At 63.3% G+C, this 112,936-nt stretch carries 103 protein-coding genes (1 of these 103 cut by a window edge); 49 read left to right on the forward strand and 54 right to left on the reverse strand.

What is annotated here, in order from left to right; all coding sequences use genetic code 11:
* Positions 1-217: 217 nt before the first annotated feature.
* Positions 218-883, forward strand: a complete 666-nt coding sequence (locus ACJRW5_RS21010; RefSeq protein ID WP_484572431.1) for a DUF502 domain-containing protein — start codon at positions 218-220, stop codon at positions 881-883.
* On the opposite strand, the gene ACJRW5_RS21015 is transcribed toward ACJRW5_RS21010, so the two are convergent.
* Positions 880-1,347 carry an Lrp/AsnC family transcriptional regulator gene (locus ACJRW5_RS21015; RefSeq protein ID WP_484572432.1) on the reverse strand — a complete coding sequence of 156 codons (468 nt, stop codon included), beginning with the start codon at positions 1,345-1,347 and terminating at the stop codon, positions 880-882. The two genes, ACJRW5_RS21010 and ACJRW5_RS21015, sit on opposite strands and share 4 nt — an antisense overlap.
* 128 nt (positions 1,348-1,475) lie before the next feature.
* On the opposite strand from ACJRW5_RS21015, the gene ACJRW5_RS21020 reads away from it, so the two are divergent.
* The 5 genes from ACJRW5_RS21020 to ACJRW5_RS21040 all read left to right on the forward strand — a co-directional run bounded on the left by ACJRW5_RS21020 (position 1,476) and on the right by ACJRW5_RS21040 (position 5,711).
* Positions 1,476-1,802, forward strand: a complete 327-nt coding sequence (locus ACJRW5_RS21020; protein ID WP_484572433.1) for a hypothetical protein — start codon at positions 1,476-1,478, stop codon at positions 1,800-1,802.
* Positions 1,803-1,898: 96 nt separating this feature from the next.
* A complete protein-coding gene (gene tfpB, locus ACJRW5_RS21025) occupies positions 1,899-3,683 on the forward strand; it encodes a type IV pilus assembly ATPase TfpB (protein ID WP_484572434.1) in 1,785 nt (594 codons plus the stop codon).
* 205 nt (positions 3,684-3,888) lie between these two features.
* Positions 3,889-4,824, forward strand: coding sequence for an SPFH domain-containing protein (locus ACJRW5_RS21030; RefSeq protein ID WP_484572435.1), 936 nt, complete (start codon positions 3,889-3,891; stop codon positions 4,822-4,824).
* 3 nt (positions 4,825-4,827) lie between these two features.
* Positions 4,828-5,295: an NfeD family protein gene (locus ACJRW5_RS21035; protein WP_484572436.1), complete on the forward strand. Its 468-nt coding sequence runs from the start codon at positions 4,828-4,830 to the stop codon at positions 5,293-5,295.
* A 98-nt stretch (positions 5,296-5,393) separates the two neighbouring features.
* Positions 5,394-5,711, forward strand: a complete 318-nt coding sequence (locus ACJRW5_RS21040; RefSeq protein WP_484572437.1) for a DUF2388 domain-containing protein — start codon at positions 5,394-5,396, stop codon at positions 5,709-5,711.
* An 85-nt stretch (positions 5,712-5,796) separates the two neighbouring features.
* Here the strand turns inward: ACJRW5_RS21040 and ACJRW5_RS21045 are convergent, their stop codons facing one another.
* From ACJRW5_RS21045 to desA, 3 genes are all read right to left on the reverse strand, one after another.
* Positions 5,797-7,122, reverse strand: coding sequence for an OprD family porin (locus tag ACJRW5_RS21045; RefSeq protein ID WP_484572438.1), 1,326 nt, complete (start codon positions 7,120-7,122; stop codon positions 5,797-5,799).
* A gap of 427 nt (positions 7,123-7,549) precedes the next feature.
* Positions 7,550-8,518: a GGDEF domain-containing protein gene (locus ACJRW5_RS21050; RefSeq protein WP_484572439.1), complete on the reverse strand. Its 969-nt coding sequence runs from the start codon at positions 8,516-8,518 to the stop codon at positions 7,550-7,552.
* Positions 8,519-8,628: 110 nt separating this feature from the next.
* The gene (gene desA / locus ACJRW5_RS21055; protein WP_484572440.1) at positions 8,629-9,819 is read right to left on the reverse strand and encodes a delta-9 fatty acid desaturase DesA; all 1,191 of its coding nucleotides are present in this window, start codon (positions 9,817-9,819) and stop codon (positions 8,629-8,631) included.
* A 168-nt stretch (positions 9,820-9,987) separates the two neighbouring features.
* Here desA and ACJRW5_RS21060 point away from each other — a divergent pair, with 168 nt between their 5' ends.
* The 5 genes from ACJRW5_RS21060 to ACJRW5_RS21080 all read left to right on the forward strand — a co-directional run bounded on the left by ACJRW5_RS21060 (position 9,988) and on the right by ACJRW5_RS21080 (position 19,752).
* The gene (locus ACJRW5_RS21060; RefSeq protein ID WP_484572441.1) at positions 9,988-12,288 is read left to right on the forward strand and encodes a putative bifunctional diguanylate cyclase/phosphodiesterase; all 2,301 of its coding nucleotides are present in this window, start codon (positions 9,988-9,990) and stop codon (positions 12,286-12,288) included.
* Between the two features lie 2 nt (positions 12,289-12,290).
* On the forward strand, positions 12,291-13,433 hold the full coding sequence (locus ACJRW5_RS21065; RefSeq protein ID WP_484572442.1) for a response regulator: 1,143 nt from the start codon (positions 12,291-12,293) through the stop codon (positions 13,431-13,433).
* A 2-nt stretch (positions 13,434-13,435) separates the two neighbouring features.
* Positions 13,436-17,614: a PAS domain S-box protein gene (locus ACJRW5_RS21070; RefSeq protein WP_484572557.1), complete on the forward strand. Its 4,179-nt coding sequence runs from the start codon at positions 13,436-13,438 to the stop codon at positions 17,612-17,614.
* Between the two features lie 76 nt (positions 17,615-17,690).
* Positions 17,691-18,077: a response regulator gene (locus ACJRW5_RS21075; protein WP_484572443.1), complete on the forward strand. Its 387-nt coding sequence runs from the start codon at positions 17,691-17,693 to the stop codon at positions 18,075-18,077.
* Positions 18,070-19,752 carry a diguanylate cyclase domain-containing protein gene (locus ACJRW5_RS21080; RefSeq protein WP_484572444.1) on the forward strand — a complete coding sequence of 561 codons (1,683 nt, stop codon included), beginning with the start codon at positions 18,070-18,072 and terminating at the stop codon, positions 19,750-19,752. Before ACJRW5_RS21075 ends, ACJRW5_RS21080 begins: the two co-directional genes overlap by 8 nt.
* 95 nt (positions 19,753-19,847) lie before the next feature.
* Here the strand turns inward: ACJRW5_RS21080 and cysW (ACJRW5_RS21085) are convergent, their stop codons facing one another.
* The 11 genes from cysW (ACJRW5_RS21085) to chrA all read right to left on the reverse strand — a co-directional run bounded on the left by cysW (ACJRW5_RS21085) (position 19,848) and on the right by chrA (position 29,918).
* On the reverse strand, positions 19,848-20,675 hold the full coding sequence (gene cysW, locus ACJRW5_RS21085; RefSeq protein ID WP_484572445.1) for a sulfate ABC transporter permease subunit CysW: 828 nt from the start codon (positions 20,673-20,675) through the stop codon (positions 19,848-19,850).
* On the reverse strand, positions 20,672-21,511 hold the full coding sequence (gene cysT, locus ACJRW5_RS21090; protein ID WP_484572446.1) for a sulfate ABC transporter permease subunit CysT: 840 nt from the start codon (positions 21,509-21,511) through the stop codon (positions 20,672-20,674). The genes cysW (ACJRW5_RS21085) and cysT (ACJRW5_RS21090) overlap by 4 nt, the downstream gene beginning before the upstream one ends.
* 81 nt (positions 21,512-21,592) lie before the next feature.
* Positions 21,593-22,609, reverse strand: coding sequence for a thiosulfate ABC transporter substrate-binding protein CysP (gene cysP, locus ACJRW5_RS21095; protein WP_484572447.1), 1,017 nt, complete (start codon positions 22,607-22,609; stop codon positions 21,593-21,595).
* 228 nt (positions 22,610-22,837) lie between these two features.
* Positions 22,838-23,053: a TOBE domain-containing protein gene (locus tag ACJRW5_RS21100; RefSeq protein WP_484572448.1), complete on the reverse strand. Its 216-nt coding sequence runs from the start codon at positions 23,051-23,053 to the stop codon at positions 22,838-22,840.
* Between the two features lie 74 nt (positions 23,054-23,127).
* Positions 23,128-23,928: an aliphatic sulfonates ABC transporter ATP-binding protein gene (gene ssuB / locus ACJRW5_RS21105; protein ID WP_484572449.1), complete on the reverse strand. Its 801-nt coding sequence runs from the start codon at positions 23,926-23,928 to the stop codon at positions 23,128-23,130.
* Positions 23,925-24,719: an aliphatic sulfonate ABC transporter permease SsuC gene (gene ssuC / locus ACJRW5_RS21110; protein ID WP_484572450.1), complete on the reverse strand. Its 795-nt coding sequence runs from the start codon at positions 24,717-24,719 to the stop codon at positions 23,925-23,927. Before ssuC ends, ssuB begins: the two co-directional genes overlap by 4 nt.
* Positions 24,720-24,907: 188 nt before the next feature.
* Positions 24,908-26,056, reverse strand: coding sequence for an FMNH2-dependent alkanesulfonate monooxygenase (gene ssuD, locus ACJRW5_RS21115; RefSeq protein WP_484572451.1), 1,149 nt, complete (start codon positions 26,054-26,056; stop codon positions 24,908-24,910).
* A 58-nt stretch (positions 26,057-26,114) separates the two neighbouring features.
* A complete protein-coding gene (locus ACJRW5_RS21120; protein WP_484572452.1) occupies positions 26,115-27,080 on the reverse strand; it encodes a sulfonate ABC transporter substrate-binding protein in 966 nt (321 codons plus the stop codon).
* A gap of 66 nt (positions 27,081-27,146) precedes the next feature.
* Positions 27,147-27,740 (reverse strand): NADPH-dependent FMN reductase, encoded by a 594-nt coding sequence (gene ssuE, locus ACJRW5_RS21125; protein WP_484572453.1) that lies wholly within the window; start codon positions 27,738-27,740, stop codon positions 27,147-27,149.
* Positions 27,741-27,749: 9 nt separating this feature from the next.
* A complete protein-coding gene (locus tag ACJRW5_RS21130; protein WP_484572454.1) occupies positions 27,750-28,388 on the reverse strand; it encodes a peroxiredoxin in 639 nt (212 codons plus the stop codon).
* Between the two features lie 195 nt (positions 28,389-28,583).
* Complete coding sequence (gene chrA / locus ACJRW5_RS21135; RefSeq protein ID WP_484572455.1) at positions 28,584-29,918, reverse strand: chromate efflux transporter; 1,335 nt, start codon at positions 29,916-29,918, stop codon at positions 28,584-28,586.
* A gap of 622 nt (positions 29,919-30,540) precedes the next feature.
* On the opposite strand from chrA, the gene ACJRW5_RS21140 reads away from it, so the two are divergent.
* The gene (locus ACJRW5_RS21140; protein ID WP_484572456.1) at positions 30,541-31,053 is read left to right on the forward strand and encodes a hypothetical protein; all 513 of its coding nucleotides are present in this window, start codon (positions 30,541-30,543) and stop codon (positions 31,051-31,053) included.
* Positions 31,054-31,843: 790 nt separating this feature from the next.
* Here the strand turns inward: ACJRW5_RS21140 and ACJRW5_RS21145 are convergent.
* The 5 genes from ACJRW5_RS21145 to ACJRW5_RS21165 form a co-directional block, all read right to left on the reverse strand.
* Positions 31,844-32,911 carry a 2,3-butanediol dehydrogenase gene (locus tag ACJRW5_RS21145; RefSeq protein ID WP_484572457.1) on the reverse strand — a complete coding sequence of 356 codons (1,068 nt, stop codon included), beginning with the start codon at positions 32,909-32,911 and terminating at the stop codon, positions 31,844-31,846.
* 247 nt (positions 32,912-33,158) lie between these two features.
* Positions 33,159-33,890, reverse strand: coding sequence for an ABC transporter ATP-binding protein (locus tag ACJRW5_RS21150; protein ID WP_484572458.1), 732 nt, complete (start codon positions 33,888-33,890; stop codon positions 33,159-33,161).
* Complete coding sequence (locus tag ACJRW5_RS21155) at positions 33,887-34,717, reverse strand: ABC transporter permease (protein WP_484572459.1); 831 nt, start codon at positions 34,715-34,717, stop codon at positions 33,887-33,889. The genes ACJRW5_RS21150 and ACJRW5_RS21155 overlap by 4 nt, the downstream gene beginning before the upstream one ends.
* A gap of 3 nt (positions 34,718-34,720) precedes the next feature.
* Positions 34,721-35,716, reverse strand: coding sequence for an aliphatic sulfonate ABC transporter substrate-binding protein (locus tag ACJRW5_RS21160; protein ID WP_484572460.1), 996 nt, complete (start codon positions 35,714-35,716; stop codon positions 34,721-34,723).
* A gap of 72 nt (positions 35,717-35,788) precedes the next feature.
* Positions 35,789-37,120, reverse strand: coding sequence for an OprD family porin (locus ACJRW5_RS21165; RefSeq protein ID WP_484572461.1), 1,332 nt, complete (start codon positions 37,118-37,120; stop codon positions 35,789-35,791).
* A gap of 376 nt (positions 37,121-37,496) precedes the next feature.
* Between ACJRW5_RS21165 and ACJRW5_RS21170 the strand changes: the two genes are divergently transcribed.
* On the forward strand, positions 37,497-38,459 hold the full coding sequence (locus ACJRW5_RS21170) for an aliphatic sulfonate ABC transporter substrate-binding protein (RefSeq protein WP_484572462.1): 963 nt from the start codon (positions 37,497-37,499) through the stop codon (positions 38,457-38,459).
* The gene (locus tag ACJRW5_RS21175) at positions 38,456-39,685 is read left to right on the forward strand and encodes an acyl-CoA dehydrogenase family protein (protein ID WP_484572463.1); all 1,230 of its coding nucleotides are present in this window, start codon (positions 38,456-38,458) and stop codon (positions 39,683-39,685) included. The genes ACJRW5_RS21170 and ACJRW5_RS21175 overlap by 4 nt, the downstream gene beginning before the upstream one ends.
* Positions 39,686-40,141: 456 nt before the next feature.
* Here ACJRW5_RS21175 and ACJRW5_RS21180 read toward each other — a convergent pair whose 3' ends face one another.
* The 4 genes from ACJRW5_RS21180 to ACJRW5_RS21195 form a co-directional block, all read right to left on the reverse strand.
* Positions 40,142-40,450, reverse strand: a complete 309-nt coding sequence (locus tag ACJRW5_RS21180; RefSeq protein WP_484572464.1) for a hypothetical protein — start codon at positions 40,448-40,450, stop codon at positions 40,142-40,144.
* A gap of 80 nt (positions 40,451-40,530) precedes the next feature.
* Positions 40,531-40,905, reverse strand: coding sequence for a hypothetical protein (locus tag ACJRW5_RS21185; RefSeq protein WP_484572465.1), 375 nt, complete (start codon positions 40,903-40,905; stop codon positions 40,531-40,533).
* 195 nt (positions 40,906-41,100) lie between these two features.
* A complete protein-coding gene (locus tag ACJRW5_RS21190; protein WP_484572466.1) occupies positions 41,101-42,345 on the reverse strand; it encodes an MFS transporter in 1,245 nt (414 codons plus the stop codon).
* Positions 42,346-42,664: 319 nt separating this feature from the next.
* Positions 42,665-42,949 (reverse strand): hypothetical protein, encoded by a 285-nt coding sequence (locus tag ACJRW5_RS21195; protein ID WP_484572467.1) that lies wholly within the window; start codon positions 42,947-42,949, stop codon positions 42,665-42,667.
* Between the two features lie 174 nt (positions 42,950-43,123).
* Here ACJRW5_RS21195 and ACJRW5_RS21200 point away from each other — a divergent pair, with 174 nt between their 5' ends.
* The 6 genes from ACJRW5_RS21200 (at position 43,124) to ACJRW5_RS21225 (ending at position 52,401) form a co-directional block, all read left to right on the forward strand.
* On the forward strand, positions 43,124-43,762 hold the full coding sequence (locus tag ACJRW5_RS21200) for a class I SAM-dependent DNA methyltransferase (protein ID WP_484572468.1): 639 nt from the start codon (positions 43,124-43,126) through the stop codon (positions 43,760-43,762).
* Between the two features lie 335 nt (positions 43,763-44,097).
* The gene (gene nirB / locus ACJRW5_RS21205) at positions 44,098-46,656 is read left to right on the forward strand and encodes a nitrite reductase large subunit NirB (RefSeq protein WP_484572469.1); all 2,559 of its coding nucleotides are present in this window, start codon (positions 44,098-44,100) and stop codon (positions 46,654-46,656) included.
* Entirely contained in the window at positions 46,656-47,018 is a 363-nt protein-coding gene (gene nirD, locus ACJRW5_RS21210) for a nitrite reductase small subunit NirD (protein ID WP_484572470.1), read from the forward strand. Before nirB ends, nirD begins: the two co-directional genes overlap by 1 nt.
* A gap of 42 nt (positions 47,019-47,060) precedes the next feature.
* Complete coding sequence (locus ACJRW5_RS21215; protein ID WP_484572471.1) at positions 47,061-47,876, forward strand: formate/nitrite transporter family protein; 816 nt, start codon at positions 47,061-47,063, stop codon at positions 47,874-47,876.
* A gap of 9 nt (positions 47,877-47,885) precedes the next feature.
* Entirely contained in the window at positions 47,886-49,625 is a 1,740-nt protein-coding gene (locus ACJRW5_RS21220) for a bifunctional protein-serine/threonine kinase/phosphatase (RefSeq protein ID WP_484572472.1), read from the forward strand.
* Between the two features lie 304 nt (positions 49,626-49,929).
* On the forward strand, positions 49,930-52,401 hold the full coding sequence (locus ACJRW5_RS21225) for a sensor domain-containing protein (RefSeq protein ID WP_484572473.1): 2,472 nt from the start codon (positions 49,930-49,932) through the stop codon (positions 52,399-52,401).
* A gap of 64 nt (positions 52,402-52,465) precedes the next feature.
* Here the strand turns inward: ACJRW5_RS21225 and ACJRW5_RS21230 are convergent, their stop codons facing one another.
* From ACJRW5_RS21230 to ACJRW5_RS21255, 6 genes are all read right to left on the reverse strand, one after another.
* On the reverse strand, positions 52,466-54,049 hold the full coding sequence (locus ACJRW5_RS21230; RefSeq protein ID WP_484572474.1) for a GMC family oxidoreductase: 1,584 nt from the start codon (positions 54,047-54,049) through the stop codon (positions 52,466-52,468).
* A gap of 1 nt (position 54,050) precedes the next feature.
* Positions 54,051-54,854 carry an ABC transporter ATP-binding protein gene (locus ACJRW5_RS21235; protein WP_484572558.1) on the reverse strand — a complete coding sequence of 268 codons (804 nt, stop codon included), beginning with the start codon at positions 54,852-54,854 and terminating at the stop codon, positions 54,051-54,053.
* A gap of 17 nt (positions 54,855-54,871) precedes the next feature.
* Positions 54,872-55,675, reverse strand: a complete 804-nt coding sequence (locus ACJRW5_RS21240) for an ABC transporter permease (protein WP_484572475.1) — start codon at positions 55,673-55,675, stop codon at positions 54,872-54,874.
* Positions 55,676-55,801: 126 nt separating this feature from the next.
* Entirely contained in the window at positions 55,802-56,788 is a 987-nt protein-coding gene (locus tag ACJRW5_RS21245; protein ID WP_484572476.1) for an ABC transporter substrate-binding protein, read from the reverse strand.
* Between the two features lie 173 nt (positions 56,789-56,961).
* On the reverse strand, positions 56,962-58,332 hold the full coding sequence (locus tag ACJRW5_RS21250; protein WP_484572477.1) for an aspartate aminotransferase family protein: 1,371 nt from the start codon (positions 58,330-58,332) through the stop codon (positions 56,962-56,964).
* Between the two features lie 89 nt (positions 58,333-58,421).
* Positions 58,422-59,915, reverse strand: coding sequence for an aldehyde dehydrogenase (locus ACJRW5_RS21255; protein ID WP_484572478.1), 1,494 nt, complete (start codon positions 59,913-59,915; stop codon positions 58,422-58,424).
* Positions 59,916-60,555: 640 nt separating this feature from the next.
* On the opposite strand from ACJRW5_RS21255, the gene ACJRW5_RS21260 reads away from it, so the two are divergent.
* Positions 60,556-61,473: a LysR family transcriptional regulator gene (locus tag ACJRW5_RS21260; RefSeq protein ID WP_484572479.1), complete on the forward strand. Its 918-nt coding sequence runs from the start codon at positions 60,556-60,558 to the stop codon at positions 61,471-61,473.
* Between the two features lie 73 nt (positions 61,474-61,546).
* On the opposite strand, the gene ACJRW5_RS21265 is transcribed toward ACJRW5_RS21260, so the two are convergent.
* The 5 genes from ACJRW5_RS21265 to ACJRW5_RS21285 form a co-directional block, all read right to left on the reverse strand.
* Positions 61,547-61,852, reverse strand: coding sequence for an NIPSNAP family protein (locus ACJRW5_RS21265; protein WP_484572480.1), 306 nt, complete (start codon positions 61,850-61,852; stop codon positions 61,547-61,549).
* Positions 61,853-62,060: 208 nt separating this feature from the next.
* The gene (gene argE / locus ACJRW5_RS21270; RefSeq protein ID WP_484572481.1) at positions 62,061-63,218 is read right to left on the reverse strand and encodes an acetylornithine deacetylase; all 1,158 of its coding nucleotides are present in this window, start codon (positions 63,216-63,218) and stop codon (positions 62,061-62,063) included.
* A gap of 73 nt (positions 63,219-63,291) precedes the next feature.
* Positions 63,292-63,966 carry a DUF1028 domain-containing protein gene (locus tag ACJRW5_RS21275; RefSeq protein ID WP_484572482.1) on the reverse strand — a complete coding sequence of 225 codons (675 nt, stop codon included), beginning with the start codon at positions 63,964-63,966 and terminating at the stop codon, positions 63,292-63,294.
* A gap of 9 nt (positions 63,967-63,975) precedes the next feature.
* Positions 63,976-64,398 (reverse strand): RidA family protein, encoded by a 423-nt coding sequence (locus ACJRW5_RS21280; RefSeq protein ID WP_484572483.1) that lies wholly within the window; start codon positions 64,396-64,398, stop codon positions 63,976-63,978.
* The gene (locus tag ACJRW5_RS21285; protein WP_484572484.1) at positions 64,398-65,747 is read right to left on the reverse strand and encodes a flavin-containing monooxygenase; all 1,350 of its coding nucleotides are present in this window, start codon (positions 65,745-65,747) and stop codon (positions 64,398-64,400) included. The genes ACJRW5_RS21280 and ACJRW5_RS21285 overlap by 1 nt, the downstream gene beginning before the upstream one ends.
* Before the next feature lie 271 nt (positions 65,748-66,018).
* Here ACJRW5_RS21285 and modA point away from each other — a divergent pair, with 271 nt between their 5' ends.
* From modA to modC, 3 genes are read left to right on the forward strand one after another with little or no spacing between them, the layout of a single operon-like run.
* Complete coding sequence (gene modA / locus ACJRW5_RS21290; RefSeq protein WP_484572485.1) at positions 66,019-66,771, forward strand: molybdate ABC transporter substrate-binding protein; 753 nt, start codon at positions 66,019-66,021, stop codon at positions 66,769-66,771.
* A gap of 56 nt (positions 66,772-66,827) precedes the next feature.
* Positions 66,828-67,508 carry a molybdate ABC transporter permease subunit gene (modB, locus tag ACJRW5_RS21295; protein WP_484572486.1) on the forward strand — a complete coding sequence of 227 codons (681 nt, stop codon included), beginning with the start codon at positions 66,828-66,830 and terminating at the stop codon, positions 67,506-67,508.
* Complete coding sequence (modC, locus tag ACJRW5_RS21300) at positions 67,508-68,641, forward strand: molybdenum ABC transporter ATP-binding protein (protein WP_484572487.1); 1,134 nt, start codon at positions 67,508-67,510, stop codon at positions 68,639-68,641. The genes modB and modC overlap by 1 nt, the downstream gene beginning before the upstream one ends.
* A 28-nt stretch (positions 68,642-68,669) precedes the next feature.
* Here modC and ACJRW5_RS21305 read toward each other — a convergent pair whose 3' ends face one another.
* Together ACJRW5_RS21305 and ACJRW5_RS21310 are read right to left on the reverse strand one after the other, a co-directional pair.
* Positions 68,670-69,494, reverse strand: coding sequence for a sigma 54-interacting transcriptional regulator (locus tag ACJRW5_RS21305; protein ID WP_484572488.1), 825 nt, complete (start codon positions 69,492-69,494; stop codon positions 68,670-68,672).
* A gap of 92 nt (positions 69,495-69,586) precedes the next feature.
* A complete protein-coding gene (locus tag ACJRW5_RS21310; RefSeq protein WP_484572489.1) occupies positions 69,587-70,168 on the reverse strand; it encodes an RBBP9/YdeN family alpha/beta hydrolase in 582 nt (193 codons plus the stop codon).
* A 242-nt stretch (positions 70,169-70,410) separates the two neighbouring features.
* On the opposite strand from ACJRW5_RS21310, the gene oscA reads away from it, so the two are divergent.
* The 5 genes from oscA to ACJRW5_RS21335 all read left to right on the forward strand — a co-directional run bounded on the left by oscA (position 70,411) and on the right by ACJRW5_RS21335 (position 74,507).
* Positions 70,411-70,593 (forward strand): sulfur starvation response protein OscA, encoded by a 183-nt coding sequence (gene oscA, locus ACJRW5_RS21315; protein ID WP_484572490.1) that lies wholly within the window; start codon positions 70,411-70,413, stop codon positions 70,591-70,593.
* 100 nt (positions 70,594-70,693) lie between these two features.
* Positions 70,694-71,695, forward strand: a complete 1,002-nt coding sequence (locus ACJRW5_RS21320) for a sulfate ABC transporter substrate-binding protein (protein ID WP_484572491.1) — start codon at positions 70,694-70,696, stop codon at positions 71,693-71,695.
* A gap of 72 nt (positions 71,696-71,767) precedes the next feature.
* Complete coding sequence (gene cysT / locus ACJRW5_RS21325) at positions 71,768-72,580, forward strand: sulfate ABC transporter permease subunit CysT (RefSeq protein WP_484572492.1); 813 nt, start codon at positions 71,768-71,770, stop codon at positions 72,578-72,580.
* Positions 72,581-72,590: 10 nt separating this feature from the next.
* The gene (gene cysW / locus ACJRW5_RS21330; RefSeq protein ID WP_484572493.1) at positions 72,591-73,457 is read left to right on the forward strand and encodes a sulfate ABC transporter permease subunit CysW; all 867 of its coding nucleotides are present in this window, start codon (positions 72,591-72,593) and stop codon (positions 73,455-73,457) included.
* A 57-nt stretch (positions 73,458-73,514) separates the two neighbouring features.
* Positions 73,515-74,507 (forward strand): sulfate/molybdate ABC transporter ATP-binding protein, encoded by a 993-nt coding sequence (locus ACJRW5_RS21335; RefSeq protein WP_484572494.1) that lies wholly within the window; start codon positions 73,515-73,517, stop codon positions 74,505-74,507.
* A gap of 22 nt (positions 74,508-74,529) precedes the next feature.
* Here the strand turns inward: ACJRW5_RS21335 and ACJRW5_RS21340 are convergent, their stop codons facing one another.
* Positions 74,530-75,222 carry an ArsR/SmtB family transcription factor gene (locus ACJRW5_RS21340; RefSeq protein ID WP_484572495.1) on the reverse strand — a complete coding sequence of 231 codons (693 nt, stop codon included), beginning with the start codon at positions 75,220-75,222 and terminating at the stop codon, positions 74,530-74,532.
* Positions 75,223-75,305: 83 nt separating this feature from the next.
* On the opposite strand from ACJRW5_RS21340, the gene ACJRW5_RS21345 reads away from it, so the two are divergent.
* From ACJRW5_RS21345 to ACJRW5_RS21355, 3 genes are all read left to right on the forward strand, one after another.
* A complete protein-coding gene (locus tag ACJRW5_RS21345; protein ID WP_484572496.1) occupies positions 75,306-75,683 on the forward strand; it encodes an antibiotic biosynthesis monooxygenase family protein in 378 nt (125 codons plus the stop codon).
* Positions 75,662-76,399 carry a sulfite exporter TauE/SafE family protein gene (locus ACJRW5_RS21350; RefSeq protein WP_484572497.1) on the forward strand — a complete coding sequence of 246 codons (738 nt, stop codon included), beginning with the start codon at positions 75,662-75,664 and terminating at the stop codon, positions 76,397-76,399. Before ACJRW5_RS21345 ends, ACJRW5_RS21350 begins: the two co-directional genes overlap by 22 nt.
* Positions 76,400-76,583: 184 nt before the next feature.
* Complete coding sequence (locus tag ACJRW5_RS21355; RefSeq protein ID WP_484572498.1) at positions 76,584-77,330, forward strand: hypothetical protein; 747 nt, start codon at positions 76,584-76,586, stop codon at positions 77,328-77,330.
* 197 nt (positions 77,331-77,527) lie between these two features.
* On the opposite strand, the gene ACJRW5_RS21360 is transcribed toward ACJRW5_RS21355, so the two are convergent.
* Entirely contained in the window at positions 77,528-78,052 is a 525-nt protein-coding gene (locus tag ACJRW5_RS21360; RefSeq protein WP_484572499.1) for an Mpo1 family 2-hydroxy fatty acid dioxygenase, read from the reverse strand.
* Positions 78,053-78,168: 116 nt separating this feature from the next.
* Between ACJRW5_RS21360 and ACJRW5_RS21365 the strand changes: the two genes are divergently transcribed.
* The 3 genes from ACJRW5_RS21365 (at position 78,169) to ACJRW5_RS21375 (ending at position 81,367) form a co-directional block, all read left to right on the forward strand.
* Positions 78,169-78,855, forward strand: a complete 687-nt coding sequence (locus tag ACJRW5_RS21365; RefSeq protein WP_484572500.1) for a Crp/Fnr family transcriptional regulator — start codon at positions 78,169-78,171, stop codon at positions 78,853-78,855.
* Between the two features lie 69 nt (positions 78,856-78,924).
* Positions 78,925-79,266, forward strand: a complete 342-nt coding sequence (locus tag ACJRW5_RS21370; protein WP_484572501.1) for a VOC family protein — start codon at positions 78,925-78,927, stop codon at positions 79,264-79,266.
* A gap of 109 nt (positions 79,267-79,375) precedes the next feature.
* Entirely contained in the window at positions 79,376-81,367 is a 1,992-nt protein-coding gene (locus ACJRW5_RS21375) for a metallophosphoesterase family protein (protein ID WP_484572502.1), read from the forward strand.
* A gap of 52 nt (positions 81,368-81,419) precedes the next feature.
* Here ACJRW5_RS21375 and ACJRW5_RS21380 read toward each other — a convergent pair whose 3' ends face one another.
* The 5 genes from ACJRW5_RS21380 to ACJRW5_RS21400 all read right to left on the reverse strand — a co-directional run bounded on the left by ACJRW5_RS21380 (position 81,420) and on the right by ACJRW5_RS21400 (position 88,661).
* Positions 81,420-82,733: an NAD(P)/FAD-dependent oxidoreductase gene (locus tag ACJRW5_RS21380; protein ID WP_484572503.1), complete on the reverse strand. Its 1,314-nt coding sequence runs from the start codon at positions 82,731-82,733 to the stop codon at positions 81,420-81,422.
* 135 nt (positions 82,734-82,868) lie between these two features.
* A complete protein-coding gene (locus tag ACJRW5_RS21385) occupies positions 82,869-84,236 on the reverse strand; it encodes a glutamine synthetase family protein (protein ID WP_484572504.1) in 1,368 nt (455 codons plus the stop codon).
* 402 nt (positions 84,237-84,638) lie between these two features.
* Positions 84,639-86,210, reverse strand: coding sequence for a methyl-accepting chemotaxis protein (locus tag ACJRW5_RS21390; protein ID WP_484572505.1), 1,572 nt, complete (start codon positions 86,208-86,210; stop codon positions 84,639-84,641).
* Positions 86,211-86,574: 364 nt separating this feature from the next.
* On the reverse strand, positions 86,575-87,651 hold the full coding sequence (locus tag ACJRW5_RS21395; protein ID WP_484572506.1) for an FAD-dependent oxidoreductase: 1,077 nt from the start codon (positions 87,649-87,651) through the stop codon (positions 86,575-86,577).
* Positions 87,648-88,661 (reverse strand): AraC family transcriptional regulator, encoded by a 1,014-nt coding sequence (locus ACJRW5_RS21400; RefSeq protein WP_484572559.1) that lies wholly within the window; start codon positions 88,659-88,661, stop codon positions 87,648-87,650. Before ACJRW5_RS21400 ends, ACJRW5_RS21395 begins: the two co-directional genes overlap by 4 nt.
* Positions 88,662-88,764: 103 nt before the next feature.
* Between ACJRW5_RS21400 and ACJRW5_RS21405 the strand changes: the two genes are divergently transcribed.
* Positions 88,765-89,823 (forward strand): fatty acid desaturase, encoded by a 1,059-nt coding sequence (locus ACJRW5_RS21405; protein WP_484572507.1) that lies wholly within the window; start codon positions 88,765-88,767, stop codon positions 89,821-89,823.
* Between the two features lie 196 nt (positions 89,824-90,019).
* On the forward strand, positions 90,020-92,899 hold the full coding sequence (locus ACJRW5_RS21410) for an EAL domain-containing protein (protein ID WP_484572508.1): 2,880 nt from the start codon (positions 90,020-90,022) through the stop codon (positions 92,897-92,899).
* Here the strand turns inward: ACJRW5_RS21410 and ACJRW5_RS21415 are convergent.
* The 3 genes from ACJRW5_RS21415 to rpmB all read right to left on the reverse strand — a co-directional run bounded on the left by ACJRW5_RS21415 (position 92,887) and on the right by rpmB (position 94,795).
* Complete coding sequence (locus ACJRW5_RS21415; protein ID WP_484572509.1) at positions 92,887-94,101, reverse strand: HDOD domain-containing protein; 1,215 nt, start codon at positions 94,099-94,101, stop codon at positions 92,887-92,889. The two genes, ACJRW5_RS21410 and ACJRW5_RS21415, sit on opposite strands and share 13 nt — an antisense overlap.
* A gap of 291 nt (positions 94,102-94,392) precedes the next feature.
* The gene (rpmG, locus tag ACJRW5_RS21420) at positions 94,393-94,548 is read right to left on the reverse strand and encodes a 50S ribosomal protein L33 (protein WP_003457707.1); all 156 of its coding nucleotides are present in this window, start codon (positions 94,546-94,548) and stop codon (positions 94,393-94,395) included.
* 10 nt (positions 94,549-94,558) lie between these two features.
* Positions 94,559-94,795, reverse strand: a complete 237-nt coding sequence (rpmB, locus tag ACJRW5_RS21425) for a 50S ribosomal protein L28 (RefSeq protein WP_003242523.1) — start codon at positions 94,793-94,795, stop codon at positions 94,559-94,561.
* A gap of 345 nt (positions 94,796-95,140) precedes the next feature.
* On the opposite strand from rpmB, the gene ACJRW5_RS21430 reads away from it, so the two are divergent.
* Positions 95,141-96,718, forward strand: coding sequence for an ABC transporter substrate-binding protein (locus ACJRW5_RS21430; protein ID WP_484572510.1), 1,578 nt, complete (start codon positions 95,141-95,143; stop codon positions 96,716-96,718).
* A 123-nt stretch (positions 96,719-96,841) separates the two neighbouring features.
* Here the strand turns inward: ACJRW5_RS21430 and radC are convergent, their stop codons facing one another.
* A complete protein-coding gene (gene radC / locus ACJRW5_RS21435; RefSeq protein WP_484572511.1) occupies positions 96,842-97,516 on the reverse strand; it encodes a RadC family protein in 675 nt (224 codons plus the stop codon).
* A gap of 356 nt (positions 97,517-97,872) precedes the next feature.
* Here radC and coaBC point away from each other — a divergent pair, with 356 nt between their 5' ends.
* From coaBC to argB, 4 genes are read left to right on the forward strand one after another with little or no spacing between them, the layout of a single operon-like run.
* A complete protein-coding gene (coaBC, locus tag ACJRW5_RS21440; RefSeq protein ID WP_484572512.1) occupies positions 97,873-99,081 on the forward strand; it encodes a bifunctional phosphopantothenoylcysteine decarboxylase/phosphopantothenate--cysteine ligase CoaBC in 1,209 nt (402 codons plus the stop codon).
* A gap of 2 nt (positions 99,082-99,083) precedes the next feature.
* A complete protein-coding gene (gene dut, locus ACJRW5_RS21445) occupies positions 99,084-99,539 on the forward strand; it encodes a dUTP diphosphatase (RefSeq protein WP_484572513.1) in 456 nt (151 codons plus the stop codon).
* Between the two features lie 37 nt (positions 99,540-99,576).
* Positions 99,577-102,165 (forward strand): phosphomannomutase/phosphoglucomutase, encoded by a 2,589-nt coding sequence (locus tag ACJRW5_RS21450; protein ID WP_484572514.1) that lies wholly within the window; start codon positions 99,577-99,579, stop codon positions 102,163-102,165.
* Positions 102,166-102,188: 23 nt separating this feature from the next.
* Complete coding sequence (gene argB, locus ACJRW5_RS21455; RefSeq protein ID WP_484572515.1) at positions 102,189-103,094, forward strand: acetylglutamate kinase; 906 nt, start codon at positions 102,189-102,191, stop codon at positions 103,092-103,094.
* 137 nt (positions 103,095-103,231) lie between these two features.
* On the opposite strand, the gene ACJRW5_RS21460 is transcribed toward argB, so the two are convergent.
* Positions 103,232-103,834, reverse strand: coding sequence for a DUF4124 domain-containing protein (locus ACJRW5_RS21460; protein ID WP_484572516.1), 603 nt, complete (start codon positions 103,832-103,834; stop codon positions 103,232-103,234).
* A gap of 20 nt (positions 103,835-103,854) precedes the next feature.
* Positions 103,855-104,496: an orotate phosphoribosyltransferase gene (gene pyrE / locus ACJRW5_RS21465; RefSeq protein ID WP_484572517.1), complete on the reverse strand. Its 642-nt coding sequence runs from the start codon at positions 104,494-104,496 to the stop codon at positions 103,855-103,857.
* An 81-nt stretch (positions 104,497-104,577) separates the two neighbouring features.
* Here pyrE and ACJRW5_RS21470 point away from each other — a divergent pair, with 81 nt between their 5' ends.
* Entirely contained in the window at positions 104,578-105,357 is a 780-nt protein-coding gene (locus tag ACJRW5_RS21470; RefSeq protein WP_484572518.1) for an exodeoxyribonuclease III, read from the forward strand.
* Between the two features lie 43 nt (positions 105,358-105,400).
* On the opposite strand, the gene ACJRW5_RS21475 is transcribed toward ACJRW5_RS21470, so the two are convergent.
* From ACJRW5_RS21475 to rph, 3 genes are read right to left on the reverse strand one after another with little or no spacing between them, the layout of a single operon-like run.
* Positions 105,401-106,087, reverse strand: coding sequence for a tetratricopeptide repeat protein (locus ACJRW5_RS21475; RefSeq protein WP_484572519.1), 687 nt, complete (start codon positions 106,085-106,087; stop codon positions 105,401-105,403).
* A 49-nt stretch (positions 106,088-106,136) separates the two neighbouring features.
* On the reverse strand, positions 106,137-106,508 hold the full coding sequence (locus tag ACJRW5_RS21480) for a DUF4870 domain-containing protein (RefSeq protein WP_484572520.1): 372 nt from the start codon (positions 106,506-106,508) through the stop codon (positions 106,137-106,139).
* A 26-nt stretch (positions 106,509-106,534) separates the two neighbouring features.
* Positions 106,535-107,254: a ribonuclease PH gene (rph, locus tag ACJRW5_RS21485; RefSeq protein ID WP_484572521.1), complete on the reverse strand. Its 720-nt coding sequence runs from the start codon at positions 107,252-107,254 to the stop codon at positions 106,535-106,537.
* Positions 107,255-107,439: 185 nt separating this feature from the next.
* Between rph and ACJRW5_RS21490 the strand changes: the two genes are divergently transcribed.
* The 6 genes from ACJRW5_RS21490 to ACJRW5_RS21515 all read left to right on the forward strand — a co-directional run bounded on the left by ACJRW5_RS21490 (position 107,440) and on the right by ACJRW5_RS21515 (position 112,759).
* A complete protein-coding gene (locus tag ACJRW5_RS21490) occupies positions 107,440-108,303 on the forward strand; it encodes a YicC/YloC family endoribonuclease (RefSeq protein ID WP_484572522.1) in 864 nt (287 codons plus the stop codon).
* 59 nt (positions 108,304-108,362) lie between these two features.
* A complete protein-coding gene (gene gmk / locus ACJRW5_RS21495; RefSeq protein WP_484572523.1) occupies positions 108,363-108,983 on the forward strand; it encodes a guanylate kinase in 621 nt (206 codons plus the stop codon).
* A 94-nt stretch (positions 108,984-109,077) separates the two neighbouring features.
* Positions 109,078-109,341 carry a DNA-directed RNA polymerase subunit omega gene (gene rpoZ / locus ACJRW5_RS21500; protein WP_037051139.1) on the forward strand — a complete coding sequence of 88 codons (264 nt, stop codon included), beginning with the start codon at positions 109,078-109,080 and terminating at the stop codon, positions 109,339-109,341.
* Between the two features lie 60 nt (positions 109,342-109,401).
* A complete protein-coding gene (gene spoT / locus ACJRW5_RS21505; protein WP_484572524.1) occupies positions 109,402-111,513 on the forward strand; it encodes a bifunctional GTP diphosphokinase/guanosine-3',5'-bis pyrophosphate 3'-pyrophosphohydrolase in 2,112 nt (703 codons plus the stop codon).
* Between the two features lie 69 nt (positions 111,514-111,582).
* The gene (locus ACJRW5_RS21510; RefSeq protein WP_484572525.1) at positions 111,583-111,963 is read left to right on the forward strand and encodes a RidA family protein; all 381 of its coding nucleotides are present in this window, start codon (positions 111,583-111,585) and stop codon (positions 111,961-111,963) included.
* Positions 111,964-112,018: 55 nt separating this feature from the next.
* Positions 112,019-112,759, forward strand: a complete 741-nt coding sequence (locus ACJRW5_RS21515) for a hypothetical protein (protein WP_484572526.1) — start codon at positions 112,019-112,021, stop codon at positions 112,757-112,759.
* A gap of 12 nt (positions 112,760-112,771) precedes the next feature.
* Here the strand turns inward: ACJRW5_RS21515 and ACJRW5_RS21520 are convergent, their stop codons facing one another.
* On the reverse strand, positions 112,772-112,936 hold the final stretch of the coding sequence (locus tag ACJRW5_RS21520) for a LysE family translocator (protein ID WP_484572527.1). Its footprint extends 459 nt past the window's final position; 165 of the gene's 624 nt are visible here — the last part of the coding sequence; its start codon lies off the right edge, out of view; its stop codon occupies positions 112,772-112,774.

A 112,936-nucleotide genomic window follows, 5' to 3' on the forward strand; every position in this document is an offset into this window, starting at 1 on the left:
CTACATCCCGGCCGTGTCCATGGCCCTGCCGAATTGGCTGGGCATGAGCTGAGCCCGATAGAACGCTGCTACTTCGGTACCTCGTGTACCCACTCCGCCCGGCCTTAGTGCCGGGCTTTTTTTGGCCTGCCATCGCCCGACACAGTCGCCGCGATTGCCACACGGCCTGCCTCCATCTCGCGTAAAGTCGCGACACCACAACCAAGGAATCCCGAGCATGATCCGACGCAGCCTGAAATCCGTGGTGACCACCTGGCTCACCGGTCTGCTGGCGCTGCTGCCACTGGTCCTGACCATGGCTCTGCTGGCCTGGATCTTCAGCCTGCTCAACCGCCTGGTCGGCCCGTCGACCATGATCGGCCAGCTGTTCGCCGCCCTCGGCCAGCCCTTCTCCAGCAATGGCTACATGGCCTGGCTGCTTGGCAGCCTGGTCCTGCTGGCCAGCCTCTATCCCCTGGGGTTGGCCGTGCAATTGGGCCTACGTCGTCCCCTGGCGTGGCTGTTCGACCACACGCTGCGCCGCACCCCGCTGATCGGTAACTTCTACAACCTGGCCGACCGCTTCGTCGGCCTGCTGGACAAGAGCAAGAACCCGGACATCACCACCATGGCGCCGGTCTGGTGCTTTTTCGGTGGTGACGGCGCGGCGGTGCTCGCCTTGCGCCCCAGCTCGGAAACGGTGGAGCTGGAAGGACGCGCCTACTGCGCGATCCTCGTGCCGACCGCACCAATTCCGGTGGGCGGCGGCTTGCTCTACGTGCCTCAGGACTGGGTTCGCCCGGCGGACATGGGCGTCGAGCAGTTGACCAGCATCTACGTGTCGATGGGCCTCACGCCGCCCGCCAAACGAACAACCGAGCCTGTAGCGCCGGCTCCCCACTAGACCAATGGCAGGCTGGTGGTGGACTTGATCTCCGACAGGGCGACGATGGAGTTCACCTCCTGAATGCCAGGCACCAGCGACAGCTTCTCGAAGAAGAAGCGCTCATAGGCCTCGATGTCGCGCGTGACGATACGCAGCATGAAGTCCACCGCCCCCATCAGCACGTGGCACTCCAGTACCTCGGGAAACTCGCGCATGGCCTCGGCAAACTCGGTGAGGTTGGAGCGGCCATGGGCGTTGAGTTTGATCTGGGCGAACACCTGGGTGTGCAGGCCAATCAGCTTGCGATCCAGCAGGGTCACCTGCTTGCGAATAACCCCCTCTTCCTTGAGCCGCTGAATACGCCGCCAGCACGGTGACTGCGACAGGCCGATACGCTCGGCGATCTCGGCCGTGGACAAGCCGGCATCCTCTTGCAGCAGCGCGAGAATGCGCTGGTCATAGGCATCCAGCTCGACGGACATAAAAATTCCTCAATAACTCAAAAACGAGAAAACTCTATCCACAAACCAAGCAAAATAACAGAAAACAAGGCAGAACTTTTGCCGCCGCAAGGCGGAAACTTAGGCAAAACCTGCCTCGAGTCGCCACCATGCCTGATACCACGCCGTTCCCCGCTGTCCACCATCGCCGCGATCCCTGGCAGGATCGCCCGGACGCCTGCGTCGAATACCAGCTGCGCACCGATGCTGAAACCGACGTGCTGTGCCGCCTGCTCGGTCTGTTCGCCCAGCTGCAGCTGCTGCCCGAGGCGCTGCAGGTCCAGCGCCAGCAGGACGATCTGCAGGTCAGCCTGCGCCTGCAAGGCCTCTCGGCGCATCGCGCGGGGGTACTGGCGCAGAAGCTGCGCGGCCTGGTCTGCGTCTGGCAGGTGACCTGGCAGCACTTGGATCACAACCCGGTGACGGAGGTCGCCTGAAGCGGGCACTCGATCACGCCAAGTGCTTCGCCCTTGTCCACCTTTTCGGGCATCCTAGTTCGGCTAACCTTGTTCAGGTCGACCCCAGGAGCCCACATGTCCGCCTTCACCGCCACCGCCTCTGATCGCGTACTGGACCTCGGCGACCTGCTGCGCGAGCTGGTCGCCCATGGCCGGGTCGATCAGGATGTGGCCGAGCAGTGCCTGGCGATCCGCCGCAGTTCCCTGAACAACAGTCAGCACCCCCTGGAGTTCCTTGCCGCCCAGCAGGTCGATGACCTGACACGGCCGGGCAAGAAGCTCGACCTGGAAACCCTGACGGTCTGGCTGGCCAACTTCGCCGGCCAGCCCTATCTGCGCATCGACCCGCTGAAGATCGACGTACCGGCCATCACCCCGCTGATGTCCTACGCCTTCGCCCAACGCCACAAGATCCTCGCCGTGGCAGTGGACAGCGAAAGCGTCACCATCGCCAGCAGCCAGCCGCTGGTGCACAGCTGGGAAGCCAACCTGGTGCACGTGCTCAAGCGCCCGATCAAACGCGTGGTGGCCAACCCCTCCGACATCCAGCGCTTCACCACCGAATTCTATCGCCTCGCCCGCTCGGTCAGTGGCGCCAATGCCACCGACCAGAAGGTCAGCGGCGTCGGCAACTTCGAACAGTTGCTCAGCCTCGGCGCCCAGGATCAGGAGCCGGACGCCAATGACGCGCACATCGTCAACATTGTCGACTGGTTGTTCCAGTACGCCTTCCAGCAGCGCGCCAGCGATATCCATATCGAGCCGCGCCGTGAACAGGGCACCGTGCGCTTTCGCATCGACGGCGTGCTGCACAACGTCTACCAGTTCCCCGCCCAGGTCACCATGGCGGTGGTCAGCCGCCTGAAGAACCTGGGGCGGATGAACATCGCCGAGAAGCGCAAGCCGCAGGACGGCCGGGTGAAGACCAAGACCCCGGACGGCAACGAGGTGGAACTGCGTCTGTCGACCCTGCCCACCGCCTTCGGCGAGAAGATGGTGATGCGTATCTTCGACCCCGACGTACTGCTAAAGAGCCCCGACCAGCTAGGTTTCTCGGCGGATGACCTGCGCCGCTGGGAGAGCATGACCAGCCAGCCCAACGGCATCATCCTGGTCACCGGCCCCACCGGTTCGGGCAAGACCACCACGCTGTACACCACGCTCAAGCAACTGGCCACCGAGGAAGTGAACGTCTGCACCATCGAGGACCCGATCGAGATGATCGAGGGCGCCTTCAACCAGATGCAGGTGCAGCACAACATCGACCTGACCTTCGCCAGCGGCGTGCGCGCCCTGATGCGTCAGGACCCGGACATCATCATGATCGGCGAGATCCGCGACCTGGAAACCGCTGAGATGGCGATCCAGGCGGCGCTCACCGGCCACCTGGTGCTCAGCACCCTGCACACCAACGATGCGCCAAGCGCCATCACCCGTCTGCTCGAGCTTGGCGTACCACATTACCTGCTCAAGGCCACCGTGCTTGGCGTCATGGCCCAGCGTCTGGTGCGCACCCTGTGCCCGCACTGCAAAGCGCCCGTGCAACTTGACGAAGACAGCTGGAACGGCCTGACCAAGCCCTGGAGCTCACCCGTGCCGAGCCAGGCGCAGCACGCCGTGGGCTGTCTGGAGTGCCGCGAGACCGGCTACCGCGGCCGTGCCGGCGTGTACGAGATCATGCTGATCAACGACGCCATTCGCCCCTTGATCAACGCCGACACCGACCTCACTGCCCTGCGCCGCGCCGCCTTCAAGGACGGCATGCGCAGCCTGCGTTTGTCCGGCGCACAAAAGGTCGCCGCCGGGCAGACCACGATCGAGGAAGTGCTGCGCGTAACCCCGCAGAGCGAGCAACGCTGAAGCCTCGGCAGAGCGCCTGCTGAACGCTCTCATCTCATCACTTGTACTGTGCGCCCGCTCACCCGTCAGCCCTTGCAAAGCAAGAGCTGACGGGCACTGAGAAGGGGTCGGCGGCAATCTCACAGAGGCTATGCTTAGATGCGGGAAAAGGCGCTGCACACCTTGCTTGCGCCCGCAAAAATGTACGCATGAGGGAGATCGCATCATGGAAATCGGTGGCGTCCTGCTGCTGTTCGTCGGCCTGGCTGTGGCCATCGTCTACATGGGCTTCAAGGTAGTGCCACAGGGCTCGGAGTGGACGGTGGAACGCTTCGGTCGCTACACCACGACGCTCAAGCCCGGCCTCAACATCATCGTGCCGGTGATGGACCGCGTCGGTCGCAAGCTGAACGTCATGGAGAGCGTGCTGGATATTCCGCCGCAGGAAGTGATCAGCTCCGACAACGCCATCGTGCAGATCGACGCCGTGTGCTTCTTCCAGGTGATCAACGCCGCCCAGGCGGCCTACGAGGTCAACAACCTGGAGCACGCCATTCGTAACTTGGTGATGACCAACATCCGTACCGTGCTGGGCTCGATGGAACTCGATGCCATGCTCAGCCAGCGTGACGCCATCAACGAGCGACTGCTCAAGACCGTGGACGAAGCCACCGCGCCCTGGGGCATCAAGATCACCCGTATCGAGATCAAGGACATCAGCCCTCCCGCCGACCTGGTGGAGGCCATGGCCAGCCAGATGAAGGCCGAGCGCCTCAAGCGCGCACAGATTCTCGAGGCCGAGGGCGCCCGTTCAGCCGCCATCCTCACGGCTGAAGGGCACAAGCAGGCGGAGATTCTTCGCGCCGAAGGCGAACGTCAGGCCGCGTTTCTCGAAGCAGAAGCCCGCGAGCGGGCCGCGCAGGCCGAAGCCGAGGCCACGCGCGTGGTATCCCAGGCCATCGCTGCCGGCAACGTGCAGGCGGTGAACTACTTCGTCGCCCAGAAGTACGTCGAGGCCCTGGGCCAGCTCGCCTCCGCCAACAACAGCAAGGTTGTATTGATGCCGCTGGAGGCCAGCCAGGTGATCGGCGCCGTTGGTGGCATCGGTGAAATCGTCAGGGCCACCTTCGCCGGCGACGGTTCTGCAGAGAAGCGGAGCTAAGGCATGATCCACTACCTGCAAAACCTGTCGTTCTGGGACTGGCTGGCCCTGGCCACTATCCTGCTGATTCTCGAGGTCTTCGGCGCCGGCGGCTACCTGCTGTGGATCGGCCTGGCCGCCGCCTGTGTCGGCGTGCTCACCTACCTGTTCCCGGAGTTGCCGTGGGTCTGGCAGTTCTTTCTGTTCGGCCTGCTGGCCATTCTCACCGCGGTGCTCTGGTGGCGCCGCCAACGCAGCCCACTGCCCCCCAGTGATCAACCCGGCCTGAACCGGCGCGGCAGCGAGCTGCTCGGAAGGCGCTTTGCCCTGCATGAAGCGATTGTCGAAGGCCGAGGCAAGATCAAGGCCGGTGACAGCCTGTGGCTGGTCAGCGGCCCTGATCTGCCTGCCGGTAGCTTGATCAAGGTCGTCGCTCAGGAGGGTGTGGTTCTGAAAGTGGAACAGGATGTCCTCGACGAGGCCATGCGATAACGAAAGACAGTCGTTCATGGCGACCGGCCATCGCCTCGAGGGAACCTGGCCGTCTGGCTCCACTCTCAATTGTGGAGTCAATTCACAGGAGTTTCACCATGCGAGCAATAAGCCGAGCCGCGATGGCATTGAGCGCCTTTCTGATTGCCCAGAGCGCAGCTGCTGACGGTCTGCTGCGCGACATTCTGTCCTCAGGCGCTACCACTGCGTCGACCTACCTGACGTTCAAGGACCGCAAGCTGGTCGCCGCTGCGGAGGAGGATGCCAGCAGCTTCGTCGCCAGCGATGGCGAGATTCGAGGCCCACACCTGGAGGCCGCGCTGCAGCAGCTGCGTGCGGGTAATCCGCAACTGCAGAAAGCCGATGATATGGCACTGGCCAGCGCTATTCTTGCATCCTCTGGAAGTCGCCAGTAGAGACGGAAAAATGAAAAAGCCCGCATCTGAGCAATGCGGGCTTTTAGTTGCTGCACTAGCAGAGGAATACCTCTGCCGATAAGACTTAGAGCAGCGGCAGGGTGTAGCTAACGATCAGACGGTTCTGGTCGGTGTCGGTTGCAGCGTCACCACGCAGCATGCCGTTACGCCAGGCCAGGCCCAGACCTTTCAGAGCACCTTCCTGGAACACGTAGTCCAGAGCGATATCACGCTCCCACTCTTTGTTCTGCTCGCCATTGGCGCGCTGAATGTTGGTGCCTTTCAGATAAGCAACCGAGGCCTTCAGACCCGGAACACCGAGGGTAGCGAAATCATAGGTGTACTGACCGAAAGTCGTACGCTCACCGGCACGGGTGAAGCTGTTGTTCAGACGGTCGGTCAGCAGGTAAACGCTCGTACCACTGGAACCTTCGATACCACCTTGGTTCAGTTGCACGAAGTTGCTGTCCGCAGATACACGCTGGTGGCCCAGCATCAGGGCGTGGCTACCCAGGCTATAAGTGAACGCTGCACTCCAGGTGTTGTTGTCGACTTCGCCGGAACCATCACCGAAAGTTGTGTTTGCACTGTAACCCGCGGCGCGGCCTGCAGCACTGCCATTCTTACCATCGGATGTGCTGCGGAAATAACGCAGATCGGTTTTCAGAGTACCTTCACCGAGGGCCAGCGAATGACCCAGACCAGCGAAGTGCTGCTTGTAATAGTCTTCGAGGTTCGCGTAGTAGTACTGCGCAGTCAGGTCCTTGGCAACCTTCCAATCACCGCCAGCGAAGTAGAACTTGTTGGAGGCCTGGCTACCGCCATCGACGGACAGTCCAGTGCTGTTGCTCGAGGCACGGCTGGTTGCGTGCTCGATCTGACCAGCAGTCAGAGTCAGGTTGTCGATTTCGTTGGAGGTGATCATGCCGCCTTCGAACATCTGCGGCAGCAGACGACCGTCGTTGGACTTCAGGATCGGCAGGTTCGGCATCAGAGTGCCGATACGCGCCTCGGTTTTCGAGAAACGAACCTTGCCGGTCAGACCGCCCTTGCTGAAGTCGTCCACGGCGCTGCCGTCACTTTCCAGCGGGAACAGCTGGCCCGGAGTACGATCACGACCGTCCTTGCCAGCACGACCACCGCCATCCAGACGCACACCCAGCATGCCAACGGCGTCAACACCGAAGCCAACGGTACCTTCAGTGAAACCCGAGCTGTAATTGAAGATGAAGCCCTGGCCCCACTCGCTCGCCTCACTATTGTTGTTAGTGGTGTTAACGGTGTTCTGGTCAAAGAAGTAGTTACGCAGAGTCAGGCTGGCCTTGCTGTCACCGATAAAATCGGCGAAGGCCGCTTGGCTCAGGCCCAGGGTGCTGGCGGCTACGGCCAGTGCCAGGGAGGTCTTTCTCATTATGTTTCTCTCCAGTGTGTTTTAAGTTGACGCATCGTCCAACGCAGACTTCGGCACGAAGAGGCAGGCCGGAACGAATAGGGCATACGCAACCGCGAACCAGGAAACGGCAATAGCCTGGCTCGAGCGGAGACGTGGAAAACTCAGGAAGAACAGAACAACGGCGAACGCACAGGGGCGGCCGAAATCAGGCGGGCAGAGTGGTGCATGGTGAGTGCTCTCTCGTCGTTGTTATTTTGCGCCGACATCCTAGCCGGCATCTGGCGGGTCCTACGCAGATAACGTGCCAGCTCCTCGCAGCACATCAGCAACCGCTCTAGAACGGCAGGTTACATTTTTTCTACAGGACGGTGACCATACAGTTTCAGCGAGAAACTGGCAATTTTCCGCCTACGAGAAAGCGCAACCAGGCGGAAAATCGCCACCCTCACCCAACCACGATTTGATTCTTGCCCTGACGCTTGGCCAGGTACATGGCAGCATCGGCACGCGCGTAGAGCGCGTCCAGGCTGACATCAGCCGCCATCAGGGTGGTTAGCCCCTGGCTGACCGTGATACGGAAGCTCGTTCCCTCGTGCTGGAAACTGAGCCGTTGTACTTCGCGCTGCAGGCGTTCGGCCACCTGCAAGGCCACATCCTGCTCGCAGCCGGGGAACAACGCGGCGAACTCCTCACCCCCGATACGTCCGAACAGATCACCGCGCCGCAAGGCATTGCTACCGCAATGGGCCAGACGCCGAAGGACTTCATCGCCCACCTGATGGCCGTAATGGTCGTTGATCTTCTTGAAATCATCGAGATCGAGCAGCAGGAAGGCCAGCGGGCTGCCGAACTTGCGCGCGTGCTCGAACTCGCGGCGAGCGCACTCGAAGAAATGCCGGCGATTGCTGCTCTGAGTCAGCACATCGGTAGTGGCCAGGCGATGCAGCTCGCCTTCCAGACGCTTCTTCTCGGTGATGTCTTCGGCGATGCCGACAATTATGTTGGGCCGCTCAGTACCTCTGGGGCTGACGAAACACTTGTCGCTGAGCCAGCGCAACTGCCCATCGGCGCGAATGATGCGGTACTCGCGAAACTCCACCGCTCCGGTTTCCAGAACCTTGGCCAGGCTCTCGGCTGCGTAGTCGATGTCGTCCGGGTAAATGCTGTTGCGCCACTCGCCATAGTCGGCCAGCAACAAAGCGGCGGAGCGACCGAAGATTCGCTCATAGGCAGGGCTGACGTAGATCATCCGCTGCTCGCTCCAGTCGAAGGCCCAGAGCACGGCGTTGACGCTTCCCAGCAGGCTACTGAACAGCTGCTCGCGCTCGCGCAGGCGCTCCACCTCGGCGCGGCTGTGCAGCAGGGCCAAGGTCAGTTCTTCCAACTCGGAAACAGCGTTGCCTTGATCATCCATTACAGCGGCCATCCTGTCCCTCGCATCGCATTGAAATGAGCATAGTGCGAGCTGTTGGACAAACACAAAGGCCCGCCGTTCGGCGGGCCTTCGTTTGTAACGAGCGGCGATCAGGCAATGCTGCCTGAGGGGCGTAGCGAGTAGGTCTTGAGCTGTTCGGCGAAGTCACGCAGCGACTGGATGCCACTGGCCTCGGCCTCGTGCACCCACTGCTTCATCGCCTCCAGCATGTCGTGGCCATTACTGCTGGTCTTGACCCAGATCTGCTGCAGAGCCAAACGCTTCTCGTAGATCACCTTGAGCGCCTGACTCTGCGCCAGCATGTCGGCGATGCGCGCATGGTGCTGCTCTTCCAGCAGGCTTGGCTCACGCGACAGCAGGCGTTTGGCGCGACGGAACAGGTGACGAACGGACTCGTCGGCTTTGGCCACTTCCTGCTTGACCAGCGGTGCGATGACCAACTTGCGATACTGCGCCATGATCTGGAAGCGGTTGTTGAGGATGGCCATGGCGGTATCCATGTCCAGATGCCCCTTGCCCTCGACCCGGTGAGCGATCGGCGCAACACGCTGCACCTTGGCCAGCCCCAAGGCGCTGAACAACTTGATCCAGGCCCAGCCCATATCGAACTCCCACTTCTTCACCGACAGCTTGGCGCTGTTCGGATACGTGTGGTGGTTGTTATGCAGCTCTTCACCGCCAATCAGGATGCCCCAGGGCAGCAAGTTGGTGGCCGCGTCGCGGCATTCGAAATTGCGGTAGCCCACGGCGTGGCCAAGCCCGTTGATCACACCTGCGGCCCACACCGGGATCCACATCATCTGGATCGCCCAGACAGTGATGCCGGCAGCGCCGAAAAGCGCCAGGTCGATGATCGCCATCAGCGTCACGCCACCAATCGGAAAGCGGCTGTAGAGGTTACGCTCGATCCAGTCGTCCGGGCAGTTCTTGCCGTAGATGCGCAGGGTCTCCTGGTTCTTCGCCTCTTCCTGATAAAGCTCGGCGCCCTTGCGCAGCACGGTGCCAAGGCCTTTGATGACCGGGCTATGCGGGTCATCGGCCGTCTCGCACTTGGCATGGTGCTTACGGTGAATCGCGGTCCACTCGCGGGTGTTCTGGCCAGTGGTCAACCACAGCCAGAAACGGAAGAAATGCTTGAGCGCCGGGTGCAGTTCCAGTGCACGATGCGCCGAATAGCGGTGCAGATAGACGGTGACGCTGACGATGGTCACGTGCGTCATCAGCAGGGTCACAGCCACCAACTGCCAGACCGAGAGGTCGAGTAAACCGTTGTACCACATGGATGCTGTTGCCTCTTGATAGGGGAACGCGGTTGTCCTACAAGAACGAACCTGATCGCATTATCCCTGACCCATGCCAGAAAACCAGTTGGTCTTTTAGATAAGAATGTTTCAGCCTCACCCCCATCTATACTGCCCAAAACTTACAGGGAGCCTAGTCAGCAACCCATGCGTATCGACATTGCCGCCTTGCGTCTGACCCTGGGCTATCTGCTGCTAGCTGGTCTATGGATACTTCTCAGCGACCAGCTACTGGCGGTGCTGGGCTTGTCTGTGGCGCAGCAGGAGCGTGTGCAGTCGCTCAAGGGCCTGTTCTTCGTATTGCTGACCGGTGCCCTGCTCTATCTGGTGCTGCACCGTCACGCCCAGCAGCACCGCCGCGCCCGCCTGCAGCTGGCCGGCAACGAAGAGCGCCTGCGCCTGGCCCTGAATGCAAGCCACGACGGCTTGTGGGACTGGGACGTGTCCAGGCGCCGCGTGTACTTCTCAGAAGGCTATGCCGCATTGCTCGGTCTGACGCCGCAGACCCTGGGTGATACCCGCGAGGATTGGGCAGAGCGCATCCACCCGGATGACCGGGAAAACGCCATACATGCGCTCAATGCCGAGCAGAGCGATCAGCAGTACGAGAACACCTATCGCCTGCGCCATGCCGATGGCAGCTATCGCTGGATTCACTCGCGCGGCCGTCTTTTGTGTGACGAGAACGGCCAGCCGCAGCGCTTCATCGGCATTGCCAGCGACATCACCCAACAACGCGCCAACGATGACAGCCTGCGCCAGGCAGCCGCTGTATTCGATGCCACCCAGGAGGGTGTGCTGGTCACCGACGCGGCGCAGCGCATCGTCCACGTCAATCCCGCGTTCAGCCGTATCACCGGTTACAGCAGCGAGGAAATCCTCGGCCAGCATCCCAACCTGCTCAAATCCGGGCGTCACGATAGCGCCTTCTATCAGAGCCTGTGGCATGCGCTGGAGAACCGTGGCGCCTGGAGCGGAGAAGTCTGGAATCGGCGCAAGAGCGGCGAAATCTATCCACAATGGCAGTGCATCCGCGTCATCCATGACGAACAGGGGCGCATCAGTCACTACGTGGCAGTGTTCTCCGACATCACCGCACTCAAGCGCTCGCAGCGTGAGCTGGACTATCTGGCGCACCATGATCCACTGAGCAACCTGCCCAACCGCCTGTTGTTCACCGAACGTGTCGCTTATGCACTGGAGCGCAGCAAAACAGAAGAGCTGCGCGGTGCGGTGCTGCTGATCGACCTGGATCACTTCAAGCACATCAACGAAAGCCTCGGGCACAACGTTGGCGATCTGCTGCTCAAGGGAGTCGGCGAACGTCTCCAGGAAAGCCTGCCTGGCGGTAACACGCTGGCTCGGCTGGGCGGCGACGAGTTCGGCCTGCTCTCCGAGAGCTGCCACGAAGCCACTCAGGCAGCCGAACTCGCACAACGCCTGCTGCGCTGTCTGGAGGCCCCCTTCCGTCTGGACGGCCATGAGCTGTATATCGGCGCCAGCATCGGTATCAGCCTGTTTCCAGAGGAAGCCGATAGTGTCGAGCAAATCCTGCGCAATGCGGACTCCGCGCTGTTCAAGGCCAAAAGCAGCGGCCGCGAGGGTTATGCTTTTTACGTGCAGGAGCTGACCGACTACGCCCGGCAGCGCGTCGAGCTGGCCAGCAGCCTGCGCCATGCGTTGGACAATGGAGAACTGCGCGTCTACTACCAACCACTGCACGACCTGCATGACGGCCGCCAGGTGGGCATGGAGGCGTTGGTACGCTGGCAACACCCGCAGCGTGGTCTCATTCCTCCGGCAGAATTCATTCCGATCGCCGAGGATAACGGCATGATCGGGGTCATCGATACCTGGGTACTGGAGCAGGCATGCCGCCAGATGGTCCGCTGGAATGCCGAGGGCAAATCGCTGAACTTCGTGGCGGTCAACGTCTCCAGCCGCCTGTTCAGTCGCGGCGAGCTCGACCAGAAGGTCACCGGGGTCCTGGCCGCAACCGGCCTGCCCTCCAGACAGCTGGAGCTGGAAGTGACCGAGAGCGCAATCATGGAAGATCCTGACGCTGCCCTGCGTTTGCTGACCAGCCTGCGCGCGCTGGGCGTCCGTCTGGCTATCGACGACTTCGGCACAGGCTACAGCTCGCTGGCTCGCCTCAAGCGTCTGCCCGTGGACAAACTGAAGATCGACCAGAGTTTTGTCTATGGCCTGCCCGAGGATTCGGAGGATGCAGCTATCGCTCGCGCCGTCATCGCGCTGGGCCACAGCCTCGGGCTAAAAGTGCTGGCCGAAGGTATCGAGGAGCCGTGTCAGGTCGACTTTCTTCGCAGCCTGGGCTGTGATTACGGCCAGGGCTATCACTTCGGCAAGCCACTGCCGGCAGAGGAGCCGGCGAACGGTCACGCTGAACCGATGATTCGACACGACAGCCCATCCAACCCGGGGGATTGAGCATGCGGGTGCTGTTATTGGAAGACGATCCATGGATCGCCGATCTGCTCAAACAGATCGTCCAAAGTCTTCACCCCGGCATTCAGATCGAAAGCGTCTCGCGGGTCGCCGACGCGCTCACTGCCTGGCAAAAACAGCCGGCGCAACTGGTCATCGCCGATTGGAACCTGCCCGATGGCAGCGGCACGCAGATACTCGAAACCGTACGCCGAAAGGACGCCAAGGTGCCGCTGGTGATGATCACCTCGCGCTCCGATCGCGACAGCGTGCTGCTGGCACGCCGGCTAGGCATAAGTGCATTCATCAGCAAGCCGTTCCAGGTTCCCAAGGTTCTGGAGACCTTGCGCCCACTGATCTCGGCGAGCCAGCCCGAAAAGGTAGAAGCCGAATCGCCCTCATCGGGCAGCTTTATCGAGTTTCTCCAATCGCGCCCCAACCATGCCCTGGATATGCCTCTGCATGAGGCCCTGTTTCTGCATCTGCAGAACCCGCAACAACCGCTGACCAATCTTCAGCAGCTGGATAACGATTGGCAGGATGACCCGGTCGTTCATGCGCGCCTGATCGCCGCAGCCAACAGCCCGACCTACAACAGCAGCGGACAACCCTGCCTCAACCTGATCGAAGCCGTACAGCGCCTTGGGCCAGGCACCTCGCTGAGTCTTGTCCAGGGACTCGCCCTGCGCCCGGTAGCGACATTGCAGGACGATGACCTCAAGCGCCTGGGCGGCGAGCAGTTCACTCAGGCACTGTATCTGCGCCAGCGTGTTGGCGAACTGGCCAAGGCAGGTCGTATCGACCCAGCAGCCATGAACAGCGCAGCATTGTTACAACGCATGGGCGAACTGGCAGTTTTGCACCAGGCACAGTGCTGGCGTAACAGCGGCCAGCCCCTGGATGAAGAGACACTGCGCCTCGCCCTGCAGCGTCAAAGCAGTGAGCTGGCCAACCGTCTCAAGGCCCATTGGCGGCTGCCTATTCCCTTGCGCGAGCTGATCGGCGCCTGTTACGCCCTGCCCTCAGGCAACACCAGGCGTGAGCCGGTGGTCATGCGCCTGGCCTGCGCAGAGCTGTACGGCGGCAGCGAGCAGGAGCTGGAACGCCTGTACCGCCTGGCCGGCCTCAACAAAGGCTCGATCCGGTGAAAATGGGCCCACGGCCAATCCGCCGGATTGTCGTGGGCGGCAGCCTGTGTCTGGCGCTGCTGTTCGCCCTGCTCGGGCGTCAGGCCCTGAATGAGCGTGAGGCGCTATGGCAGCTGCAGATGAACAAGCAGGCCGAAGCCCTGCATCTGGCCTTGCTCAGCACACAAAAAGGCTTGCACGAACGCGCACAACTGCTGGCCGAGGCCCTCGCCGCCGACGCCTGGGTAGTGGAACTGGTACGCCAGGCGTACAACACGACAGAGCTCGCCCCGCAGAGCCTGCAAGACATACGCAACCAGCTCTACACCCGCATCGCCCCTCGCTGGCGCAACCTGCAACGTCAGCACGATTTCCGGTTGTTCGTGCACCTGGCGGGCACTGGCCAGGTGCTGCTGCGCGTGCATGAGCCGCAGCGCTATGGCGACACTCGCCGGCTCACTCGACCGCTAGCGGAGGAAAGCCTACGCAAAGGTGTCAGCATGACCGGCGTCAGCTCGACCAGCCAGGGTAATGTCAGCGTGCACGCCATGGCGCCGCTGCAGGTGGAGACGCACGCCGGCTACGAACAGGTGGGCGTTATCGAAGTGGCCATGAGCGTACTCGCCGCGCCCATGGAGCTGGACGAAGAACTGGGTGCCGGCGTCGCCCTGCTATTGCGCTCGAACCAGCTGACCCATGACAGCGAAGAGGCGCTGCGTGGACTGAACAGCGATCCGCAACGCTGGCAGATCGTCAGTTCATCCCGCCCACAGGCCATTCACTGGCAACAGCGTGACGAGCTGCCGGCCCCGGATCAGGCTGACAGCCATAGCCTTCGGGAGGATCAGGGACGCTACTACCTGCTCAGCGCCTACCCTCTGACCGGGCTCACCGACCGACCCGAAGCGCCTGCCAACGCAGCGCTGCTGGCCTGGCGAGACATCACCTCACTTCAGGACGTACATATCAGTGACAAGCGCTGGCTGGTCGGCAAGTGGCTGCTGGCCTGGCTGAGCGCCGAAATCCTGCTGCTGGTTCTGCTACGCGCGACGCGCCACAGCACCCAGCAACTGATGCAACGCCAGCAACGCGCATTGCGAGCCCTGAATGAAATTTCTGCGCTCCCCAGCCTTAGCAGCAAGGATCAGCTGCGCGCAGCGCTGCGCACAGGCACGGAGTACTTTGACCTGCCGATCGGGGTCATCGGCCTGATCGAAGGCGACCGTTACCGGGTGCTGGCGCAGGTCACGCCGGCAGGCGAACTGCAGGACGAGCAGATCTTCGATGTGGACGAAACCTACTGCGGCCTGGCTTATGCGCAAGACGAAGTGCTGAGTATCGAGCACATGGCCTCGTCACCTTATCGCACGCACGCCTGCTACGACCGCTTCGCCCTGGAGAGCTATATCGGCATCGCCATCTGGGTCGATGGTCGACGTGCAGGCACACTGGCGTTCTGCGACCAGCGCATCCACGAACGCGCCTTCGATGACAGCGAGCGAGAGTTCATGCGCCTGTTCGCTCGCTGGGTAGGGGCAACGCTGGAACGAGACCAGCAGGAACAGTCACGTCAGACCCTGCTCGAACGCCTGGCCAGTACGATCGAAGGCACGGATGTCGGCACCTGGGAGTGGAACGTCCAGACTGGCGAGACCGTGTTCAACGAACGCTGGGCGCAGATGCTCGGCTATAGCCTCGAAGAACTGCAGCCTACACGCATGGAAACCTGGCAGCGCCTGTGTCACCCGGATGACCGCGAACCTAGCAAACGCTTGCTGCTGCGTCATTTCGCCGGCGAGGTGGCGTATTACGACAGTCAGATCCGCATGCGCCATCGCGACGGTCACTGGCTGTGGATACAGGTACGTGGACGCCTGTCCAGACGCGACGAACATGGCCGTCCCCTGCTGATGTACGGCACTCATACCGACATCAGTGCGGCGCGTCAGCGTGAAGATGCCGTCGTGGCCGCCAGGGCATTCCTGCAAACCTTGCTGGATTCAGCCACAGGCGTTTCGATCGTCGCCACCGACCCCAATGGCCTGATCACGCTGTTCAATTCCGGCGCCGAGCGGCTGCTGGGCTACCGCAGCGAAGAAGTGGTCGGGAAAATGACCCCTGAACGCTTCCACCTGCCACACGAGATCGAAGCACGAGCCAAAGAGCTCAGTCTTAACAGTGAAAGCCCGGTCGCTGGCTTCGAGGTGTTCATCCATAACACCCGCGACGGTGAACCAGAAACCCATCAATGGACCTACCGCCACAAGGATGGCAGCGAGCGCAGAGTCAATCTCACCGCCAACGCCATCATCGACGCCGCCGGTGAAACCATAGGCTTTCTCGGCGTAGCCAGTGACATCACCCCACTGCAGCAAGCCACCAGGGCCTTGCAACAGAGCGAGAGCCGCTTCCGTGGTCTGGTCGCCAACCTGCCTGGCGTGGTTTATCGCTGCGCCAACGACAGCGGCTGGAGCATGCGCTATATCAGCGACGAAATCTTCAGCCTCACCGGCTACCCGCCAAGCGACTTCATCGAAAACCGCGTACGCAGCTTCTCCAGCATCATCCATCCGGACGACCTACCGATCACCTACCGGGCCAACGACAGCATCGTGTGCCAGGAAACCTTCGAGCTGACCTACCGCCTGCGCCACGCCGATGGCCACAGCGTCTGGGTACGCGAAAAGGGCCGCGGCGAGTACGACACACAAGGCCGTCTGCTTTGGGTCGACGGTTTCATCTGGGACATCAGCGAGCGCAAGGTCATCGAAGACCAGTTGCGCCTGAGTCAGCAGCGCTTTCGCAATGCCTTCAACACCGCGCCACTGGGCATGGCTCTGGTGGCCCCGGACGGCCGCTGGCTGGAAGTCAACGACGAGTTGTGCCGCATGTTCGGCTATGGCCGCGAGGAGCTGCTGGGCAATGACTTCATGGGCATCTCCCATCCGGATGACCTGGATGCCGATCTGCACAACCTCGAAGACCTGATCGCCGGGCGCATCAGTGCCTACCAGATGGAGAAACGCTATGTGGACAAACAGGGACACGTGATCTGGGGTCTGCTGAGTGTCTCTCTGGTGCGTGACGGCGAAGGCAACCCCGTACACTTCGTATCGCAGATCCAGGACTTCAGCGACCGCGTCGCGGCCGAGCGGGCGGTACGTGAACGCGAGCACTACCTGAGTACCCTGCTCGACAATGTCGTTGACGCCATCGTCACCCTTGACGAGCAAGGCCACATCGAAACATTCAACCATGCTGCCGAACGCATTTTCGGCCATTGCCAGGCCGATGTTGCGGGGCAGAACATCGCCATGCTGATTCCCGACATGGCGGATGAACTGGGACAGCAGGACACGCTGATCAATCGGCTGCGCGAACTGGAAGGTATGCGTCACAGCGGCGAGCGCTTCCCCGTGGAACTGGCCATGTCGCAGATCAGTCACCAGGGACAGCTGCGCTTCATCGCCGTGATCCACGATATCGCCGAACGCAAGCGCATCGAACAGATGAAGAACGAGTTCGTCTCCACCGTGAGCCATGAACTGCGTACGCCGCTGACGGCCATCGCAGGCTCGCTGGGGCTGATCAACGGCGGTGCACTGGGCCCGGTGCCTGACGCAATGGGGCCGATGTTGAGTATCGCGCAGGCCAACAGCCAGCGCCTGAGTGAGCTGATCAACGACCTGCTGGATATGGAGAAGCTGGTCGCCGGCAAGATGCACTTCGACCTCCAACGCAGAGCGCTGTTGCCGCTATTGGAGCAGGCACTGCTGCACAACCAGCCCTACGCCGATCAGCACCAGGTCCGCCTGGCCCTGCACGCGCAGAGCAGAGCCGAAGTCAGGGTCGATGCGCAGCGCATGGGGCAGGTACTGGCCAACCTGCTCTCCAATGCTGCCAAGTTCTCGCCAGCGGGTGCCGAGGTACGGGTAACGCTGGAGGAAGTCGGCGCTCAGTTGCGCGTCAGTGTCAGCGATCAGGGGCCGGGCATCCCTACGGCATTTCGCTCGCGCATCTTCGCCAAGTTCTCCCAGGCCGACTCCGGCGATACCCGCCAGAAAGGCGGTACCGGCCTCGGCCTGGCGATCTGCAAGGAGATGATCGAACGCATGCACGGCCGTATCGGCTTCGACTCGGTACCGGGCCAGGGCGCGACATTCTGGTTCGAGCTGCCACGCGCGGACGAGGACGACACATGAATACGTTCGCAGCGCTGGCCGAGATGGACCAAGCTGTACCACACTGCTGATAACAGCCAACCACCGGGTACCGCCTATGACTGAGCTCAAGCGCATCCTGCATGTCGAGGACGATCCTTCGATCCAGGCCGTGGCCAAGGTGGCCCTGGAGGCCGTTGGCGGCTTTCAGGTACTGACCTGCTCCAGTGGCCAGGACGCACTCGATCAGGTTCAGGGCTTCGCGCCGGACTTCATTCTGCTGGATGTGATGATGCCGGGCATGGACGGCCCGAAAACCCTGGAGCTGCTGGGCCAACTGGTCAACACCGAGCAGATTCCCGTCGCCTTCATGACCGCCAAGGTGCAGCCCGATGAGGTCGCTCACTACCGCAGCCTGGGTGCCGACGGCGTGATCATCAAACCGTTCGACCCCATGCAGCTCGCCGCCCAGGTCCGGGCGATCTGGAGCCAGCGCCATGGATAAGACCGAGGGCAGCGCCGTGCCGCTTGCGCTGCAGCAGCATCTGCAGCAGCTCAGCCAGCAATTCAGCGAGCGCCTGCGCCAGGAGCTGCCCCACCTGGCGCAACTGGCCGGGCAACTGCCGGATGCCGACGAAGCCGAGCGCCAGCGTCTTTTGCAGGAGCTGCGCCATCAGCTGCATCGCCTGGCCGGTAGCGCCGGCACCTTCGGCTTTACTCAGTTGGGCCAGCAGGCGCGCGAGCTGGAGCAACATGCCGAGCGCTGGATGGAGCGCCAGTTACGCCAACAGCAAGGTCTCGGCGAGCTGGTAACGGCGCTGCAGACACTCGACGCACAGGCCATCACCAGCGACGCCGCCAGCGAGCCAGCGAACAAAGCACGTAAGGCGCCACGCCAGGAGGACGACAGCCGCACCATCTACATCCTTGAGAGCGAGTCTGCTGCCGGCGAAAACATGCGGCAGACGCTGAGCAACTTCGGCTATAGGGCCGAGCACTTCAACTCCATGGCCGGACTCGACGCAGCACTGCAGCAGCAGATGCCCGATGCACTGATCATCGACGCCAAGCTACGCGGTGAAACCAGCAGCGGCCTGGAATACGCCAGCCAGTTGCAGGCGCGCCTGGACGAGCCGCTGCCGCTGCTGGTGCTCACCGATCAGCAGGACGACTTCACCACCCAGCTGCAGGCGGTGCGGGCCGGCGCCATGGGACTGTTCAGCAAACCCGTGGACATTCCTCAACTGGAAAGCCGGCTGGAGCGCTGCTTCTCTCAGCAGAGCGGCGAACCCTATCGCGTGCTGATCGCAGACGACGATCATGACCTGGCCAGCCGCTACAGCCTGGTGCTGCGCGACGCCGGCATGCTGGTAGAAATATTGAGTGAACCGGCGCGAATCTTCAGCCACCTGCGCGACTTCAATCCGGAAGTGGTGCTGCTCGATGTCAGCATGCCGGACTGCAACGGGCCGGAGCTGGCGCAGATCATCCGCTGCAACGACGACTGGCTGCGCATCCCGATCATCTATCTGTCGGCGGAAACCGATATCGGCAAACAGATGAATGCGTTGATCAAGGCCGGCGACGACTTCATCACCAAGCCCATCTCCGACAACGCCCTGGTCGCCACGGTATTTTCCCGTGCCCAGCGTGCGCGGCTGCTGTCCATCGCCCTGGCCCGCGACAGCCTGACCGGCCTGCTCAAGCACGCCGATATCAAGGAACAGGTGGCCATCGAAGTGGAACGTTCACTGCGCAGCGGCGATCGCACCAGTGTGGTGATGCTGGACATCGACCACTTCAAGCAGGTCAACGATGACCATGGCCATGCTGCCGGCGACAACGTCATTCGTGCGCTGGCCAACCTGCTACGCCAGCGCCTGCGCCGCGTCGACAGCCTGGGCCGTTACGGAGGTGAAGAGTTTCTTGCGGTACTGCCCGATTGCACGCCAGAGCAGGCGCGCCTGATCGTCGACGAGATTCGCCAACGCTTCGCCGAGCTGCGCTTCATCGCCGACGGCGGGGAGTTTTCCGTGACGCTGAGCGCAGGCATTGCCGGCACCGACGTCAACAGCGACGCCGAGCAACTGCGCGAACGCGCGGACAAGGCGCTATACGCCGCCAAGCACGGCGGGCGTAATCAGGTGCAGATAGCAGCGTCGGAAGAGCATCGCGGCTGAAGCCGCTCCCACGAGGTAAGGTGTAGGAGCGGCTTCAGCCGCGATAGGTCATTCATAAAGGCTACGGCGGAGCGTCACCGCCAATGCCACCCCGATCACGCCTCGGCGCGCTGCATCATCTTGCGCTGGCGCCACTCCATGAAGGTCTTCAACAACAACGTCAGCAGCGCCATGCAGGCCAGCAGGCCAGCAGCGGTGAAGGCGGCGGCCGGTTTGTAGTCGTTATTGAGCTGATCGACCAGCAACGGCAAGGTCAGGGTCTGGTTGATGATGGTGCCGGACACCACCGACACCGCACCGAACTCGCCTACCGCACGGGCGTTGGTCACCACCACGCCGTACAGCAGCGCCCATTTGATCTTCGGCAGGCTGATGCGGCGGAAGATCTGCCAACCGCTGGCGCCCAGACACATGGCGGCAGTCTCCTCGTCCTGGCCTTGCGCCTGCATCACAGGAATCAGGATGCGTGCCACGTAGGGCGCGGTGACGAACACCGTCACCATGACGATGCCCGGCCAGGCGAACATCAGTTGCATGCCGTTATCGTAGAACCAGCGGCCGATGAAGCTCTCCAGACCGTACACCACCAGATAGCAGAGACCGGCGACCACCGGCGATACCGCGTAGGGGATGTCGATCAGTGTGGTCAGCAGCTTGCGCCCGCGGAAGTCGTAGTGCGTCACGCACCAGGCCAGGCAAATGCCGAAACACAGGTTCAGCGGTACGGTGATGGCCGCGACGAACAGGGTCAGGCCAATGGCATGCAGCATGTAGTCTTCGCCCAGGTTGCTCCACAGCAACTCCAGGCCACCGGCCAGTGCCTTGGTGAAGATCAGCGCCAGCGGAACCAGCAGAATCAACGCCACCACTGCCAGGCCGGACACTACCAGCGCCCACTGGCGCCAATCTTGAGGTTTTTTCATCGACCTTGCCGTTGCCATGCGAACAGACGACCCTGCACGACCTGCAGAATGAACAGAAGCGTCAGCGACGCCAGCAGAATCACCGAGGCGATGGCTGCAGCCGCCGGATAGTTGAACTCCTGCAGACGGACGAAAATCATCAGCGAGCTGACCTCCGTCTTGTAGGGAATGTTGCCGGCAATCATGATCACCGCGCCGAACTCACCGAGGCTGCGGATGAAGGCCTGCGAACCGCCAGTGACCAGCGCCGGCGTCAGGGTCGGCAGCACCACGTGGCGGAACGTCTGCAGGCGGCTGGCGCCCAGGGTGCGCGCGGCCTCCTCGTACTCCGCGCCGAGGTCCTGCAACACCGGCTGCACGGTGCGCACGACGAAGGGAATGCTGGTGAAGACCATGGCCACGATGATACCGGCATAGGCATAGGCCACCTTGAAACCGAGCCACTGACCAATCCAGCCATTGGGCACCAGCAGCGCGGCGAGGGTCAGGCCGGCCACCGAGGTAGGCAAGGCAAACGGCAGATCTACCAGCGCATCGACGATACGCCGGCCGGGGAAGTCGTAACGGGTGATGATCCAGGCCAGCAGCAGACCGATCGCCAATACCGCCAGCGTCGAGAAGAAGGCCGCGGAGATGGTCACCTTGTAGGTCTGCACCACGCGCGGATCGCTGATCGCGAACCAGTACTGCGCCCAGGTCATGTCGCTGACGTACAGCAACAGCGCCGACAGCGGCAGCAGGATGACCAGCGACAGGTACAGCACGCTGACCCCAAAGCTCAGGCCAAAGCCCGGCAGCAGCGGAGTCTGCAGAAAGAACAACGTCGGTTTACTCACGAAAAAGCTCGGCTCTACAAATGCAGTTGGCCGCCAAGAAGGCGGCCAACGGACCTGAAAATCGGCTATCGAGGGCGAGTATCAACGACCCTCAGCCAGGAGTTGGTCAAGAATACCACCGTTGTCGAAATGCTTGGCGGTGATGTCATCCCAGCTGCCCAGCACCTCGTTGGGGTTGATCAGGCGCACCGGAGCGAACTGAGCCTTGGTCGCCTCGACCACTTCCGGGTTGTGCACGCGGTAGTTGTAGGTGGTCAGCAGTTGCTGGATGTCCTTGCTGTACTGGAAGTCGAGGAAGGCCTTGGCCTGCTCGCGGGTGCCGCGCTCGTCAGCCACCTTGTCGACGATGGCCACCGGGAACTCGGCCAGCACGCTGACCTCCGGCACCACGATTTCCAGGTTGGCGGACTTGAACTCATCACCCTTGGCGATGTTGATCACTTCCGATTCGAAGGTCAGCAGCACATCGCCCTGACCGTTCTGAGCGAAGGCCACGGTGGCACCACGACCGCCGGTGGGGAAGTTCTCGACGTTATGCAGCACCTTGCTGACGAATGCCTTGATCTTCGCTTCGTCACCCTTGAATTTCTCGTTGGCGAACAGCCAGGCCGCCAGATAGCTGTAGCGGGCATTGCCGGAGGTTTTCGGGTTGGGGAACACCAGCTTGACGTCATCACGGATCAGGTCGTCCCAGCCCTTGATGTTCTTCGGGTTGCCCTCACGCACCAGGAAGGCGGTGGTGCTGTAGTACGGCGAGCTGTTGTTGGGGAACTGTTGGGCCCAGTCTTCGCGCAGCAAGCCACGCTTGGCCAGGATGTCCACGTCGGTCACCTGGTTGAAGGTCACCACGTCGACCTTCTTGCCCTGGATGATGTCCTGCGCCTGGCGCGAGGTACCGGCAAAGGACTGGATGATCTTCACGTCCTTACCGGACTTCTCTTTCCAGTACTCGACGAACTTGGGGTTGATCTCACCGAACAGCTCGCGGGCGATGTCGTAAGAGGCGTTGTGGAAAGGGGTGTCAGCCGCCGCGTGGCTCAGCGATGCGCTCAGCAGGGTGGCGCTGGCCACGGTGGCCAGAACGATTTTCTTCAGCATGTACGCTTTCCTTATCGAGAGGGGAACCTGCAGGCAGGCATTTTGATGGCTCGATTCTGCAGAAAAGTCATATAGCTGAAAAATATCTTTTTCTTATCGGCTTATAACTTATCTGAGCCACCCAGTACCGCAGGCGTGGGCGATTGGCCGACAAGGATAAGGCATGTTTTCCGCCCAGGCGAACCGCCAGGCGCACGACAAGACGAGCGCCTGGGGCGGCCGTTCGGCTCAGAGCTTGGCGATGGACACCTCGGTGGACTTCACGAAGGCGATCACTTCACTGCCCACCTGCAACTCCAGCTCGCGTACCGAGCGCGTGGTGATGACCGATGTGACAATGCCGGCAGCGGTCTGGACGTCGATTTCCGACAGCACGTCGCCGAGCACGATTTCCTTGATGGTGCCCTTGAACTGGTTACGTACGTTGATGGCTTTGATGGTCATGGGTACAACTCCTTACGGGTAGCCCGGATGCAATCCGGGGCGTGGATGACCCGGATTGCATCCGGGCTACGGGTTCAAAGCGCCCAGCGCAGTTGCGTGGGCAGAGGTGATACAGGATCAGGCGGTATCGGCAGTTCCGGCTGTGCCAGCACGCGGTCGAGCACACGCGCCTCCAGCGCAGCCAGCAGTGGCGAAGCTCGCGGGCGAGGGCGAATCAGTTGCACGTCAAGGTCGAGGCCGATCTGTCCGTCCTCGATGAGAATCACCCGGTCCGCCACGGCCACCGCCTCGGCAACGTCGTGGGTCACCAGCAGCACAGTGAAGCCATGCTGCTGCCACAGGCGCTCGATCAGTTGCTGCATCTCGATGCGAGTCAGCGCATCGAGCGCCCCCAGCGGCTCGTCGAGCAACAGCAGACGCGGCCGATGAATCAGCGCACGAGCCAGCGCCACACGCTGCTTCTGCCCGCCGGACAACGCTGCCGGCCATTCGTTGGCGCGATCCGCAAGGCCAACCGCCGCCAGCGCCTCTTCGGCCTGCGCGCGCCAGTTGCCGGAAAGGCCCAGGCCGACGTTGTCGATCACCCGTTTCCAGGGCAGCAGGCGCGAGTCCTGGAACATCAGGCGGATATCCTCGCGCACCGCATTGAGCGAGCCGCTGCCCGCCAGCAGTTGCCCGCCGGAGGGCTGGTCCAGCCCGGCCAGCAGCCGCAGCAGCGTGCTCTTGCCACAACCACTGCGGCCGACCACCGCAACGAACTGACCGGCCGGAATATGCAAGTCGATGCCTTTGAGGACCTGACGCTCACCAAAGGATTTCTCGATTTTCTCGATGGCCAGCGGAACACCCTGATGAATGTTGTGCAACGCGGTCATTGGCCACCCGCCTTGGCCTGATAGGCCGGATGCCAGCGCAACCAAACGCGCTCGAGGCCACGCGCCGCGACATCGGCCAGCTTGCCGAGCACCGCGTAAAGCAGGATCGCCAGGACCACCACATCGGTCTGCAGGAACTCACGGGCGTTCATCGCCAGATAACCAATGCCACTGCTGGCCGAGATGGTTTCGGCGACGATCAGCGTCAGCCACATGAAACCAAGGGCGAAACGCACACCGACCAGGATCGACGGTAGCGCGCCGGGCAGGATCACCTGACGAAACAGGGCGAAGCCGGACAGACCATAGCTGCGCGCCATCTCCACCAGTGCCGGGTCGACATTGCGAATACCGTGGTAGGTGTTCAGGTAGATCGGGAACAGCGTGCCAAGCGCGACCAGAAACACCTTGGCCGCCTCGTCAATGCCGAACCAGAGAATCACCAGCGGGATCAGCGCCAGATGCGGCACGTTGCGGATCATCTGCACCGAACTGTCGAGAAAGCGTTCGCCCCATTTCGACAGACCGGTGACGAACCCCAGGAGCAGCCCGATACCGCCGCCGATGATGAAGCCGATGGCCGCACGCTGGCCGCTGATCGCCAGATGCTGCCAGATCTCGCCGGACGACAGCAGCGCCCAGCCAGCTGCGATCACGGCGCTGGGTGCCGGCAGAATGCGGCTGGACAGCAAGCCGCTGCTGACCGACAGCTGCCAGGCCGCCAGCAGCGCCAGCGGCAGAGCCCAGGGCGCGGCGCGCAGGGCCAGTTTGTTGAGTGTCGTGTTGCTCATGCTTGCCTCGAAGAATCCTGTGTTGCTGTCCCGGATTGCATCCGGGCTAATGACTGAAAAAGCGCCTCGTCCATGAAATGGAAAACCGGAGAAACATCGATCCGTAGGGTGCGCCGTGCGCACCAATGGGAGCGCTGGCAATCGCGGTGCGCGCAGCGCACCCTACGATTCGGGCTACATCCTCTCCCTCAACTCGCCGACGCGGCCTTCGGCAGAATGTCGCTGGAGATCATTTCGCCGAACGGGCTGACATAACCGCGGCTCTCCGGACGCTGCGGTTGAGCTACGTCCAGATGCGGGAACAGCAGTTCAGCAACGCGATACGACTCTTCCAGATGCGGGTAGCCGGAGAAGACAAAGGTGTCGATACCCAGCTCCGCGTACTCCCTGACCCGTGCCGCCACGGTCGGGCCATCGCCGACCAGCGCCGTTCCTGCACCGCCACGTACCAGGCCAACTCCGGCCCAGAGGTTGGGCGCGACCTCCAGGTTGTCGCGGCTGCCGCCGTGCAACGCCGCCATGCGCTGCTGGCCCACCGAGTCGAAACGCGCCAGTGACGCCTGAGCACGGTCGATGGTGTCCTGGTCGAGGTGGCTGATCAGGCGATCCGCCGCCGCCCATGCCTCCTCATTGGTCTCGCGCACGATCACGTGCAGACGAATCCCGAAACGCACCTCGCGCCCCTGCCTGGCGGCCTTCTCACGCACCTGAGCGATCTTCTCCGCGACGGCGGCCGGCGGCTCACCCCAGGTCAGGTACAGCTCGACCTGCTCGGCAGCCAGATCCTGCGCTGCTTCGGAAGAGCCACCGAAGTACAACGGCGGACGCGGCTGTTGCAGTGGCGGATAGAGCAGCTTGGCGCCCTTGACCTGGATGTGCTTGCCCTCGTAGTCGACAGTTTCGCCTTCCAGCACACGGCGCCAGATCCGCGTGAACTCGACGGAAGCCTCGTAACGCTCGGCATGCGACAGGTGCAGCCCGTCCCCGGCCAGCTCGTCCGGGTCGCCGCCGGTCACCAGGTTGAACAGCGCACGACCACCCGACAGGCGATCCAGCGTCGCGGCCTGGCGCGCCGCCACGGTTGGCGAAATGATCCCGGGCCGCAGCGCGACGAGAAACTTCAGATGCTGCGTGACCGGGATCAGCGAAGCGGCCACCAGCCAGGAATCCTCGCAGGAACGCCCGGTAGGGATCAGCACGCCACCATAACCAAGGCGGTCGGCAGCCTGGGCGACCTGCGCCAGGTAACCGTGGTCGACCGCGCGCGCCCCTTCGGCGGTGCCCAGGTACTTGCCATCGCCATGAGTAGGCAGGAACCAGAAGATATTGAGGCTCACGGAGTTGTCTCCTTGCTGGGAAATCATCGATATGGCCCGGGCTACCCAGGCCACGTAATTACTGGGCCTGGGCCACTTTTGCGGGTGGACTCCAGATCACGTCCCTGATGCTCAGCTGCTTGGGAATCAGCTTCAGCTCGGTGAAGGTGTCGGCGATCTTCTGTTGCGCCTCGACCACCTGCGGGGTGATGAACTGCGCACCGTAGCCCTGGCGCTCGACGGCCTGACGGGTGATCTCCGGCGACAGGCCGATCAGCGGTGCGACCTCGCGGGTGGCCTCATCGAGATTGCCCTGGACCCACTCACCAACGCCGCGAATTTCCTCGACCAGCACCCCGACTACCTGCGGGTGCTTCTCGGCGAAACTGCGGGTCGCCAGGTAGAACTGGTGGTTGTCGACCAGGCCGCTGCCGTCACGCAGGGTGCGCGCCTGCAGCTGCTTTTCTGCGGCAGACTGGAACGGGTCCCAGATCACCCAGGCGTCGACACTGCCGCGCTCGAACGCGGCGCGGGCGTCTGCTGGCGGCAGATAAACCGGTTGAATGTCAGCGTAGGTGAGGCCAGCATCCTCCAGTGCGCGCACCAGCAGATAGTGCACGTTGGAGCCCTTGTTCAGGGCGACCTTCTTGCCCTTGAGCTCGGCCACCGACTGCAGCGGCGAATCCTTCGCCACCAGAATCGCCTCGCCGGTCGGCGCCGGTGGCTCGTGGGCGACATAGAGCAGATCGGCGCCCGCCGCCTGGGCGAAGACCGGCGGTGTTTCACCGGTAACGCCAAAGTCCACGGAGCCGACGTTGAGACCTTCGAGCAACTGCGGGCCGCCAGGGAACTCGGTCCATTTGACATCCACGCCCTGCTCCGCCAGGCGTTTCTCCAGCGTGCCCCTGGCCTTGAGCAGCACCAGGGTGCCGTACTTCTGATAACCGATACGCAGCGTCTCGGCTTGTGCGTGAGTGATGGCGCCGAAGGAAATGGCCGCAGCAAACAGGGCGACCAGACTCCGACGCAAAGTGCTGGCGCCCATGGCGACCTCCTTTGCAAATCGAGTGTGGGCCTGCTTGCCCGTTAGCGGGCGAGTAAGGCGGGGGAATCAGATACTCCAGCGGGCGTTCACCAGCCGGTCGTTCAACAGCTTCGGGTCAATCGGTTTTGGCCGTCGTGCCAGGGCCGCGACCAGTTGTTCCAGTGCCTCGTCGAGACGTTCGCGCAGCTCATCGTCGATCTGCGCCGGACGCTCGGCCTCCGGGTAGGTGATCTGCTTGTCCACAGCGAACACGCCGGAGAGCATTTCCTGCGCCTTGAGCGCCGCCAGTACCGGCTTCAGCGCATAGTCCACCGCCAGTAGATGAGCCGGGCTGCCGCCACTGGCCAGAGGCAATACCACTTTGTGCGCCAGGGCGCGCTCCGGCAGCAGGTCCAGCAGCACCTTCAACGCGCCAGTGAACGAAGCCTTGTACACCGGCGTGCCGACCACCAGGCCATCGGCACTGGCCACTGCAGACTGCAGATGCTCAATCGCCGGACTGTCAAAACGCGCGTGCAACAGGTCCTCGGCCGGAAAGTCGCGCACCCGCAGCAGCGTCACCTCGATCTGCTGCGCCTCCAGGCGTTGGCGCACATGATCCAGCAACAACTCGGTGCGCGAACGCGCTGCAGGGCTGCCGGACAGCAACACGACATGCATGGTGATTCCTTATTTATTCGGTTGCGGGGTCAGACGCAGATAGGGTTTGACCGCGCGATAGCCTTTGGGGAAGCGCTGCTTGAGCTCAGCCTCATCCTTCAGCGACGGCACGATCACCACTTCATCGCCGTCCTGCCAGTTGGCCGGTGTGGCCACCTTGTAGTTGTCCGTCAGTTGCAGCGAATCGACGACACGCAGGATCTCGTTGAAATTACGCCCGGTGCTCGCCGGATAGGTGATGGTCAGGCGTACCTTCTTGTTCGGATCGATGACGAACAGCGAGCGCACGGTGAGCGTGTCGTTGGCGTTCGGATGGATCAGGTCGTAGAGATCGGACACCTTGCGGTCGGCGTCGGCGATGATCGGGAAGTTGACCGCAGTGTTCTGCGTCTCGTTGATGTCGTCGATCCACTTCAGGTGCGAGTCCACCGGGTCGACCGACAGGGCAATGGCCTTGACGCCGCGCTTGGCGAACTCATCCTTGAGCTTGGCGGTGAAGCCCAGCTCGGTGGTGCACACCGGGGTGAAATCAGCCGGGTGAGAGAAGAGGATGCCCCAGCTGTCGCCCAGCCATTCATGAAAACGAATGCGGCCTTCACTGGAATCCTGCTCGAAATCGGGGGCGATGTCGCCCAGGCGGATACTCATGGTCGTGCTCCTTGGCAGTGACTTGCGTGGCGCTCACTATGCTCAGGAAAAAACCAAAACAAAAAGAATAAATAATGATTTATTTATAACCAAAAAGTCGTTCAGAATCAGCTGCCACCGACCGCCCGTCGTCCATCATCAGCCGAAGCAGAGCAGCCGCCAGACGAAACCTGCATGGCTATTGGCCTGGCAGCGCTAAGCCAACAGCTGCACTGCCAAACCCACCAATGCACAAGCCACCAGCGTTTCGATCACCCCACGCTTGAAGCCCAGCAACGCCACGCCCGCAGCGAGGGCAATCAACGCCGACAGCCAATCGAACGTGCCAGCGAAGCCCTGCGGCCAGAGCACGTGATACGCGAAGAACAGCGCCAGATTGATGATCACCCCGACCACGGCGGCGGTGATACCGGTCAGCGGCGCGGTGAATTTGAGCTCACCGTGGGTCGACTCCACCAGTGGCCCGCCGGCGAGGATGAACAAAAACGACGGCAAAAAGGTGAACCAAGTGACCAGCAGAGCCGCCAACGCGCCACTGGCGAAAGCCGAGTCGCTACCGAACAGCGGCTGAGCGTAGGCACCGACGAAGGCAACGAAGGCCACCAGCATGATCAGCGGCCCTGGCGTGCTCTCGCCCAACGCAAGGCCATCGATCATCTGCCTTGGTGTCAGCCAGGCGTAATGTTCGATGGCCCCCTGGTACACGTAGGGCAACACCGCGTAGGCGCCACCGAAGGTCAGCAGCGCCGCCTTGGTGAAGAACCAACCCATCTGCGTCAGCGTGCCCTGCCAGCCGAATGCCAGGGTCAGCAGAGTCATGGGCAGCAGCCAGAGTAGCGCGCCAAGCAGCAGGATCAGCACCAGTCGGCCAGAACGAAAGTGCGTATGGGCCAGGCGCGTATCGTCATCGATCAACGCCGGCGCATGCGCCTCGCCCGCCTCGGCATGACTGCCGCCGACCGCGAAGTGCTGCGGCGCCAGACGTCCGCCGAGATACCCCAGCAGCGCTGCGCCCAGCACGATCAAAGGGAACGGCAGTTGCAACACGAATATGGCCACGAACGCCGCCGCCGCGATGGCCCACAGCCAGGCGTTCTTCAGCACCCGCCCACCGATGCGCCAAGCGGCCTGCACTACGATGGCCGTAACCGCCGGCTTGATGCCGTAGAGCACACCCGCCACCAGTGGCACATCGCCAAACGCCAGGTAAACCCAGGACAGCACGATCAGGATCAGCAGCGACGGCAGCACGAACAAGGCACCCGCAATTACCCCGCCCCAGGTGCGGTGCATCAGCCAGCCGATATAGGTGGCCAACTGCTGCGCCTCAGGCCCGGGCAGCAACATGCAGTAGTTCAGCGCATGCAGAAAGCGCCGCTCGGACAACCAACGGCGCTTCTCCACCAACTCCTGATGCATGATCGAAATCTGCCCGGCCGGCCCACCAAAACTGATCAGCCCCAACTTCAACCAGAACCAGAAGGCCTGCAGCAGGCTGACCGGGGCATCACGCTCAGGCAAATCGGACATCGGCAGGCTCCCGCAATCGGCGAATCGACCGACCACTATAGGCGCGAAAGATGACAGACAGGCGAACCCGCCTGAAAAATCACCAGTTCCGCGCAGCCCTTGTACTAGCTGGCCTGGCGGACTTTTCCCGCATCTTATCCACAGCACTTTCCCCAGTTTCTGTGCATGACACCTAGCAACACGCCAGCAGCCTGTCTCGCTATTGATAATTCCACGCAAGTCATTGATTGCTTGAGATATACCCCTTCGCGATAACGCCGGAAATTCGTCATTGCACAAAAAACGAGCGGTAACGTAAGAGGCGCTTGAATGCTAAGCGCAGAAGGCTTTTGCAAAGGTTATCCACAGCGCAATCAACAGAATCTGTGGGTGATGCGAGAGCTGTCTGGTAACGCCTGACCACGCTGAATGCTACCCAAGTGGCGTTCTGACTTGTTCAGCATGGACAACAGCGTCGCCCCTGGAATAGCTTCCGCCACGGACTTGCAGGGCCCTGACCTGCCACCATCGCCGCCACGGGGCTCCCTCCCCTCGCTAAACCGCAATACGACAAGGAATAGCGCATGGCATGCTGACACGGCCATGCGCTATCAGCGCCAGTCGATAGACCACAAGGAAGACCATGCGCATTGCTTTGCTTCTGTTATCCGCCCTGCTGAGCAGCTGTACGCTTTACGACCGGCTAGGCAACAAGCCCTACCTATTCCCGACTGAGGCTGAGCCTTCCGCCGAGGTCACCGTGAATTTCAACGAACGCTCGTGGTTCGACATTTTCAACATGGATGCCAACGGATGTTTCGCCGGAACATCGACGCTTGGCTCGTCCGGGTCGAGCGTAAAGATCCACGCCGATACACAGACCTTCATGGCATTGAACAGACGCCATGGAAACTCGTTTTGCCAGGTCATTTTCTCCTTCTCCCCCGAGAGCAACGCCCGATATCGCTTCACTCAGGGGACTCATGTCGAGAACGCACCAGGCATTCTTGGCGTCCTGTCGGGGCCGGCCCTCTACTGCACGGTGACAGGCGAAAAAATTCTGCCATCCGGAAAGACAGAAGCACTCACGCTCAAGAAAATGAACCTGCGTCCTTCCGGGTTTGCCTGCCTGCGCATGAGAGAAATCGCTCAATAAAGAAACGGACTTGTTGCCGAAGCCAAAGCGCTTGACCGACAGAGCGAAACAACCGAGCAAGCAGGAGCAGTGTATTTGGAAGAGCTAGCCGAAGGGGCATTGAAAGGCGTTTTGCGGTTACTCGGCCTGTGCATACGCGTGTTGATCTGGCTTATGTGTGAGTTCCTCTTTGAAGAAGTGGCCTGGTACATAGGCTGGCCCATCTGTCGCCTGGTTACGTTCAACTCACGCCCTGGCGAGCGCATCACGGAATCAGACCAGGCTTCAGGGATGACCCAGTTCATGGTGTCCATGACGGGACTGGTCTCACTCTTGGCGTTAGGCGCGTGCATTGCTCAGCTGACGGGATAGAGCGCCGCGGCAAGCGAGTGACATGGTCGAGTAGAAGGCTGACAGCGGATTGCCGCGTCTACGCAGCACAAGGTGAGCCGAAAAGATGGCAGAAGACAAAAAATCACCAGTCCCGCACAGCCCTTCTACCTTCTGCCCTGGACGTCTTTTCCCTCATCTTATCCACAGCACTTTCCCCAGATTTTGTGCATGAAGCACAGGCACAGGGCCGCCATCTGCCAGATGACTGAGCAGTCTGTACAAGTTATTGATTCATTGAGATATCGCGACTGGCGATAGCGCCTTCCAGGTGTCATCGGGCAAAAACTGAGCGACCTCGACCACGCCGCGCAGACACTGACTGGAACGCGCTTTTGCGCAGTTTACCCACAGGGCTGCCAACAGATTGTGTGAGCAGAGTGGAGCGCAAACCATGCACCCCACTCTGCAGGACAGGCGATTACTTCAAACGCGGCTGCACGATGATCTTCACTGCCGATTCATTGTTGTGAATCAGGGTGTCGAAGCCCTTGGCGACCAGGTCGTCGAGTTGAATACGCTGAGTGATGAAAGGTTCGAGGTCGATCTTGCCCTCCTCGACCAGCTTGATGGTTTCCGCATGGTCGTTGCAGTAGGCAATGGTGCCGCGCACGTCCAGTTCCTTCATCACCACGCTGTGAACGTTGATGGTGGCCGGATGGCTCCAGATCGACACGATCACCACTACACCTGTGGGCTTGGTCGCGGCGACCAGGGCATCCATCACCTTGTTCACGCTGGTGCACTCGAAGGCCACATCCACACCTTTGCCGCCGGTGAGCGCCATCACCTGCTCGACCACATCCACCTGCGACGGGTCGAGAATGTGATCGGCAACGCCGGACTCGCGGGCCTTCTCTTTGCGCTTGGCACTCAGCTCGGTGATGATCACGCTGAGGCCCTTGGCCTTGAGGATCGCCGCCAGCAGCAGACCAATCGGCCCGGCGCCACCGACCAGCGCCACGTCGCCAGCCTTGGCGCCACTGCGCACAAAGGCGTGGTGACCGACCGAAAGCGGTTCGATCAGAGCGGCCTGATCCAGAGGGATCTTGTCGGAAATCGGGTGAACCCAACGACGTTTGACGGCGATCTTTTCCGACAGGCCGCCGCCATGGCCGCCCAGACCGATGAAGTTCATGTCCTTGGACAGGTGATAGCGCTCCCCCGGCCCGGTGGGTACGTCATCGGCAATGATATAGGGCTCGACCACCACGTGCTGGCCGACCTTGATGTCGTCAACGCCCTCACCCACCGCGTAGACCACGCCGGAGAACTCATGGCCCATCGTGACGGGCGCCGACTCGCCGGAAATCGGATGCGGATGGCCGCAGGGTGGAATGAAGATCGGCCCTTCCATGAACTCGTGCAGGTCGGTGCCGCAGATGCCGCACCAGGCCACTTCGATACCCACGGTACCGGGTTTGACGACAGGCTCTGGGATGTCCTCGATACGAATATCGCCCCGGTCGTAAAAACGTGCTGCTTTCATGCTTCAACCTCCATGGTCACTTTGAGTCGACTCATACATCCTGCAGGAAATACGCAAGACCATGGCTGAAGCTTACGCGCGCAAAAGTTACAGCGAATTGCGCCACATCATGGCAATCGGGAACGGTGAGTACTGCTGCTCAATGGGACCCGCGGGCAATGCTCGCGAATTGCATCCGCCGGCGCACACAACGCGGACAAAAAAACGGGCCTTGCGGCCCGAAAGTACTCCACCTTGAAGAGTCCGTTTACAACGCATGTGACTGGTACAGTTCGGTCAGTGCCTCCCCCCGCAGATACGCCAGCTCAGCGGAACGACGGTCACGCGGTCGCGCCAACGGCACAGCCAGCTCCCGCTGCAGGCGACTCGGAGAGCCGCCGAGGATCAGCACCCGGTCACTCAGATAGAACGCTTCCTCCAGATCGTGGGTGACCAGCAGCACGGCTATCTCGTAGCGCGCCCCAAGCTCCACAACCAGGTCCTGCAGTTTCATGCGGGTAAAGGCATCGACCGCACTGAAGGGTTCGTCGAGCAGCAACACCTGCGGTTTGCCGTACAGCGCACGGGCGATGGCCACGCGCTGCGCCTGACCGCCGGAGAGGTGCTTGGGTAGCGCCTGGCCACGCCCCCGCAGGCCGACATCACAGAGCAGTTGTTCTACCCAGGACTCATCCGCCACCCAGCCATCGGCAAAGCCGACGTTTTGCGCCACGCTCAGCCAGGGCATCAGCCGGGGCTCCTGAAACACCACGCCGATGCCGTTGCCACGGCCGAAGTTGAGCAGCGGGTTGAGCTCCAGTCCGCCCTGATAATCCTGATCCAGCCCGGCGGCAATACGTAGCAAGGTGCTCTTGCCGCAACCGGAGGGGCCGAGCAGGCTGACCACTTCGCCAGCGGCCAGGCTCAGGCTGACGTCGTCGAGCACGCGGACATCAGCGAAGGCCTTGTGGATATTCTGCAGTTTCAGCAGCGCACTCATGCTCCGCCCTCCCCGCCCTGGAAGCTGTCGCGCCAACGCAGAGCACGGGTTTCCCAGGCCTTGAGCAGGCTGTCGCTGAGCTTGCCAAGCAGCGCCAGCAGCAGGATGGCGGCGATCACCAGATCAGGCCGCGAGGTTTCCCGGCCGTCGCTGAGCAGATAGCCGAGACCCCGAGTCGCAGCGATCAGTTCTGCGGCAACGAGGAACATCCAGCTCAAGCTGAGCGCGCCACGCAGACCGGTGAACAGACTCGGCAGCGCCGCAGGCAGGAGAATCCTGCGCACCAGCGCCAACGGAGAAAGGCCATAGAGACGACCTACCTCCACCAATTTGCGATCGATGTTGCGGATGCCCGCGAGCAACGCCAGGTACACCGGAAAGAACGCGCCAAGGGCGATCAACACGATCTTCGGCGTTTCATCGATACCCAGCCAGAGCAACAGCAGCGGCACCCAGGCCAGACTGGGAATCGCACGCAGGGCCTGGAAGGTGGGCTCCAGATAAGCCTCGGCGCGCCGGCTAAGCCCGACCCAGGTACCGATGACGATGGCCAGCGCGACACCTATGGCAAAACCGCCGCCCACGCGGAGCAGGCTGGCACTCAGGTGACGCCACAGCTCCCCGCTCTGCGCCAGTGCGTAAAGTGTTTGCGCCACCTGGCTCGGCGCGGGCATCTGGTGCGCAGGTAGAACACCGCTGCGCACCAAGGTTTCCAGCAGGCTCAGCAACAACAAGGGCACTACCCAACCGCGCAAGTCGGTCAGTGCCGGCCGCCAGCCTGGCAGCCGTTCAGCCCAACGGCCGATGGCGAGATTGAGCACACCCATAGGTCAGTTCTCCGCCTTGGCCACATTCGACTGACCAATCACCTTGGCAGCGAGTTGCGGCTGGATAAGTTGCTCAACCACCTGAGCCACATCCGTCCCTGGGCGCACCAGTTGCTCCTCGAGCAGAATCGGCGCTGATGCCTGCAAGGCCGCGATATGTTCTTGCCCCGGCTGTGGATTGCTGAAGTCGGTACGCGACAACTGCAACTTGGCCACCGCCAGCGGCAGCTTGGCTTCGTCGGCCAATAACTGCGCCAAATCGTCCGGGTTGGCGATGGCCCACTGACGCGCCTGCTCATAGGCCCCAATAACCTGCTGAATGAGCCCCGGCTGGTCCTTGGCAAACTGCTCGGTGACACTGAGCACGCTGTAGCTGTTGAAGTCACGATTGCGGTATAGCAAGCGCGAGCCCGCTTGCAGCTCGCTGGCCGCCATCAGTGGGTCAAGCCCGGCCCAGGCCTGTACGTCACCTCGCTCCAGCGCGACGCGCCCATCCGGGTGTTGCAGATGGACGATTTCCACATCGTTCTTGTCCAGTCCGGCCTGCTGCAGACTCTGCAGCAGGAACAGGAACGGATCAGTACCCTTGGTGGCGGCAACCTTCTTGCCCTTGAGCTCTGCCAGCGACTGGATGGACGAGTCCTTGGGTACCACCAGCGCCGTCCACTCCGGGCGGCTGGCGACGTAGACGGTGTTGATCGGCGCGCCATTGGCGCGGCTGAGCACAGCAGCCAGGCCGGCTGTGGAAGCGAAATCGGTACTACCACCGTTGAGGTATTCCAACGAGCGGTTGCTGCCCTGGCTGAACACCCATTTGACGCTGATACCCTGCGGCGCGAGGGCTTTCTCCAGCAGTCCCTGCTGCTTGAGCACCAGGCTGGTAGGGGCATAGTAGGCATAGTCCAGCCGAACTTCTTTCGGCGGCGCGGCGTGTACAGCGGTTGGCAACCAGGCGGCGAAAAGTGCCGCCAGGCCGAGGCGCAAGGCGTGTTTCTTCATGATCATCTCCTCATGGAAATTACTGCCTTCCGGCCCGTTGACGGGCCGGTCAGGAGATGTGCGGGGCAGTGCTTACAGCAGCGGCAAGCTGTAGGTCACGTAGAGGCGGTTCTCGTCCAGGTCGGTGGCCGTGGTGCTGGAACGGAAACTGGCGTTGCGCCAGGAGAACCCCAGCCCCTTCAGTGCGCCGTCCTGCAGCGTGTAATCCAGGCGTATGTCACGCTCCCATTCCTTGTCTTCGCCCTGGGCCTTGTCGATGTTGTCGCCCGACAGGTACACCAGCGATGCCTTCAGGCCTGGCACACCCAGCTTGCCGAAGTCATAGGCATACCCCGCCAGCCAGGTGCGCTCGCCCGCATTCTGGAACTTGCCGATCTGGCGGTCGGTGATCAGGTAGGACGTCGAGCCGTCACCCTGATCCAGGAAGGGAAAGGCACTGTCGCCCGATACCTGCTGGTAGCCGGCACTCAGCTCGTGACCACTGTGGCTGTATGTGAACAACGCGCTCCAGGTGCGGTTATCCACCTCGCCCGTCTTGCTGTCGCCCGCTCGCCAGTAACCATTGCTGCGGTATCCCTCGGCACGGCCGGAGGCGCTGCCGTTCTTGCCGTCGGAGTCGCTGTAGAAATAGCGCAGGTCGGTCTTCAGGTTGCCACCGCCGAGGCCCCAGTTGTGCACCAGCCCCAGGAAGTGCTGTTTGTAGAAGTCCTCAAGGTTGCCGTAGTAGTACTGCGCGGTCAGGTCCTTGCTGAGCTTGTAGTCGCCGCCGGCGAAGTAGAACGTGTTGACGAACTGACCGGTCGTGGCGTTGTTGGCGCCGGCGATGGACAGACCGCGGGAGTCGGTGGAGCTACGGCCCTTGGCATGTTCGAGCTGGCCGGCGGTCAGGGTCAGGCCGTCGATCTCGTTACTGGTGATCTGCCCACCCTCGAACAGCTGTGGCAACAGACGCCCATCGTTGAAGCTCACCACCGGCAGCTTCGGCTGCAGGGTGCCGATGCGCAGCTCGGTCTTGGAGATACGCGCCTTGGCCGTCACGCCCGCCTTGCTGTAATCGTCCACCGCGCTGTTGTCGCCATCCAGCGGGAACAACTGCCCCGGATTGCGCTCACGCCCCACCTTGTCGGTGCGGCCACCGGAGTCCAGCTTGACCCCCAGCAGGCCAATGGCATCCACCCCAAAGCCTACGGTGCCTTCGGTGAATCCGGACTGGAAATTGAGGATGAAGCCCTGGCCCCACTCGGCGACCTCGGCATTGTTGTTGTCGGTGTTCTTGGCGTTACGGTCGAAATAGAGGTTACGCAGGGTCAGGTCGACCTTGCTGTCTTCGATGAATCCGGCGGCGCTCGCTTCTGTGGCCAGGGCGGCCAGGGCGACGGCCAGCGCCAGGTTGGACTTGTTCATGCTCGATGCTCCAGGTGCTGTGTGGCTGTTATGGGCTGGGCACTGCACAGGGGCTCGGCGGACGACCGACACGACGAAACGGCATGAGAGCCCCTGATTCGGGCCCGATGCGGTGGTCCGCTGTCGGCTGGTGGCTAATCTACGAGACGATGGATAATCTCTAAAAAGAATTATTTTTTACTTTGTAGTAACTAAATTGCATATAAGACGTGTCGCGTGACGACACCTAAGCTAATTCCTAAAAATTATTTATTGGATATTTTTTATATCGATTAGCTTCTCTTCACCGGATCACCGGACTTCTTTCCCTGAACACTGAAGTACGCGTGGTCCGCCTCTGTCCATGGCTGGCACGTGTCCGCATCGAGAGCCCGCCATGTCCCAGACACACTCCAGACGCAGCACCCTGATCGCCGTTTCCCTGGCCGTTGGCCTGCTCGCGGCGCCACTGGTCGACGCAGCCGAACAGCTGCGCATCGGCTACCAGAAATCCTCCACGCTGATCAGCCTGCTGAAGAGCCAGGGCACGCTGGAAAAAGCCCTGGCCGAGCAGGATATCCAGGTCAGCTGGCACGAATTCCCCAATGGCCAGCCACTGCTGGAAGCACTCAACGTCGGCAATATCGATCTCTCTGCCGATGTCGCCGACACCGTGCCGGTGTTCGCCCAGGCCGCTGGCGCCGACCTCGCCTACTTCGCCCAGGAAGCCCCCTCACCCAGCGCGCAGGCGATTCTGGTGCGCGAGGATTCGCCGATCAGAACCCTGGCCGACCTCAAGGGCAAGAAGATCGCCGTGACCAAAGCAGCCGGTGTGCATTACCTACTGATTGCTGCGCTGCAGCAGGCCGGTCTGAAATTCAGCGATATCGAGCCGGCCTATCTGACCCCGGCCGACGGTCGCGCCGCCTTCGAAAACCGCAAGGTCGATGCATGGGTCACCTGGGAGCCCTTCCTCAGTGGCGCCCAGCAACAACTGCCGACACGCATCCTCGCTGACGGCAAGGGCCTGGCCGACTACCAACGCTACTATCTGACCAGCGCCAGCTTCGCCAGGAATCATCCACAGGTCCTGCAGAGCGTGTTCGCCGAACTGGTGAAAGCCGGTGACTGGCTGCGCGCCAACCCCAGCCAGGCCGCAGCGATACTCGGCCCGCTGTGGGGCAACCTCGACCCGGCCATCGTCGAGCAGGCCAATGCCAAACGCAGCTACCAGGTACGCCTGGTGCAGCCAGCAAGCCTGGCCGAGCAGCAGAAGATCGCCGACGCCTTCTTCGCCGCCAGTCTGCTACCCAAGGCGGTCGACGCCAGCCAGGTAACCATCTGGAGCGCCGCACAATGAGCGTCGAAGCCCGCCTGCACCCGAGCCTGCGTGACGATCCGCTGTTTGCCGCGCACCTGTTCCCCGTGGATTTCGGCAACCGCACGGCCAAGGTCGAACGCCTGGCCAGGCGTCTGGCGGCCAGTGCGGTGGAACGGGACCGAGCCGGTGGCAGCGCGCAGGCAGAACGCGAGCTGCTGCGTGAGAGCGGCCTGCTGCCCCTGGCCGTGCCGCAGCAATACGGTGGCCCTGGCGTGGCCTGGCCAGAGATCTATCGCATCGTGCGCTACCTGGCGGCGGCGGACAGCTCGCTGGCCCACCTGTTTGCCTTCCAACACCTGCAGGTGGCGACCATCCTGCTGTTCGGCAACCCTGAACAGCAGCGTCACTGGCTGACGCGCACGGTGCAGGAGCGCTGGTTCTGGGGTAACGCCACCAACGGTCGCGACACCGGTCTTGCGCTCAGTCCGCGTGAAGAACACTACGAGCTCAATGGCAGCAAGTCGTTCTGCTCCGGCGCACTCGGCGCCGATGCGCTGGTGGTCAGCGCCCCGCGCGGCAAGAACCAGGACGACCGGGTATTCATCGTCGTGCCCAGTCAGCGCGAGGGGTTGGCGGTAAACAGCGACTGGGACGGCTTCGGCCAGCGCCAGACCGACAGCGGCACGGTGCAGTTCGAGCAGGTCTTCGTCGATGCCAGCGAGCTACTCGGCCCGGTCGGCCCCAGCCCGCGCACCACCTTGCGCGCCTGCCTGTCGCAGCTGATCCTCACCCAGCTCTACCTGGGCAACGCCCAGGGCGCACTGGATGCGGCGCTGCGCTATACCCGCGAACAAAGTCGCCCATGGCCGACGGCGGGCGTGGCCAAGGCCAGTGACGACCCATTCATCCAGCAACGCTACGGGGAGCTGTGGCTACGCTATCGCAGCGCCCTGCCGCTGGCCGAACACGCTGCGCAGCGCCTGCAAGCAGCCTGGGAGAAACCGGCGCTGACCGCCGCCGAGCGTGCCGAAGTGGCACTGGCCATCAGCGAAGCGAAGGTGGTGGCGGTACGTGCCGCACTGGACATCACCAGCCAGATCTTCGAGGCCATGGGCGCCCGCGCGACCAGCTCGCGCTATGGCTTCGACCGATTCTGGCGTAACGTGCGGGTGCACAGCCTGCACGACCCGATCGACTACAAGGTGCGCGACCTCGGCCACTGGCTGCTCAGCGGCCAGGGCCCGCAAGCGTCGCTGTACAGCTGACCGGGGCACGCCATATACCAGCAGGGGCAGTGGGAGGGCTTTCGCCGCGATCTTGTCGTCTGATTCTGATGTCGCGGGCCTACCCCGGCTTGCAGCCGGGCGGCCTTACGCCTCGGCAGCCACAGTGACCGAACGAGAAATCGCCAGCCCCGCTCAGCCCTTGCCCCACCTAGCCTGGCCGCGTTTTCCCGCACCTTATCCACAGCGCTTTCCCCAGATTCTGTGCACGACTCCCAGTAACACACTCCGCCTTGCTCTGCTGGTGAAAACCCGAGCCAAGTGATTGATTAAAATCGATATACCACTTGGCAATAACGCCAGCGAAGCGTCATTGGGTAAAAACTGAGCGGCCTACCGCAGCCTGCTTGAATGCTAGGCGCGAAGGGCTTTTGCAAAGGTTATCCACAGGACTGCCAACAGAATCTGTGAAGGAATCGGGAGGCAGGCGGACAGCCGTCAGCCGTTGTACAGATAGACCACCAGGCGCTTCTCGGGGCTGACGACGATCAGGCCGATCCGACCATAGGCGGAATAGCTGCCCGGGCTGTTGATAAGGCCATCGACATCGCGTATCAACGCGGCGGCCACCTCGATGCAAAAGCCGTAACGGCAGAGGTAATCAAGGCTGCTCAGCGACTGCTGGCGACTGTCCACAGGCCAGTGCCGCTCGTCCGGGACGATCGGCGTTTCTTTCCAGTCGCGGTACGAGCCGCGCCAGCGCCGCGGTGGATGCGGACAAGCGATAGACGAGAATCCCGGTCTCACGGCCAACCGGCACCTCTCTGCAACCCCCACACACGAAAACGCCCGACATGTCGGGCGTTTTCGTGAGCGCGGAACCTTGTTTACATGCCGGCGGCGTTCAGCAGCGGGTTGCCGTTGGCGCCGGCGCCGCCATTGGTCTTGTAGGCGTCCAGCAGTTTGCCGGCCTTGCTCCACTCGAACACGGTGGACTCGTTCTTGTTCGGCGCGCCGGGCAGTGCGGTGATCAGGCTGTAGTCGTACTTCCACACTTCCTTGCCGCTCAGCTCGGACTTGGAATTCGGATAGCCAATCTGGTTGACCACCTCATCCTGGCTGGCGCCGGAGCCCTTCAGCTGTTGCACGGTTTGCGGGGTGATGTAGGTACCGGTTTCGTAGTCCAGCGGGGTACGCCCGCCACACCCTGCCAGCAGGGTCAGGGAGAGGGCCGCCGCGGCGATGAGGGTTGTCTTTTTCATGTTGGATATCCTTGGTTTGATCCGTCCATACCGCCAACAAGGCCTTTGCGTCACGGAGAGAAGCGACAAAAGACGCGGTAACGGGCGAGCATAAGGACGGCCAGACATAGCAGCCATAGCACAGAGGAGCTAATGGCCCTGTGCCTGCAAACCCACGCGGAAAATGCCGGGCCTGCAGGCGCAGGCCCGCAGGCATCAGGCCGCCTTGCTCGGCGCCGCATCCTCGAAACGGTCGACCTTGCGCAGGCTCTTGAAACCGAGCATCCAGCCGCCGGTCACCAGCAGGGTGCAGGCGCACCCGAGCAACGCTGCCGGCACGACACCGAACCAGGCGGCACTGGTGCCGGCGCGGAATTCGCCCAGTTCGTTGGAGGAACCGATGAACAGCATGTTCACCGCGTTGACCCGGCCGCGCATAGCGTCAGGGGTGGAGAACTGCACCAGGGACGAGCGGATGTACATGCTCACCATGTCCGCACCACCGGCCACCATCAGCGCGGCGAAAGACAGCCAGAACAGGCTGGATAGGGCGAACATCAGGTTGGCCAGGCCGAACAGCGCCACCGCGCCGAACATCACCAGGCCGACATGGCGGTTGAAGGGTCTCATGCTCAGGTACAGGCCAACGGACACTTCGCCAATGGCCATGGCGCTGCGCAGCAGGCCCAGACCGGTGGGACCGACCTCAAGGACTTCCTGCGCGTAGATCGGCAGCAATGCGACAACGCCGCCGAGCAGCACGGCGAACAGATCCAGGGAAATGGTGCCAAGGATGATCGGCCGCGTGCGGATGAAGTGAATACCGGCGGTAAAGCGCGTCCAGGCGCCCGCCTCCAGCGCCTGCATCTTCTCGGCATAAAGCACCGGCACACGCCTGAGCAACAAGGCGCCAGCGACGAAACCGAGCAGGCAGACCGAGTAGGTCAGGCCGCCGCCACCGATGGCGTAAAGGCCACCGCCAATGACCGGCCCGGAAATGGTCGCCGTACGCATGAGCATGCTGTTGGCGGCGATGGCCGCAGAAAGGCGCTCGCGCGGCACGATCTGCGGCAACAGGCTGCCCAGAGCAGGCCCGGTAAAGGCCCGACCGCAGCCATAAAGCACCAGCACAGCGTAGTACCAGTTCACCGCCGCATCATTCAGCGCCAGCCATAGCAGGGCCGCAGCACAGACGCCCTCCAGCAGCCAGCTGAGCATAAGGATCAGGCGCCGGTCGTAACGATCGATGAGATCGCCAGCCGGCATCAGCAGCACCAGCATCGGAATGAATTGCGCCAGACCGACGTAGGCCAGCGACAGCGGGTCGCGGGTCAGGTCGTAGATATGCCAGGCCACCACCACAGCCTGAATCTGCATGGCGAATACGGCCATCAGACGTGCGGTGAGAAAAGGCAGGAAGCCGGGAAGCCGGTAAACGGAGGAGGAAGCGGCAGCAGACACGGGTTAAGCCTCAAGACATGACCGGTGGGTTCCAGTCGAGGAGTAGCCGGCCAATCTACGGCAACGCACCGCGTTGGGGCAATCAGGCGAACAGGCTGTTGCGTAAATTGCACTGCGGACCTCGCAGAGGCGTCAGAGGCCGCCTCCACCCGACACAGGGCCATTCACACGACAGCGCCTGATCCGGTCGCTGTAGGAGCGGCGCCCCGGCGCGAAGACGAATACGGCCACACCGCAAGATTGCGTCGTGTGCTCCGTTCGCCGCGGAGCGCGGCTCCTACACGTGTTTGCAGGCGGGTGCCGCCCGCAAGTTTTCAGACTAGACGAAGGCCTGGTCGCCAAAACCGCGAGGCAGACGCTGCGGCCCCGGCAGCGCCGCCAGGCGTGCTTCCCAGGAGGCGCGCCAGTCATTGACGGCACGGGTAGCTTTCGCTCGACGCGCTGCACGTCGGGCGGCGTTGCGGGCATTACGCCGCGCTTCGGTAAACACTTCGGTCTTACGGCAATTGCGGCATTTGACCTTGGCCAGGTCGGTGGTGGAGGGCAGTTTTTCACCATGAGAGCCACAGGCGAGGTGGCCAGAGACTTTGTAGTGCGTAACCATCGCGTTATCTCCTGATTGTGGGCACCCGACTGCAGCCAGTCGGTCTACACCCCTCAGAAAATGGGACTGTACAAGCACGACGGTGGTTCATTGGCGGCCGACCAAGTGGCAACTCGCCCCTGGCCGCCTACCCCGGCGAGCGGTTCTAATAACTCTTTTTGCAGGAACACCAGCATGCCTCTGAGCCCCGACGAGCTCGCCCAGATCAGCGCCCTCACCCTGACCCACTATCAGGACAGCGCCGAGGATTTTCGCGAGGGCACCCGCGACCACGACGTCAGCCAGAACATCGCCGCCCTGCTGCGGCATATCGAGGCGGAGAAACCCTGGCGCATCCTCGACCTCGGCTGCGGCCCCGGTCGCGATTTGCGCACCTTCAGCGCGCTCGGCCATCAGCCCGTCGGGCTGGACGGCTGCGCCGAATTCGTCGAGATGGCGCGCGCCGACAGTGGCTGCGAGGTGTGGCAGCAGAACTTCCTCGCCCTGAACCTGCCCGAGGCGCGTTTCGACGGTATCTTCGCCAACGCCAGCCTGTTCCATGTGCCGGACCAGGAGCTGCCGCGGGTGCTCGGCCAGTTGCATGCAACGCTGAAAAACGGTGGTGTGCTGTTCAGCTCCAACCCGCGTGGCGACAACCAGGAGGGCTGGAACGGCCCACGCTACGGCAGCTACCACGACCTGGAACGCTGGCGCACGCGACTGGCTGCCGCTGGCTTCGTCGAGCTGGAACACTACTACCGCCCCGAGGGCCTGCCGCGTGAGCAACAACCCTGGCTGGCCAGCGTCTGGCGTGCGGCCAAATCACCAGCCTGAAGCGACTCACAATGGGGCAAAGGTTCGGTCCGTGCATTCTTTTGGGCTGTATTCGACGCGTGCGCCACAAGCCACAGAATCGCGCCAGGCCAGTGAGAGCCCGGCCTTGAGCACTTCGACAGGGATTGGCACAGCCACTGCATAACGCCAGACAAGCCCGGCAATCCGGGCAACCCACTCGGTCAACGGCGATCGAACAGCCAACGCAGGCAATTGGGTAGCGACGTGCCTTCGAGCGGCACGCGACAGAACAGGCAAAGGCGCCTGGAACCGCAAGGTTTCAGGCGCTTTTTTTTGCCGCAAGAAAACCTGATGAGCTTTCGCCGGGAACCACCATGAACAGCACAGCACGCCCCAGCAACAAGCAACGCCTGGTCATCATCGGCAACGGCATGGTCGGCCATCACTGCGTCGAGCAACTGCTTGTCGCCGGTGCGCTGGACCATTACCAGATCGACGTATTCGGCGAGGAAGCGCAGCGCGCCTACGACCGCGTACACCTGTCCGAATACTTCGCCGGGCGCGACGCCGAGTCCCTGGCGATGAGCAGCGCCGACCTGTACGCGCAAGCCGGCCTGTACCTGCATCTGGCTGCGCCTGTGCTGGAGATCGACCGCGCCGCGGGCGAGGTGATCACCGCCAAGGGCCGCTTCGCCTACGACAAGCTGGTGCTGGCCACCGGCTCCTACCCCTTCGTGCCGCCCATCGCAGGTGCCGAGGGCGATGCGCGCCTGGTCTACCGCACCCTCGACGATCTCGACGCCATCCGCGCTGCCGCCCAGGGCAAACGCCGCGGCGTGGTGGTCGGCGGCGGTCTGCTTGGCCTGGAGGCGGCCAACGCGCTGAAGTCGCTGGGACTGGAAGCGCACGTGGTGGAATTCGCCCCACGCCTGATGCCGGTACAACTCGATGACTTCGGCGGCGCCGCGCTCAAGCAGCGTATCGAAGACCTCGGCGTCGGCGTGCACCTGAACAAGGCCACGCAGTCGATCAGCGCTGGCAGCGACTACCGCTACCGGATGAACTTTGCCGACGATGACTGCCTGGAAACCGACCTGATCGTCTTCTCCGCCGGCATTCGCCCACAGGACGCTCTGGCCTGTGCCTGCGCCCTGGAGCTTGGCCCACGCGGCGGCGTGGCGATCAACGACCAATGCCAGAGCAACGACCCGGCGATCTATGCCATCGGCGAATGCGCAGCCTGGAATGGCGGCATCTTCGGCCTGGTCGCACCCGGCTACCAGATGGCGCGCAACGTAGCCGCGCAACTTTGTGGTGGCGAGGCGCAAGCGTTTCTCGGCGCCGACATGTCGACCAAACTCAAGCTGCTCGGCGTCGATGTCGGTTCCATCGGCGATGCCCACGGCGCAACGGCCGGCGCACGCAGCTACCGCTATATCGACGAGGCCACGTCCAGCTACCGCCGCCTGGTGGTCTCTGCCGACGGCAAGCAGGTGCTCGGCGCCGTACTGGTCGGCGACAACAGTTACTACGACACCCTGCTGCAGTACGCGCAGAACGGCATCAAGCTGCCGGATGACCCAGCCAGCCTGATCATGCCCGCCGGTGGCGGTGCCCCGGCTCTCGGCGCCGATGCCCTGCCGGACAGCGCCACCATCTGCTCCTGCCACAACGTCAGCAAGGGCTCGGTGTGCGCGGCCATCGATGCCGGTTGCTGCGATGTCGCCGGGGTCAAGGCCAGCACCAAGGCCGCCACTGGTTGCGGCGGCTGCGCGGCCCTGCTCAAGCAGGTGGTCGAGCACGAACTGAGCGCACGCGGCGTGGCGGTCGACAAGAGTCTGTGCGAGCACTTCGCCCACACCCGCCAGGAGCTCTATCACTTCGTCCGCGTCGAGGGCATCGAGACGTTCGAGGACCTGCTGGCCAGGCATGGCAAGGGCCACTTGGGTTGCGACATCTGCAAGCCGGCGGTGGGCTCGATCCTCGCCTCCTGCTGGAACCGGCCGATCACCGAGCCGGCGCTGATTGCGCTGCAAGACACTAACGACACCTTCATGGCCAACATGCAGAAGAACGGCACCTACTCGGTGGTGCCGCGCATTCCCGGCGGCGAGATCACCCCCGAAGGGCTGATCGCCATCGGCGCGGTGGCGAAGAAATACGACCTTTACACCAAGATCACCGGCGGCCAGCGCATCGACCTGTTCGGCGCCCAGCTGCACGAGCTGCCGGATATCTGGGGCGAACTGATCGCAGCCGGTTTCGAGACCGGTCACGCCTACGGCAAGTCGCTGCGCACGGTGAAGAGCTGCGTCGGCAGCACCTGGTGCCGCTACGGCGTGCAGGACAGCGTGGCCATGGCCCTGCACCTGGAGAATCGCTACAAGGGCCTGCGTTCGCCGCACAAGATCAAGTTCGCGGTCAGCGGTTGCACCCGCGAATGCGCCGAGGCGCAGAGCAAGGACATTGGCGTGATCGCCACCGAGAACGGCTGGAACCTGTACATCTGCGGCAACGGCGGCATGCGCCCACGGCATGCCGAACTGTTCGCCACCGACCTGGATGACGACAGCCTGGTGCGCATCATCGACCGCGTGCTGATGTTCTACATCCGCACCGCCGACAAGCTGCAGCGCACCTCGGTCTGGCGCGAGTCACTGGAAGGCGGCCTGGACTACCTCAAGGAAGTGATCCTGCACGACAGCCTCGGCCTGGCCGCCGAACTGGAGGCGCAGATGCAGCTGGTGGTCGAGCGCTACGAATGCGAATGGGCCGGCGCCCTGAAGGACGAGGAGAAGCTCAAGCGCTTTCGCACCTTCGTCAACGAAAAAGGCGGCGACCCGGATATCCGTTTCGTCCGCGAACGTGGCCAGCGCCGTCCGGCGCGCGCCGATGAACTGCAGCTGATTCCCGTCACCGAGGAGGCCGTCTGATGAGCCCGTCCAACACCGCACGCGACCTGCACGCCGACTGGCAACCCCTGTGCCGCACCGCCGACCTGGTGGCCGGCTCCGGCATCGTCGCCCTGGCTGGCGGCCAGCAGGTGGCGCTGTTCTACCTGCCGGACAGCGAGCCGCAGGTATTCGCCATCGGCAACCGCGACCCGAAATCCGGCGCCAACGTCATCGGCCGCGGCCTGCTCGGCCACCTGGCCGGCGAGCTGGTGATCGCCTCGCCGCTGTACAAGCAGCACTTTCGCCTGCGCGACGGCGCCTGCCTGGAATACCCAGAGCAACAGCTGCCGGTCTGGCCGGTGCGCCTGCACGGCGAGCAGGTGCAAATCAGCCTGGGCTGAGTCCGTATCGCCTTCCCCAACACTTAACGAGAGAGCGCAAACATGTCCTACCTGGTCCCGACAGAATTCGTCACCAAGATGGTGGATGCCGGCGAGTCGAAGATTTTCATGTCGACCCGTGACACCCTGATCCGCGCCTTCATGGCGGGCGCCATCCTTGCCCTGGCGGCAGTGTTCGCCATCACCGTTAGCGTGCAGACCGGCTCAGCGCTGGTGGGCGCCATGCTCTTCCCGGTCGGTTTCGTGATGCTCTACCTGATGGGCTTCGACCTGCTCACCGGCGTGTTCATGCTCACCCCGCTGGCCCTGCTCGACCGTCGCCCCGGCGTCACCGTGAGCGGCGTGCTACGCAACTGGGGTCTGGTGTTCGTTGGCAACTTCGCCGGCGCGCTGACCGTGGCCTTCATGATGGCGTTCGTCTTCACCTATGGTTTCTCCACCGACCCGGGTGCCATCGGCGAGAAGATCTCGCACATCGGCGAGGCGCGCACCCTGGGCTACGCCGAATACGGCGCCGCCGGCTGGGCGACCATCTTCCTGCGCGGCATGCTGTGCAACTGGATGGTATCGATGGGCGTGGTCGGGGCGATGATCTCCACCACCGTGAGCGGCAAGACCATCGCCATGTGGATGCCGATCATGCTGTTCTTCTTCATGGGCTTCGAGCACTCGGTGGTGAACATGTTCCTGTTCCCCTCGGGCATCATCCTCGGCGGCGATTTCTCGGTGATGGATTACATGATCTGGAACGAGATCCCCACCGCGCTGGGCAACCTGGTCGGCGGCCTGGCCTTCACCGGCCTGACCCTCTACACCACCCACGTCAGAACCGCGCCCAAGCGCACCAGCTACAACTGAGGCGTGCCGATGAATCTGGCCGACGCCTCGCCGCGCAGCCGCCAGCCAGGGCGATTGCGCGTCAGCGTCGGCCAGTATTCGGACAAGGGGAAAAAGCCTCGCAACCAGGACTTCCATGGCCTGTGCGTACCGCACGCGGCGCAGCTCGACAGCAAGGGCATCGCCGTTGCCCTGGCCGACGGCATCAGCAGCAGCGAGGTCAGCCACATCGCCAGCGAGACGGCAGTGGCGGCCTTTCTCAATGACTACTACAGCACCAGCGACGCCTGGTCGGTGAAGACCTCGGCGCTGCGCGTGCTGGCCGCCACCAATGCATGGCTGCATGCGCAGAGCCGGCGCAGCCCGCATCGCTACGACCTGGATCGCGGCTACGTCTGCACCTTCAGCGCGCTGGTGCTGAAATCGACCACGGCGCACCTGTTCCACATCGGTGACGCGCGCATCTATCGTCTGCGCGACGCCGTGCTGGAGCCGCTGACCCAAGAGCATCGCCTGCAACTCGATGCCGACAGAAGCTACCTCAGCCGCGCACTGGGCATGCAGGCCCATCTGGAGGTCGACTATCAGGCCCTGACCCTGGAGGCCGGTGACCTGTTCCTGCTGGCCACCGACGGCGTGCATGCCTTCGTCGACGATCGCAGCTTGCGCACCTGCATCGACGCCAGCGCCAATGACCTGCAGCACGCCGCACAACTGATCGTCGAACGCGCGCTGGCCGGCGGCAGCGACGACAACCTGACCGTGCAACTGCTGCGCATCGAGCAACTGCCCGATGGCGAGGTCAGCGAGCTGCAGCAGCGCCTGGACGAACTGCCCTGCCCGCCCGCGCTGGAGGCGCCGTGTGAATTCGATGGCTACCGCATCCTGCGGCGGCTGCACGCCAGCGCACGCAGCCACCTGTACCTGGCGCGCGACTCGGCCAGCGACGCCATGCTGGTAATCAAGACGCCCTCGCAGGATTTGCAGCACGACACGCAGTACCTGCAACGCCTGCTGCTGGAGGAGTGGATCGCCCGACGCATCGACAACCCGCACGTACTCAAGGCGCATGCCGCGACGCGCAGGCGCCACTACCTGTACAGCGTCAGCGAATTCATCGACGGGCAGACGCTGGCGCAGTGGCTGCTCGACCACCCGCAACCGTCGCTGCAGGTGGTGCGTGACATGGTCGAGCAGATCGCGCGCGGCCTGCGCGCCTTGCACCGCCTGGAGATGCTGCATCAGGACCTGCGCCCGGCCAATCTGATGATCGACGCCGACGGCACCGTGAAGATCATCGATTTCGGCGCGACGCGCGTGGCCGGGCTGCAGGAAAGCGCTAACCACGAACCGGTGCTCGGCACCGCCCAGTACAGCGCGCCGGAATACTGGCTGGGGCTGCCGGCAACGGTAGGCTCGGACGTGTTCTCCCTGGCGGTGATTACCTACCAGTTGCTCAGTGGCCGCCTGCCCTACGGCACGGCCATGGCCAGGGCGCGAAGCCGTACGGCGCAGATGCGCCTGCGCTACCAGCCACTCGGCCGGCAGGACCTGCCGCCATGGCTGGACGATGTGCTACGCAAGGGCTGTCATCCAGACCCGAACAAGCGCTATCAGGACCCGGACGAATTCGCCCACGCCTTGCGCCATCCGGGCCAGGCGCTACTGCAGCGCAAACATCGCCCCCTGCTGGAACGTAATCCGCTGATGTTCTGGCAGCTGTGCAGCCTGACACTGGCGCTCGCCCTGCTGCTGGTTCTGCTCCGTTAACAGGCTGTTGAAAAACTACCTGCGTTGCCATTGCTGCGTTAAAAACAGGCCAAAAATGCTCATTTACAACTCGTAAACTGCGCTTTTTCGCCTGTTTTTGCCTTGCACTGGCTGCCTCGCCTACGTTTTTCAACGGCCTGTTAGCCCCGCTGGCAAAAGCCCGTCCTTACGGGCAAAATTTCCGCCAGCCCGATCCTGAACGACCTGCAGTGCGCTTCCCGGACGAAGCGCGGGCTGTTCCAGCCAACACGGCAGTTGCGCAGGCCGAACCTGCGTCGTTTTTCTTCAAGCAGGTACCGCAGCAATGCCGCCGATAGACCTCAACTCCGACATGATGTATCGCCTGCTGGTGCAGAGCGTGGTGGACTACGCCATCTACCTGCTCAGCCCCGAAGGTGTGGTGACCAACTGGAACGCGGGTGCACAGCGCGCCAAGGGCTACAGCGCTGCCGAAATCGTCGGCCAGCACTTTTCGGTGTTCTACAGCGAGGAAGAGCGCAAGGCCGGCGTACCGCAACGGGGGCTGGAACAGGCACGTGAAACCGGTCGCTTCGAGGCCACCGGCTGGCGCATGCGCAAGGACGGCTCATCCTTCTGGGCACACGTGATCATCGATGCCGTGCACGACCACGATGGCGAACTCCTCGGCTTTGCCAAGATCACCCGCGATTGCACCGAGCAGCAGCGTCTGCAGAATGCGCAGCGCGAGCAGGAGCGGCGCTTCCGCCTGCTGGTACAGGGCGTCAAGGACTACGCCATCTACATGCTCGACCCCCAGGGCCACGTGCAGAACTGGAATGCCGGCGCGCAGCGCGCCAAGGGCTACAACGCTGCGGAAATCGTCGGCCAGCATTTCTCGCTGTTCTATACCCCCGAGGACCGCGCCGCAGGGCTGCCGGCACAGGGTCTGGCAACCGCCCACCGCGAGGGCCGCTTCGAGGCCGAAGGCATCCGCCGGCGCAAGGATGGCTCGTCGTTCTGGGCCCATGTGATCATCGATGCGGTACGTGACGACGATGGCCAACTGATCGGCTTCGCCAAGATCACCCGTGACATCACCGAGCGCCGCCAGCATGAACAGGAGCTGCTCAAAGCCAAGGAGCTGGCTGAAAGCTACAGCGAGGAAATGAGCAAGCTGTCGCGCTTTCTCGACTCGGTGATCGGCAACATTCCAGCCAGCCTGATCGTCAGGAACCCTCTCAGCGGGGAAATCCTGCTGGCCAACCCGCAGGCCGAGCGCCTGTTCGGTTGCAGTGCCCAGGCGATGATCGGCCAGCATCCACGTGCCTGCCTGGCGCCGGTCATCGCCCGTTATATCGAAGCGCAGACCGAGCTGGGCGCGCGCAGCGACAACGGCCAGCCGACGGAAGAGTGCCTGCAAACCCCCTTGGGCGCGCGCACGCTGCGTACCCGCGTGGTGTTCAGCGAGGGCGAAGCAGGCCAGACCGGCTATGTGCTGATGATCGCCGAAGATGTCACCGACGAGCTGGCCGCACATGCCCAGATCCACCATATGGCGCATCACGATGCGCTGACCGGCCTGGCCAACCGCACCCTGTTCGCCGAACGCCTGCAGGAAGCGCTCGCCGAGAGCAGCGTCGGCCAATCACTGGTCGGCGTGCTGTGTCTGGACCTGGACAACTTCAAGAACATCAACGATGCCCTCGGCCACGCCTTCGGAGACCGCCTGCTGCGTTCGCTGGCGGTACGACTGCAGAACACGCTGCGTGATCACGACACGTTGGCCCGTCTGGGTGGCGACGAATTCGCCATCGTCCTGCGCCACCTGGACCACCCCAAGGATGCCCATCGCACCGCTCAGCGCCTGATCGATGTGGTGGCACCGGCATTCCTCATCGACGACCACAGTTTCACCGTTGGCCTGAGTGTCGGCGTGGCCATTGCGCCAAACGACCACGAAAGCGCCGACCAGCTGCTGCGCTACGCCGACATGGCGCTGTACGAAGCCAAACGCAACGGCCGCAATCGCTTTGAATACTTCCATCCAGAACTGGATGCCGCCGCGCGCCGCCGACGCACCATGGAAACGGACCTGCGCACGGCCCTGCACCTTGGCCAGCTGCAGCTGCATTACCAACCGATCATCGACCACCAGAGCGAACACATTTCCGGCTACGAAGCGCTGATGCGCTGGCACCATCCGCTCAACGGCCTGGTGATGCCCATGGACTTCATTCCATTGGCCGAGGAAACCGGGCTGATTCACGAGGTCGGCGCGCGTGCGCTCAACCTGGCGTGTCAGGAAGCGGCCAGCTGGGGCACCGAGCAGACGGTGGCCGTCAACCTGTCACCCGCGCAGTTCAGAAACCCGGAGCTGGTGCATATCGTGGCGCTGGCACTGCAGGATTCCGGCCTGACGCCGCAGCGTCTGGAGCTGGAGATCACCGAGTCCGTGCTGCTCGACAACAGCGACGGCAACATCGAGACGCTCAAGCGCCTCAAGGCTCTGGGCGTGACGATCGCCCTCGACGACTTCGGCACCGGCTACTCGTCGCTGAGCTACCTGCGCTCGTTCGCCTTCGACCGGATCAAGATCGACAAGTCGTTCATCAACGACATGGTCGACAGCCCGGAGGCGATGTCCATCGTGCGCGCCATCACCGGCATGAGCAGCAGCCTGCAGATCAAGACCACCGCCGAGGGCGTGGAGACCGAAGAACAGCTCGAACAACTCAAGGCCCAGGGCTGCTCGCACTTCCAGGGTTTCCTGTTCGGTCATCCCAAACCGGCCAACGAGCGCAAGCAGGAATCCTGACGAAAAAACCGCAACCCGGTCGGGTTGCGGCTTCGTGTGCCTTGCTCGCGTCTGACCGCTACCGTCAGCCCAGGATCATCTGCGCCGCGCGCTCGCCGATCATCATGCAAGGCGCATTGGTGTTGCCGCTGATCAGCGTCGGCATGATCGAGGCATCCGCCACCCGCAGGTTGCTCAGCCCACGGACCTTCAGATCAGGCGTCACCACCGCGGCATCGTCGGTGCCCATCTTGCAGGTGCCGACCGGGTGGAACACCGTGGCGGCGTTCTCGCGCAGGTGTGCCAGCAACTGCTCGTCGCTCTGCACCTGTTTCCCGGGCAACATTTCCTCGCCACGGATATCGTCGAACTCCGGCTGAGCCAGGATGCTGCGGGCCAGCTTGACGCCCTCCACCAACGCCCGGGCGTCGGCCTCGTCGCTGAGGAAGTTGAAGTCGATGCTCAGGCTGCGGCCTTCGCCCAGACGTACCTCGCCGATGCTTTTCGGGCGCAGCACACAAGTGTGGATGGCATAACCATGCCCCCACTCGAACAGGCGGCCGCGATGGCTGCGATACCCCGGCACGAAGTGCATCTGCACATCCGGCAGCTCGCCCGCCAGCGGCGTGCGGGCGAAGCCGCCTGCTTCGACGTAGTTGGTGGTCAGCCAGCCCATTCTGCGCGCCAGGTACTGGAACGGCGAAGCCAGCACCTTGGGCAGCGAGCCGAGCGAGAAGCCCAGCGACAGCGGGCTCTTTGAGCGCACGGTGAGCGTACCGTCAATATGGTCCTGCAGATTCTTGCCGACGCCGGGCAAATCGACCCGACTGGCCACACCCGCGGCCTCCAGTTCGGCCTTGGGGCCGATACCGGATTTCAACAGGATATGCGGCGAACCCAGGGCACCGGCGCAGAGGATGGTCTCACGCGCGCAATGCAAGGTGCGCCACTGGCCCTTCTCGCGCAGTTCCAGGCCGACCACGCGCTCGCCATCGAGCAGCAGGCGCTCCACCTCGCAGCCGGTCAGCACGGTAAGGTTGCTGCGCTGACGAACCGGTGCGACGAAGGCGCGGTAGCTGGACAGGCGCTTGGCATCCTTCTGGGTGACGTTGTAGATGCCGACCCCTTCCAGGGTACCGCCGTTGAAGTCGTCGTTACGGCGCAGCCCGATGTGACTGGCGGCGCTGATGTAACGCTCGGACAGCGGATTGGGATCACGCGGGCGGTCCACCAGCAGCTCACCCTGAGTGCCGTGATAGTGCGGGTTCTGGCCGAGCAGGTTGCCCTCGGACTTCTTGAAGTAAGGCAGCACATCGTTCCAGCCCCAGCCCGGGCAGCCGGCCGCTTCCCAGCGATCGTAATCACTGGCATCGCCACGGATGTAGATCATGCTGTTCATCGAACTGGAACCACCCAGCGCCTTGCCGCGCGGCGTGTGCAGTCGGCGCCCGGCGAGGTTCTTCTGCGGCGCCGAGAAATAGTTCCAGCTGAAGACCTTGCTCTTGTACAGGGTGATGGTGCCGGCCGGCACCTGCACACGCGGGCTGGCATCGCTGCCGCCAGCCTCGATCAGGCACACGCGCACGGCCGGGTTGGCACTCAGGCGGTTGGCCAGCACGCAACCGGCCGAACCGGCGCCGACGATCAGATAGTCGAAGCGATCGCTCATCTCAATGCACCTCTTCCATGTCGTCATGCAGCAAGCCGAGGATGTGGCGTTTCATGCGGATGAACTCCGGCTCCATCACCACATCGAGATTGCGCGGACGCTCGATGGGCACCTCGAGAATCTCCTTGATCCGTCCGGGACGGGCGCCCATCACGTAGATGCGGTCGGCCAGCAGAATGGCTTCGTCGATGTCGTGAGTGACGAACACCACGGTCTTCTTGCTGTTGCCCCATACCTGCAGCAGCAACTGCTGCATCTGCAGACGGGTCTGGCTGTCGAGCGCGCCGAAGGGTTCGTCCATCAGCAGGATCTGCGGGTCGTTGGCCAGGGCGCGGGCAATGGCCACGCGCTGCATCATGCCGCCGGAAAGCTGCTTGGGATAATGTTCGGCGAACTTGGCCAGACCGACTTCCTGCAGGTAGAACTCGACGATGGTACGGATCTCGGTGGCCGGCAGGCCGCGGCGTTTGAGGCCGAACTCGATGTTCTGGCGGACCGTCAGCCAGGGGAACAGGGTATAGCCCTGGAACACCATGCCACGATCGGCGCCGGGGCCTTCGACCTTCTGCCCGCCGACATAGATATCGCCTTCGCTCGGTTCGTTGAGGCCGGCGGTGAGGTAGAGCAGGCTCGACTTGCCACAGCCGGACGGGCCGACGATCACCGCGAACTGCTGGTCCGGCACCTCGAAGGAGACCCGGTCCAGAGCGGTGAAGGTGTCGCCCTTGGGCGACTGATAACGCAGGCTGACGTTGTCCACCTTGAGCCGCGCCTCGACCTCGGCGTACTGGCTGAGCGGAGGCATGATGTAGGGTTTCTTGGCTACTGCGCCCATGCGGCAATCCTCAGTCGGAGCAAGCGGAACAATTGGTCGGTCATCAGCCCGAGCAGGCCGATGATGGCGATGGCGAGGAAGATCACGTCCACCTGGAAGCCACGCATGGCCTTGAGGCTGATGTAGCCCAGGCCGCTGCTCGCGGCGACCAGCTCGGCCACCACCAGGTAGGTCCAGGCCCAGCCCATGGTCACGCGCAGCGTGTCGAGGATGCCCGGCAACGAGGCTGGGCCGAGTACGTGCAGCACCACGTCACGACGACTGGCGCCGAGGGTATAGCTGGCGTTGAGCAGATCCTTGGAAACGCCCTTGGAGACGTCGGCGATCATCACCAGTTGCTGGAAGAACACGCCGAAGATGATCACCGACACGCGCTGCTCCAGACCGATGCCGATCCACAGGATGAACAACGGCACGAAGCTGGTGACCGGCAGATAACGGATGAAGTTGACCAGCGGTTCGAGGAACGCCTGCACGATACGGAAGCTGCCCATCAGCAGCCCCAACGGCACCGATACCACCGAGGAAATGACGAAACCGATCAGCACCACTTCCAGGCTGGCCAGCACGTGCTTGCTCAGGGTCCCGTCACCGGCCAGACGAATACCGGCGGCGATCACGTCACCCGGTGTAGGTAGAAACATCGACGGCACCACGCCGCCATAGGAAAGCAGAGCCCACAGGCCAAGCACCAGCAGCCAGCACAGGCCGCTGACGCCGAGCACCAGACGGCCCGGCAGATCGACTTTTGGGGTCAGGCAGCGCTGCACCCAGGATTTTTGCGTGGCCATGAACCACCTCGTGTTGCGAAAGCTGAGAAGAACGCCAAGCCGTATGGGTTACCACGTCCGTTGTAGGAGCGGATTCATCCGCGAACTTCGCGGCTAAAGCCGCTCCTACAAGGCTGTGTCGAAGGCTTAGGGCGTAACGAACGTGGTATCGACCATGTCCTCGTATTTCACCGAGTAGGTCTTGCCTTGCAGGGCGCTCCAGGTTTCGTTGGCCAGCGCGATGATCTCGGCGATGTCGCCGGTCTGCCCGGCGGTGCCCAGCAGCTTCTCGCTCATGGCCTGGTCGTAGAACTTCACGCCCTTGGCTGCCTCGGCCAGGTCCTTGGGATCGGACAGATAGCCACCCACACCCTTGGCCATGATCTCGTAGGCCTTTTCCGGGTTGCTCTTGGTGAACTCGACCGCCTTGTACAGACCGGCAACCAGCGCCTTGACGTCTTCCGGCTGCTTCTCGATGACGTCGCAGTCCAGCGCCACCACGTCGACGATCACCCCGGGGGTTTCGCCGCTGTCGGCCAGCACCTTACCGCTGCCCTTCTGCTTGACCATGGTCAGGTTCGGCTCCCAGGTCACTGCCGCCGGCACGTGGCCGGCGATGAAGGCCGAGGCGGCATCATCGGCGGTCATGTTCTGCACTTCGACATCGGCCATGCTCATGCCAGCCTTCTTCAGCAGATAGCTCAGCCAGAACTGCGAAACCGAGCCCTCGTTGACCGCAACGGCCTTGCCCTTGAGGTCCTGCATGCTGGCAATGTCGTCGCTCACCACCAGGCCATCACCGCCGTGGGACTCGTCCAGGGCGGCCACCGCCTTGAAGCAGAAGTCCTTGGAGCGGTACTTGAGGATCTCGTCGATGGTCGAGGCCGAACCGGACAGCTTGCCCGAGGCCTGCGCAGCCATGTACATCGAGGCTTCCTCGATGGTGGTCAGCTGCAGGTCGAGACCGGCGTCCTTGAAGTAACCAAGGTCGCGGGCCAGGTACAGGGTGCCGTACCCCACCCAGGTGGTGTGACCGATGGACAGGGTACCGGCTTGAGCGGTGGCGGCCATGCCCGCAGCCAGTGCGGTGCACGCGAAGGAACGGACGATACGGTGGCGCAAGGATGATTTCATGAAGCACTCCCACAGCCTGTTGGCTCGTTATAGGTTTGCGTGGGGCAGAAGGCGGCCAGCGGCCAAGTGTCCTGCTCGGGCCAACCTCATCGGGCCGGCGCCTGGTTCTTCTCCGCCCTCTGCGGGGCGGTATCGGGTGATGCCTGTCGCGTTTGCTGTCGTGGGAGTGGCTGTTACAGCAGATTCAGCTCACGCCCGGTGCGGTCCACCGCACGCCGGGTTTTCTCCACCAGTTCGTCCAGCTCGGAGTGGGTGGCCACCAACGCAGGCGCCATGATCATGCGGCCGAGGGTGGAGCGGATGATCAGGCCTTCGTCGAAGCCGACCGTGCGGCAGTGCCAGGCGATGTCGTTCTCGTTGGCGAAACGCTTGCGCGTGGCCTTGTCTTCGGCGAACTGCAACGCAGCGACCAGCCCAGTGCCCTGGATGTCGCCAATCAGCGGGTGATCCTTGAAGGTGTCGCGCAGCAGTTTCTGCAGGTAGGGGCCGCTGTCGGCCTTGACTGTCTCGACGATTTTCTCGTCGCGCAGCGCGGTGAGGTTGGCGATGGCCACGGCAGCCGCCACCGGATGGCCGGCATAGGTCAGACCATGGGCGAACAGACCGCCCTCCTGCACCAGAGCGTCGGCAATGCGCTTGCCCAACACCAGGCCGCCCATGGGGATGTAACCGCTGGTCAAGCCCTTGGCGATGGTCAGGGTGTCCGGCTCGAAGCCGAAATGCTGATGGGCGAACCACTCGCCGGTACGGCCAAAGCCGCCGATCACCTCGTCGGCGCACAACAGCACGTCATACTGGCGACAGATGCGCTGCACCTCAGCCCAGTAGCTGGCCGGCGGGAAGATCATGCCGCCAGCCCCCTGGAACGGCTCGGCAACGAAGGCCGCGACATTCTCGGCGCCCAGCTCGAGAATCTTCGCCTCCAGCTCACGGGCAGCCTTGAGGCCGAAGGCCTCTTCGCTCAGCTCACCGCCCTCAGCGAAGTAGTACGGCTCGCCGATATGAGCGAAGTCCGGCAGCATGCCGCCCATCTCATGCATGAAGCCCATGCCGCCGAGTGCGGTACTGCCCAGGGTAGAGCCGTGGTAACCGTTCCAACGGCCGATCATGATCTTCTTCTGCGGCTTGCCGACCACCTGCCAGTAACGGCGCACGGTGCGGATCAGCACCTCGTTGGCCTCGGAGCCCGAGTTGGTATAGATGGCGTGGCTGTAGTGTTTCGGCAGCAGGCTGAACAGCAACTCGGACAGCTCCACCACACGCGGATGCGTGGTGTGGAAGAACAGGTTGTAGTACGGCAGCTCTTCGAGCTGACGCGATGCCGCGGCATTCAGGTCGGCACGGCCGTAGCCCAATGCGGTGCACCACAGACCGGACATGCCATCGAGATAGCGCTTGCCGTCGGTATCCCAGAGGTTCAGACCCTGGCCCTTGGCGATGACCAGCGCCCCTTCTTCATTCAGCGCCTTCTGATCGAGAAAGGCATGAATGTGGTGGGCAGCGTCCAGTGCCTGATATTCCTGAGTCGTATGCTTGGCAGTCATTGCAGGGGCTCCGCTGAAGCTGGGCGGTAGGGTGCGCCGTGCGCACCGTTCTCGGTCTGTTTGGGGCCATCCGGTGCGCGCAGCGCACCCTACGGACGGAACTGGAACCAGGTGGTTTTCAGCTGTGTGTACTTGTCGAACGAATGCAGCGACAAGTCGCGGCCGAAGCCGGACTGCTTGCCGCCACCGAAGGGCGTGGTGACATCCAGCGCATCCACGGTGTTGACCGATACGGTGCCGGCCTTGAGACGGCGGGCAACGCGGTGAGCGCGATTGAGGTCGTCGCTCCACAGCGAGGCGGCCAGGCCATAGATGCTGTCGTTGGCCATGGCCACAGCTTCGTCCTCGGCGTCGAACGGCTGCACCGCCAGGACCGGACCGAAGACCTCATCGCAGGCCAGACGACTGCCCGCTGCAACGCCGGTGAAGATGGTCGGCTCGATGAAGTTGTCCGAGCCATTGAACGTCAGTTGCCGGCCGCCAGAGACCAGGCGCGCACCATCGGCCTGAGCCCCCTTGATGAACGCCATGATCCGCGCGGTCTGCCGCGCCTCGACGATGGCCCCGGCGCGGCTGGCCGGATCCAGCGGGTCGCCCGGCATCCAGTTGCGCGCCTTGGCCTGCAGCCGCTCGACGAACTCATCATGGATCGAGCGCTGCACCAGCAGACGCGAGTTGGCCGAGCACACCTCACCCTGATTGAAGAAGATGCCGAAGGCCGCCTTTTCCGCTGCCAGGTCGAGGTCCTGGCAGTCAGCGAACACCAGGTTGGCGCTCTTGCCGCCACACTCCAGCCAGATCTGCTTGAGATTCGACTGAGCCGAGTAGCCCATGAAGTACTTGCCCACCTCGGTCGACCCGGTAAAGGCCAGGCAATCGACGTCCATATGCAGGCCGAGGGCCTTGCCCGCACTTTCGCCGAGACCGGGCACCACGTTCAGCACGCCCTCCGGCAGGCCGGCTTCCAGCGCCAGCTCGGCCAGACGCAGAGCGGAAAACGGCGATTGTTCCGCGGGCTTGAGCACCATCGAGTTGCCTGCCGCCAGCGCTGGAGCAAGTTTCCAGGCGGCCATGTCCAGCGGGAAATTCCACGGCACCACGGCGGCCACCACGCCGAGCGCCTCACGGGTAATGGTGGCGAGCACATTGGGCGCGCTGGGCGCGACTTCGTCGTAGAGCTTGTCGAGGCTTTCGGCGTACCAGCGGAACACGCCTGCAGCACCGGGCACGTCGATGTTCCAGGCATCCATAACCGGCTTGCCCATGTTCAGCGAGTCGAGCAGCGCCAGCTCGTCACGATTGGCCAGGATCAGTTCGGCCAGACGCAGCAGCACCTGCTTGCGCTCGGCCGGGGCGCGTTGCGACCAGACACCGGACTCGAAGGCCCGACGCGCGCTGCGCACGGCCTGATCGACATCCGCCTCGGCACAGGCGGCGACCTGCGCCAGCTGCTCGCCAGTGGCCGGATTGATAGCTGCGAACATCGCGCCGGATTGCGCCGCTACTCGGCGCCCGCCGATGATCGCCTGGGCGATGAAAGCTTGCTCTCGGGCTCGTTTTTGCCAGTCGCTGAGTTCGTACACCACTGTCCCCTTCTGCCGTTTTTGGCGAATTCGAGGTGATGGTGGCGCATGGCCGAAGATAGGAAAAATATTAAAAATATCGCCGGGACATACGAAAAAGATGGTCACACCAGCACCACGCCGGTGCATGCCGCCAACTACTAGTGCAACCCGCAAAAAACACCTCGCAACGCCCCGTCAGGCCTGCATGCCGCACGCGCCACAACAGCGAATTGGCGCACCATTGCAGCGCGCAACAATCGACAGAGGGGCGGCCTGCAGGCCAATGCCAGCCAGTTAAGCCTGATTGCGCCGAACGGGTAGGAGCGGCGCCTCGCCGCGAACCAATACCACGCAAACTCGAAGCGCTTCGCCCCCCTACAGAAAGCGGCTTGGGGAGCTTTATCCAATCAGCATTAGCCTTCAGGTTATCTAGTCGTTACGCCTGCACGCCCCCAGCGACTGCGTCATCTGCTTGCAGGGCATGCATTCTGCTGACCCGCATTGCTGTCAATCACGCCGCGTGTACGGCTTTTGCAGGTAATCCGCACACAGGCTGCTGGCCAGGAAAAATATGGTCACTGGCAAACAAGATGCTCACCCGCGAACCGACCATCTGCGGTTAAGGTGAACGTCGCAAAGAAGATCATCAGAGGTCTGCGTGGCTGCCTACACCCTGCGTCAACTCAAGTATTTCGTCACCACCGTCGAATGCGGCAGCGTCGCCGAAGCGTCACGCAAGCTGTACATCGCACAACCATCCATCTCTACCGCGATCAAGGGGCTGGAGGAAAGCTTCGGCGTGCAACTGTTCATCCGCCACCATGCCCAAGGGGTATCCCTGACGCCCGGTGGTGCGCGCTTCTACCGCAAGGCGCAGGAACTGCTGCGCATGGCGCGCGAGTTCGAGCAGAACGCCCTGGCCGACAACGACGTGGTGGCCGGACAGATCGACATCGGCTGCTTCGAGACCGTTGCCCCGCTCTACCTGCCACGCCTGATCGCCGGCTTTCGCGAGCGCTACCCCGGCGTGGAAATCCGTCTGCATGACGGCGAGCAGCATGAGCTGGTACAGGGCCTGACCGCAGGCCGCTTCGACCTGGCCATCTTCTACGAACATGATCTCGACGGCACCATCGAGACCGAACCCTTGATGCCGCCGCAGCGCCCCTATGCACTGCTGCCCGAAGGGCATCGCTTCGCCGCCCAGGCCAAGGTATCGCTACGCGACCTGGCGCTCGACCCGATGATCCTGCTCGACGTACTGCCGAGCCGAAACTACTTCGTGAGCATCTTCGAAGAACTGGGCCTGTCGCCCAATATCGTGTTCAGCTCACCGTCGATCGAGATGGTGCGCGGCATGGTCGGCCAGGGCTTCGGCTTCTCCGTGCTGGTCACCCGCCCGCACTGCAACACCACCTATGACGGCAAGCAGGTAGTGTGCGTGGATATCACCGAGGCCGTCACCGGCTCCGGCCTGGTGGCCGCCTGGCTGAAACGCGCGCAACTGACCAAGCCGGCACAGCTGTTCGTCGACTACTGCAAGGAAGAGCTGGGCGAGGCCGCGCCGTCCGCCTGAGCGAGCTCCCGGGTTGCATCCGGCTACGGATAGCGCTGCACATGTAGCCCGGATGCACTCCGGGGCCGCCGGTTTACTCGAATACCGGACGGAAGAAGCTGCGCTCGTAGCTGAGGATGCAGCGCGTGTCTTCGGCATAGCGGAAGGCGGCCTGGCAGTCGGCGTCCGCGAGCGAATCCTGGCGATAGCGCTCGTATTCCGCCAGGCTGGGGAAGCTGAACAACGCCAGAGCCACGTTGTTGGCGCCTTCCGATGGCAGGAAGTAACCGTGGTGCGTGCCACCGAACTTCTCCACCAGAGGAATCCACAGTTTGGCGTAGTGCTCGAACTCCTTGAGCTTGTAGGCATCGACGATGTAACGCAGGTAGCAGGTGACCATGGCAGTCCTTGTTTCAGGTTTCGACAGGGCCCGCGATGGAAGCACAACGAGGCATCGTCGCACCACCCTCGACGCACGCTGCGACGGAAAACGGCTCAGCTAATCCAGGCAGGCATGCCGCTCGCCCCGCTGAGCCAGATCTCGCCTCATTGCTCATGCCGCCGCAGAGACCGATAACCCGGAGTCGGATATCGCGGACAAGCCCGCGTCAGCCTGACACCTGCATCCACTGCGCCAGGCGTGCCAGCATGGCATCGCAGCGTTCGAGCTGCTCCAGGCTGACGAACTCATCCGGCTTGTGACCCTGCTCCATGCTGCCGGGGCCGCAGACCACAGTGGCCACGCCGGCCTCGTCGAACAGGCCGCCCTCGGTGCCGAAGGCCACGGTGGTGAAGTCCTCGCGCCCGGCGATCAGCGCCAACAGGCGCGCCGCCTCGCTGGCCGGGTCGGTGAACAGGCCGGGATAACTCGACAGCTCGCTGAGGCGGATGTCGCTGGCGGCGCTGACCGCGCGCATGCGCGGCAGCAATTCGCGCTCGGCATAGTCGCGCAATTCACGGGCGACCTGCTGCGGATCATCGGCTGGCAGGGCGCGCATCTCGAAGTCGAAACGGCATTCGGCGGGCACGATATTCAAGGCGCGACCTCCCTGGATCACGCCGGTCTGCACGGTGGAGTACGGCGGATCGAAGCGTGCATCGTGGCGCTCGGGCGCGGCCAGGCGCGTGCCGATCTCACCGAGCTGGCCGATCAGCTTCGCCGCGTATTCGATGGCGTTCACCCCCTGCGGCGCATAAGCCGAATGGCAGGCGGCACCGTGCACCTCGCAGCGCATCGCCAGCTTGCCCTTGTGGCCGAGCACCGGACGCATCTCGGTCGGCTCGCCAATCAGGCAGATGGCCGGGCGCTCGGGGATGGCGCGCAGGCGCTCGACCAGGCTGCGCACGCCGAGGCAACCGACCTCCTCGTCATAGGAGATGGCGATATGCAGCGGCAGGCGCAACGGCTGTTGCAAGAACTGCGGTACGGCCGACAGCACGCAGGCGATAAAGCCTTTCATGTCCGCCGTGCCACGACCATACAAACGGCCGTCGCGCTCGCTCAGGCTGAACGGTGGCACCGTCCAGGCCTGGCCGTCGACCGGCACCACGTCGCTGTGACCGGAGAGCATTACACCACCAGCGCCGCTCGGGCCGATGCGTGCATAGAGGTTGGCCTTGCTGCGTTCGGCGTTGAACAGCAGCTCACTGGCAATGCCGAAGCCGGCCAGGTAATCGCGCACATAGTCGATCAGCGCCAGATTGGATTCGCGGCTGGTGGTGTCGAAGGCGATCAGGTCGGCGAGCAGGTCGCGGCTGCTGGGCATGGCTTCAATCCAGGTCATCGGTGCGCACGGCGCACCCTACGAGAGACATTGCAGGTGCGCCATGCGCACCGTTTCATTCATCACCCGGCACGCCGTAGCTGGGTGCCGTGGTCGGGTCGAGGGCGCGGGTGATGTAGTCGTGCAGTTGCGGCTCGTAGGCGCGCCAGAGCTTGTCCAGCTCGCCGATAGGATCTTCCTCGGCCCAGTCGACGCGCAGGTCGATCACCGGCCAGACCAGATCACCGACCACCGACATCGCCGCCGAATGCACCGGCCCGGCCTCGCCACCGGCGGCCATCGCCGCCTGCATGGCCGCCAGCAGGCGATCCGGCAAGCCGCCGTCGGCCTGCTCGAAGGCCTCGACCATGGCATCGATCACCGCGGTACTGGCCAGCAGGTTACCGGCCGCCACGCATTGCTCACCGGCTCGCGCATGGTGCAAACCCAACGCTTCACTACCGGAAAAATGCGCGCTGGCGCCGTGACTGTCGATCACCGTCACCTGGCGGTACTGACCATAGCCATTGCTGCCCAGCGCCTTGTCCAACGCCGCCTGCGGTTCCAGGCCGCTCTCCAGCAAGTCGAGAATCTGCGGGCCGAGCGCAGGCAGGGTGATGTTCTGCGTCGACACCGCACCGACACCGGCGCGTAGCCAAGGGCAACGCGCGCCGACGGCGATGCTCGAGGAACTGATGGCGATACCGAGATGGCCGGTCTCCGGGCAACGCCCGACGATGGAGAAAGTCATGGGCGCTCCTTACTGTTGCCAGTCATCGGGGATGACGGCGATCACGTCGATCTCCATCAACCACTGCGGCTGACCGAGGGCCGAAACCACCAGGCCGGTGGAGATCGGGAATACGCCCTTGAGCCACTTGCCGACCTCGCGGTAGACCGGCTCGCGGTAGCGCGGGTCGATGATGTAGGTGGTGGTCTTGACGATATGCGAGAGGTCGCTGCCGGCCTCTTCGAGCAGTTGCTTGACGTTCTTCATCGCCTGCTCGGCCTGCGCCGCCGGATCACCCAGGCCAATCAGCTTGCCGTCGAAGTCGGTGCCGACCTGACCGCGCACGTACACGGTATTGCCGGCGCGCACGGCCTGGCACAGGTCATTGTCCAGGGACTGGTTGGGGTAGGTGTCCTTGGTGTTGAACATGCGAATGCGGGTATGCGTGGGCATCAGCGAACTCCGGTAAGGCTGGCGGTGACGGGCGCCTCGGCGGCGCGCTGGCTGGCATCGCGGTAGGCGCTGTACTTGCGCTGGGTGGCGATGTGATCGGCGACGTGCTTGGCGTCGTGCCACACGCCCCAGATGAAGGTGGAGCCACGACGCGACAGCCACGGCAGGCCGACGAAATAGACGCCCGGCTCGCTGGACACCCCGCGCTGGTGCTGCGGCTTGCCGCTGGCGTCAAGTGCATCGGCCGGCAGCCAGCTGAAGTCCACGGCATAACCGGTAGCCCAGATGATGCTGGTGACGCCGGCTTCAGCCAGGTTCAGTTGCAGCAACGGGTCGCTGACGCAGGCCGGCTCGGCGAAGCGTTTACGCGCCTCCGGTTCTTCCGGCAGGTCGAGGCCATTGCGGGCGATATAGGCGTCGGCGGCATCGAGCAGCGACAGGTAGTTCTCATCGCCCGCCGCCAGGTTGGCGGCCAGGTCGGCGCGGAACAGCGCCTTGCCGTCAGCGAAGGACTCCGTCAGCCCGACCAGGGTGATGCCCTGCCCGGCCAGCTCGCGGAAATCGATGGTGCGCCCGCCATGGGCGCCGCTGACAGCAATGGTCACGTGCTCCTTGCCCGGTTGCACGCTTTCCAGATCCCACAGGCCGAGTACACCCAGCCACCAGACGAAGTCGCGGCCACGGTAGGCGCGCGGCGGACGGTCATGGGCACCAACGGAGAGGTAGACCTGGCGCCCGGCGCGGTTCAGTTCATCCGCGATCTGCACACCAGAGGAACCGGCACCGACCACCAGCACCGCACCCTCGGGCAATTGCTGCGGGTTACGGTAATGCGCCGAGTGTATCTGCAGCAGCGTCTCATCCTGCGGGGCGATGGCCGGGATCACCGGACGCTGGAACGGGCCGGTCGCGGCGACCACGCGATTGGCGCGGATCACACCTTCCGAAGTCTCCACGGTAAAGCCCGGACGATCCGCATTACGCTCGACCTTCTTCACTTCGACACCGGTGCGAATCGGCGCATCGATCATCTTGGCGTAGGCCTCGAAGTAATCGGCAACCTGATCCTTGTGGGCGAAGGCATCCGGATCCAGATCGGGAAATTCCATGCCGGGGAAGCGGTCATGCCAGACCGGGCCGTTGGTCACCAGCGAGTCCCAGCGCACGCTGCGCCAGGCTTCGGCGATGCGGCTCTTCTCCAGCACCAGGTGCGGTACGCCGAGCTTGCCCAGATGCTCGCTCATGGCCACACCGGCCTGACCGGCGCCGACGACCAGGGTGTCGATCTCAAGAGGTACGGGAGCCCGTCCGGCGGGAGTGGGGAAAGGGGTCTGCTTCAGCTCGGTCATGGTTGCCTGCTCTGATTCTGCTCGTGACTGTTGCGCCGTGGCGCCTCGTTGTGGGCATTCTGTTCAGAGCGGGGCATTCGCGAAATTATGTTTTTTGTAGTCGCTGGCAAGGTAAAAACTGCCTGTATCCCCATTAGGTGCAGCTTCTTACCTTGTGCACGATCACCGTGCACGACAACGCTATATACAAAAAAACATAACGATGTAGGATGACGGCACTTGGCCTGCCGCCTGACTCGTTTCTACACCCCGAACACCACAAGGAATCTTCATGCTCAAGTCCCTCAAGCACAGCCTGCTCGTTCTTGGTCTGGCCTTCGCCGGTAGCGCCCTTGCCGATGAAGTGCAGGTGGCAGTAGCCGCCAACTTTACTGCGCCGATGCAGGCCATCGCGCCGGAGTTCGAGAAAGCCACCGGGCACAAGCTGGTCGCCGCATTCGGCTCCACCGGCCAGTTCTATGCACAGATTCGCAACGGCGCACCGTTCGAAGTGTTCCTGGCCGCCGACGACACCACACCGGCCAAACTGGAGAGCGAAGGCCTGACGGTCAAGGACTCGCGCTTCACCTACGCGGTGGGTGGCCTGGTGCTGTGGTCGGCTGACGCCAGCTATCTGGACGGCAGCGACGCGGCGCTCAAGGCCGGCCAGTTCAAGCATCTGTCGATTGCCAACCCGAAAGCCGCGCCCTACGGCCTGGCTGCCACCCAGGTGCTGGACAAGCTGGGCCTGAGCGAAGCGGTCAAGAGCAAGCTGGTGGAAGGCCAGAACATCACCCAAGCTCATCAGTTCGTGTCCACCGGTAATGCCGAGCTGGGCTTCGTCGCCCTGTCGCAGGTGTACAAGGACGGCAAGATCACCAGCGGTTCGGCATGGATCGTGCCCGGTGAACTGCATGAGCCGATCAACCAGGATGCGGTGATTCTCACCAAGGGCGCCAACAACCCGGCTGCCAGCGCCCTGGTTGATTTCCTCAAGGGGCCGGAAGCCGCCAAGATCATCGAGTCCTTCGGCTACAACCAGTAAGAGCCAATGGCGCCGCGTTATGATCGCGGCGCCACCTTCGAACCGGATCGTTTTGCATGCCCCTCTCGTCGAACGACTTCGCCGCCATCGCGCTGACGCTCGAACTGGCCACACTGACCACGCTCCTGCTGTTGCTGATCGGCACACCGATCGCCTGGTGGCTGACGCGTACCAACTCCTGGCTGAAACGTCCGGTCGGTGCGCTGGTGGCTCTGCCGCTGGTGTTACCACCGACGGTGATCGGCTTCTACCTGCTGGTGAGCATGGGGCCCAACGGCTTCTTCGGCCAGCTGACCCAGAGCCTTGGCCTGGGTACCTTCACCTTCACCTTTACCGGCCTGGTGATCGGCTCGGTGTTCTACTCGTTGCCCTTCGTCGTGCAACCGCTGCAGAACGCCTTCGAAGCCATCGGCCGCGGCCCTCTTGAGGCGGCAGCAACGCTACGCGCCAATCCCTGGGATGCATTCTTCACTGTGGTCCTGCCGCTGGCCCGGCCCGGATTCATCACCGCTTCGATTCTCGCGTTCGCCCACACCGTCGGCGAGTTCGGCGTGGTACTGATGATCGGCGGCAACATCCCCGGCAAGACCCAGGTGGTCTCGGTACAGATCTACAACCATGTGGAAACCATGAATTACGCCCAGGCGCACTGGCTGGCCGGCGGCATGGTGGCCTTCTCGTTCATCGTGCTGCTGGCGCTGTATAGCGGCCGCAGTCACAAGGCGAGGACGCTGTGATGCTCGCTTCCCTGTTCGGCAAAGGTCGTGACGCACTACCGGCAAAGGATGACGGCCGCATCCGCGCACGTTTTCTGGTCGAGCATGCCGGCTTTCGCCTGGACGTCGACCTTGACCTGCCCGGGCGTGGCGTCAGCGCGCTGTTCGGCCATTCCGGCTCGGGCAAGACCAGCTGCCTGCGCTGCTTCGCCGGGCTCGACCGGCCCGCGGAAGGTTATCTGCAAGTGGCCGGCGAACTCTGGCAGGACAGCGCCAAGGGCTATTTTCTGCCGGCCCACAAACGCGCCATCGGCTACGTGTTTCAGGATGCCAACCTGTTTCCCCATCTCAGCGTGCGCAGAAACCTGGAATACGGCCAACGGCGCATTGCCGCCGCAGAACGCAAGGTCGCCCTGGACCAGGCGCTGCAGCTGCTCGGCATCGGCCATCTGCTCGAACGCCTGCCCTCGGCATTGTCCGGCGGCGAGCGGCAGCGCGTCGGCATCGCCCGCGCCCTGGTCACCAGCCCGCGCCTGCTGCTGATGGACGAGCCGCTGGCCTCGCTCGACCTCAAGCGCAAGCAGGAGGTGCTGCCCTATCTGGAACGTCTGCATGAGGAGCTGGATATTCCGGTGATCTACGTCAGCCACGCGCCGGACGAGGTGGCGCGCCTGGCCGATCACCTGGTCCTACTCGAGGACGGCCAGGTCAGCGCCAGCGGTCCGCTCAAGGAAACGCTGCTGCGTACCGACCTGCCGTTTGCCAATGAAGACGATGCCGAGGCGGTGATCGACGGTCAGGTTTACGACCACGATGCGGGCTACGGCCTGCTGCAGTTGCGCCTGCCCGGCACTGAGGCCTTTCTGCGCCTGCCCCATGCCGCGCTGCCGAACGGGCATGCGGTTCGGGTGAAGATCAAGGCGCGTGATGTCAGCCTCGCCCTGCACCGCGCGGGCGGCAGCAGCCTGCTCAATCTGCTGCCGGTCACCGTGGAAAGCTGGCACGTGATGAATGCCCAGGTTCTGCTGACCTTGCGCCTCGGCGAGCAGCGACTGCTGGCGCGGATTACCCGCTACTCCTTCGACCAGTTGGGCATCGCCGCCGAGCAAATGCTCTGGGCGCAGGTCAAGTCGGTATCGCTGTTGGCACCATAACCGGTACCTGCGCCGGTCCGCGCACACCTTACGAGATGCCGGGCAACTCCAGATGCTCCGGCCGAATTTCCGCCCGCCCCGCCAGCAACAGGGCGAAGTGGATGACATTCTCCAGCTCGCGGGTGTTGCCCGGCCAGCGATGCGCCTCCAGCACCGCCTGCGCCTGCGGGCTGATCGCGGGAATGGCCAGGCTCAGACGCAGGGCGTGAATGCCAAGGAAGTACTCGGCCAACGGCAAGATGTCGCCGACCCGGTCACGTAGCGCCGGAAAGCGCAGCTGACCGTCGCACAGGTAGGCGTAAAGACGCTCGTCGAAGGTACCGGCCGCCACCGCGCGCCCCAGGTCGATGCTGCTGGCTGCCAGCAGGCGCACATCCACAGGCAGCGCCTGGCTGGCGCCGACCCGATACACCTCGCGGGTCTCCAGCGCCGCCAGCAGCTTGCTTTGCAACGCCCGCGAGAGATCGGCGATCTCGTCCAGGTAGAGCGTCCCGCCATTGGCCGAGCCAAACCAGCCGGCGCGGCTACTGGCCGCACCGACATGGGCGCCGCCGACATGCCCGAACAGCTCGGCCTCGCCCCACTGCGGGCTGATCACGGCGCAACTCAGGGCAACGAACAATCCACCACGCTCGCTGTGCCGGTGGATATAACGGGCCAGCAACTCCTTGCCTGTCCCGGTCTCGCCGGTGATCAACAGCGGCTGATTGCCGGGAGCCAGCGCCTCGGCTCGCTCACGCAACTGATGCGAGCGCGGATCGACGAACACCAGCGCCTTGGCCCGAATGCTCAACGGGCTCTTGTCTACATCGGCGAACGTCAGTGGCGGCGGTGTATTCAACGCAGAAGGCATGCGCAAGGCTCCGTGGCACGCCCGCACGGGGCGGCTCACCCAGAAAGAAAAAGGAAGCGGGAGGCTGCCTGGCCCGATCCCGCCCCGGAAAATCAGGCGCGCAGGCGCAACTGCTGCTCGATGCGGCTCTGCAGGCGATAGAGATAGGCGAAACCCTGCTCCCAATGATGGTGCCCGGACTTCACATTGATATGCCCGGCACCACTGAGAATGGCCGCCTCGCTACCCCAGCGCCGCGCCATCTCGATGGCACGCGCAGCACTGGCGGCGGTGTCGTTGTCGGAACCGATCAGCTGGCTGGGAAACGGCAACAGATCATGCGGCAGCGGCGCGAAGTTCTGCAGCGGCTCGGGGCAGCCAGGCCGCTCGACATCGGCCGGTGCCACTAGCAGCGCACCGCGTACACGACGCAGCAACTCCACCGGAGCCTGCTGCGCCCAATGCGCGACAGTCACGCAGCCCAGGCTGTGCGCGATGAGGATGGCCGGACGCGGGTCCGCCGCGACGACCTGGTTCAGCTCGGCGACCCAGTCGGCGCGCTGGGGACTGGCCCAGTCTTTCTGCTCGACGCGCGCACTGTTTGGCAGGTTGCGCTGCCAGTGGCTCTGCCAATGGTCGTCGGATGAGCCCTGCCAGCCCGGCAGGATCAGATAACGGATTGCTTCGCTGCGCATGTCACTGCCTCCTGAATCGAATGGCCACAGTCTAGGCAGAAGCGATGCAGCACAAAAAAGAATAAGAAATTATTTGCTTATTCAAAAAAACAAGAATACCCGCCACCTCTTATATTCCATAAAGATCTATAAATGTTCTTAAACATTATTTTTAAGAATATTCACGTCTGCCTACTATCCGCTCCACGCCACTATCGGCGCCCCACCCAACAAGGTGGCGTGCAAACACAAGGAGCCTGGAAATGACCGCGACCCTGAGAAACCTGGAAGGCCAGGATGAAGCCAGCATCCTGCGCGAGATCCAGACCGCCCTGCATGGCCTGAAATTCGGCTCGGTGGAAATCACCGTGCACAACGGCCAGGTCGTGCAGATCGAGCGCAAGGAAAAGTTTCGCCTGCAACCCCCGAGCACCAAAAGCAACTGACACATGATGCGGCCCGACTGGACCACCAGAGGGCTAGAAACCGTTCGCCCACCTGACACCTACACGCCAACACAAAAAGTCACCCGTTAGGAGCTGCACCATGTCCATTCGTCGTTTTGCCCTGGCCGCGCTGGCCAGCACCCTGATCGCCGGCCCGGCCATCGCCGAACCGCTGCTCAACGTTTCCTACGACCCGACCCGCGAGCTGTACGTCGAGTACAACGCCGCCTTCAACAAATTCTGGCAGGCCAAGGGCAACCCGGCCGTGACCATCCAGCAGTCCCACGGTGGCTCGGGCAAGCAGGCCCGCGCGGTGATCGACGGCCTACGCGCCGACGTGGTGACCCTGGCGCTGTCCGGCGACATCGATGCGATCAACCTCAACCAGCAACTGATCGATCCGAACTGGCAGGCGCGCCTGCCGGACAACAGCACGCCCTATACCTCGACCATCGTGTTCCTGGTGCGCAAGGGCAACCCGAAGCAGATCAAGGACTGGAACGACCTGGTCAAGGACGGCGTCGAGGTCATCACGCCGAACCCGAAAACCTCCGGCGGCGCGCGCTGGAACTTCCTTGCCGCGTGGGCCTACGCGCGCCAGCAGTACGGCAGTGAAGAGAAGGCGCTGGAGTTTGTCACCGAGCTGTACCGCCACGCCCCGGTGCTGGATACCGGCGCCCGCGGCGCCACCATCAGCTTCGTCCAGCGTGGTCTGGGTGATGTGCTGCTGGCCTGGGAGAACGAAGCCTACCTGTCGCTGGCCGAGGAAGGTGGCGATCAACTGGAAATCGTCACCCCGTCGCTGTCGATCCTCGCCGAACCACCGGTGGCCGTGGTCGATGCCAACGTCGACCGCAAGGGCACCCGCGCCGTCGCCGAAGCCTACCTTGAGCACCTGTACAGCGAGGAAGGCCAGCGCATTGCGGCGAAGAACTTCTACCGTCCGCGTAACGAAAAAGTAGCGGCCGAGTTCAAGGACCAGTTCAAGGATCTGCACCTGGTCACCATCGACAAGGACTTCGGCGGCTGGAAGCAGGCACAGCCGAAGTACTTCGACGATGGCGGCGTGTTCGACGACATCTTCAAGAAGATCAACCAGTGATCTGAACGACCCGGCCTGCCACCGGATAAGCGGTGGCAGGCCATGCTGTGGACCTGCACAAAAGGACTCACCATGTCTCGTCGAACCTCCCCGGTCATACCCGGCTTCGGGCTGACGCTGGGCTTCACCCTCAGCTACCTGGCGTTGATCGTGCTGATCCCGCTGGGAGCGATGTTCCTCTTCTCCCTGCAACTCTCCGCCGAACAATGGTGGAGCCTGCTCGGCAACCGCCAGCTACAGTTTTCGCTGCAACTGTCATTCGCTACAGCCCTGGCCGCCGCCCTGCTCAACGGCATTCTCGGCACCATCATTGCCTGGGTGCTGGTGCGCTACACCTTCCCCGGCCGGCGCATCATCGACGCCATGGTCGATATGCCCTTCGCCCTGCCCACCGCCGTGGCCGGTATCGCCCTGACCGCGCTGTACGCGCCCAACGGCCTGATCGGCTCGCTGTTCCCGTTCAAGATCGCCTATACCCCGCTGGGTATCACCCTGGCCCTAGTGTTCGTTACCCTGCCGTTCGTGGTGCGCACCCTGCAGCCGGTGCTGGCGGACATTCCCAAGGAGGTCGAGGAAGCCGCCGCCTGCCTCGGCGCCAAACCGCTGCAGGTGTTCCGCCATGTGCTGCTGCCGAGTCTGTTGCCGGCCTGGCTGACCGGTTTTGCCCTGGCCTTTGCCCGTGGCGTCGGCGAATACGGCTCGGTGGTGTTCATCGCCGGCAATATTCCGCTGAAGACCGAGATCCTGCCGCTGCTGATCGTCTCCAAGCTGGATCAGTACGACTACCCCGGCGCCACCGCCATTGGCGTGATCATGCTGGTGGTGTCGTTCATCCTGCTGCTGCTGATCAACATCCTGCAGCGCCGCATCCAGCCGCAAACCTGAGGAGCCCGTCATGAGCCTTGCAACCCTTGGCCAGCGCGCGGCTGCGCGCCCGGCCAGCCGCTCCGTCGGCGCCATCGCCCTGATCGTCATCGCCTGGGCTGTGTTCGCCGTGATCCTGGTGCTGCCGCTGTACATGGTGCTGACCCAGGGCCTGAGTCGCGGCCTGGAGTTCTTCTGGAACGCGATCAGCGAACCGGACGCCATCGCCGCGCTGAAGCTGACCCTGCTGGCCACCGTCATTTCGGTGCCGCTGAACCTGGTATTCGGCGTCGCTGCCGCATGGGCGGTGACCAAGTTCGAGTTCCGCGGCAAGAGCCTGCTGGTCACCCTGATCGACATGCCGTTCTCGGTGTCGCCGGTGGTCGCCGGCCTGATCTACGTGCTGCTGTTCGGCTCGCAGAGCCTGCTCGCGCCCTATCTCGATTCGTACGACCTGCAGATCGTCTACGCCGTGCCGGGCATCGTCCTGGCCACCATTTTCGTCACCTTCCCCTTCGTCGCCCGCGAGCTGATCCCGCTGATGGAGGAGCAAGGCAGCACCGAGGAAGAGGCGGCGCGCCTGCTTGGCGCCAATGGTTGGCAGATGTTCTGGCATGTCACGCTGCCTAACGTAAAATGGGCGCTTATCTACGGCGTGGTCCTGTGTACCGCCCGTGCGATGGGCGAGTTCGGGGCGGTATCGGTGGTGTCCGGGCATATCCGCGGTTACACCAATACCCTGCCGCTGCACATCGAGATTCTCTACAACGAGTACAACATCGTCGCCGCCTTCAGCGTCGCGATCCTGCTGCTCGTGATGGCCCTGGTGGTGCTGCTGCTTCGCCAGTGGAGCGAGGCGCGTCTGAGCCGCCAGCTACAGGCCGACCGAGAGGACTGACCGCCGTTGCGCCGCCGAGAGCGGCCCGGCCCACGGAACAAATCAGGAACATCAGCCATGAGTATCGAAGTCAAAGGCGTCAACAAGCGGTTCGGCCAGTTCAAGGCGCTGAACGACATCAACCTGAATATCCAGAGCGGCGAGCTGGTCGCCCTGCTCGGCCCTTCCGGCTGCGGCAAGACCACCCTGCTGCGCATCATCGCCGGCCTGGAAACCCCGGACAGCGGCAGCATCGGCTTCCACGGCGAGGACGTCTCCGAGCACGACGTGCGTGATCGCAACGTCGGCTTCGTGTTCCAGCACTACGCCCTGTTCCGCCACATGACGGTGTTCGACAACGTCGCCTTCGGCCTGCGCATGAAGCCCAAGAGCGAGCGCCCGAGCGAGGCGAAGATTGCCGAGAAGGTGCATGAGCTGCTCAACCTGGTGCAGCTCGACTGGCTCGGTGACCGCTACCCGGAGCAGCTTTCCGGTGGTCAGCGCCAGCGTATCGCCCTGGCCCGCGCGCTGGCGGTGGAGCCCAAGGTGCTGCTGCTCGACGAGCCCTTCGGCGCCCTCGACGCCAAGGTGCGCAAGGAGCTGCGCCGCTGGCTGGCACGCCTGCATGAAGAAGTGCACCTGACCAGTGTGTTCGTCACCCACGACCAGGAGGAAGCCATGGAAGTGGCCGACCGCATCGTGGTGATGAACAAGGGCGTGATCGAGCAGATCGGCTCGCCGGCGGAAGTCTACGAATACCCGGCCAGCGATTTCGTCTACCACTTCCTCGGCGACGCCAACCGTCTGTACGTGGGCAGCGATCACCATGTGCTGTTCCGCCCCCACGAGGTGGACCTCGCCACCGAGCCGGCCGCCGATCACCAGGCCGGTGAAGTGCGCGACATCCGCCTGCTCGGCGCCATCACCCGCATCACCCTCAAGGTCGAGGGCCAGGACGAGCTGATCGAAGCGGAAGTGGCCAAGGACCACGCCAGCCTGGACAACCTGGCGCGCGGCACCACCCTGTACTTCAAGCCCAAGGGTGGCAAGCCGGTCAGCGCCCAGGCCTGAGAGCCGCGAACGGCTCTAGCACCTACTCCAAGGCGATCGCCATGATCGCCTGGCGTCCCTGCGCTGAAACCTGCAGGGCACGCGAACCCTGGCTGCGCCGCAGCCAGCCGTGCCCTTCGAATAACGCCAGCAATGCCGCGCCCAGCGCGCCACCCAGATGCGGCTTGCGTTCGCTCCAGTCGGGGCAGGCACACAGACGCTGGCGGCGCTGCCGTTGCACCTGCGGCCAATCGATCCCCAATGCCTGCAGGTGCTGTTCGCCCGTTGCCGTGACGGCCAGCGCGCCATCCTGCTCCAGCAGCCAGTCGGCTGCGCACATGCGCGCAAACATCCCCACCGCCAGCTCGCCGGCCAGATGGTCGTAGCAGGTGCGTGCCTCACGCATCGCCTGCGGCGTACCGCGCGACGCCGGCAGCGGGCGAGCCTGACGTGGCTGTGCGGCGAGCGCCGCATTGGCCAGCGCCTCCACCAACTGACCCACTTCCGGCCCGGCCAGGCGGTAAAAGCGATTACGCCCGTGGCGCTGTTGCACCAGCAGGCCGCCCTCGACCAGCTTGCTCAGGTGTGCGCTGGTCGAGGATGGCGACAACCCGGCCAACAGCGCCAGCTCACCGGCGGGACGCGCGCTGCCATCCATCAACGCCCAGACCATGCTGGCACGCCCGGCATCGGCGAGCAGCGCGGCGATCGAACTGAAGCCCGGTGCGTATTCCATAATTCACCTCATGACGAAACATGGCATGCAACAAATGTGGATACTGGCAGGCAATATCAAACAGAGCCAGCCAAGGAGACGCCATGCTCGCCGTGATTTTCGAAGTGGAAGCCAAGCCCGGTCAGCAACCACACTATCTCGAGCTCGCCGGCGAACTGCGTCCACTGCTCGCCGAGCAACCCGGTTTCATCTCCATCGAACGCTTTCAGAGCCTCTCCCAGCCCGGAAAAATTCTCTCCCTGTCGTTCTGGCAGGACGAAGCCTCGGTCGCGGCCTGGCGTCAGCGTCAGGAGCACCGCCAGGCTCAGACGGCGGGTCGTGAAGAGCTCTTCAGCCACTTTCGCCTGCGCGTGGCCCAGGTGGTTCGCGACTACGGCCTGCACGAGCGCGACGAAGCACCCGCCGACAGCCGCACGCTCCACGAGCAGGAGGCGGCGCAATGGCCGAGCATCTGCCGCTGATCCTCGCCACCTTCATCCTTGCCGGCATGATCAAGGGCGTGGTCGGCCTCGGCCTGCCGACCATCGCCGTGGGCCTGCTCGGCCTGGTAATGCCACCGCTGCAAGCAGCAGCGCTGTTGATCATCCCGTCGATGGTGACCAACATCTGGCAGCTCTGCGACGGCCGCAGTCCGCTGCCGATGCTACGTCGCCTGTGGCCGATGCTGCTGGGAATCGTCGCTGGCACGCTGCTGGTCGCCGGCTTGCTGCGAAGCCTCGACTTGCCGGGTGCCACGCGCTGGCTGGGCGCGGCACTGGTGGTTTATGCCGGGCTTGGCCTGGCCAGGGTGCATTTTCATGTCGCAGCACGGCATGAGCCCTGGCTGGCACCGCTGATTGGCGCCGTCACCGGGGCGATCACCGCTGTTACTGGCATCTTCGCCATCCCCGCGGTCCCCTACCTGCAAGCCATAGGTCTGGAGAAGGACGATCTGGTGCAAGCCCTAGGGCTGTCGTTCAGTGTCTCCACCCTGGCCCTGGCAGCCGCCCTCGGCCATAGCGGCGAGTTGCTGCAACCTGCGGTGCTGGGCATGTCCGCCATCGCCCTGCTGCCGGCGCTGCTGGGTATGGCAGCGGGCCAGTGGCTGCGCAAGCGCATCAGTGCGGAGCGCTTCAAACGCTGGTTCTTCGTTGGCCTGTTGCTGCTCGGTGCCGAACTGGCGCTGCGCGGGCTCTGACAGGCGCAGTAGAGCGGTTGCATCCGTTACCGCCCCGTTTCATGCAGCCGGTAAAAACACCCGAACGGTAGCGATTTCCGACGAAATCACTCTTTCGGGCCATGCCCGACGCTGAACGACGCAGTAGTCTTGACGCTGCGTCATTGACGCAGCCCCGCTCAAAACAATAACAAGGAGCACCCGGATGCGCTGTAAAGCACTGCTGCGCCATGCCTTTCTCTGGTCACTGGGCCTGTTCATCGGGCTCTCGCCCATGGCCTTTGCCGAAGCCGTTACCCCGCAGGAACAGATCCAGATTCACGCCTGTCGCGCCACCAGCAGCCTGATGCTGTTACGCGGTGAAGGCTTCCAGAAGATTCATCAGCAGCGCCTGGAGGCCGATCTGGCCGCTCTGGCCGGCGCCATGCAGAGCCTGCCGCAAGGCAGCAACGAACTCACCAGCACTCATCACGCCCTCGTTACCCAACTGCGTAACGGTGTTTCCTATGGCCCCGGTGACGAAAACGTGCCCTGGCGTTTCCCTGAGGATCTCAGTCGCGCCCTGCGTGATTTCCTTGCGGCAGCTAGGGCTGTACCTGGCGCGCAAGGACAAAGCGAATTGGCCGCGAAAGTCGAATACCTGGGTGTGCAATACCTCGCCCGCTCCTACCTGGGCACCTTCGAGATTGCCCGCGAGCAACCCGACACCTACCTGGGCCAGGACGAGCGTTTGCTGCTGCCGGCCATCGATCGCGAACTACAGGCACTGGATGCCGAAGCCGACCCGCAGCTCGGTAAGTTGCAGACCCGCTGGGGATATCTGCGCGCAGCTCTCGCGGACATGAACAGTCAGAGCAATACGCTGGAAAGTGTGTCCGGTCGCCCCTTCGCGCCGATCACCGTGGCTCGTCACACGCGTGCAATGACCACGCAGTGGATGACGATGTTCTAGAAGCACTCGCGACCGAAGCCCATCCAACGACCCAGAGAAATCGTGGGAGGGGCTTCAGCCGCGATAAAAGCTCGCCGCTAAAGCGCCTCCCACAACACCCGCGACCATCGAGAATAAATTCGTGCCGACAATGCCAAGCAGGCGTCAGGTCCACGATCGTTTCGCGCCGGGGCGGCGCTCCGACAGGTATGGCCGACTCAGGCCAGCGCCTTCTTCTCGCGAATGCAGGTCGGGCCGGCGATCTCCACCACCGCGTGCTCGACCTCCTTGCGCAGACCAAGGAGAAAGGCCAACTCGGCGACCACGAACAATGGGCCGACCATCAGCCCCATGATGTCATCGACGAACGCCGGCTTGCGCCCCTCGTAGTAGTGACCGATGAACTGGATGATCCAACCGATCACGAACAAGCCAATGCCTGCTGACAGCCAAACGACCGTGGAAGCGCTCGCCAGGATGGCACCGGCCCACAGACACAACGCCAACAACACGCTCATGAGCAGGCCGAAGCGGGTATCCAGGCGCAGATAGAACAGCGCGGCGGCCAACGCCACCAGGGTTGCCGGCGCCCACCACAGGCCAGCCAGTTCGAAGCCCGGACGCGACAGCAGCACCGCGACAGCCAGCACGATCATCGGGATGCCGATGAAATGGCTGGCAATATTGCGTCGGTCGCGGTGATAGGCCGCATACTGGGCCAGGTGATCGACGAGGGTTTTCATTGTTATCGTCCTCATTGCAGGGAACAGGCTCGTGCATGATCACCTCGCGCTGAACCGACGTACTGTCGGCTAGCCGACAATGGCAGGGATCGCCACACCGCCTCACAGGAGCCGCAATGCCCGATCCTCGCAATTACGCCAGCCTGTTGAATCAGGGCCACTGGTTCGCCGCGCTGCCCTCGGCGCTGAGCCAGAGCCTGCTGGAGATGGCCAAGGTGCAACGCCTGGACGCCGGTCAGCGCCTGTTTCGCCGGGGCGACAAACCCAGCGGCCTGTATGCAGTGGTCGAAGGTGCCGTGCGCGTCGGCGCGGTCAGCGAAAACGGCAAGGAAGCGCTGTTGACGCTGGTCGGGCCACCCTACTGGTTCGGTGAAATCTCGCTGTTCGACGGTCTGCCGCGCACGCACGATGCCTTCGCCGAAAGCGCCAGCACCCTGCTGCTGCTACCGCAAGCCGAGTTGCTCGCCTTGCTCGAACGCGAGCCACAACACTGGCGCGACTTCGCCCTGCTGATGAGCCATAAACTGCGTCTGGCTTTCGTCACCCTGGAAGACATGAGCCTGCTGCCGGCCGCGCCACGTCTGGCCAGGCGCCTGCTGCTGATTGCCGAGAACTACGGTGAAGGCGAACCGCGTCAGCTATTGCACCTGGCTCAGGAGCAGCTGGCGCTGATGCTCTCGCTGTCACGCCAGACCACCAACCAGATCCTCAAGGAGCTGGAGGCCCAGGGCGTCGTGCGCCTGACCTATGGCGAGATCGAGATTCTCGACATCGAACGCCTGCGCCATGCAGTGGATAGTTGATCTTCAGTACATTGGGCAAGACACGCTACGCTGCCGCCATGTGTCCAGCCAACCTGGGGCTCCGCTCTCATGCACCTGCACCGCGTAATCATCTTCAGCCCGCAACCCGACGTACTTGCACAGTTCTACTGCCGCGCATTCGATATGCAGGTTCTCTCGGTCGAAGGGTCTTTCGTGGACATTGGCGCCACAGATTCGCCGACCTCACGCATCGCATTCCACAAAGGCAAACGCTTACCAAGCACATCGATCAAGCTTTGCTTTCACTGCGCCGATGTTGCCACCGAGCGGGAGCGCTTGATGGGCATCGGCGTAAAGATGGGTAAGGTGCAGGGTCATGCTGAATCACTTTGCTTTTGCGACGGGCAAGATGCAGAAGGCAATGCATTCCAGATCACCAATCGGGCCTGACCCTCTATTCGGCCCCACTCTTATCAGGGAACGCCTGCGCCAACTGGCCTCCTGAACCGCTGGCGCCCTGCCACTGTCCAAGCCCTGTCCATTTTCTGCAGGAAGCGTCATGCCCGACCACGCCCACACCCCACTGCCCGATGTGCTCGCCGGCCCGCTGCTGCGGCGCCTGGAGCCAGGCCGCCTGGTGCTGTGGCTGGTGGCCAGTCGCGAACTGAGCCTGCAACTGTGGCTGCAAGCCGGCGGCGAACAACCGCGCACGCTGGCTCTCGACACGCACTGCCGGCAGTTGCCCCTGGGCCGGCACGCCGTACTGCACCTGATCGACCTGCCTCTTGAGCAAGCACTCCCGCAGGACGAGCGCATTGCTTACGACCTGCAGATCGTCGCGAACGATGAAGTACGGGGCATGCGCGACTGGGCCCCACACCTGCTCCACGATGACACCGAGCACGCCGATTTCGTCCTGCGTTCGCGGGTCGACCAGTTGCTCCACGGCTCCTGCCGCAAACCGCACCATGCCGCTGACGATGGCCTGCTCTGCGCCGACCGCCTGCTGGCGGAACCGCACGATGCCAGTCAGCGCCCGGCCTTGCTGTTGATGAGCGGCGACCAGGTGTACGTGGACGACGTCGCCGGGCCGATGCTGTGCGCCATTCACCAACTGATCGCCCGCCTCGGCCTGTTCGACGAGAAGCTCGAAGGCGCCGTGGTCGAGGACAGCCAGTCCCTCTACGCCGATCCGGTCGGTTATTACCGGCGCGCCGAACTGCTGCCCGAGATAACCAGTAACCAGACCCTGCGCGACAAGTTCTTCGGCGGCGTGAAGAAGCCGATCTTCACCAGCAGCAGCGCCGACAATCACCTGGTGACCTTCGCCGAGATGATCGCCATGTACCTGCTGGTCTGGTCGCCAGTGCCCTGGACGCTGATCGAGGAAACGCCACCACCACTGGACGAGCAGCAGCGGCAGCGCTACGCCGACGAGCGCCAGCGCATCGATGCATTCCGCCAGAACCTCGGTCAGGCTGCACGGGTATTTGCCCATCTGCCGACGCTGATGATCTTCGACGACCACGACGTCACCGACGACTGGAACCTGTCGGCGCGCTGGGAGCAGACCGCCTACGGCCACCCGTTCTCCAAACGCATCATCGGCAACGCCCTGCTCGCCTACCTGCTGTGCCAGGGTTGGGGCAACAATCCGGACGTGTTCGATGAACTGCTGAGTGCCAGCAGCGAGCTACTGCAACAGCGTCAGGCGGATGACCACCTGCAGGCCAAGGCACAAGACGCGCTGATTGACCAACTGCTGCATTTCCAGCACTGGCACTACGTGCTGCCGACCACCCCGGCATTACTGGTGCTCGACACCCGCACGCGGCGCTGGCGCAGCGAAGGCCACCTGTCGAAACCTTCGGGGCTGATGGACTGGGAAGCGCTGTGCGACTTCCAGCAGGCGCTGCTCGACCACCCCAGCTGCATCATCGTCTCGGCCGCGCCGATGTTCGGCGTCAAGCTGATCGAGGGCATCCAGAAACTCTTCACCCTGGCCGGCCACCCCTTGATGGTCGATGCCGAAAACTGGATGGCTCACCGTGGCGCGGCCAGCGTGATGATGAACATCTTCCGCCACTCACGCACACCGGGGGACTTCGTCATCCTTTCCGGCGACGTGCACTACTCCTTCGTCTACCGCGTCAGCATTCGCCTGCGACGCAATAGCCCGACTATCTGGCAGATCACCAGCAGCGGCATCAAGAATGAATTCCCGCACAAGCTGCTGGACTGGTTCGACCGCCTCAACCGCTGGCTCTATGCGCCCTGGTCGCCACTCAACTGGCTGACCAAGCGCCGGCGCATGCGCGTTACCCCACTGATCCCCGATCGCAGTCGCTCGGGCGAACGCCTGTGGAACGCCGCCGGTCTCGGCCAGGTATTTTTCGACGAGCAGGGCCGCCCATCACGCATCCGCCATCTCAATGCCGATGGCTCGATACCGGTGACCTTCGCTGCAGAACGCGACGAGAGTCCGGCAGCGCAGCTCAGTCATGCTGAGCACAACGCAGCGCTGGAGGATCGCGGTGAAGGTCAACGCTGAACCGGGCCGCTGACCCGGTTGCCGGAGACCTCACCTATCGCAACTCACCGCCTCAGCGCAGCTTCTCCAGCATCTGGTAGTACCACATGCCTGCGGCCAGCATCGGGTTGCCGAGCTGGTCACCGAGCGGCACCTTGATGTGCTTGCAGGCGGCGAAGGTGTCGTACTGCTCCAGATCGCCAGTGATCGCCTTGGCCATGATCTCGCCCATGATGTGGCTGGTGGCGACGCCGTGGCCAGAGTAGCCCTGGCAGTACCAGACGTTGGACGACAGCTTGCCCAGCTGCGGGATGCGGTTCATCACGATACCCATGGCGCAGCTCCACTTAAAATCGATCTGCACACCCTTCAGTTGCGGGAAGGTGCGCTCGATGCACGGCCTTAGCTCGCCGGCGATGTCGCGTGAGTCGCGCCCGGAGTAGTTGGCGCCGCCGCCGAACAGCAGGCGGCCGTCGCCGGTCAGGCGGTAGTAGTCGAGCACGAAGCGGCAGTCGTATACCGCCAGGTCCTGCGGGTTGATCTCTTTCGCCAGCTCGCCCAGCGGCGCGGTGGTGACGATGCCGCCCATGGCCGGGAAGATCATGCCCTTGAGCTTGCGCCGCTCCAGCTTGTGGTAGACATCACCAGCCAGCAGCACCTGCTTGGCCTCGATCCGCCCGCCTATGGTGACCACTGCCGGGCGCGGGCCATGGACGATATCCAGCACTTCGGAGTGCTCGAAGATCAGCGCGCCCAGGCTCGTCGCAGCCTGCGCTTCACCGAGGCACAGGTTGAGCGGATGCAGGTGCATGTTGCGGGTGTTCTTGATCGCCCCGCAGTAAAGGTCGCTACCCAACTGAGCGCGTACACCGGCGCCATCGAGCAGACTCACTTCATCGCCCATGCCACGACGCTGTGCCTCGTCATAGCTGGCCTTGAGTTCGTCCATGTGACTGGGCTTCATCGCCGTATGCAGATGGCCGTGCTTGAGGTCGCAGGCGATGCCGTACCTGGCCACGCGACTCTTGATGATCTCGTGGCCGCGCCAGCGCAGGTGCCAGATGAAGTCGTCTACCTCCTCGCCCAAGCTGTTGCGCATCTGCTTGCGCATGGCTTCGTCGCCGGACAGGCTGCCGGTGACCTGGCCACCGTTGCGCCCGCTGGCGCCCCAGCCGACCTTGTTGGTTTCCACCACGGCCACCTTGAGGCCGCGCTCGGCCAGCTCCACCGCCGTGGCGATGCCGGTGAAGCCGCCACCGATGATGGCCACGTCCACCGTGTGCGTGCCCTGCAGCGTCGGGTAGTCGGACTCGAAGTTGAGCGATGCCGAGTAGTAGGAAGGCGCGCGTTCGGCAGCGGGTTTGACGGTGTGTGTGTTTGCGTTCATTGCATGTCCTTGGGGCGGCGGCACCGCCGTAGGGTGCGCCGTGCGCACCAGTAAATCCGGAGAGTTCGCGGCTAAAGCCGCTCCTACATGGGGTGCACACTTCGTAGGAGCGGCTTCAGCCGCGATGCTGTTCAGTCAGGCGTTGCCCAGGTACCAGCGCCAGTCCTGCTCGCCAACTTCGCCCATGAACTGGCGGTACTCGGCGCGCTTGATGGCGAGGAACACCTGAAGAAACTCGGCGCCGAAGGCATCGCGCGCCCAACTGGATTGCTCCATTGCCTGGATGGCCGCCGACCACTGGGTCGGCAGATACTCCGTGGCCTGGGCATAGCCGTTGCCCTCGATCGGCTCACCGGGGTCGAGCCGATCCCGAATGCCGCGATGAATACCGGCCAGGATCGCCGCCGCCGCGAGATAGGGGTTGGCGTCAGCGCCGCAAATACGGTGCTCGACGTGCCGGGTCTTGGCCGGGCCGCCCGGCACACGCAGGCTGACGGTGCGGTTATCCACACCCCAGCTCAAGGCCAACGGCGCGTAGCTGTTGGCCTGGAAACGTCGGTAGGAATTGGCGTTGGGGCAGAACAGCAGCAGCGAGTCGAGCAGGCTGGCGAGCATGCCGCCGACCGCGTGACGCAGCAGCGGCGTACCTGCTGGCTCCTCGCTGGCGAACAGGTTGTTGCCCTGCGCATCGGCCAGGCTCACATGCATGTGCATGCCAGTGCCGGCGATCTCGGCGAATGGTTTGGCCATGAAGCACGCCTGCATGCCATGGGCATGAGCCACGCCCTTGACCAAGCGCTTGTAACGCACCGCCTGATCCATCGCCGCCAGCACCGGTCCATGCTCCAGGGTGATTTCCACCTGGCCGGGGGCGTACTCGGAAATCGCCGTGCGCGCCGGAATGCCCTGGGCCTTGCAGGCGGCATAGAGGTCCTTGAGAAACGGTTCGATCTGCTCCAGCTCACGCAGGCCGTAGACCTGGGTTTGTCGTGGACGGCCGCCGTCAGCGTCCAGCGCCGGCTGCGGGCGACCTTGCGCGTCACGCCTCTGGTCGAGCAGGTAGAACTCCAGCTCGCAGGCCATCACCGGATGATAGCCGTCCGCCTCGAGCTGCTCGACCACCCGCACCAACAACTGACGCGGATCGGCCGGCGTAGCCGGCAGGCCCTCGCTCGGATGCATCGACACCTGCACCGCAGCAGTGGGAATCTGTCGCCAGGGCAGGCGCACCAGGCTACCGGGCAACGGGTAGGCACGGCAGTCGATATCGCCGACATCCCAGACCAGCCCCGTGTCTTCGACATCCTCGCCGAGAATGGACAGGCCGAGCATGGTGCTCGGCAGCGGGCGGCCACTCTGGTACAGCGCCAGCAACTCCTCGCGATGCAGCAGCTTGCCTCGCGGCACGCCATTGGCGTCGAGGATGAACAGCTCGATCAGTTCGATATCGGAGTTATCGGTCAGGAAAGCCTGGGCTTCCTGCACAGCAGCGAAAGTCGTCATATCGCACTCGCTTGCGCCAGTCGGGCGCTCGGTGTCCGCACGGCCCATCCGCTTTTCGGACAGGTTGCACAGGCAGACAATTGGGCATCAGCAGCTGCGGGCATGGCGCAGCCATCGGAATTCAGCGGGCGGGAACGACGTCCGGTGGGCGTGCGTGACGGCAATGCCACAGCGCCCAGAAGGCGAGAATGATCGTCAGCAGCGGGTTAAGCCGCTCCAACAGGCGCCTCCGCGCGGGTGCGCGGTACAGCGGAACATGGACTTGGCAGGCCAGGGAGATCATGGCTTTGGAGCGTCGCACAGGGTTTGACGTGCGTTAAATCGGGTTTTTCATACGCTTGGTTATGTGCCGGCTAAACATTCAAGCCGGCACTGCTTAACGCACATATCGAGCGGCGCAGCCTACGGCTCCGGCCGATAGCCCAGGCGCAGGCCGCCCCAGTGTCGCCCCCGCACCGTGATAGGCACCGACAGGTCGTGCATCAGCTCGCCGGTATCGCGCATGTAGGTCTGCAACAACAGCGCTTGGTTGTGGCTGCCGCAACGGATACCGGTGCGGTCGTTGAACAAGCGCTTGCCACGGCTGCGCGTCGCATCCACCGCCGGATCGCCGCTGGGCGGATGGTTGAACGCAGCGTTGTGAGTGGGCACGTAGCCTTCCGGCGTGGTGGAAATGGCGAAGACCAGTCCTTCATGGCGCTCGAGCAACGGCTCCTGCAAGGCCGGCAGCACCTGGTCAGCGTACTGATCGAAGCGCGTGCGGTATTTCTGCGGCTGGGTGCCGGCAATCGGCTGATAGTGGCGATCGAACAGGTCTTCGAGGCCGATACGTCCGGCCTGCAAGTCCTGCTCGAACTGCGCGGCGATGGTAGCAGCGCCTTCACGCGCCAGGTCATAGGCACGCTGGTGGTAATCATCCAGCCCCACCTCGGCGAGTTGCTCGCTGACCGTCTCGGCCTGGCCGACCAGCTGTTCGGCAGCATCGGCCAGTTGTCGCGTCTGCTCTTCACTGCCCTGTACGTCGTCCTGCAACTGCAAGGCGGCGGCTGACAGGCTGGCCAGGCGCTGGTGATTGTCCGCAGTGCCGGCACTGATCTGCGCCACCTGCTGCTCGACTTCCTCGGCCTGGTCGGCAATGCCGTGCAAGCGGCTGCCGGCGGTCTCGATCTGCTGCGCAGCCTGCTCCAGCTCGACGCTCTGGCGCTGGATGTGATCGACCACCGCCGCGCTCTGCTGACGGATGTCGGCGACCATCTGGCTGACTTCCTCGGTGGCCGTGGCGGTGCGCGCGGCCAGATTGCGCACCTCATCGGCGACCACGGCGAAGCCACGGCCCATTTCCCCGGCGCGGGCCGCTTCGATGGCGGCATTGAGCGCCAGCAGGTTGGTCTGGCTGGCGATGGACTGGATCACCTGGGTGACCTGCTCGATCTGTTCGGTGCGGCTGCCCAGACCATCGATCAACTCGCGGCTGGCCAGGGTCTGGGCGCTGAGCTGCTGCATTCGGCCAATGGCCTGATTGAGCTCGGCCTGGCCGCTGGCACTGGCCTCGCGCACATGCCGGGCCGCACTCAGGGTGTGCTCGGCACGGGCGGCGCTGTCCTGCTCGGTATGGGTAATGGCTTCAGCGGCCTGGCTGACCTGCTGCACCGCCGCCAGTTGCGACTGCAGCCGTTCGGCCAGGTGCTTGACCGCATGGGCAACCTTGGCCGCAGAGAGTGCGTTATGGCAGGTATGACGCGACAGGCCGCGGCTTAGCTCGACGAAATCGCCAGCCGACGTCTGCCGGGGCGCAGATACAGGTTCGTCGCGACGCTGCCAAGGGCCAAGCCAGGGCCACAGCGCCAGCAGCAGGAAGGACGGCACACTGACATAGACAGGTAATTGCACCTGCTGATAGACCAGCATCAGACCGGCAAGCCCGAGGGCATGCAACAGACAGGCGACAGGTGTTCGAATGAAAGCAGCTTGCATGACCGACCTCAGAGTTCTTGTTCTGGTGCGCGGCGAGGCGCTGTAGGCGGACGAAGTCACGACGGGGTCTCCCCTTGAATATCCCACGCAACCTGGGCAGCAGGCTACGTGGAAGGCAGGCCCGACGAACAACAACGGGCACGATGACTGGAATTCGAGCAGCTCGGAAGCGCCAGCACCATCGCACTTTGGTAGCACCATGCCATGAATTTGGCCCGCCCTACCCTAATGCCAGTCAGTTAAGCCTAAATGCACCGACACTGTAGGAGTGGCGCCCCGCCGCGACCCCGTACGACGCGGACTCGAAGCGCTTCGCCCCGGGGCGGGACTGCTACGCGGGGGCTTATCCGATCAGCATTACGCCCTACCCCATGACGCGATGGCGCTGGACGAAACGTCGGTCGAGCCAGTCCTTGCAGCGCCCGTAGAGCTGCCCGCCCGCACTCCAGTCGTGCCAGCCGAGCAGCGCACCGCCATCGCCGGTGGCCAGTAGCGCCAAACTCTGCCACTGCGCGCGGTACTGGCGCAGCGGGCGGTTGAGCAGAGCCGCCTGCAGGTTGGCGGCCAGCACGGGCGCCTGGCGCACCGCGAAGCGACCACTACGACGCATGCCATCGAGGCTGGCGCTGTCGCCAACGGCGAAGATCTGCGCATGCGATTCACATTGCAGGGTCGGACGGATGGCGATGAAACCGGCGCTATCGCTGGCCAGCTGACTCGCCGTCAACCATGGCCAGGGACGCGCGCCGCTGGCCAGCAACAGGCGGCGTCCGCGCCACACGGGTTCGTCACCGCTGAGCAGCCAGTCATCCTCGATGCGGCCGATCGGACAATGCTCACGCACCTGCACGCCACGCTGACGCAGATGGCCCAGCGCACGCAGGCGCAGCCCCGGCGACAACCCATCGAGCAATGCACCACCGCAGAACAACGCCAGCGCCGGCACCTTGTCGGCCAGCGCCAATGACAGTTCCACTCCACCGGCACCACCGCCGAGAATTGCCATACGCCGGGGTTCGGCCTGCCACTGCTGCCAACCTTCGAGCAGCCGGTCGATCGGGCGGGCAGCCAGCACCTGCATGGCATCACCCTGCTGCGGCGGTATGGCCATGCCGGCGCCGACGTTGAGCGACAGCCACTCGCACTGCAGTTCGCGGCCATCGCCAAGCTGCAGACGCCGGTTGTCCGCATCGAGCGCAGCAATATCGCCCTCGATCAGCTCGACCTTGGCCGCCTGACACAGTGGCAGCAGTTCCACACGGCAGTCGGCGGCACTGAAACGGCCACTGATCAGCCCCGGCAACATACCGGCGTACCAGGCCTCGGGGCCCAGGCTGAGCAAGCCGATCCGGCCTGGCGGACGCTCCACCAGGGCCCAGCGGCGCAGCACGCCAAGGTGAGCGTGACCGGCTCCGGCCAATATCAGGTCGTACTGGGTCATGCTTTTTTCAATCCGTCGCGGTATTGGCTCGGCGTTTGCCCGGTCCAGCGTTTGAAGGCCCGGCCAAAGCTGCTGCTGTCGCTGAAACCGAGCAGATAGGCAATCTCGCTGATCGAACAGCGCGGGTCACGCATATGCTGCAGCGCCAGGGTATGGCGCGTGTCTCCGAGCAGGGCTTCGTAGCTGGTGCCCTCGTCCGCCAGGTGCCGCTGCAGGCTACGCAGACTCAGGTGCAGGGCCTGGGCGATGCGCTCGGCCGAGGGCTCGCCATCTGGCAGCTGAGCCAACAGAAAGTTGCGTACCTGCTCACTGCAACTGGCTACCTGCAGCTGCTCCAGGCTGCGTCTGAGCACCGTTTCGTTGTGCTCGGCCAGTTCCGGATTGCCATCGTCCAGGCGTTGCTCGAAAACATCGCGGGGAAAGCGCAGCAGGCTTTCCTCGGCGTCGAACTGCAGCGGAGCGCGAAACACCGCCTGCCAGGGTCCGGGATCGAGCGGGCGCGGACGCTGCAGCTGTACCAGCAGCGGGGCGAAATCCCGGCTCAGGCGGTTGCGGCAACTGCGCACGTAGATCGCGGCAAAGGCATCCAGCGCTTCAGGCGCCGGCATCGGGCTGCCGGGCGGGACGCGGAAACGAAACTCGTAAACATCGTCCACCTGGCGCAGCTCCAGCTGCAAGGCATCGCTGACCACCCGGTGATAGCGCACGATGCGCTCGAACATCTCGCGCAGGCTGCTGCTGGCGATCAGCGCATAACCCAGGGCATGGAAGGTGGTCGGGCTGACGAACTGCGAGGTCTTCAGGCCCAGCGCCGGGTCACCACTGGCCGCCACCGCCAGTTGCCACAGGCGGGTGGTCACCGACAGCGGGCAACGCGCGTTGGGATCATCCAGCAGCGCAGGGTCGAGCCCGGCCTCGCGGCACAGCGCGTTGCTGTCCAGGCCAAGAGCGTCGAGCTGCTTGCGCAGAGCGCGGGTCCAGCTGGCCAGGGTGGAGGGTTCGGCGGTCATGCAGATTGGCGTATCCGGTAGGCAGGTTGGCGTGCTCGGTCGGGCGCTCTGACGACCGTCACGGCACAGTGAAGTCACACCCCAATAACAAGAGGATGTCGGCATGTCCCCCTCCCCCGCAAGCCTTAATGATCAGCAACGCGCCGCGCATATCCGCGAACAGGTGATGGCCCACGGCAATGCGCTGCGCCAGCGCTACCCGATCCTGCAGCATCAGGACGCACTCGGGGCCGGTATCCTGGCCTTCGCCCTGCTCGGCATGATCGGCTCGGCAGCCCTGTATATCGGCGGCCAGTTGCCCTGGTGGGCGTGCCTGTTACTCAACGCCTTCTTCGCCTCGCTGACTCACGAGCTGGAACACGACCTGATCCACTCGATGTACTTCCGCAAGCGCCCGGTGCCACACAACCTGATGCTGGCGCTGGTCTGGCTGGCCCGACCGAGCACCATCAACCCCTGGGTACGCCGGCACCTGCACCTGAACCATCACAAGGTGTCCGGCAGCGAAGCCGATACCGAGGAGCGCGCCATCACCAACGGCGAACCCTGGGGCATCGCCCGCCTGCTGATGGTCGGCGACAATATGATGAGTTCGTTCATCCGCTGGTTACGGGCGAAGAATCCTGCCCACCGCAGGCTGATCCTCAGCCGCACGCTGAAAGTCTACGCGCCGCTAGGCCTGCTCAACTGGGCGACCTGGTACCTGTTCCTCGGCTTCCATCTGCTGGACTGGGCCAGCGCTGCCCTCGGCGCGCCCATCGCCTGGTCGGCCAGTACGCTGAGCCTGATGGAGGTGGTGAATATCGCCGTGGTGGTACTGGTCGGCCCCAATGTGCTGCGCACCTTCTGCCTGCACTTCGTCAGTTCCAACATGCACTACTACGGTGATGTCGAGCCGGGCAACGTGATCCAGCAGACCCAGGTGCTCAACCCCTGGTGGTTGTGGCCGCTACAGGCGTTCTGCTTCAACTTCGGAAGCAGCCATGCGATCCACCATTTCGTGGTCAAGGAACCCTTCTACATTCGCCAGCTCAGCGTGCCCTTCGCACACCGGGTGATGCGCGAGATGGGCGTGCGCTTCAACGACTTCGGCACCTTCACCCGCGCCAATCGCTGGACCCGCCGCGGGCAAGCGCAGGAACAACGCACCCAGACCGCCTGATGCCCTCACGACAGCGGCGCCACGCGCGCCGCGATGTCGCCCTGGCTTCCCCGCATATTCTTCCTGGTGGATGAGACTCGTCGCGCAATCAGCAGGCCGACAGTCAGCTAGAATTCATCTGCGCCTGACCGTTCCCACAAGACAGAGCAGCGTCCACTGGACACTGGCGCCCTCGCAGTAGCAATGAGGCGCCCGGATGCTTCACCCATTTCGCTCACTGATGACGCTACTTTGCCTGGTCTGCATGCTGCCGACCTGGGCGAATGCTGCGTTGCCGCTGCTCCAGCTCGGCGCAACCGATCTGGACGAGCCCGTGAGCATCGAACGCAGCCTGTTGCTCGAAGACCCCAGCGCTCAACTGACCGCAAGCGAGGTGCTGCAACGCATCGAGGCGCAGGGCAGAGCAATCGAGGGCACACCCCGTATCGGTTACACCCGCAGCGCCTGGTGGATGGCCTTTCGGATACAGGCACCTGCGGCCGAACGCCTGCAGTTGATCGTCGGCCAGACATTTCTCGACGATCTGGAAGTCTGGCTGTACGACGCAGAGCGCCCCCTGGGGCCGCTCTACAGTGGCTCGAAGCGCCCCTTCAGCGAGCGCGGCGAGCCCTATCCACAATTTCTGCTCAACCTGCCACGCCTGGACGATGGTGCTCATACCCTGCTGGTGCGGGTGCAGAGTCATTCGGCGATCAACCTGCCCCTGCAACTGGTCGGCGCCGCACAGGGCCAGCAACTGATCGCTCATGGCTGGCTGCGCAGCGGCCTGCTGGTCGGCGCGCTGCTGGCCCTGGCGCTGTTCTACCTGATCCGCTACAGCACGTTGCGCGAGTGGCCGCTGGCCTGTTTCGGTCTGACCTCGCTGAGCACCGCACTGTACAACGCCAGTATCTACAACCTCACCGGGCTGCTCTGGCCGCAGTGGCCGGTGCTGCCGAAGCTGCTGGTCAACCTGCCCACCGCCGGCATGATGATCTTCAGCTCGCTGTTCATCGCCAGCGCCCTCGGCCTGCGCCTGAAGCGCCTGCGCTGGCTGCGCGACGCACTGTTCGCCGCCAGCCTGCTGGTCAGCGTCGGCGGCCTGCTGGTGGATCATCCGCGCGCCTATGAGGTGCTGAACCTACTGATCCTGGCCACCGGCCTGTACCAGTTGCTGCTCCTGATCATCGGTGTCCGCCAGCGCCGCCCGTACGCGCCCGGCTACCTGCTGTGCTGGAGCGCGGCCCTGATCCTGATGCTGCTGGTGCCGCTGGGCCGTGCCGCGTTGGTCCCGCTGCCTGCGGGCTTCTACGCCATGTACGCCTACTTGCCGGCCCTGAGCATGCTGCTGTTCGGCGCCCTGCTGGACAAACAGCTGGAACGCGTACGCCGTGTGCTGATGAGCAGCCAGGCTCAGGCCATCGACAATCTGGCGCAGTACCAGGCGCTGTTCCGTCACAGCGGTGAAGGCATTTTCCGCTGCCATCGCGATGGCCAGATGCAAGAAGCTAATCCCAGCCTGGCGCGCCTGCTGGGCCGCGAGAAACTGCCGGAGAACCTCGGCGAACTCTCCCTGCCCACCCTGGTCGGCGAATCGCAGTGGCATGAGTTGCTGTCGCAGCTGGATGCGCAGAACGGGACGGCCAACTGCGAGTGTCAGCTGTATGACCTCGAACAGCGCCCGCGCTGGGTCTATCTGTCGCTGCACCTGCGCCAGCATCAGGACTGCATCGAAGGCATAGTGGTCGACCTCAGCGAGCGCCGCGCGCTGGAGGAGCGTCTGCAGCAACTGGCCGCCCATGACGCGCTGACCGGCCTGCTCAATCGCCGTGAGTTGGAGCGATTGCTCTCGGAGACCCTCAGCGGCGGCGCCAGGCAGCGCTTCAGCCACTTGTTGCTGCTGGGGCTGGATCGCTTCAAGCAGGTCAACGACCTCTGCGGACATTCCGCCGGCGACCAGTTGCTCAAGCAGCTGGCCAGCCAGTTACTGCATCAGCTACCGCGGCATGCGCAGCTGGCCCGGGTTGGCGGTGACGAATTCGCCGTGCTCCTGCGCGAGGTGGACGACGAGGCCGCGCTGAGCCAGGCCGAGCAGTTGCGCCGCAGCGTCGAGCAATTCCTCTTTACCTGGCAAGGGCGCCCATTCCGCCTGCACACCAGCATCGGCATGCTTGCCCTTGGCTCAGGCGTGCGCGACTGGGAAACCGCACTCAATTGGGCCAGCAGCGCCAGCCAACTGGCCAAGCATCAGGGGCGCAACCGCGTGCAGCAGTTCAACCCGGCCGATGGCGCCCTGCTCGAGCACCAGCGCCAGCTGCAATGGATAACCCGCCTGCGCGAAGCCACCGAACGCGGCCATTTCGAGCTGTTCTTCCAGCCGGTACGGGCGCTGCAGCAGGCTTCGAGCGGCCTGCATTACGAGGTGCTGCTGCGTTATCGCGACCCGCAAAGTGGCGACTGGATCAGTCCCGCGCAGTTTCTCGACGCGGCAGCGCGCTATGACTTTCTCGGCGCCATCGATCGCTGGGTGATCCAGCACCTGTGCGCGTGGCTGGCCGCCAACCCAGGACATCTGGCGCAACTGTCTCAGGTCAACGTCAACCTCAGCGCCAGCTCTCTGCTCGATAGCAGCTTCCACCGCCTGCTGCAGGAGGAACTGCAGCAGCATGGCCTACCACCCGGCAAGCTGTGCATCGAGGTCACGGAAATGGTGGCCCTGGGCGAGCTGGGCGTATCCGCACAATGGATAGAGGAGCTGCGCAGCCAGGGCCTGAGAATCGCCCTGGACGACTTCGGCAGCGGCTTCGCCTCCTACGCCTACCTGCGCCATCTACCGCTGGACATTCTCAAGATCGACGGCAGCTTCATCAGCGGTATCGAGCACGATCCGATCAACCAGGCCATGGTTGGCTCGATGCGCCAGATCGCCGGCCAGCTCGGCCTGCTCACCGTCGCCGAGTTCGTCGAGACCCAGGCCAGCCTGGACTGTCTGCGCCGCCTCGGCATCGACTATGCGCAGGGTTACTTCGTCGGTCGCCCGCAGCCGCTGAGCCAGCTGGCTGACGGGGTCCGCCGTCACGGCACTCAGGAAGCCTGATAGAGCTCCGCTGGCAAACGTTCGAGCACCGCCGGATCCAAGCGCAGCATGCGCACGCAACGCGCATCGGCCAGGCTGCTCGGCAGCTGGTTGGCTGGCAGCGCCAACAGCAGGCCGCTGAGGTTGAGCACCAATGCCTCGCGCGAGAAGACGCCGCTGCCCAGGCCGTAAAATGCCGCGATCAATTCACGCAAACCGAAAGGCAGGCGCCAGCGAATCCGCAACGCGGAGCCGAAGCTGGCCGCCCGCCGCTGCATGGCATCGTCGATCTGCTCGTTGCTCAGTTCGCCACCTGCCTCCTGCCAGTCCTGCAGGCTGCGCAACACGGCCAATTCACCCAGGTTGTGCAACAGACCCGCGGTGTAGCAAAGCTCGGCGTCGAGCTTCAGCTCACTTGCCAGCCACCGCGCCAGATCGGCGCTACGCCTGGCCCGCTGCCAGGTATACGTGGCCAGCTCGGCCAGACGCGGATCACGCAACTGCACATTGCGCTGCAGGGCCAGCCCCAGCACCAGGTTCAACGTGCGCGCCACACCCAGGCGCTGTAGCGCATGGGCGAGCGTGTGGCAGGGCACGCCCTGATGCTGCGCAGCGGTATTGGCAGCGGCGATCAGCAGAGCGGTGATCTGCGGGTCGGCGCCGAACACCGCCTCCAGTTCACCCAGATCCCGCTCGCCGGCCTGCAGGCCCTGACTGACAGCATTGCGTACATCGCTGAGCAGCGGCGCACCCTGCCCTTCCTCACGCACCGTGTCGAGAAAGTCACGCAGCTCGCTGACCAGCAGCGGCACCGGCAACAGGAGCTCGCCGACTGGCGAGGGCAACAGCCCACGCAGACGCTGACGCAGACTCTCGGCATTGAAGGGCTTGGCCAGGTAGGCACTGGGGGCAAGCGGGCGGGCAGCGCGCACGCTACTGGCATCCAGGCGACCGCTGATCAATACGAAGGGCAGAGCCGGTGTACGCGGATGACGGCGCAACTGACGCAGCAACTCGACGCCATCGAGCCCCGGCAGTTCACCGTCGGCGATCACCAGATCAGGCAGACGCCGCTTGCAGCGCGCCAGCGCAGCCTGGCCATCACTGACCTGCAACACGCGTGCATCACCTCGCACGTCGAGCACCAATTGCTGCAGCAGATTGGACGTCCAGGGATCAGCCTCGGCGATCAGGACTTCCACGGGATGGGCTGAAGCGGTCATGCGAGCCTCTGGACGGGTGGCGAAGGTGGATGCCAGAACCCACATACGCCTGCATCCACTGCAAACCTGAGGAAGAGGTCAGTTCCCTGGCAACGCCGCAGTCTAAACCGGGGCTTTGCATCACGTCAGCTGCATCAGGCCATTGTGCGCAAAAATTTGCACGAGGGCGTCGCGCAGCAGCGCCTGCCATGACCAGCAAGCACCCAGACACATTCATGACGTGCGATGGCCCGGGTAGAAATAAAAAAGCCCGCCGGTAAGGGCGGGCTTCTTCGACAGGTAGCCGATCAATTACTTGATCTTGGCTTCCTTGTAGATCACGTGCTTACGTACGACCGGATCGAATTTCTTGATTTCGATCTTGTCGGGGGTAGTGCGCTTGTTCTTGTCGGTGGTGTAAAAGTGGCCGGTACCGGCGCTGGACACCAAACGGATCAGTTCACGCATGACTCTCTCCTTAAACCTTTTCGCCGCGAGCGCGCAGCTCAGCCAGCACTACGTCGATGCCACGCTTGTCGATGACGCGCATGCCTTTGGCAGATACGCGCAGACGCACGAAGCGCTTCTCGGACTCGACCCAGAAGCGATGGTGCTGCAGGTTCGGCAGGAAACGACGACGGGTTTTGTTGTTTGCGTGGGAAATGTTGTTCCCGGTTACCGGACCCTTACCGGTAACTTGACAGACTCTCGACATGCCTCAGCCCTCTAAAACCACATGCCCAACCCGGCATGGGTTGGCCGCTTAAACTCAATGTCATTGGCGCTCAGCGCCGCGTTTCTCGAGGGTCTTACCGGGCGCACTGGATAGCGCAAGAACCGGGCCCCTAGAAAAGAGCGCTGCTTTATACCAGAAAGCCCCAGGGGCAACAAGGGAAAGCGCAGGATAAAAAGTCAGGCCAGAACCGCGAACGCCCCAGGGAGCGAGCCCTTCAAGCCTCTATCCCGATTCGACCGCTCGTCGCCTCGCAAAGGTATTCAGCACCCGGCAAATCGACTAGGGTTGCAGACTTGCCATCTACACAAGGAATGAGGAGCCCCCATGCGCCTGCTGCTCGCCACTTTGCTGTGCACCCCGATTCTTGTCCAGGCCGCGACCCTCAGCGTGTGTACCGAGGCCAGTCCGGAGGGCTTCGACGTGGTGCAGTACAACTCGCTGACCACCACCAACGCATCGGCCGACATGCTGATGAACCGTCTGGTGGAGTTCGACGCCGAGCGCGGTGAACTGCTGCCGAGCCTGGCGCGTAGCTGGTCGGTCTCCGCCGACGGTCTGACCTACGACTTCCAGCTGCGCGATGACGTGCATTTTCACCGTAGCGCCGACTTCACCCCCAGCCGCAACCTGAACGCCGAGGACGTACTGTTCAGCTTCCAGCGCATGCTCGACTCCGCGCATCCCTGGCACAACGTCGCTGCCAGCGGTTATCCACACGCCCAGTCGATGCAGTGGCCGAGCCTGATCGCCAAGGTCGAGGCAACGGACACCCACAGCGTGCGCATCACCCTGAATCGTCGCGATGCCACCTTCCTCGCCACTCTGAGCATGGGCTTCGCCTCGATCTATCCGGCCGAGTACGCCGAGCAACTGCTTGCAGCCGGCACGCCGGAGAAGCTCAACAACGCGCCAATCGGCACTGGCCCCTTCATTTTCGAGCGTTTCCAGAAGGATGCCGTGGTCCGCTACCGCGCCAATCCGGACTACTTCGCCGGTAAACCTGCGGTGGACAAGGTGGTCTTCGCCATCACCCCGGACAGCAACGTGCGTTTGCAGAGACTGCGCCGCGGCGAGTGCCATATCGCCCTGTCGCCGAAGCCACAGGACGTGCAGGCCATCGCTGACGACACCAAGCTGAAAAGCGCGCAGACCGCCGCTTTCATGACCGCATTCGTCGGCGTCAACAGTCAGCACCCACCACTGGACAAGCCGCAGGTACGCCAGGCCATCAACCTGGCGTTCGACAAGGCCAGCTACGTCAAGGCCGTGTTCGAAGGCAGTGCCGAGCCGGCCAATGGCCCTTACCCGCCCAATACCTGGAGCTACGCCCGCGAGCTGCCCGGTTACGCCCATGAGCCGGAGAAAGCCCGCGCCCTGCTCACCGAGGCCGGCCTGGCGGACGGTTTCAAGACCACCATCTGGACGCGCCCGAGCGGCAGCCTGCTCAACCCCAACCCCAGCCTAGGCGCGCAATTGCTGCAAGCCGACCTGGCCAAGGTCGGCATCGATGCCGAGATTCGCGTGATCGAATGGGGCGAACTGATCCGCCGGGCCAAGGCCGGCGAGCATGACCTGCTGTTCATGGGCTGGGCCGGCGACAACGGTGACCCGGACAACTTCCTCACCCCGCAATTCGCCTGCGCCTCGGTCGAGTCCGGCCTCAACTTCGCCCGCTATTGCGACAAAGCACTGGACAAGCTGATCGCCGACGGCAAGACCAGCAACGACCAGGCCGAACGCAGCCGCCTCTACCAACAGGCGCAGAAGGTCATCCAGGAGCAGGCATTGTGGCTGCCACTGGCCCACCCCACCGCCTTCGCACTACTCAGCGACAAGGTACAAGGCTACAAGGTCAGCCCGTTCGGCCGGCAGGATTTTGCCTCGGTACAAATGTCGCCGTAAGTCGTCAACATGGTGGGCTAAAGCCCACCCTACGCAATGTAGGAGCGGATTTATCCGCGATGGGGCGGGCACCGAGCCGCCAGGATCGCGGATAAATCCGCTCCTACCGTCAGTGCGCCGCCCCTACATCCAGCCCAGCTCGGCCATCGACAGCGGCTCGCCCTCACCGACGATGAAGTGATCGAGCACACGCACCTCGACCAGCGCCAGCGCGTCCTTGAGCCGTTGGGTCAGCACGCGATCAGCCTGGCTCGGCTCGGAGACACCGGAAGGGTGGTTGTGCGTGAGGATGACCGCCGCCGCATTGTTGGCCAGCGAACGTTTGACCACCTGCCGGGGGTACACGCTGGCACTGTCTATGCTGCCGCGAAACAGCACCTCGAAGGCCAGCACGCGGTGCTTGGCATCGAGGAACAGGCAGCCGAACACCTCATGCGGTTCATGGCGCAGCTGCGCCTTGAGGTAATCGCGCACCGCCTGCGGGCTTTCCAGCGCCGAATCGCGGCGCAGACGCTCGGCCAGATGCCGCCTGGCCATCTCCAGCACCGCCTGTAATTGCGCGTACTTGGCCGGACCGAGGCCGAGATGCTGACTGAAGTCAGGCAACTCGGCCTCCAGCAATGTGCGCAGGCTGCCGAACTCGTTGAGCAGACGCCGCGCCAGATCCACCGCACTGCAGCCGGACACGCCGGTACGCAGGAAGATCGCCAGCAACTCGGCATCGGTCAGCGCAGCAGCGCCCTGTGCCAGCAGTTTTTCCCGCGGACGCTCCGCCGCGGGCCAATCACGAATGCTCATGCACACCTCCCTGTACAGCACCTCTAAAAACTATCTGCGTTGCCATCACTGCGTTAAAAACAAGCTCGTGCGCGAGTCCGATCAAAATACTCATTTACAGCTCGTAAACTCCGCTTTTGACTTACTGCGTTCGCCCTACGGGCCAGCCTTCGGCTGTTACTCTCGTCGGTCGTTTCGCTTGTTTTTGCCTTGTGCTGGCTGCCTCGCCTACGTTTTTTAGAGGCGCCTCATCTAGCCAGGCGCCCGCTGTTCCGCTGCGGGCGCTGTGCTATCGTAGCCCATCTTTTTACACGAGGCCGGCCTGGGGAGGCGTTGGTCACGTGGCGCACATCCACCGGTATATAAAAGGCAAGCCTATGCAGCGGCTGTATCGCAAACGCATCATTGTCGGCGTGGGGGGCGGTATTGCTGCCTACAAGAGCGCCGAACTGGTTCGCCGACTCAAGGATCAGGGCGCCGAAGTCCGCGTGGTGATGACCCAAGGCGGACGCGAGTTCATTACCCCGCTGACCCTGCAGGCCCTCTCCGGCCACCCTGTTCACCTCGACCTGCTCGACCCGGCAGCCGAAGCGGCGATGGGCCATATCGAGCTGGCACGCTGGGCCGACCTGATCCTCATCGCGCCGGCCACCGCAGACCTGATCGCACGCCTGGCCCAGGGCATCGCCAACGATCTGCTGACCACTCTGGTACTGGCTACCGACGCCCCGATCGCTCTGGCGCCGGCCATGAATCAGGCCATGTGGCGTGACGACGCCACCCAGGCCAACCTCGAATTGCTGCAGCGGCGTGGCATGCGCCTGTTCGGTCCGGCGTCCGGCAGCCAGGCCTGCGGCGATGTCGGCCTGGGGCGCATGCTCGAACCCACCGAGCTGGCCGATCTGGCCGCCGACTGCTTCCAGCGCCAGGCGCTGGACGGCCTGCATGTGCTGATCACTGCCGGCCCGACCCAGGAAAACATCGACCCGGTGCGCTACATCACCAATCACAGCTCCGGCAAGATGGGCTTCGCGCTGGCTGAAGCCGCCGCCGAAGCCGGCGCCAAGGTGACCCTGGTCAGCGGCCCTGTGCACCTGCCGACGCCGGATCGGGTCAGTCGTATCGATGTGATCAGCGCCCGCGACATGCTTGCCGCCTGCGAAGCAGCGATGCCCTGCGACGTACTGATCGCCGCCGCCGCCGTAGCCGATTACCGCCCGGAAGTGGTCGCACAGCACAAATTGAAGAAAGACCCCACCAGCGGTGAGGGGATGCTCCTGCAAATGGTGCGCAACCCGGATATCCTCGCCACCATCGCCGGACGCGACGACCGCCCGTTCAGCGTGGGCTTTGCCGCGGAAACCGAGAACCTGCTCGAATACGCCTCGCGCAAGCTGCGCGACAAGAATCTCGACCTGATCGTCGCCAACGATGTGGCCAACCCCAGCATCGGCTTCAATAGTGAAGAGAACGCCATCACCGTGATCGACCGCGAACTGCAGCAAACCAGCTTTGCTCAGACCAGCAAGGGCAAGATCGCCCGCCAGTTGATCACACTCATCGCCGACCGTTTGAACAAGAACTGACCATGCACGCTCTGCAAGCCAAGATCCTCGATCCTCGCCTCGGCCAGCAATTCCCGCTGCCACAGTACGCCACTCCCGGCTCCGCCGGTCTCGATCTGCGCGCCATGCTCAAGGAGGACATCGTCCTCGAGCCCGGCCAGACCGTACTGATTCCCACCGGCCTGTCGATCTATATCGGCGACCCGGGCCTGGCCGCGATGATCCTGCCGCGCTCGGGGCTCGGCCACAAACACGGCATCGTCCTGGGCAATCTGGTCGGCCTGATCGACTCGGACTACCAAGGCGAGCTGATGGTGTCGTGCTGGAACCGCGGCCAGACGCCTTTCACCATCGCCATAGGTGAGCGCATCGCGCAGCTGGTGCTGGTACCGGTGGTGCAGGCGCACTTCGAGCTGGTCGAACAGTTCGACGAATCCCAACGCGGCACCGGCGGCTTCGGCCACTCCGGCAGCCACTGACCCTTTCCCGCAGGACGACCCGCCTAGGAGCAGCCACGTGAAACTGTTCAAGCGCAACGCCAAGGAAGCCGACTCCTCCGCCAGCATCACACCGGAGAAAACCCGGCGTAAAGCAGCGCAGCCCGCGCTTGGAGCAATGCTGCCAGGCCTGCTGGCCGCCCTGCTTGGGGTCGGCGCAGGAGGTGCGCTGCTCTGGTTCGTGCAAAGCAGCGGCGACCAGGCACGCCAGGCCGAACTGACCCACGCCATTGGCAGTAGCCAGGCGGCCGCCGTGCAGCAGGCGCTCAAGCAGATGCAGGCCGACAGCCTCGCTGCAGCGCGCAACCCAGAGCTGCTTCAAGCCCTGCAGAGTGGCGACAGCCTGCAGGTCAGCGAAGCCGAGCGGCGCCTGGGCTACTGGGACGGCGTCATCGATGCCCACCTCAACCGTCGCAGCGAAGCCGTGCAGAACACCAGCCGCGCAGCGCCGATGAACTTTGCCGGTCTTGATATGCTGCGCCGCGCCGAGAGCGGCCAGCAACCCGCCATCGAAGCCTATCGGGTCGGCCAGCGCTGGCTGGCCTACAGCGCGGTGACGCTGCGCCTGAGCGAGAGCCAGCCGGCGCAAGGCACTCTGCTGCTGGCCTTCGACCTCGGGCGCCTGCTCGCAGCACTGCCACCACTCCCCGCCGAGTATGGCCAGCTGCAGCTGGTACAACAATTCGCCAATACCCCGGCGCAAGTCCTACTGCAACGAGGCCAGCCAGGCGACGGCAGCACACAGACATTCGCCACTGGCAATCCGAACTGGAAGATCACCTTCACTCCAGGCCCTGGCCTGGCGCAGGGCAGCATCGCGCCCCTGATGCTCGGCCTCGCCGCCCTGCTCGCCCTCGGCGGTGCCCTGATCGGCCTGATCCTGGTACGCAGCGCCCTGCAAAGCCAGGTCAACGGCGATGCCAGACAACTCGGGCAAATGCTCAAAGAACTCTCTGCCGGCAAAAACGTCAAAGCCTTCAGCCTCAGCGTGCCAGCACTTGATGCACTGGCTCAGAGCCTGGCCCGGCTGCCGCGTCGCAGTCATTCTGAAGGCAGTATCACACCCGCTACAGGAACAGCTGCGGCCCCCGTCGCTCCGCCCGCTGCCAAGCCCGCCGAGCTGGTCGATCCGCTGTTCCAGGACACCGATATCCTCGATATCGACATTCTCGATGAAGACCAGGATCTCCTGGGACTGGAGCAGAGCACCGCAATGACGACTAGCCAAAGCGCCCCGAAACTTCCCGCCGACATCTTCCGCGCCTATGACATCCGTGGCGTGGTGGGTGACACCCTGACCGCCGAATACGCCTACTGGATTGGCCGCGCCATCGGTTCGCAGAGCCTGGCCCAGGGCGAGCCCAAGGTCATCGTCGGCCGCGACGGCCGCCTTTCCGGCCCGGAGCTGCTGCAACAACTGGTGCAAGGCCTGCTCGACTGCGGTTGCGAAGTGACCGATATCGGCATGGTGCCGACTCCGGTGGTGTACTTCGCGGCCAACGTACTGGAAGGCCGCTCGGCCGTGATGCTCACCGGCAGCCACAACCCGCCGGACTACAACGGCTTCAAGATCATCATCGCTGGCGACACCCTGGCCAACGAGCAGATCCAGGCACTGAAAACCCGCCTGGACGACAACGACCTGGCCACTGGCGTTGGTACCGTGCAACAGGTCGACGTGTTGGAGCGTTACTTCAAGACCATCCGTGACGACATCGCCCTGGCCAAGCCGCTGCGCGTGGTGGTCGACTGCGGCAACGGCGCGGCCGGCGTGATCGCCCCGCAACTGATCGAGGCCCTCGGCTGCAGCGTGATCCCCCTGTATTGCGAAGTGGATGGCACCTTCCCCAACCACCATCCGGACCCGGGCAAGCCGGAGAACCTGGTCGACCTGATCGCCCGCGTCAAATCCGAGAACGCCGACCTGGGCCTGGCCTTCGACGGCGACGGTGACCGTGTCGGCGTCGTCACCAACACTGGCAGCATCGTCTACCCAGACCGCCTGCTGATGCTGTTCGCCAAGGACGTGGTCTCGCGCAACCCCGGTGCGGACATCATCTTCGACGTCAAATGCACCCGCCGCCTGACCCCGTTGATCAGCGGCTACGGCGGCCGCCCGGTGATGTGGAAGACCGGCCACTCGCTGATCAAGAAGAAGATGAAGGAAACCGGCGCCCTGCTCGCAGGCGAAATGAGCGGCCATATCTTCTTCAAGGAACGCTGGTATGGTTTCGACGACGGCATTTACAGCGCCGCACGCCTGCTGGAAATCCTCAGCCTCGACAAGCGCGACGCCGAGCATGTGTTCAGCGCCTTCCCCAGCGACATTTCCACACCGGAAATCAACATCAAGGTGACCGAGCAGACCAAGTTCGGCATGATCGAGCGCCTGCAGCGTGAAGGCCAGTGGGGCGAAGCGAACATCACCAGCATCGACGGTGTGCGCGTCGATTATCCCAAGGGCTGGGGCCTGATCCGCGCCTCCAACACTACGCCGGTGCTGGTGCTGCGCTTCGAGGCCGACACCCAGGAAGAGCTGGAGCGTATCCAGGATGTATTCCGCAGCCAGTTGCTCAAGGTCGCCCCTGACCTGCAGCTGCCCTTTTGATCGATTTGTTCCAGGAGCCCCGCATGACCCTCGAGCGTGATGCCGCCGCCCAGGTTGCCAAGGTACTGTCCGAAGCCCTGCCTTATATCCGCCGCTTCGTCGGCAAGACCCTGGTGATCAAGTACGGCGGCAACGCCATGGAAAGCGAGGATCTCAAGCAGGGCTTCGCCCGTGACATCGTGTTGATGAAGGCTGTTGGCATCAACCCGGTGGTGGTCCACGGCGGCGGTCCGCAAATTGGCGACCTGCTCAAGCGCTTGTCCATCGAAAGCCACTTCATCGATGGCATGCGCGTCACCGACACCGCCACCATGGACGTGGTGGAAATGGTGCTGGGCGGCCAGGTCAACAAGAGCATCGTCAACCTGATCAACCAGCATGGTGGCAGCGCCATCGGCCTGACCGGCAAGGATGCTGGCCTGATCCGCGCACGCAAGCTCAAGGTCACCCGTCAGGCACCGGAAATGACCCAACCGGAAATCATCGATATCGGCCATGTCGGCGAGGTCACCGGGGTCAATACCGACCTGCTGAACATGCTGGTCAAGGGCGACTTCATTCCGGTCATCGCGCCCATCGGCGTCGGCCCGGATGGCGAGTCCTACAACATCAATGCCGACCTGGTAGCCGGCAAGGTAGCCGAAGCGCTGAAAGCCGAGAAGCTGATGCTACTGACCAACATCACCGGCCTGATGAACAAGCAGGGCGACGTGCTCACCGGTCTGACTACCGAGCAGGTCAACGAGCTGATCGCCGATGGCACCATCTACGGCGGCATGCTGCCGAAGATCAAGTGCGCCCTGGAAGCAGTGCAGGGTGGCGTGACCAGCTCGCACATCATCGATGGCCGCGTGCCGAATGCCGTTCTATTGGAAATTTTCACCGATATCGGTAACGGCACCATGATCAGCAACCGCAAGCGCCCATAAGCAACGGCCGCTGCGCGGCCTTCTGATGCCCCTCTCCCGCTTGCGGGAGAGGGCGCGACATGCTGCAACACACTGCTGCCGCACTGATTCAGGCAAAGATCGAGAATTTCGAAACGATTGCGCCGCTGAGCTGAACGTCAGGGCTTGTTCTGCGGTTCGCCGAATAACTCGGCCAGGCGCGCACGATCAGCAGCGAAGCCTGCCTCGGCCTGAGCACGTGCTTCCTTGTAGCGCACGATATCGCGCAACAGCCGCTGCTGTTCTTCCTTGAGATTGTTGATCTGCACCAGCAGATTCTCCGGCACCTGGCGCCCTGCGCGCTCATGATCGGCTGCCTGGCTCTGCAGATTGGCCTGCTGCGTGCGAACCGACTGCAGGTTACCTCGCGCCACGTTGGTGACACTGTCGAGCTCGGCCAGCTTGCGTTCGCGCGCGCGGTCGACATCGTTAAGGTTGGTGTAAAGACGCAGCAACTTCGCATCACTGCTGGCACGCGCCTTCTCAGCCTGCATACGGGCGAACTCTTCGGGCGTCGGCGCTGGCGGAATCACCCGCACCACGCGCCCCTGATCGTTCAGCACCTCGTACCCCTTGCCGATGAATTCGGGCGGCACGCCCTGGCGGCTGAGCACCGTGACACCCTTGTCGTCGACGTAGCGGTAAAGCTCAGTGGCCACTCCGGACAATGGCAGCAGCAAGCTCAACAGCAGCGTACAGCGGGTCAGGAGCGGTGCAGACATAGGACTACCTTGTGCTAGGACTAGATTCCGTACTCGGCGCGATAGGCTTCGACAGCCGGAAGATATTGCTTCAGTTCAGCATCCCCTGCCAGATATTCCAGTACCTGTTGCAGTGACACGATGCTCACTACCGGCATACCGAAGTCGCGTTCGACCTCCTGAATCGCCGAAAGCTCGCCCTGACCACGCTCCTGGCGGTTCAGCGCGATCAGCGTGCCGGCCGCCTGCGCGCCCTGCCCATGGATGATCTGCATCACCTCCCGAATGGCAGTGCCTGCGGTGATCACATCGTCGACGATCAGCACACGCCCTTCGAGCGGCGCGCCAACCAGCGTGCCACCTTCGCCATGATCCTTGGCTTCCTTGCGGTTGAAACACCAGGGCAGGTCGCGGCCGTGGTGCTCGGCCAGGGCCACTGCGGTGGTCGCAGCCAGCGGAATGCCCTTGTAGGCCGGGCCGAACAGCACATCGAAGTCGATGCCGCTGTCGACGATGGCCGCCGCATAGAAACGCCCCAGCTGCGCCAGCGCCAGGCCGCTGTCGAACAGGCCGGCATTGAAGAAATAGGGACTGGTACGCCCGGATTTGAGGGTGAACTGACCGAAACGCAGAACACCGCGTTCGATGGCAAAGCGAATGAAATCGCGCTGGTACGCTTGCATGAAAAAGTCCCGGACGGCACGGATTTAGCTAAATGAGGTGAGCTCGGGTATCATACACGCACGTGTTTTTAGGGGCCATTTATGCGGATCATCAGTGTGAACGTGAATGGTATTCAGGCTGCGGCCGAGCGTGGATTGCTCAGCTGGCTGCAAGCCCAGAATGCCGACGTGATCTGCCTGCAAGACACCCGTGCCTCTGCCTTTGAACTGGACGACCAAGCCTTCCAACTGGATGGCTATTTCCTCTATGCATGCGATGGTGAAGTACCCAGCCAAGGTGGCGTGGCACTTTACTCGCGGTTGCAACCCAAGGCGGTGATCAGCGGCCTCGGCTTTGAAATGGCCGATCGCTACGGGCGCTACCTGCAGGCCGACTTCGACAAAGTCAGTATTGCCACCCTGCTCCTGCCTTCGGGACGAGACGGGGACGAGAGCTTGAACCAGAAATTCAAGTTCATGGACGACTTCACCCATTATCTGGACAAGCAAAGACGCAAGCGCCGCGAGTACATCTACTGTGGCTCGCTGCATGTCGCACACCAGAAGCTGGACGTGAAGAATTGGCGCGACTGCCAGCAATCACCTGGGTTCCTAGCGCCAGAACGCGCCTGGATGGACGAGGTGATCGGCAACATGGGTTACGTCGACGCCCTGCGCGAAGTCAGTCGCGAAGGCGACCAGTTCAGCTGGTGGCCGGACAGCGAGCAGGCGGAGATGCTCAACCTGGGCTATCGCTTCGACTACCAGATACTGACGCCGGGCATGCGCCGCAGCGTACGTAGCGCACGCCTGCCACGTCAGCCGCGCTTCTCCCAGCATGCGCCGCTGATCGTCGACTATGACTGGATTCTCAGCATCTGACCGACAGCCATGAAAAAGCCGGCTTATCGCCGGCTTTCTTCTGTCACTCATCGCTCTGCTGCAAGCCGCTCTCGGCCTGCAGCAGCAGCTTGCGCACATAGCCGTCATCGGCATAGCGCTGACTCAGATCGAGCAGATGAACATGAGCCTGCTCGTATTCCTGCAGGGCGAGGTAGTTACGTACCAGCGCTATCTCGGTGATACGCCCCGGCTCGATCTCGAACGCCGCCTGGTTATAGGCAAGCGCCTTGCGGTAGTCGGAATACTGCTCGCCGTTATCACCCAGATACAACAACCCCAGCACGTTATTGGCCGCCAGCCCACGGGGCGCCAAAGCATGCGCCTGCTCGAGCTTGGTGGCGGCATCCGCCACTCGCCCCTGCATGAGGTCGGCATCGGCCATGTTCACCAGATAATCGTAGGAGCCCTGGGGATAGTAGGCCGCAGCCTTGGCCGCATACTCTCCTGAGCGCGGAAACTCACCCAACTCGTAATAGCCCAGCGATATGAAGCGAAGTGCGTGAGCCTTTTCCGCATCCGTCGCGACGCTACTGCTGACCACCTCTTCGAACTTGGCAATCGCCTGCCGCGACTGCCCCGCATCATGTAACTGCGACGCCTCGACTCTCAACGCCTGCAGCTTCGCCTTCTCAGCCAGAGCTTGAGTAGCATCGCCACAACCGAGCAGCCCTGAGAAAAACAGCGCCAGCGCCCAAATGCGCACATTCATCAAATCTACCTTCCCTGACATGGAGCAGTCGCTCCATCCTTTCGACTCTTTACTTGATCAGGCGCCAGCTGAACGGATAGCGATACGGCTGTCCCTCGTTGGCCTTGATCCCGGCAATGATGGTCAGCACCAGTGCGGCCAAGCCCAGCAGCATGAGTAGCGGGAAGCCGATCACCACCACCATCAGAATGAAGCACACCACGGCAGCCAGTGAGACGCTGATCTGAAAGTTCAGCGCCTCCTTGCCCTGCGCGTCGACAAAGGGATCCGAATCTTTCTTCACCTGCCAGACGATCAGCGGCCCCAGCAGATTGCCGAAAGGAAACACCAGCCCGAAAAACGCTGCGAAGTGACAGAACATGGCCCACTGGCGAGCTTCCTGGCCGGGGGTCGGAAGCGGATTCTGCATCTCATCGTTCATACTGGTGCTCCTTGCTCGGGGAATATTCAGTCGGCCAGCGCGGCGTTCTGCAGTTCGAAGATTTCGTTCATGCCCTTCTGCGCCAGTGCCAGCATGGCATTGAACTCTTCAGGCTGAAAAGGCGCACCCTCGGCAGTGCCCTGCACCTCGATGAAACCACCGGCGTTGGTCATCACCACGTTGAGGTCGGTCTCGGCGGCGGAATCTTCCAGGTAGTCCAGGTCCAGCACCGGCTCGCCCTGGTAGATGCCCACCGACACCGCAGCGATCATCTGCTTGAGCGGTTCGCCCTTGAGCGAGCCACGCTTCTTCAGCACCTTCAGCGCGTCGATCAGTGCCACCATGGAACCGGTGATCGAGGCGGTGCGGGTACCGCCGTCGGCCTGGATCACGTCGCAGTCGACGTACAGGGTGTTCTCGCCCAGCTTGCTCATGTCCAGCGCAGCGCGCAGCGAGCGACCGATCAGACGCTGGATCTCCAGCGTACGGCCGCCCTGCTTGCCACGGCTGGCTTCGCGCTGGTTTCGATCGCCAGTGGCACGCGGCAACATGCCGTACTCGGCAGTCAGCCAGCCCTGACCCTGACCTTTCAGGAAGCGCGGCACGCCGGACTCGACGCTGACGGTGCAGATCACCTTGGTATCGCCGAACTCGACCAGCACCGAGCCCTCGGCGTGCTTGGTGTAGTTGCGGGTGATGCGAATCGAGCGCAACTGATCGGCGGCGCGGCCACTGGGACGTTTCATCGAGCGATACCTACTTCGTTAAGTGAAAACAGCCCGCATTATAGAGGGCCGTAGACCACGACGACATGCCGAATTGGCGTTGGCTGATGGCAGGCCGGATTGCGCCTGATCAGCCAGGCATGAAATGGCTGTGCGGCCTGGGCTACAATCCTGCGTTTTTCGAGCCGAATGACGCGAGGTATCCCATGGTTCACAGCATGACGGCCTTTGCCCGCAACGAGCAGGCAACCGCCCACGGCACCCTGAGCTGGGAAGTGCGCTCGGTCAATCATCGTTATCTGGAGCCGCATCTGCGCCTGCCCGAGGCCTTCCGCGATCTCGAAGGCGCGGTGCGCGAAGCCCTGCGCCAGGGCCTGTCGCGCGGCAAGGTGGAGTGCACCCTGCGCTTCGCCGAAGAAGCTGCGGGCAAGCAGCTGCAGGTCGACAGCGAGCGCGCCCGGCAACTGGTCGCGGCGGCCGAACAGGTTGCAGCACTGATTCAGCAACCGGCTCCGCTCAACCCGCTGGAAGTGCTGGCCTGGCCCGGCGTGCTGGTGGCCGACTCGGCCGACCCGCAGGCACTCAATGCCGCAGCCCTCAAACTGTTCGGCGAAACCCTTGGCGAACTCAAAGCCGGTCGCGCACGCGAGGGCGCCGAGCTGGCCAAGCTGCTGGGTGAGCGCCTCGACGCCATTCTTCAGGAAGTCGCCGCCTTGCGTGAGCTGGTGCCGCAGATGCTCGCCGGCCAGCGCGCCAAGATCGAGGCACGCTTCGCCGAGATGCAGGCCGAACTCGACCCGCAACGCCTGGAACAGGAGCTGGTGCTGCTGGCGCAAAAGAGTGACGTCGCCGAAGAACTCGACCGCCTCAGCACTCACGTCAGCGAAGTGCGCCGTGTGCTCAAGGCCGGTGGTGCTGCGGGTCGGCGCCTGGACTTCCTGATGCAGGAACTCAACCGCGAAGCCAACACGCTAGGCTCCAAGGCCTTCGACCCGCGCAGTACGCAGGCGGCGGTCAACCTGAAAGTGTTGATCGAGCAGATGCGCGAGCAGGTGCAGAATATCGAGTAACGCCAGCCCAGACGGCTGCTATCTTTCTTTCGCTCAACGTTTTTCAGGACGCTTCTTTCATGGCCACCACCACCGGCACCCTCTACATCGTTTCCGCACCCTCCGGCGCCGGCAAGACCAGCCTGGTCAAGGCCCTGATCGACAGCGAAGTGCAGATCCGCGTCTCGGTTTCGCACACCACCCGCGCCATGCGTCCAGGCGAGCAGGACGGGGTGAACTATCACTTCGTCGAGCATGCGCAATTCAATGCCATGATCGAGCGCAGCGAGTTTCTCGAGCACGCCCAGGTCTTCGACAATTTCTACGGCACCTCGCAGAAGTGGGTCGAACAGACCCTGGCCGAAGGCTTCGACCTGATCCTGGAGATCGACTGGCAGGGCGCGCAGCAGGTGCGCAAGCTGATGCCACAGTCCAAGAGCATCTTCATCCTGCCGCCGACCCAGGAGGCTCTGCGCCACCGCCTGACCAGCCGCGGCCAGGACAGCGGCGAGACCATCGAGCGGCGCATGCGTGAAGCCGTCAGCGAGATGAGCCACTATGTCGAATACGACTACCTGGTGATCAACGATGACTTCAACCACGCCCTGAGCGACCTCAAGGCGATCTTCCGCAGCAACCAGCTGGCACAATCGCAGCAGCAACAGCGTCATGCTGGCCTGCTCAGCGAGCTGCTGGCGTAAAACAGCGCTTCCATTGTCGCTGGTGATTTTTTAAACTATTCAGTCCGCTCGCCCGCTCGGGCCAAGCTTATCCGCACACGTTACGAGGAACACCATGGCTCGCGTTACCGTCGAAGATTGCCTGGACAACGTTGATAACCGCTTCGAACTGGTCATGCTCGCGACCAAGCGTTCGCGCCAACTGGCCACCGGCGGCAAGGAGCCGAAGGTCGCCTGGGAAAACGACAAGCCGACCGTCGTCGCCCTGCGCGAAATCGCTGCTGGCCTGGTTGATGCCGAGATCGTCGCCCAGGAAGACATCGTTGAAGAAGAGCCGCTGTTCGCTGCCTTCGAGGAAGAGGCCAACGAGCCTCTGTAAGTCGATGATGCCGGGTCGAAGTCGCTCGCAGCACGAGGCCAGTCATCCGGGGAGCATCCCATGGCTGGCATAGACGCTCTCGCCGATCGGCTTTCGACCTACCTCGGCCATGACCAGGTCAACCTGGTCCGCCGGGCCTATTTCTACGCCGAACAGGCGCACGATGGCCAACGCCGCCGCAGTGGCGAAGCCTACGTGACCCATCCGCTGGCCGTCGCCAGCATCCTCGCCGACATGCACATGGACCATCAGAGCCTGATGGCTGCCATGCTGCACGACGTCATCGAAGACACCGGCATCGCCAAGGAAGCGCTCAACGCGCAGTTCGGCGAAACCGTGGCCGAACTGGTCGACGGGGTCAGCAAACTGACCCAGATGAACTTCGAGACCAAGGCCGAGGCGCAGGCCGAGAACTTCCAGAAGATGGCCATGGCCATGGCCCGCGACATCCGCGTGATTCTGGTCAAGCTCGCCGACCGCCTGCACAACATGCGCACCCTCGATGCCATGCCGCACGAGAAGAGCCGGCGCATCGCCAAGGAAACCCTGGAAATCTACGCGCCCATCGCCAATCGCCTGGGCATGCACGCCATGCGCGTGGAATTCGAAGACCTCGGTTTCAAGGCCATGCACCCGATGCGCTCCGAGCGCATCCGCGCCGCCGTGCGCCGCGCCCGAGGCAATCGCAAGGAAATCGTCGCCAAGATCGAGGAGTCGATCCAGCTCTGCCTGCAGCACGAAGGCATGGAAGGCGAGGTGATCGGCCGCGAGAAGCACCTGTACAGCATCTATCAGAAGATGCGCGGCAAACGTAAGGCGTTCAACGAGATCATGGACGTCTACGCCTTCCGCATCATCGTCGACAAGGTCGACACCTGCTACCGCGTGCTCGGCGCCGTGCACAACTTGTATAAACCCTTGCCGGGGCGCTTCAAGGACTACATCGCGATTCCCAAGGCCAACGGCTACCAGTCGCTGCACACCACGCTGTTCGGCATGCACGGCGTGCCCATCGAGATCCAGATCCGCACCCGCGAGATGGAAGAGATGGCCAACAACGGCATCGCCGCGCATTGGCTGTACAAGTCCAGCGAGGACGAGGCGCCCAAGGGCAACCACGCCCGCGCACGGCAATGGGTCAAGGGCGTGCTGGAGTTGCAGCAACGCGCCGGCAACTCGCTGGAATTCATCGAGAGCGTGAAGATCGACCTGTTCCCGGACGAGGTCTACGTGTTCACGCCCAAGGGCCGCATCATGGAGCTGCCGAAAGGCTCCACCGCGGTCGACTTCGCTTACGCGGTGCACACCGATGTCGGCAATACCTGCATCGCCTGCCGTATCAACCGCCGTCTGGCGCCGCTGTCGCAAGCGCTGGAAAGCGGCTCGACGGTGGAGATCGTCACCGCCCCGGGCGCCCGGCCGAACCCGGCCTGGCTCAACTTCGTGGTCACCGGCAAGGCGCGCACGCACATCCGCCATGCGCTCAAGCAGCAGCGCCGCTCCGAATCGATCAGCCTCGGCGAACGCCTGCTGAATAAGGTGCTGGCCAGCTTCGACACGCACCTGGAGAAGATCGCCCCCGAGCGTATCCAGACCGTACTGGGCGAATACCGCCAGGAAGTCATCGAGGACCTGCTCGAAGACATCGGCCTGGGCAACCGCATGGCCTATGTGGTCGCCCGTCGCCTGCTCGCCGAGAGCAGCGACGATGCCCTGCCGAGCAGCGAAGGGCCGCTGGCGATTCGTGGCACCGAAGGCCTGGTGATGAGCTACGCCAAGTGCTGCACGCCGATTCCGGGCGACCCCATCGTCGGCTACCTGTCCGCCGGCAAGGGCATGGTGGTGCACATGGAAAGCTGCCGCAATATCGCCGATATCCGCACCAATCCGGAGAAATGCATCCAGCTCAACTGGGCCAAGGATGTCACCGGCGAGTTCAATGTCGAGTTGCGCGTCGAACTGGAACACCAGCGCGGCCTGATCGCCCTGCTGGCCAGCAGCGTCAATGCCGCCGATGGCAACATCGAGAAGATCGGCATGGACGAACGCGACGGGCGCATCAGCGTCGTACAACTGGTGATCAGTGTGCATGACCGCGTGCACCTGGCCCGAGTGATCAAGAAACTGCGCGCGCTCAAAGGCGTGATGCGTATCACTCGAGTGCGTGCCTGACACAATTCCCCTATTTCCAGTCTGTAGGCTGGGTGCCTCGACCCAGCCAGTTCTCACGAGGAGCGATTCATGAGCAAGACCGTCATCAGCAGCGACAAGGCCCCCGCCGCCATCGGCACCTACTCCCAGGCCATCAAGGCCGGCAACACCGTTTACATGTCCGGGCAGATCCCGCTGGACCCGGTGAGCATGGAGCTGGTCGAAGGCTTCGAGGCCCAGACCGTGCAGGTGTTCGAGAACCTCAAGGCCGTGGCTGAGGCCGCTGGCGGTTCGTTCAAGGACATCGTCAAACTGAACATCTTCCTCACCGACCTTTCGCACTTCGCCAAGGTCAACGAGGTCATGGGTCGCTACTTCGAGCAGCCCTACCCGGCCCGCGCCGCCATCGGCGTTGCCGCCCTGCCGCGCGGCGCGCAGGTGGAAATGGACGCTATTCTGGTTCTGGAATAAGTCCCGAGGCGGGGCACGCTGCCCCGCCCTTCTCCCCCCAGGCATGGAGATCGCCATGCGTCGTTTGTCCTCTCTCCTGTTTCTCGCCGCGCTGCTGAGTGGCTGCGCCAGCACACCGAACAACGACCCGGCAGGCACCTGGATCAACCAGGCAGCCATCGACGCCGCCAGGGACAGTGGGCGCCTGCGCGAAGCTCTGCTCGCCTATGGCCCGAACCTGGAATGGCAGATCGATCCCGCACATCGACAAGCCAGCTACAGTAACGGTTTCGAACTGGCAGAAGGCAAGCTGCAAGCCGCCGGCGAAGGCCGCTGGCAGGTCACCTTCTACGGCGACTATCAGGAAAATCTCAGCGTCGAGAATGGCGAACTGGTGCAGGTGGCCAGTGAGTACTGGCCCGAGCAGCAGTTCACCCGCGTCGACAGCAAGGAAGGCCCAGCGCCGCTGGGCAGCCGCTTCGAGCAGGCGCTGTATCGTGATTATCTGGGCGGCGACTGGCTGATCGAAGAAGGTATCGGTCAAGGCGGCCTGGTGCGCTTCCAAGCCGATGGCCAGGTCGAGGGCCTGCCCGGTGCCGAACGCTTCGCCCTGTGCCTGGCGGGCGACTGCGCAGCGATGAGCGGCGAACATGACAGCATCTGGCTGCAAGCCGGCGACCAGGGCAGCCCCTGGCTGTTCGTGCATGAAGGTAATCAGCTGCGTATCTTCGAGGCGCAGAATCGCGCCCAGTTCGACGAGATGCCCGAGTACCAGCCCGGCCCGCAACGCTGGTTGCTCAAGCGTCGACAGCCATGACCCGGCGGCGGGCTAGTCGAGCAGCCCGCCCAACATCAGCGACACCCCCAGCAGCGCCAGCAAGACTCCACAGCCGCGATCCAGCCAGCGCACCCGCTGCTGCAGCCAGATCCGCCAGCGTGGATAGGCCAGCAGACGCACCAGGGCCAGGTCCCAGCCCCAGACCACCAGGGTCAT

The sequence above is a fragment of the Pseudomonas pichavaramensis genome (assembly GCF_050473265.1).
Taxonomy (GTDB): Bacteria; Pseudomonadota; Gammaproteobacteria; order Pseudomonadales; family Pseudomonadaceae; genus Aquipseudomonas.

What these genes read in the sequence shown, in the direction of transcription:
- argE (WP_484572481.1), bottom strand. Translation starts at nt 63,218, where the DNA reads ATGCCCAGCAGCCGCGACCTGCTCGCCGACCTGATCGCCTTCGACACC.
- ACJRW5_RS21380 (WP_484572503.1), bottom strand. Translation starts at nt 82,733, where the DNA reads ATGAACGCAAACACACACACCGTCAAACCCGCTGCCGAACGCGCGCCT.
- rpoZ (WP_037051139.1), top strand. Translation starts at nt 109,078, where the DNA reads ATGGCTCGCGTTACCGTCGAAGATTGCCTGGACAACGTTGATAACCGC.
- modC (WP_484572487.1), top strand. Translation starts at nt 67,508, where the DNA reads ATGCTCGCTTCCCTGTTCGGCAAAGGTCGTGACGCACTACCGGCAAAG.
- ACJRW5_RS21120 (WP_484572452.1), bottom strand. Translation starts at nt 27,080, where the DNA reads ATGGGCGCCAGCACTTTGCGTCGGAGTCTGGTCGCCCTGTTTGCTGCG.
- ssuC (WP_484572450.1), bottom strand. Translation starts at nt 24,719, where the DNA reads ATGAGCAACACGACACTCAACAAACTGGCCCTGCGCGCCGCGCCCTGG.
- ssuE (WP_484572453.1), bottom strand. Translation starts at nt 27,740, where the DNA reads ATGCATGTCGTGTTGCTGTCCGGCAGCCCTGCAGCGCGTTCGCGCACC.
- ACJRW5_RS21400 (WP_484572559.1), bottom strand. Translation starts at nt 88,661, where the DNA reads ATGACCGCCGAACCCTCCACCCTGGCCAGCTGGACCCGCGCTCTGCGC.
- nirD (WP_484572470.1), top strand. Translation starts at nt 46,656, where the DNA reads ATGAGCCCGTCCAACACCGCACGCGACCTGCACGCCGACTGGCAACCC.
- ACJRW5_RS21045 (WP_484572438.1), bottom strand. Translation starts at nt 7,122, where the DNA reads ATGAGAAAGACCTCCCTGGCACTGGCCGTAGCCGCCAGCACCCTGGGC.
- ACJRW5_RS21415 (WP_484572509.1), bottom strand. Translation starts at nt 94,101, where the DNA reads ATGACCGCTTCAGCCCATCCCGTGGAAGTCCTGATCGCCGAGGCTGAT.
- argB (WP_484572515.1), top strand. Translation starts at nt 102,189, where the DNA reads ATGACCCTCGAGCGTGATGCCGCCGCCCAGGTTGCCAAGGTACTGTCC.
- ACJRW5_RS21515 (WP_484572526.1), top strand. Translation starts at nt 112,019, where the DNA reads ATGCGTCGTTTGTCCTCTCTCCTGTTTCTCGCCGCGCTGCTGAGTGGC.
- ACJRW5_RS21235 (WP_484572558.1), bottom strand. Translation starts at nt 54,854, where the DNA reads ATGCCTCCGCTCAGCCAGTACGCCGAGGTCGAGGCGCGGCTCAAGGTG.
- ACJRW5_RS21310 (WP_484572489.1), bottom strand. Translation starts at nt 70,168, where the DNA reads ATGCGCAGCGAAGCAATCCGTTATCTGATCCTGCCGGGCTGGCAGGGC.
- ACJRW5_RS21130 (WP_484572454.1), bottom strand. Translation starts at nt 28,388, where the DNA reads ATGAGTATCCGCCTGGGCGACATCGCCCCCGATTTCGAGCAGGATTCC.
- ssuB (WP_484572449.1), bottom strand. Translation starts at nt 23,928, where the DNA reads ATGACCGCGTTGCACAACATTCATCAGGGTGTTCCGCTGGCCATCGAG.
- ACJRW5_RS21275 (WP_484572482.1), bottom strand. Translation starts at nt 63,966, where the DNA reads ATGACTTTCTCCATCGTCGGGCGTTGCCCGGAGACCGGCCATCTCGGT.
- ACJRW5_RS21410 (WP_484572508.1), top strand. Translation starts at nt 90,020, where the DNA reads ATGCTTCACCCATTTCGCTCACTGATGACGCTACTTTGCCTGGTCTGC.
- chrA (WP_484572455.1), bottom strand. Translation starts at nt 29,918, where the DNA reads ATGTCCGATTTGCCTGAGCGTGATGCCCCGGTCAGCCTGCTGCAGGCC.
- ACJRW5_RS21200 (WP_484572468.1), top strand. Translation starts at nt 43,124, where the DNA reads ATGCCTCTGAGCCCCGACGAGCTCGCCCAGATCAGCGCCCTCACCCTG.
- ACJRW5_RS21040 (WP_484572437.1), top strand. Translation starts at nt 5,394, where the DNA reads ATGCGAGCAATAAGCCGAGCCGCGATGGCATTGAGCGCCTTTCTGATT.
- ACJRW5_RS21375 (WP_484572502.1), top strand. Translation starts at nt 79,376, where the DNA reads ATGCCCGACCACGCCCACACCCCACTGCCCGATGTGCTCGCCGGCCCG.
- ACJRW5_RS21225 (WP_484572473.1), top strand. Translation starts at nt 49,930, where the DNA reads ATGCCGCCGATAGACCTCAACTCCGACATGATGTATCGCCTGCTGGTG.
- ACJRW5_RS21460 (WP_484572516.1), bottom strand. Translation starts at nt 103,834, where the DNA reads ATGTCTGCACCGCTCCTGACCCGCTGTACGCTGCTGTTGAGCTTGCTG.
- cysP (WP_484572447.1), bottom strand. Translation starts at nt 22,609, where the DNA reads ATGCTGAAGAAAATCGTTCTGGCCACCGTGGCCAGCGCCACCCTGCTG.
- ACJRW5_RS21285 (WP_484572484.1), bottom strand. Translation starts at nt 65,747, where the DNA reads ATGACCGAGCTGAAGCAGACCCCTTTCCCCACTCCCGCCGGACGGGCT.
- rpmG (WP_003457707.1), bottom strand. Translation starts at nt 94,548, where the DNA reads ATGCGTGAACTGATCCGTTTGGTGTCCAGCGCCGGTACCGGCCACTTT.
- ACJRW5_RS21355 (WP_484572498.1), top strand. Translation starts at nt 76,584, where the DNA reads ATGCGCTGTAAAGCACTGCTGCGCCATGCCTTTCTCTGGTCACTGGGC.
- gmk (WP_484572523.1), top strand. Translation starts at nt 108,363, where the DNA reads ATGGCCACCACCACCGGCACCCTCTACATCGTTTCCGCACCCTCCGGC.
- ACJRW5_RS21020 (WP_484572433.1), top strand. Translation starts at nt 1,476, where the DNA reads ATGCCTGATACCACGCCGTTCCCCGCTGTCCACCATCGCCGCGATCCC.
- ACJRW5_RS21480 (WP_484572520.1), bottom strand. Translation starts at nt 106,508, where the DNA reads ATGAACGATGAGATGCAGAATCCGCTTCCGACCCCCGGCCAGGAAGCT.
- rph (WP_484572521.1), bottom strand. Translation starts at nt 107,254, where the DNA reads ATGAAACGTCCCAGTGGCCGCGCCGCCGATCAGTTGCGCTCGATTCGC.
- ACJRW5_RS21510 (WP_484572525.1), top strand. Translation starts at nt 111,583, where the DNA reads ATGAGCAAGACCGTCATCAGCAGCGACAAGGCCCCCGCCGCCATCGGC.
- ACJRW5_RS21075 (WP_484572443.1), top strand. Translation starts at nt 17,691, where the DNA reads ATGACTGAGCTCAAGCGCATCCTGCATGTCGAGGACGATCCTTCGATC.
- ACJRW5_RS21475 (WP_484572519.1), bottom strand. Translation starts at nt 106,087, where the DNA reads ATGAATGTGCGCATTTGGGCGCTGGCGCTGTTTTTCTCAGGGCTGCTC.
- ACJRW5_RS21335 (WP_484572494.1), top strand. Translation starts at nt 73,515, where the DNA reads ATGAGTATCGAAGTCAAAGGCGTCAACAAGCGGTTCGGCCAGTTCAAG.
- ACJRW5_RS21320 (WP_484572491.1), top strand. Translation starts at nt 70,694, where the DNA reads ATGTCCATTCGTCGTTTTGCCCTGGCCGCGCTGGCCAGCACCCTGATC.
- cysT (WP_484572492.1), top strand. Translation starts at nt 71,768, where the DNA reads ATGTCTCGTCGAACCTCCCCGGTCATACCCGGCTTCGGGCTGACGCTG.
- coaBC (WP_484572512.1), top strand. Translation starts at nt 97,873, where the DNA reads ATGCAGCGGCTGTATCGCAAACGCATCATTGTCGGCGTGGGGGGCGGT.
- ACJRW5_RS21470 (WP_484572518.1), top strand. Translation starts at nt 104,578, where the DNA reads ATGCGGATCATCAGTGTGAACGTGAATGGTATTCAGGCTGCGGCCGAG.
- ACJRW5_RS21280 (WP_484572483.1), bottom strand. Translation starts at nt 64,398, where the DNA reads ATGCCCACGCATACCCGCATTCGCATGTTCAACACCAAGGACACCTAC.
- ACJRW5_RS21140 (WP_484572456.1), top strand. Translation starts at nt 30,541, where the DNA reads ATGCGCATTGCTTTGCTTCTGTTATCCGCCCTGCTGAGCAGCTGTACG.
- ACJRW5_RS21230 (WP_484572474.1), bottom strand. Translation starts at nt 54,049, where the DNA reads ATGAGCGATCGCTTCGACTATCTGATCGTCGGCGCCGGTTCGGCCGGT.
- ACJRW5_RS21350 (WP_484572497.1), top strand. Translation starts at nt 75,662, where the DNA reads ATGGCCGAGCATCTGCCGCTGATCCTCGCCACCTTCATCCTTGCCGGC.
- modA (WP_484572485.1), top strand. Translation starts at nt 66,019, where the DNA reads ATGCTCAAGTCCCTCAAGCACAGCCTGCTCGTTCTTGGTCTGGCCTTC.
- ACJRW5_RS21060 (WP_484572441.1), top strand. Translation starts at nt 9,988, where the DNA reads ATGCGTATCGACATTGCCGCCTTGCGTCTGACCCTGGGCTATCTGCTG.
- ACJRW5_RS21160 (WP_484572460.1), bottom strand. Translation starts at nt 35,716, where the DNA reads ATGAAGAAACACGCCTTGCGCCTCGGCCTGGCGGCACTTTTCGCCGCC.
- rpmB (WP_003242523.1), bottom strand. Translation starts at nt 94,795, where the DNA reads ATGTCGAGAGTCTGTCAAGTTACCGGTAAGGGTCCGGTAACCGGGAAC.
- ACJRW5_RS21490 (WP_484572522.1), top strand. Translation starts at nt 107,440, where the DNA reads ATGGTTCACAGCATGACGGCCTTTGCCCGCAACGAGCAGGCAACCGCC.
- ACJRW5_RS21080 (WP_484572444.1), top strand. Translation starts at nt 18,070, where the DNA reads ATGGATAAGACCGAGGGCAGCGCCGTGCCGCTTGCGCTGCAGCAGCAT.
- ACJRW5_RS21150 (WP_484572458.1), bottom strand. Translation starts at nt 33,890, where the DNA reads ATGAGTGCGCTGCTGAAACTGCAGAATATCCACAAGGCCTTCGCTGAT.
- tfpB (WP_484572434.1), top strand. Translation starts at nt 1,899, where the DNA reads ATGTCCGCCTTCACCGCCACCGCCTCTGATCGCGTACTGGACCTCGGC.
- ACJRW5_RS21430 (WP_484572510.1), top strand. Translation starts at nt 95,141, where the DNA reads ATGCGCCTGCTGCTCGCCACTTTGCTGTGCACCCCGATTCTTGTCCAG.
- ACJRW5_RS21170 (WP_484572462.1), top strand. Translation starts at nt 37,497, where the DNA reads ATGTCCCAGACACACTCCAGACGCAGCACCCTGATCGCCGTTTCCCTG.
- ACJRW5_RS21065 (WP_484572442.1), top strand. Translation starts at nt 12,291, where the DNA reads ATGCGGGTGCTGTTATTGGAAGACGATCCATGGATCGCCGATCTGCTC.
- desA (WP_484572440.1), bottom strand. Translation starts at nt 9,819, where the DNA reads ATGTGGTACAACGGTTTACTCGACCTCTCGGTCTGGCAGTTGGTGGCT.
- ACJRW5_RS21145 (WP_484572457.1), bottom strand. Translation starts at nt 32,911, where the DNA reads ATGAAAGCAGCACGTTTTTACGACCGGGGCGATATTCGTATCGAGGAC.
- pyrE (WP_484572517.1), bottom strand. Translation starts at nt 104,496, where the DNA reads ATGCAAGCGTACCAGCGCGATTTCATTCGCTTTGCCATCGAACGCGGT.
- ACJRW5_RS21365 (WP_484572500.1), top strand. Translation starts at nt 78,169, where the DNA reads ATGCCCGATCCTCGCAATTACGCCAGCCTGTTGAATCAGGGCCACTGG.
- cysW (WP_484572445.1), bottom strand. Translation starts at nt 20,675, where the DNA reads ATGAAAAAACCTCAAGATTGGCGCCAGTGGGCGCTGGTAGTGTCCGGC.
- ACJRW5_RS21360 (WP_484572499.1), bottom strand. Translation starts at nt 78,052, where the DNA reads ATGAAAACCCTCGTCGATCACCTGGCCCAGTATGCGGCCTATCACCGC.
- oscA (WP_484572490.1), top strand. Translation starts at nt 70,411, where the DNA reads ATGACCGCGACCCTGAGAAACCTGGAAGGCCAGGATGAAGCCAGCATC.
- nirB (WP_484572469.1), top strand. Translation starts at nt 44,098, where the DNA reads ATGAACAGCACAGCACGCCCCAGCAACAAGCAACGCCTGGTCATCATC.
- ACJRW5_RS21245 (WP_484572476.1), bottom strand. Translation starts at nt 56,788, where the DNA reads ATGAAATCATCCTTGCGCCACCGTATCGTCCGTTCCTTCGCGTGCACC.
- ACJRW5_RS21165 (WP_484572461.1), bottom strand. Translation starts at nt 37,120, where the DNA reads ATGAACAAGTCCAACCTGGCGCTGGCCGTCGCCCTGGCCGCCCTGGCC.
- ACJRW5_RS21175 (WP_484572463.1), top strand. Translation starts at nt 38,456, where the DNA reads ATGAGCGTCGAAGCCCGCCTGCACCCGAGCCTGCGTGACGATCCGCTG.
- spoT (WP_484572524.1), top strand. Translation starts at nt 109,402, where the DNA reads ATGGCTGGCATAGACGCTCTCGCCGATCGGCTTTCGACCTACCTCGGC.
- ACJRW5_RS21185 (WP_484572465.1), bottom strand. Translation starts at nt 40,905, where the DNA reads ATGAAAAAGACAACCCTCATCGCCGCGGCGGCCCTCTCCCTGACCCTG.
- ACJRW5_RS21305 (WP_484572488.1), bottom strand. Translation starts at nt 69,494, where the DNA reads ATGCCTTCTGCGTTGAATACACCGCCGCCACTGACGTTCGCCGATGTA.
- ACJRW5_RS21155 (WP_484572459.1), bottom strand. Translation starts at nt 34,717, where the DNA reads ATGGGTGTGCTCAATCTCGCCATCGGCCGTTGGGCTGAACGGCTGCCA.
- ACJRW5_RS21370 (WP_484572501.1), top strand. Translation starts at nt 78,925, where the DNA reads ATGCACCTGCACCGCGTAATCATCTTCAGCCCGCAACCCGACGTACTT.
- radC (WP_484572511.1), bottom strand. Translation starts at nt 97,516, where the DNA reads ATGAGCATTCGTGATTGGCCCGCGGCGGAGCGTCCGCGGGAAAAACTG.
- ACJRW5_RS21385 (WP_484572504.1), bottom strand. Translation starts at nt 84,236, where the DNA reads ATGACGACTTTCGCTGCTGTGCAGGAAGCCCAGGCTTTCCTGACCGAT.
- ACJRW5_RS21195 (WP_484572467.1), bottom strand. Translation starts at nt 42,949, where the DNA reads ATGGTTACGCACTACAAAGTCTCTGGCCACCTCGCCTGTGGCTCTCAT.
- ACJRW5_RS21340 (WP_484572495.1), bottom strand. Translation starts at nt 75,222, where the DNA reads ATGGAATACGCACCGGGCTTCAGTTCGATCGCCGCGCTGCTCGCCGAT.
- ACJRW5_RS21240 (WP_484572475.1), bottom strand. Translation starts at nt 55,675, where the DNA reads ATGGCCACGCAAAAATCCTGGGTGCAGCGCTGCCTGACCCCAAAAGTC.
- ACJRW5_RS21030 (WP_484572435.1), top strand. Translation starts at nt 3,889, where the DNA reads ATGGAAATCGGTGGCGTCCTGCTGCTGTTCGTCGGCCTGGCTGTGGCC.
- ACJRW5_RS21100 (WP_484572448.1), bottom strand. Translation starts at nt 23,053, where the DNA reads ATGACCATCAAAGCCATCAACGTACGTAACCAGTTCAAGGGCACCATC.
- ACJRW5_RS21390 (WP_484572505.1), bottom strand. Translation starts at nt 86,210, where the DNA reads ATGCAAGCTGCTTTCATTCGAACACCTGTCGCCTGTCTGTTGCATGCC.
- ACJRW5_RS21035 (WP_484572436.1), top strand. Translation starts at nt 4,828, where the DNA reads ATGATCCACTACCTGCAAAACCTGTCGTTCTGGGACTGGCTGGCCCTG.
- cysW (WP_484572493.1), top strand. Translation starts at nt 72,591, where the DNA reads ATGAGCCTTGCAACCCTTGGCCAGCGCGCGGCTGCGCGCCCGGCCAGC.
- ACJRW5_RS21215 (WP_484572471.1), top strand. Translation starts at nt 47,061, where the DNA reads ATGTCCTACCTGGTCCCGACAGAATTCGTCACCAAGATGGTGGATGCC.
- ACJRW5_RS21010 (WP_484572431.1), top strand. Translation starts at nt 218, where the DNA reads ATGATCCGACGCAGCCTGAAATCCGTGGTGACCACCTGGCTCACCGGT.
- ACJRW5_RS21220 (WP_484572472.1), top strand. Translation starts at nt 47,886, where the DNA reads ATGAATCTGGCCGACGCCTCGCCGCGCAGCCGCCAGCCAGGGCGATTG.
- ACJRW5_RS21050 (WP_484572439.1), bottom strand. Translation starts at nt 8,518, where the DNA reads ATGGATGATCAAGGCAACGCTGTTTCCGAGTTGGAAGAACTGACCTTG.
- ACJRW5_RS21250 (WP_484572477.1), bottom strand. Translation starts at nt 58,332, where the DNA reads ATGACTGCCAAGCATACGACTCAGGAATATCAGGCACTGGACGCTGCC.
- ACJRW5_RS21405 (WP_484572507.1), top strand. Translation starts at nt 88,765, where the DNA reads ATGTCCCCCTCCCCCGCAAGCCTTAATGATCAGCAACGCGCCGCGCAT.
- ACJRW5_RS21265 (WP_484572480.1), bottom strand. Translation starts at nt 61,852, where the DNA reads ATGGTCACCTGCTACCTGCGTTACATCGTCGATGCCTACAAGCTCAAG.
- ACJRW5_RS21015 (WP_484572432.1), bottom strand. Translation starts at nt 1,347, where the DNA reads ATGTCCGTCGAGCTGGATGCCTATGACCAGCGCATTCTCGCGCTGCTG.
- modB (WP_484572486.1), top strand. Translation starts at nt 66,828, where the DNA reads ATGCCCCTCTCGTCGAACGACTTCGCCGCCATCGCGCTGACGCTCGAA.
- dut (WP_484572513.1), top strand. Translation starts at nt 99,084, where the DNA reads ATGCACGCTCTGCAAGCCAAGATCCTCGATCCTCGCCTCGGCCAGCAA.
- ACJRW5_RS21395 (WP_484572506.1), bottom strand. Translation starts at nt 87,651, where the DNA reads ATGACCCAGTACGACCTGATATTGGCCGGAGCCGGTCACGCTCACCTT.
- ACJRW5_RS21345 (WP_484572496.1), top strand. Translation starts at nt 75,306, where the DNA reads ATGCTCGCCGTGATTTTCGAAGTGGAAGCCAAGCCCGGTCAGCAACCA.
- ACJRW5_RS21070 (WP_484572557.1), top strand. Translation starts at nt 13,436, where the DNA reads ATGGGCCCACGGCCAATCCGCCGGATTGTCGTGGGCGGCAGCCTGTGT.